Origin of the sequence: Williamsia sterculiae, from assembly GCF_900156495.1 — a bacterium.
Classification (GTDB): Bacteria; Actinomycetota; Actinomycetes; order Mycobacteriales; family Mycobacteriaceae; genus Williamsia_B; species Williamsia_B sterculiae.
The window spans coordinates 1-114,833 of sequence record NZ_FTNT01000007.1 but is presented as its reverse complement, the minus strand read 5'-3'; the positions used below and the strand labels follow the sequence as shown (position 1 = coordinate 114,833).

Genomic DNA, 114,833 nt, shown 5'->3' with positions numbered 1-114,833 from the left:
CTGGGTGCCGGGTTCGACGACCACGTCGGACGAGCCGCCGAGGATGGTGTCCACGGTCAGCGAGGTGCCGAGGGCCGCGTCGACCATCGGCACGCGCACCGTGCAGTGCAGATCATCGCCGTCGCGGATGAACACGTCGTCCTGCTGCTCGGTCACCTCGACGTACAGGTCGCCTGCGGGTCCGCCACCGGGGCCGACCTCACCCTGACCGGCCAACCGCACCCGCATGCCGTCGCCGACACCGGGCGGGATCTTCACGGTCAGGCTCCGGCGGGCGCGTACCCGGCCGTCGCCTGCGCACTTGTGGCAGGGGTCGGGGATCACCTCACCGGTGCCGCCACAGGTCGGACACGGCCGGGACGTCATGACCTGACCGAGGAACGACCGCTGCACGGACTGGATCTCACCCGCACCGGAACACGTCGGGCAGGTCTCCGGCCGACTGTCGCCGTTGGTGCCCGAACCGTTGCAGACATCACAGAGCACCGCGGTGTCCACGTCGATCTCCCGACTGACCCCGGCCGCACACTCATCGAGGGTCAGCCGCATCCGGTACAGGGCGTCCGACCCGTGCTGTACCCGACCGCGGGGTCCACGACCACCACCGCCCGCGTTGCCGAAGAACGCCTCGAACACGTCGCCGAGCCCACCGGAGAAACCGGCCTGGCCGAACCCGCCGAAGCCGCCGGCACCGGGGCTGGCCATGGGGTCACCGCCGGCGTCGACGATCCGGCGCTTCTCCGGGTCGGTCAACACCTCGTAGGCGATGGTGACCTCTTGGAAACGCTCCTGCGCCGCGGCGTCGGGGTTGACGTCGGGGTGCAATTCGCGCGCCAGCTTGCGGTACGCGCGCCTGAGTTCCTGATCCGTGGCCCCCGGCTGCACGCTGAGGGTCCCGTAGTAGTCACGTGCCACTGCTGGGTGATTCCTTATCGATCGAACGACTCGAGTGTGGGGTGGGCGCCGCTGGTGGTGCGCCCGTCACCGGTCGGCGAGAACCTCGCCCACATACCTGGCAACGGCCGCCACCGACGCAATGGTTCCCGGATAGTCCATCCGGGTGGGTCCCAGCACGCCGAGGCTGCCGAACACCGTGCCCGACGCACCGTACCCCGTGGAGACCACCGACGCCCCACGCAGGTTCTCGGTCTGGGTCTCCTCGCCGATCTGCACCGTCACGGTGCCCGGCAACTGTGTCGCGGCCAACAGTTTCAGCACCACCACCTGCTCTTCGAGAGCATCGAGGACCGAGTCCATCGAGCCGGAGATGGTGCCGAAATCCGCTGCCGACCGGGCCAGGTTCGACGTGCCGCCGAGCACCAACCGGTCGTCGGTCCGTTCGAGCAAGGTCTCCACCAACACGGTGGCCACCTGCACCACCGGTTGCCGGAGATCGGCGGGGGCGTCCGCGGCGAGCGCGGCGACCTCATGCGACGCCACCTCGAGCCTGCGCCCGTGCAGCGCCGAGGAGAACATGTCCCGCAGTCGTGCCACCTCGTCGTCGGTGAGGTCGGCCGACAGGTCGGCCATCCGCTGCTCCACCCGCCCGGTGTCGGTGATCACCACCAGCAGCAACCGGGTCGGCGTCAGCTGCACCACCTCGAGATGACGGACGCTCGCCGACGACAGCACCGGGTACTGCACGATGGCGACCTGCCGGGTCAGCTGGGCCAGCAACCGGACCGATCGGCGCAGCACATCGTCGAGGTCCACTCCGGAGTCCAGGAAGGACAGGATGGCCCTGCGTTCCACCTTGGACAGCGGCTGGACCTCGCTGATGCGGTCGACGAACAGTCGATAGCCCTTGTCGGTGGGAATCCGGCCGGAACTGGTGTGTGGCTGGGTGATGTAACCCTCGGCCTCGAGGACGGCCATGTCGTTGCGGACAGTCGCACTGGACACCTGTAGACGGTGCCGCTCGACCAGCGCCTTCGACCCGATCGGCTCCTGCGTGGAGACGTAATCGGTGACGATCGCGCGGAGCACCTCGAACCGTCGATCCTCGGTGGTGGACACGAACACCTCCTCGTCGTCGGCAGCCGACCGTCGACTCCCAGCCGCGGCCCCGAACGACCATTTTACCGATGCACCCGGTCGCACCGGGCCATCTCCCGTCGTGCGGGCCCTGTCACGGCGTCGGGAAGGGTGTGGGCGTCAGGTGGATGTGGCAATCCGTGACCGTCGCGATGATGGTCACCCCGCCCCGACCCCGCTAGGCTGCTGGCAGTTCAGCAGAACACGGGCCGACGGGGAGGGCGTGTGCGGGTGATCCGGATGGCCACGGCGAGCTGCGGTGTCGTCATGATCTGCGGTGACGAGTGATATTCAAGGGCGTCAAGGACGGTAAGCCGTACCCCGAGCACGGGATGAGCTACCGCGACTGGGCGAAGATCCCGCCCCGACAACTGCGGCTGGACCAGTTGGTCACCGTGACCACCGTCCTCGCACTGGACAAGCTGTTGTCGGAGGACAGCACATTCTACGGCGATCTGTTCGCCCATGCGGTCCGCTGGCGCGGTGACATCTATCTCGAGGACGGACTGCACCGCGCGGTGCGATCGGCACTGCGGAACCGGCACATCATCCACGCACGGCTGCTCGACCTCGACCAGTTCGGTGCGGACGTCACCGCCGGCGGATCCGACACGGCCGCGGTCGACGGCGCCACGCATCGCCGACCGGACCGGGACCATCTGGCCACCCCCGGGATTCCACGTCCTTCGGAGCTGACCGGGGGTCCCGTGAGCGGTGGTGCCGCCTCCGCGGCCGGGGTCACCCCACCAGCAGCCGACGCGTCACCCCGTCGGCCAGTAGTCGACCCCGGTTGGTCAGCACCATCCGGCCACCACACAGCTCGCTGAGGCCGTCGGCCACCACCTCGTCGGCGCGACGGCGCTCGGCGGCGTCCAGCTCGTCCAACGGCAGCCCGGTGCGATGCCGCACACCCAGCATCACCCGTTCGGTGTGCCGTTCCTCTGCGGTCAACACCTCGTGGCCTGCCACCGGCAGGACCCCTGCGGCCAGGTCGCGCGCATAAGCCGCGGGGAGCTTGCGGTTCCACCAGCGGACCCCGGCGACGTGCGAGTGTGCACCCGGACCGATCCCCCACCAGTCGGCGTCCGACCAGTACCCGAGGTTGTGTCGACACTGCGCCGTCGGATCGTTCGCGACCGCCCAGTTCGACACCTCGTACCAACTCATTCCCGCGCGCGTGAGCCACTCGTCGACCATCTCGTAGCGGGTGGCCAGCACGTCGTCGTCGGGCGCGGGCATCTCCCCTCTCCGCACCCGCCGCGCCAACGCGGTCCCGTCCTCGACGATCAGCGCGTAGGCGGAGACATGGTCCACGCCGGCCTGCACCACCGCTTCCAGGGACGCGGCCAGATCGACGTCTCGTTCGCCGGGGGTCCCGTAGATCAGGTCGAGATTGACATGTCGGAGGCCCGCCGCCTTCGCCTCCGCGACCGCGGCCGCCGGGCGCCCAGGGGTGTGGGTGCGGTCCAGCACCGCCAACACATGCGCCGCCGCCGACTGCATACCCAGGGACACCCGGGTGTACCCGGCGGCACGAATGGTGTCGAAGAACGCCGGACCGGTGGACTCCGGGTTCGACTCGGTGGTGATCTCGGCGTCGTCGGCCAGTGCGAAGTGGCGTCGCACCGTGTCCAGCAGCCGGGCCAGACCCCCACCCCCCAGCATCGACGGGGTACCACCCCCGACGAACACGGTCGACACCGGTCGCGTGGGCGTCAGCGACTCCGCGGCGAAGGCGAGCTCGGTGTCCACCGCCGTCGCCCATTGCTCCGGTGAACCGGCCGCCTCACCGGCGGTATAGGTGTTGAAGTCGCAGTAACCACAGCGCGTCGCGCAGAACGGGACGTGAATGTAGAGGCCGAGCGGCACCGACGATCGCGAGACCGGCACCACGAGTCCGGACTCGTCGCACACGGGAGTCGACGCGATGCTCATCGCGTCCGAATGTACCGACCGGGCTCGGTGCCGTCGGCCGTGGCCGCACCATCTGCGTACCCGTCGGGAATATCCGCGGCACTCAGGGCGTCGCAACCACACAGCGCTCTGTCACATCCGGGCTGACGCCCGGTCCAGGCGGCGGCACACCCGGGTTTTACGCCCAGGCTGGGCCGAAGAAAGCGCATGTAGATCACGTACGGGATTAGACGGAGTCGAGGAGGCCGTGGCACTATGAGCGACGTGTCGACACCCGCGAACTCCGCCGATGCGCGCCTGGTGGCCGCATTCGGTCCGGTCGCTGTTCCCGGTGTCCTCCTCTCCGAGCGTCGCCATATCGACCTCAAGCGGGTCTGCAGCGCTTTCTGTCGGTCCTGACCTGCGGCTCGACGCCCGTGACCCGGACGTCCGACAGCCGCGCGCACGCACGTAGTTCATTCCCCTGAATCGCGCCGCCGGTCGGACCTCGGTCCGTGTCGGATGGCGTCACCAGCCCCAGGAGCCCACAGCCATGACGCCGACCACCGACGCCCCCGGCCAGCCCGGATCGGGCCGTCCCGCCCGGCGCGCGCGTCCCGCCAAGCGCCGCGCCGAAGGCCAGTGGAAGCTCGGATACCGCGAACCGCAGAACCCCAACGAGCAGGTCAAGAAGGACGACAACCCGCTCAACGTGCGGGCCCGGGTCGAGAACATCTACGCCCACCGCGGGTTCGACGCCATCGACAAACAGGATCTGCGCGGTCGACTGCGGTGGTGGGGTCTGTACACGCAGCGCAAACAGGGTTACGACGGCACCTGGACCGGTGACGAGAACCTCGACGTCATCGAGGATCACCACTTCATGATGCGGGTCCGTTGCGACGGTGGCGCCCTGACCGCCGCGCAGCTACGGACCATCGGCGAGGTGTCCACCGAGTTCGGCCGCGACACCGCCGACCTGTCCGACCGGGAGAACGTCCAGTACCACTGGATCCGCATCGAGGACGTGCCCACGATCTGGGACCGGTTCGAGGCCGTCGGCCTGAAGACCGTCGAGGCTTGCGGGGACACCCCACGTGTCATCCTCGGTTCGCCGCTCGCCGGCGAGGCCGTCGACGAGGTCATCGACCCCACCCCGGCCATCGACGAGATCGTCCGTCGCTTCATCGGCGACCCGCGCTACTCGAACCTGCCACGCAAGTTCAAGACCGCGATCTCCGGCCTGCAGGACGTGCCGTACGAGATCAACGACATCTCCTTCATCGGGGTCGACCACCCCGATCACGGTGCCGGCTTCGACCTGTGGGTCGGTGGTGGTCTGTCGACCAACCCGATGCTGGCCCAGCGGGTCGGGGCGTGGGTCCCCCTCGACGAGGTTCCCGATGTGTGGGAGGCAGTGGTCTCCCTCTTCCGTGACTACGGTTACCGTCGGCTGCGCACCAAGGCCCGGTTGAAGTTCCTGCTCAAGGACTGGGGAATCGAGAAGTTCCGTCAGGTCCTCGAGGACGAATACCTCGAGCGCGCGCTGATCGACGGTCCGGCCATCGAGCCCCGGACCGCACCGATCGACCACGTGGGTGTGCAGAAGCTCAAGAACGGTCTGAACTCGGTGGGTTTCGCGGCCATCGCCGGACGGGTCTCGGGGTCCATCCTGCGTTCCGTCGCCGACGCCGCCGAGCGGGTCGGGTCGGATCGTATCCGGTTCACCCCATACCAGAAACTGATCGTCCTCGACGTCCCCGACGACAAGGTCGACACCCTGATCGACGAGCTCGGAGCCCTGGGACTCCAGGGACGGCCATCGGTGTGGCGCAGGAATCTGATGGCCTGCTCGGGCATCGAATTCTGCAAGTTGTCGTTCACCGAGACCCGAAAGCGTTCCCAGCGGCTCGTCCCCGACCTCGAGAAGCGCTTGGACGACATCAACGCGCAGCTCGACGTACCGATCACCATCAACATCAATGGTTGCCCCAATTCGTGCGCCCGCGCCCAGGTCGCCGACATCGGCTTCAAGGGCATGTTGGTCGAACGGGAGAACGGCGAGCACGGCGAGGGTTTCCAGGTTCATCTCGGCGGCAGCCTGGGTCAGGACGCCGGTTTCGGCCGGAAACTGAGGCAACACAAGGTGTTGACCGAAGATCTCGGCGACTACATCGAACGCGTTGTCCGCAACTTCGTGAAACATCGCCAGGAGGGTGAGCGTTTCGCGCAATGGACGTTGCGGGCGGCCGAGGAGGATCTCCGATGAGTGGCATCTCGGCGACGAGGCCCCCGCCACGGGGGCACGCGTCCGCAGCAGAACACCGATCAGCAGAGGATCGTCTATGACGACATCAGTGCGCGACGAGGCGCAACTCCGATCAATCGCGGCCGACGGCGCCGCGGCACTGGGCGCCGACGCGTCGGCCGGTGACCTGATGCGCTGGACCGCGAACACATTCGGCTCGGACTTCGTGGTGGCCAGCAACATGCAGGATGCGGTGTTGATCGACGTGGCCGCTCATCATCTGGATCGTGCCGCGCTCGATGGCGCGAAACTGAAGGTCCTCTTCCTCGACACCGGTTACCACTTCGCCGAGACCATCGGCACCCGGGACGCGGCGGTACAGATCTACGACCTCGACCTGATCAATGTGCTGCCCGAGCAGACGGTGGCCGAGCAGGACGCCCTGCTGGGTCGAAATCTCTTCGCGTCCAACCCCGGCGAGTGCTGCCGGTTACGCAAAGTGGTGCCGCTCAAGCGCACCCTGGCCGGGTACAGCGCCTGGGTCACCGGTGTGCGCCGGGTGGAGTCCCCCACCCGGGCCAACGCCCCGCTCATCTCCTTCGACGAGACCTTCGGTCTGGTGAAGATCAACCCGCTGGCCGCATGGACCGACGACGAGTTCCGGGCCTACATCGACACGTACGGCGTGTTGGAGAACCCGCTCGTCGCCGAGGGTTATCCATCGATCGGGTGCGAGCCGTGCACCGCGAAGCCCGCCCCCGGCGCCGACGCGCGTAGTGGCCGGTGGGCCGGCCGGGCCAAGACCGAGTGCGGCCTGCACGCATCGTGAAAGGGTTCTGACTCCCATGACATCGTCATCCATCCGGTCCGCGGGTTACGTCCCGGTCGCACCGACGCTCGACGTCGACACCGTCGACGAGTTCACCACTCTCGACGCGCTCGAGTCCGAGGCCATCCACGTCTTCCGCGAGGTCGCGGGAGAGTTCGAACGACCGGTGATCCTGTTCTCCGGCGGTAAGGACTCCACGGTGTTGCTGCACGTGGCCCTGAAAGCGTTCTGGCCTGCGCCACTGCCGTTTTCGCTGCTGCACGTCGACACCGGTCACAACCTCGACGAGGTCATCGCCTTCCGTGACGACGTCGTGGCGCGGTACGGCTTGCGGTTGCACGTGGCCAGCGTGGAGGACTACCTCGCCGACGGGCGTTTGACGGAGCGGCCCGACAACGTGCGCAACCAGTTGCAGACCGTGCCGTTGCTCGACGCCATCGCCGAGCACCGGTTCGACGCGGTGTTCGGCGGGGGGCGTCGCGATGAGGAGCGCGCCCGTGCCAAGGAGCGGATCTTCTCGTTACGTAACGCGTTCGGCCAGTGGGATCCCAAGCGTCAGCGACCGGAGCTGTGGAACCTGTACAACGGCAGGCACGCCCCCGGTGAGCACGTCCGGGTGTTTCCGCTGTCCAACTGGACCGAACTCGACATCTGGCGCTACATCGCCCGCGAGCAGGTGCTGCTGCCGTCGATCTACTATGCGCACGAGCGTGAGGTGTTCGAACGCGACGGCATGTGGATGACGGCAGGACCGTGGGGCGGCCCCCGCGAGGGTGAACAGTCCCTACGACTCTCGGTGCGCTACCGGACCGTCGGCGACGGGTCGTCGACCGGCGCGGTACTTTCCGAGGCAGCGGACAACGAGGCCATCCTGGCCGAGATCGCCGCCTCCCGGCTGACCGAACGCGGCGCCACCCGCGGTGACGACCGGGCCTCGGAGGCCGCCATGGAGGACCGGAAACGTCAGGGGTACTTCTGATGGGTGAGAGTGCACACCAACCACGACAGAGCGAACTGGGGTCCGATCTGCTGCGCATCGCCACCGCCGGTTCGGTGGACGACGGCAAGTCCACCCTGGTCGGGCGGCTGCTGTACGACACCAAATCGGTGCTCGCCGACCAGATCGACGCGGTGACCCGTGCGTCGGTGGACAAGGGCCTCGACGGCCCCGACCTGTCGTTGCTGGTCGACGGTCTGCGCGCCGAACGCGAACAGGGCATCACCATCGACGTCGCGTACCGCTACTTCGCCACCCCCGGCCGGTCGTTCGTCCTCGCCGACACCCCGGGTCACGTGCAGTACACCCGCAACACCGTCTCCGGCGCCTCCACCGCACAGCTGGTGATGCTGCTGGTGGACGCCCGCAACGGCGTGGTCACCCAGACCCGGCGGCACGCCGCGGTGATGGCACTGCTCGGGGTGCCCCGACTGGTGTTGGCGGTCAACAAGATCGACCTCGTCGACGACCCGGCCACGGTGTTCGCCGAGATCAGCGCGGAGTTCGCCCAGATCACCGAGGTCCTGGGATGGAGCCCGGATCAGGTGCAGGCGATCCCGGTGTCGGCACTGCACGGCGACAATGTCGCCTCCCGGTCGGCGAACACCCCCTACTACCAGGGTCCCTCGCTCATCGAGCATCTCGAATCGGTGCCGGTGGTCCCCGATCGCGAGCCGGTGGGCGTGCGGTTCCCGGTGCAGTACGTGATCCGGCCCCGCACCGCCGAATACCCGGACTACCGCGGTTACGCCGGTCAAGTGGCCGCGGGACGGGTGTCGATCGGTGACGAGGTCGTCGTGCTGCCGTCAGGGGTGACCACCACCGTCGAACGCATCGACACGGCCGACGGCTCGCTGCCCACCGCGCACACCGGACGCAGCGTCACCCTCATCCTGGCCGACGATGTCGACGTCTCCCGCGGCGACGTCATCGCCGCCGTGGCCGACGCTCCCGAACCGGTCACGCAGTTCTCGGCGACGGTCTGCTGGTTGGGTGACAAGCCGCTGCGCCCCGGCGCGCGGCTGCTGCTCAAACACGGCACGCGCACCACGCCGGTGATCGTCGGATCGCTCGACACCCGGTTCGACGAGCAGGAACTGCGTCTGGCCGACGATCCGGAATCGTTGGAGTTGAACCAGATCGGTCGCATCTCGGTGACCACGGCCGAACCGGTGACCGCCGACGACTACACGGTCAACCGCGAGACCGGCTCGTTCCTGATCATCGATCCGCAGGGCGGCAACACGCTCGCGGCCGGTCTCGTGGGTGATGCTTTGTCGGCACTTCATCTCCGAGAGCTGGTGTGACCGAAACCGATCGCCGTCGCACCACGGTGCTGCTGGTCGCCCACGGCAGCCGTGATCCGCGCTTCGCGATGACCGCCCGACGGGTCACCGGCGTGGTCGCCGCCCGGTTGCCCGATCTACGGGTCCGGTTGGCCTACCTCGACCTCGACGCACCGACCGTCGGTGAGGCCTTGGCCGACTGCGTCGGGGACATGGCCGACTGCGTCGGGGACATGGCCGACTGCGTCGGGGACACGCTGGTGGTGCCGTTGTTGTTCGGCAACGCGTACCACGCACGAGTCGACCTACCCGCCCTGCTGGACGACGCCCGGGCGGCGAACCCGGAACTGCGGGTGCGACAGACCGCGCCGATCGGTTCGCCGGCGCTGACCGCTGCCCTGGCCGACCGTCTCGACGAGCTCGGTGTACGCCCCGACGACGGAATCCTGTTGTGCGCCGTCGGATCCAGCGACACCGCCGCCGACGACGCGGTGATCGAGCGCGGCAGGCGACTCTCACGGTTACTACATCGACCGGTGGTGACCGGGTTCGCCACCCGCAGCGACGCGATCGTCGATGCGGCGAACCGACTGGCCGCCGAGGGCTGTGGCCGGATCGTCGTCAGCCCCTTCTTCCTGGCCGCCGGTACCCTGCTCGAGCGGGTCGAGCGATTGCTCGACGGCGAGCGCACGCCCGACCTCGACTGGGCGATGGCCGGGCCCCTCGGTGCGCACCCGGCGGTGATCGACACCATCGTGTCGCGGGTGGGACAGGTGACCGGTGCGGCCGGACACGACTCGGGCGCCTGCGCCTCGCGTCACCTGCCGAGCGCCCTCACCCCGGGAACGGTCGGCGTTCCCGCTCGACCACCGTCAGCGCGAGAATCTCGTTGAGCGCCTTGATGTTGTCGGTGCCGCATTCGTCCATCGGGTATCGCGGGATGAATCCACCGCCCGTCTGGTCGATCAACCACAGTTCGGGCAGCGCGATCACCGACGCCTGACAATTCGGGTTGCGTTTGCGGTCACGTCGCGCGAAGCCGGTCAGAGCGTCCGCGAAGTCCCCGCGATACCGGGTGTACAGGTATGGCCCGGGCCGCTGACGCGGACTGCCGACGAGCTTCTCACCACAGACCAGTGCTTCGACCGGAGTGAAGTCCGCCGGGACTCGCATCGGGGGCGGCGGCGTGTTTCCGGTGCACGCCGGTGTTTGCAGGCGAACCGGCGTCTCCGGCGGTGGATCGACGTACTCGGCGCCGCATCCGCTCACCAACAACGCCGCGACGAGAACGGTGACGGACTCCGACGGCCTCATCCGGACAGCGAACCACACCCAGCGGACGGCCTTGTCGGTATCGGCAGCCTGCTCAGGCGGTGGCCGTGGCCAACTGCGGTACCCGCGTCGCACGCACGTAGATCTCGTCACCGTCGCGCAACCGCAGGGCCTCCGCGTCGCCACGGGTGATCTCCGCGGTGAACTCCTCGCCGGTGGCGGCGTTACGCAACTCCACCCGGACCTCGAAGCCGAGATGGACCACTCGCACCACCGAGGCGCGCAGTACCCCCGACGCGGCGGTCGCGGCATCGGCGTCGGCCAGCGCGAGATCGGGTGTGCGACCGAGCCGGATGTCGTGCGGGCGCACCAACGAGCCGTTGAGCCGTGCCACCGTCCCGAGGAACGACATCACGAACTCGTTGGACGGATGGTCGTAGAGTTCGTCGGGGCTACCGACCTGCTCCAGGCGACCCTTGTTCAGGACGGCGATGCGGTCGGCGACGTCGAGCGCCTCCTGTTGGTCGTGGGTCACCAGGACGGTGGTGACATGCACCTCGTCGTGCAGGCGGCGCAGCCACCGACGCAGTTCGTCGCGCACCTTGGCGTCGAGTGCACCGAACGGTTCGTCGAGCAGCAACACCTTGGGGTCCACTGCGAGCGCCCTCGCCAGCGCCATCCGCTGCCTCTGCCCACCGGACAGCTGATTCGGATAGCGCGACTGGAACGTCGTCAACCCCACCACGTCGAGCAGCTCGTCGACTTTTGTGGCGATCTCGGACTTGGATCGCTTGCGGATCTTCAGTCCGAACGCGATGTTCTCGCGCACCGTCATGTGTTTGAACGCCGCGTAGTGCTGGAAGACGAATCCGATGTCACGGCGCTGCGGCGACAGGCGGGTGACGTCGTCACCGTTGATGTAGACCGTGCCCGTATCGAGATCGTCGAGGCCCGCGATGGCTCGCAGCAGGGTCGACTTGCCCGACCCCGACGGTCCGAGCAGTGCCGTCAACGATCCCGACGGGATCTCCAGCGACACGTCGTCGAGGGCCGCGAAATCACCGTAGCGTCGGTTCGCACCGACCACCGAGATCGTCATACCGCCATCTCCTTCTCGAGCGGAACGGGTTCCGCGGTCTGCACCGCATCAGCGGAGGGTTTGCGTTTGCGACGTCGGATGGGCGCCGAACCGGTCTCACCGCGTCGTTGGATCAGTGTCATCGCCACCAGCACCAGCAGCGCGACGAACATCAGCAGCGTCGCCGCCGCGTACGCTCCGAACTCGTTGTAGTCGTCGGTGTACCGCGACGACACCAGTAGCGTCAGGGTCTGTGAGACGCCGGGGAAGTTCGACGACACCAGGGTGACCGCTCCGTACTCGCCCAGGGCGCGGGCCACGGTGAGCACCACCCCGTACGTCAGTCCCCAGCGGATGGCGGGCAGGGTGATCCGGCCGAAGGTCTGCCACCCCGAGGCGCCCAGGGTCGCTGCGGCCTCTTCTTGCTCGGTACCGATCTCGGCCAACACCGGTTCCACCTCACGGACCACGAACGGCAACGTGACGAACACGGTGGCCAGCACCATGCCGGGTAGACCGAAGATCACCCGGAAACCGAGGCTCTCCACCCCACCGAACCAACCGCCGTATCCCCACAACAGGATCAGCGCGACGCCGACGACGACGGGTGACACCGCGAACGGCAGGTCGACCACCGACTGGATGAGCCCTTTGCCACGGAAGTTGCCCCGGGCCAGCGCGATCGCGGTGGCGACGCCGAAGATCACGTTCAGCGGCACCACGATCACCACGATGAGCACGCTCAGCTGCAGGGCGGAGATGGCTGCCGGAGTGGTTATCCAGTCCCAGAACTGGCCGATCCCGTGTTGGAAGGATCGCCAGAAGATCAGAGCCACCGGAACGATGAGCAGGATGAACAGGTACAGCAGGGCGATGGTGCGCAACAGGTACCGCGCAGGTGACGACAGTTTCATCGGTTCTTGTCCTCCCGCCGCGACTGCCTACTGCCTGCGATCCGCAGGATCAGCAGCACCACGAAGGCGATGAGCAACAGCACCACCGAGATGGCGGCGGCGTCGACCGGGGCGTCGACCTCGATCTGCTGCTGGATGTACTGGGATGCGACCTGCGTCTTGCCGGGGACGTTGCCGCCGATGAGCACCACCGATCCGAACTCGCCGATGGCCCGGGTGAACGCCAATCCCCCGCCGGTCAGCACCGCGGGCAACAGCGACGGGAAGACGATCCTGCGCCAGATGGTCCAGTTGGACGCACCCAACGAGGCGCCGGCTTCCTCGGCATCGCGGTCCACCTCGATCAACACCGGCTGCACCTGCCGGACCACGAACGGCAGCGTGACGAAGGTCAACGCTATGACCAGCGCCGGCTGCGTGGCGTTGAGCTGGATCCCGATCGGCGTGTTCGGCCCGTACAGCGAGAGCAGCACCAGGCTGGCGACGATCGTCGGCAGGGCGAACGGCAGGTCGATGATCGCGTTGACGATGCTCTTTCCGGGAAAGTCGTCACGAACCAGGACCCAGGCCACCACCGTGCCCATCACCACGTTGATCAACGCGACGACGATCGACACCCACACCGTGATCAGCAGGGCCTCCACGGCGTTCTTCGCGCTGATCGCCGACCAGAAACCGCTCCAACCGTTGTCGAAGGACTTGCCCACGATGGCAGCGAGGGGCAACAACACGATGATGGACAGCCACAACGTGGCCACACCGAGACCCACCGGGTTGGTGCCGGCGCGTCCCCACCGGAACCGCCGGCGCGAGGTGTCCGGCTGCGGCGCGGCGACGGAGATCTCGGTCACGACTTACCCCCCGCGTTGTAGACCTTGGTGATGTCCCCGGAGGTCGAGAACAACGCGTTGTCGACAGCCTTCCAACCGGTCAGGTCCTTACCCTTGTTGTCGATGCCCGCCTTGGTGGTGGAGGTACCCGCGCCCAGGGTCTTGCCCAGTTCCTTGATGGTCCAGAGCTTGTCGATCTTTCCCGGGAACAGGTTCGCGGTCTCCGCGGCGATTTGCTTGTCCACCGGCCGGAACCCCTGCTGCGCCCAGATCCGCTGCGCGGGCTGGGTGAACAGGTAGGAGACGAAACTCTTCGCCGCGTCGGTGTTCTCGCCGGTCTTCACCACCGCCACCGGATTCTCGATCTTGAAGGTGGTGCTCGGGACCACGTAGTCGACCCGCTGGTTCGCCGGAGACGTCGCGTTCTTGCGCTGCAACATGATCGCCTCGTTCTCGTAGCTGATCAGCACGTCACCCTGCCCTTGTTCGAAGGTCGTCGTCGCCTCGCGACCCGACTTGGGCTGCACGGTGGTGTGGTCACGGATCAGCTCGGAGACGTAGGCCAGCCCCGCCTTCCTGTCCTTGCCGCCATCACTCTTCGCCGCATACGGCGCCAGGAGGTTCCACTTGGCCGAGCCGGAGCTCCCGGGATTCGGGGTGACCACCTGCACACCGGGTTTCAGCAGGTCGTCCCAGGTGTGGATGTTCTTCGGGTTACCCTTCCGCACCACGATCACCACGACCGAGCCGAACGGCGTGCTGTTGTCCGGGTAGGCGGTCTTCCAGTTCTCGTCGACGACTCCTGCCTTCACCAGCCGGGTGATGTCCGGCTCCACGGACAGGTTGACCACGTCGGCGGGGACGCGCCGCGCCACCTTGCGGGACTGATCACCGGAGGCGCCGTAGGACTGCGAGAAGCCGATGTCACGACCGGCGTCGGTGGCCCGGAAAGCCGGGATGATCTTGTCGAAACCGGGTTTCGGTGTCGCGTAGGCGACGAGGTTCAGGTGCCGGTCACCACTGGAGATGTTGGTTCCGCCGGGTACGTCGGTCGACCCGGCACCGCACCCCGCGCACACCAGCACGGCGGCGAGCAGGACGGCGAGCACGACGGGCCGCCGACCCGTGCGGCGGGCGCCGGGGCGCGAACTGGCAAACACGTATAACCCCCTGGTGGGAATCACAGACGAATCGGGCTGGGATGACGTCGGGAGTCGAGGGCCGGGGCTGGACCGCTCACGCAGGCAGAGGTCGCGACCACTCGTACCGGTCAGCGACAGAGGACATCGCTGACGCAGCGGTAATCCACCGCGAAGAGCGCCAGACGATGGCGCACGACATAGCCCGTCACGGGGCGAAGATTAGCAGCAGGAATGCGGCTCGAAGGTCCATCGCGGGCCGCGGTCGCCGACGTCCCGACGATCAGACATATCGGGTGACGAGCCAGGCCACGATCACCAGCGCCAGCAGCGCCAACAACGCCAGCGTGACCTTCGACCTCGGCATCAGTGGTCACCGATCCGGGTGTCCGCCGACTCGCCACGGTCGAAGAGCCGAAGCACGGCGTGTACCAGCAGATTCAGCAGCGCCGCGACGCCGATGGCCAGCGGCACCACCACCGCCAGGGTGACCAGCAACTGCGGGACGAACGACAACGACGTCAGCCACGCCTCGACCCCATCCCACCACGCCACGACTCCGTCCACGACGACCACCCTAACCGCCCCGGTTTTAAATCACCCTGAGCGCAACTGAGCCTGCACCCCCGCGCACGCATACTCGCGAAATGTGGCGGTCGCATCGGCGAGTCAGCATGATGTACCCATGACTGTGACCGACGAGGCCGCACCTGACGACAGCCGCAGTGACACAGCCGCGGTCGGAGGGGGTGGCGACGCCGACGCGGTGGCCTTCTCCCCCGCCAGTCCGCAGCGCAACGCGTTCCCACCCATCGGCGACTACGCATTCCTGTCCGATTGCGAGACCAACTGCCTGATCGCGCGCAACGGTGCGGTGGAGTGGATGTGCATCCCCCGACCGGACTCGCCCAGCATCTTCGGATCGATCCTCGACCGCGGCGCCGGCCATTTCAAACTCGCCCCCTACGGGGTGAACGTGCCGGTGGACCGTCGGTACCTGCCCGGGAGTCTGATGGTGGAGACCACCTGGCAGACCGAGACCGGTTGGATCATCGTTCGCGACGCGTTGGTCATGGGCCCGTGGCACGACATCGACACCCGGTCGCGCACCCATCGCCGCACCCCGACCGACTGGGACGCCGAGCACATCCTGCTGCGCACCGTGCGCTGTGTCAGCGGGACGGTCGAATTGCACATGAGCTGTGAACCGGCTTTCGACTACCACCGTGCACGCACCAGATGGGAGTACTCGGGCCCGGCCTACGGGGAGGCGATCGCCACCGCGAGCGGGACGACCGATCCCGCGCCGGTGCTGAAGCTGACCACCAACCTCAAACTCGGCCTCGAGGGTCGGGAGGCTCGCGCGCACACCCGTCTGGTGGAGGGCGACGACCGTTTCGTCGCCCTGAGCTGGTCGGCGCACCCGTCGCCACAGAACTGGGAGGAGGCCGCACAGAAGATGTGGTTCACCTCGGAGTCGTGGCGCCAGTGGATCAACGTGGGGCGCTTCCCCGACCACCCCTGGCGGAGTCATCTGCAACGCAGCGCCCTCACCCTCAAGGGCCTGACCTACTCACCCACCGGGGCGCTGCTCGCCGCGTCGACGACGTCATTGCCCGAGACCCCCGGTGGCGAACGCAACTGGGATTACCGCTACGCGTGGGTGCGTGACTCCACGTTCGCGCTCTGGGGTCTGTACACCCTGGGCCTCGATCGTGAGGCCAGTGACTTCTTCTCCTTCATCGCCGACGTCTCCGGAATCACCAACGGCGAACACCACCCGCTGCAGGTGATGTACGGCGTCGGCGGCGAACGCCGGCTCGACGAGTACGAACTCCCCCATCTCCACGGATACGACGGTGCCCGCCCCGTCCGGGTGGGCAACGGGGCCTACAACCAGAGCCAGCACGACATCTGGGGCACCATGCTCGACTCGGTGTACCTGAACACCAAGTCGACCGAGATGATCTCCGAGACGCTGTGGCCGGTGCTGAAGGCGCAGGTGGAGGAGGCCGTCAAACACTGGCGCCAGCCCGACCGCGGCATCTGGGAGGTGCGCGGCGAACCGCAGCACTTCACCTCGTCGAAGGTGATGTGTTGGGTCGCCCTCGACCGCGGCAGCAAGCTCGCGGTGATGCACGGCGAGAAGTCGTACGCCAAGACGTGGGCCGAGGAGGCCGACATCATCAAGGCCGACATCCTCGAACACGGGGTCAACGCCCAGGGGGTGTTCACGCAGCGCTACGGCAGTGACGCCCTCGACGCCTCGCTGTTGCTGGTGCCCCTGTTGCGCTTTCTGCCCTCCGAGGACCCGCGGGTGCGCAACACCGTGCTGGCCATCGCCGACGACCTCACCGAGGAGGGGTTGGTGTTGCGGTACCGGGTGGAGGAGACCGACGACGGGCTGTCCGGCGAGGAGGGCACGTTCACCATCTGCTCGTTCTGGCTGGTGTCTGCTCTGGTGGAAATCGGTGAGCTGCCCCGCGCGAAGACCCTGTGCGAACGGCTTCTCTCGTTCTCCAGTCCCCTCAAGCTGTACGCCGAGGAGATCGACGCCAAGACCGGACGGCACCTCGGCAACTTCCCGCAGGCCTTCACCCATCTGGCACTGATCAACGCGGTCATGCATGTCATCCGCGCCGAGGAGTCCCTCGACCACGGGATGTTCATCCCGGCCAACTAGATCGGCACGAGGCCTTTGCGGCGCAGCAACGGTTCCACGTCGGCGGGGTGTCCGACCATCTCCGTGTGCGCGGCGATGGGGTCCACGCTGTCGCCCCGGATGAGGGTGGCGCGTGCGAAAGTGCGCCCGTTCTCGATCCGCAGGCCACCGCGAGCCAGGAACCATTGCTCGGTCTCGGCGTCGAGGACCTCCGACCACACGTAGGAGTAGTAGCCGGCGGAGTACCCACCACCGAAGATGTGGTTGAAGTAGCGCGTCTTGTAGCGCGGTGGTATCAGCTCGGACGCGATCCCGGCTCGCTGCAGCGCCGACGCCTCGAATGCATCGATGTCGTCGACGGCCGCGGCCTCCGCGGCGCCGAGGCGGTGCCAGGCCAGATCGAGCAGCGCCGCACCGAGGTACTCGATGGTCGCGTGCGCGGATTCCACGCCCATCGACGCACGCGCGGCCTCGGCCACGTCCGCGGGCACCGGTTCACCGGTCTCGTGATGCCGGGCGTAATTCTGCAGAACATCGGGGTGCAGCGCCCACATCTCGTTGACCTGCGACGGGAACTCCACGAAGTCGCGGGGCACCGACGTCCCCGACTGCGACGGGTAGCGCACCAGGGACAACAACCCGTGCAGCGCGTGACCGAACTCGTGGAACAGCGTGTTCAACTGATACATCGACAGCAGACACGGTTGTCCCGCATCGGGTTTGGTGATGTTGAGGACGTTGACCACCACCGGGTGGTTGTTCAGGAGTATCGACTGGTCGACGACGTTGTTCATCCATGCCCCGCCCCGTTTGCTCGGCCGGGCGAAGAAGTCGCCGAGGAACAGTCCGATGGACTTACCACGCGCATCGAACACTTCCCAACTGCGCACGTCCGGATGGTAGGTGGGTAGGTCGGGTCGCTCGACGAAGCGCAGCCCGTAGAGCTGGCCGGCGGCGTGGAACACCCCGTCCACCAGCACTCGGTTCAGTTCGCAGTAGTCGGCGAAGCCCCCGAGGTCCACGGCAGCAGTGGTCGTGCGCTCACGTTCGAGCCAATACGTCATGTCCGCGGGACCGATGTACTCACCGGCGAAATCACGCAACCGGGTCAGTTCCCGACCACCGGCGCGCATCGACGCGGTGGTCAGGTCCGCGAGCAGGTCGTCGACCGCCGACAGGCCGGGGGCGGTCTGCTCGGCGATCACCAATTCGGCATGGTTGGCGTATCCCAGCAACTCCGCCCGTTCGGCGCGCAACCGGACGATCTCCAACACCAGCGCCGTGGTGTCGTGGTCGCCGTCGCCACAGCGACCGACCGAGGCATCGAACACCCGCGCGCGGGTGTTCGGATCGCTCAGCACGGTCGATGCCGACTGACTCGTCGGCAGATCCAGCGTCAGCAACCAACCGCTGTCGTGTCCGGCCGCCGCGGCGGCGCGGCGAGCCGCGTCGATCGCGGTGTGCGACATGCCGTCCAGTTCCTCGACGGTGTCCACGAGCACCGCCGCGGAGTTGCCGCCGTCGAGCACCCGTTGTGAGAACTGGGTCTCCGAGACGGCCAGGCGCGCAGCGATCCGGCGCATCCTCGCCTGTCCCGCACCGTCGAGGGCGGCGCCTGCGCGCACCGCCTCGCGGTACCGGTGTTCCAGCAGCCGCCGCGCGGGCTCGTCGAGACCGAGGTCGTCGCGGCGCACGTACAGGGTCTCGATCCGCCGGAACAGGTCCGGGTCCAACGCGATGGCGTTCCGGTGCTCGGACAGTCGGGTCGCCAACTCCTCGGCGATGGCCTTGCGCTCGGGATTCGTGTCCGGACCCGACAGGTTGAAGAAGATGCCCGCGGCGCGGGCCAGCGACTGCCCCGTGCGTTCGAGAGCCTCGACCGTGTTGGCGAACGTCGGCGGGGTCCGCAACGACGAGATCTCGCCGACCTCAAGGAGCTGCTCGGCCATCGCCTCGGCGAACGCGGGCAGGAAATCGCTGTCCGCGATCGACGCGAAGTCGGGCAGGTCGTGGATCAGCCCGCTGGGGGCGAGAACGGGATTCACTGTCGACGAGTCGGTCACCGGCGCCTACTTTCCCTTGGGCTTGTCGCCGGCGGCGTCCGACGACAAGGCGGCGACGAAGGCCTCCTGCGGAACCTCCACCCGACCGATCGTCTTCATCCGCTTCTTGCCCTCTTTCTGCTTCTCCAACAGCTTTCGCTTTCGGGAGATGTCGCCGCCGTAACACTTGGCCAGCACGTCCTTGCGAATGGCTCGAATGTTCTCGCGGGCGATGATCTTCGAACCGATCGCGGCCTGCACCGGCACCTCGTACTGCTGGCGCGGGATCAATTCGCGCAGTTTGGTGGTCATCTTGTTGCCGTACGCGAATGCCGCGTCCTTGTGTACGATCGCGCTGAACGCGTCCACCGCGTCGCCCTGGAGCAGGATGTCCACCTTGACCAGCGCAGCCTCCTGTTCCCCCGCCTCCTCGTAATCGAGACTGGCGTAACCGCGGGTACGCGACTTCAGGGCGTCGAAGAAGTCGAAGATGATCTCGGCCAGCGGCAGGGTGTAACGCAGCTCCACCCGGGTCTCCGACAGATAGTCCATACCGCCGAGTTCGCCACGGCGGGACTGACACAACTCCATGATCGCGCCGATGAACTCGCTCGGCGCGATGACGGTGGTCTTGACCACCGGCTCGAAGATCTTGCGCGTCTTGCCCTCTGGCCAGTCCGAGGGGTTGGTCACCACGTGCTCGCTGCCGTCCTCCATCTCCACCCGGTAGACCACGTTGGGCGCAGTGGAGATCAGGTCCAGATTGAACTCGCGCTGCAGACGCTCCCGGGTGATCTCCATGTGCAGCAATCCCAGGAAGCCGCAACGGAATCCGAAGCCCAGAGCCACCGACGTCTCGGGCTCGAAGGTGAGCGCGGCGTCGTTGAGTTGCAGTTTCTCCAACGCCTCCCGCAACACCGGGTAGTCGGAGCCGTCCACCGGGTACAACCCGGAGTAGACCATCGGCCGCGGCTCCCGATAACCGGTCAACGCCTGGGTGGCGCCGTGCCGGGCGGTGGTCACGGTGTCACCGACCTTCGACTGGCGTACGTCCTTGACCCCGGTGATGAGGTACCCCACCTCGCCGACCCCGAGACCCTTGGTGGACTTCGGCTCCGGCGACACGATGCCCACCTCGAGCAGTTCGTGGGTCGCGCCGGTGGACATCATCTGCACCTTCTCGCGTGGGACCACGGACCCGTCGACCACGCGGACGTAGGTGACCACGCCGCGGTAGGTGTCATAGACCGAGTCGAAGATCATCGCCCGCGCCGGAGCCTCGGCGTCCCCGACCGGTGCCGGGACCTGCCGCACCACCTCGTCGAGCAGTTCCGACACACCCACCCCGGTCTTACCGGACACCCGCAGCACGTCGGTGGGTTCGCAGCCGACGATGTGGGCGAGTTCGGCGGCATAACGGTCCGGGTCGGCTGCCGGCAGGTCGATCTTGTTCAACACGGGGATGATGGTGAGGTCGTTCTCCATGGCCAGGTACAGGTTGGCCAGCGTCTGCGCCTCGATACCTTGCGCGGCGTCGACCAACAGGACGGCACCCTCACAAGCCTCCAGGGCGCGCGACACCTCATAGGTGAAGTCGACGTGTCCGGGGGTGTCGATGAGGTGCATCACATAATCCTCGGCCGTCCCCTCGGCGTCCCGGATCTGCCACGGCAGACGAACATTCTGCGCCTTGATGGTGATACCGCGCTCCCGCTCGATGTCCATCCGGTCCAGGTACTGCGCGCGCATCTGCCGTTCGTCGACCACTCCGGTCAGTTGCAGCATGCGGTCGGCCAGCGTCGACTTCCCGTGGTCGATGTGCGCGATGATGCAGAAGTTCCTGATCCTGGAGGGATCGGTGAACGTCGTGTCGGCGAAACCGGTAATCGAACTCACTCCTCTTGACGTGCGGGTCGACCTCCAGTTTCGCACGCCGTCGGCGCGCACCCACGGTCCAGCCACGTCCGCTACGGTCGGCGGGTGAGCTCCGTCTCCGAATTCGACGTATCCGACGATGACGGCGGCGCCTCCGAGGACCGCGTGGTGGGAACTCTGCACCGTCCGGATGCCGACCCGAGGGCCGTGGTGGTGCTGGCGCACGGTGCGGGCGCGAATCGCGAGGCCACGATCCTCGTCGCGGTGGCCGACGAGCTGTGTGCCCGTGGACTGGCGGTGGCGCGCATCGACCTGCCGTATCGGCAACGACGACCCAAGGGACCTCCGAGCCCGTCGGGTGCCGGACGGGACAGGGACGGCATCCGCGCGGCGACCGCCCACGTCGGCGCGGTGGTCGACCGCGATGTGCCGGTGTTCGTCGGCGGTCACTCCTACGGCGGCAGGCAGGCGTCGATGGTCGCCGCCGAGTCCCCCGGGTTGGTCGACGGGTTGATCCTGACCTCGTACCCGCTACATCCTCCGGGTAAACCCGACCGTCTGCGCACCGAACACTTTCCCGAGATCGACTGCGGTGTCGTGGTGGTGCACGGCGCCTCCGACCCCTTCGCGACCCACGACGAACTCGTCGCCGCCCTGGAGCTGGTCCCGGGCCCGACCACGCTGGTGGAGATCGCCGGTGTCGGTCACGACCTACGACCCGATCGCAAGCCGGTCGCGGCGTTGACCGGTGACGCGGTGTTCGCCGCCCTGTTCTAGGTTGACGGCATGAATTCTGTAGGTGTCAAGGAATGAATCCTGTAGGTGTGAGGGAATGAATGCTGTGGGAGTGAAGGAATGAATTCCTGGAGCAGACTCGCGCTGCAGTTGGCCCAACAGCACGGTCCGCGGCTCATCCGCGAGGTCCGCAGGGCGATGAACGACAACGGCGCACCGGGTCCGGGCGGGCCCGGTCCGTCGGGCAGGGCTCCGTCGCCCGACCGTCGCGCACGAACGCATCCGACCGCCGACCACGCCATGCGTATCGACTACGCGCCCCAACTCGACGGCCGCGCCGACCCCGGTGAGGTGGTGTGGACCTGGGTCACCTTCGAGGAGGACGCCAACCAGGGCAAGGACCGTCCGGTACTGGTGGTCGGGCGGTCCGGTGCCGGATTGTTGGGGCTGATGCTGTCGAGCCAGGGTCACCGCCGCGACGACGCGGACTGGATGTCCGTGGGCACCGGTGAGTGGGATCGCGAACATCGCGAGTCGTTCGTCCGCCTCGACCGGGTACTCGAGGTACAAGAGGACGGCATCCGCCGGGAGGGCGCCATCATGGGTCGCGACCGATTCGACCAGGTGGCGAACCGCCTGCGCAGCGGCTACGGCTGGAGCTGAGCGTCCGGCCGTCATGTCGATGTCGGCCCACCCGACGCGTGGACGATCGGGATTCAGGCCAGGCGGGTGATCTCCACGAGCACATCGAGGTCGGTGGCGCCGCCGCCGGTGTAGATGCCCTTGAGCGGCGGGACGTCGGAGTAGTCGCGGCCGATACCCACCGAAACGTGTTGTTCGTTGATCGGGATGTCGTTGGTGGGGTCGTAACCCCACCAGGCACCGGTCCACGCGTCGATCCAGGCGTGACTCTGTCCCTCGACGGTCTCGTTGATGACCGCGTCGCGATTGGGGTGCAGGTATCCGGAGACGTAGCGCGCCGGGATACCCAGACTGCGCAGCATCAACAGGGTGAGGTGCGCATAGTCCTGACAGACGCCGCTGCGCTCCTTCCACGCGTCGATGGCCGACGAGTGCACCCCGGTGGTCCCGGGTACGTACTGCATCTCCTCATGCACGTAGCGGCACACGGCGATCACGGCCTCGTCGGGTGAGAGCCCCTTGGCCAACCGTTTCGCCACCGACGCCAACTGTCTGCTGCGCGGGACGTATTCGGTGTTGGTCAACATCTCGTCGAAGCGGTCGACGATCCTCGGGTCGCCGAAGGCCTCCCAGCCGACGTGCTCGATGTCGCCCGGGCCGGTGTCGGTCTCCACCACCGACGATCCCGACACCTCGAGTTCCTCGTGCGGGGCGTGCAGGTCGAAGGCGGTCACCGCGGTACCCCAGTAGTCGGTGTACCGGTACGACCGGGTCGCCGGGATGGTCTCCACCCGGTTGACGATGACGTTCTGTCGGTTGTCGCTGCGCGGGGTCAACCGCGCCTCGTTGTACGACGACGTGACCGGTGCGTTGTAGGCGAACCCGGTGTCGTGGACCACGCGTAGTCGCCAGCTCACAGTTCCGCCTCCTCGATGAAGTGCTCCTCGTCGTTCGCCCGGGCATCTGTCCAGGCCACGTACGGCGCGACGTGGAAGTACTGCGCGGTCACCGCCTCGTTGACGTCACGGCAGGTGTCCTGCAGGTCGAGCAGTCGTTCCTGCAGATCGTCGAGCAGCATTCCCGGGCGCATGAACTCCAATGCGCTACGGGCCCTCCCCAGGAGCCGCTGCGCCTCGGCACGGGCCCCGATCCGACTGTTGGGCCGGTTGTCCAGTTCCATCAGGCATTCCTCGGCCAGGGTGATCGCGTGGAACACCGACCGTGGGAACAGTCGGTCGAGCAGCATGAACTCCACCACCCGGTTGGCGTCCAGCGCCCCGCGGTAGGTACGCAGATAGGTGTCGTGCCCACCCGCCGATCGCAACACGCTGACCCACGCGGGCGAACCGCTGCGGTCACCGGCGCGGGACAGCAGCATGCGGACCGTCATGTCGACGCGTTCGACCGATCGACCCAACAGCAGGAATCGGTAGCCGTCGTCGTGACTGAGCGTCGCATCGGCCAGTCCCGCGAACATCGCCGACCGGTTCTTCACGTAGTCGAGGAACTCGTGCGGGCCGAGCTTGCGGGCCTTGCGTTCCGCGTCCGAGAGGCCGTTGTAGGTGGTGTTCAGGCACTCCCACATCTCACTGGAGGTCACCTCGCGCGCACCGCGCGCGTTCTCCCGCCCGTTGGCGACACAGTCGACGATCGAACCGAGCTCGCTGCGGTCGTAGCAGACACGTTCGGTCAGCGACCACACGTCGAGAGACTCGTCATCGGGCGGCCACGGCATCCCGAGCACCTGCAGGATCAGCCGGCAGGCCCGGTCGGGGTCGACGGTGGCGTCCTCCAGGAGCTGGTGCACGGCCACGTCCAGGATGCGCGCCGTGTCGTCGGCGCGCTCGACGTAGCGACCTATCCAGTACAGCGATTCCGCGTTACGCGCCAACATCTACCGCGACACCCCCTGCGTCTGCATCTGGAATCCGTTGCGCCCCTGCTGCTGTTGTTGCTGCTGGGCCGCGGCCAGCTCCGGGCCGTGCTCGATCTGATTGGTCTGCGGAACATCCGACGGACTGACGAGCTCGTCACCGGAGAGTTCACGTTCGTCCGCCGACGTGCGCGAGGCGAGCACCCAGGTGTCCTTGGAACCGCCGCCCTGCGACGAGTTCACCACCAACGACCCTTCCGGCAGCGCCACCCGGGTCAGACCTCCGGGGAGCACCCACACCGACTCGCCGTCGTTGACGGCGAACGGGCGCAGGTCCACATGCCTCGGGACCAGCTTGTCACCGATCTTGGTGGGGACGGTGGACAACTGCACCACCGGTTGGGCGATCCAGCCGCGCGGGTCCTGTCGGACCTTGCGGGCCAAGGTATCGAGCTCGTCACGGGTCGCGTTGGGACCGAACACGATTCCGTATCCACCCGATCCCTCGACCGGTTTCACCACCAGCTCGTCGATGCGGTCGAGAACCTCTTCGCACTCGTCCGGCAGCCAGCACCGCAGGGTGTCGACGTTGCCCAGCGACGGCTTCTCGCCGAGGTAGTACTCGATGATCTCGGGAACGTAGGTGTAGACGAGTTTGTCGTCTCCGACCCCGTTGCCGACCGCGCTGGAGATGACCACGTTGCCCGCCCGCGCCGCGTTGACCAGACCCGCGACCCCGAGCATCGAATCGGGGCGGAACTGCATGGGATCGAGAAAATCGTCGTCGATCCGTCGGTAGATGACGTCGACGCGTTGCTCTCCCTCGGTGGTGCGCATGTAGACGACGTTGTCGCGACAGAACAGATCGCGACCCTCGACCAGTTCCACCCCCATCTGCCGGGCCAACAGCGAGTGTTCGAAATAGGCCGAGTTCGCGACGCCGGGCGTGAGGACCACCACGTTGGGGTCGGCCTCGTTGAAGGCGGCCGAGGCACGCAGCGCCCGCAACAGATGACTGGAGTAGTCGGCCACCGCCCGCACCCGGTGGGAGGCGAACAGGTCTGGGAAGACCCGGGCCATGGTGCGACGGTTCTCCATCACGTAGGAGACCCCCGACGGCGCGCGCAGGTTGTCCTCAAGGACGCGGAAGTCGCCCTTCTCGTCGCGGATGAGGTCGATGCCCGCGACGTGGATGCGCACCCCGTTGGGCGGCTTGATACCCGCGGCCTGTCGATGGAAGTGCTCGCAGGAGGTGACCAGACGCTTGGGCACCACCCCGTCGCGCAGGATCTCCTGCTCGCCGTAGATGTCGTCGAGGAACATCTCCAGAGCACGGACCCGCTGGGTGATTCCCCGCTCCAGCTTCCCCCACTCGGATGCCGAGATGACCCGGGGCACCACATCGAGGGGGAACGGCCGCTCCTTGCCCGAGAGCGAGAACGTGATGCCCTGATCGAGGTAGGCGCGCCCCAATGCGTCGACGCGGGTCTCGAGGTCGGCCTGGTCCGACGCCGACAACGACTTCTGCAAACCGCGATACGGGGTCCGCACGTGCGCCTCGGGGGTGAACATCTCGTCGAAGGCTGGTGACTCGGGTCGGCCACCGTATTCGGAGAAGATGCCGGTGGCGGCATCGGATCGGCCCGAACCGGTCGCGGACGGACCGCGGTCCGGTTTGCGGGCCGGTTTGGACGCCGCCCTGGGGGACTTCTTCGACTTCTGATCGCCGCCCGCGGAGCGCTTCGGAGTTCTGGTGTCCGCTGAGGTCCCTGGGGTCATGGGTGACATCGTGCTACATGGGACGCGGATCGGCATGGGTCCGGTCAGAGTCGGCCGTGGTTTGGGAGCGGCGCATTCCGGCTGGTACCGTAGACCGCTGGCACGTCGGCACCGCTACCGACCCGGTCCACACGAGGGACCCGGGATCGACCGCAGGCACCGACCGAACAGCTGAGACGTAGCGGCGGGCGCCGCACACAGGAATTCACCCCGGCCACACCGGCCGAACGAGAAGGAAGATGTACGCGTGGCAAACATCAAGTCGCAGATGAAGCGGATCCGGACCAACGAGGAAGCGCGTCGGCGCAACCACTCGGTCAAGTCGTCGCTGCGGACCGCCGTCCGCCACTTCCGCGAGGCGGTCGACGCCGGCGAGAAGACCAAGGCCGGTGAACTGCTGGTCAGCACGAGTCGCCAGCTCGACAAGGCCGCCAGCAAGGGTGTCATCCACCGCAACCAGGCCGCCAACCGCAAGTCGGCCATGGCGAGCGCGCTGAACAAGCTCTGATCTACCCGCCCCTGGATCGTCCGTTGAGGACCGACCGGGGGCCCGGGAAGCAACAGGTATCGACCACCCCGACGACACCACGCGGTCGTCGGGGTGGTCGTTGTCTGTGGGTGGATCGCTCAGGTCAGCGCCGGGTGGGCCGCAGGTCGGCAACCGCGCCCACCGCACGTTGCAGGGCGAAGTCGGCGTCGGCGGCCTGCCCCTTGACCTCACCGTTGAGCGTCGCCACCACCTGCAGCGCTGCGGCCACCGACTCGCGGTTCCAACCCGCGGCCTGACCCAACACCTTCTTCGCCCGCCACGGAGGCATGCCCAATTCCGAGGCGGCCGCGTACTGATCGAGGCGGCCGATGCCCCGTGCTCGGGCGATACCGTGCACCGCCTCGGCCAATGCGTCTGCGAGCAGGACATGGGCCACTCCGTGATGCGCCGCCCACGCCAGACTCTCCAGGGCCGCGGCCCGGTCTCCACCCACCGCGAGGTCGGCGATCTCGAAACCGGTCACCTCCGGTCGACCACTGTAATAGCGGTCCACCGCCGCCACGTCGACCTTGCCTGCGGTGTCGGAGACCAACTGGGCGGCAGCCGCCGCCAACTCCCGCAGATCCGAGCCGATCGACTCGATCAACCGGTCGCTCACGTCGTGACCCACCCTGACCCCGTGGGATCGGAATTCGTTGCGCACGAACGCGATCCGATCGGATGATCTACTGATGGAGGCGCAGTCGTGCACCTCGGCACCGACCTTCTTCAGGGCGGCCACCATCGATTTGGCGCGACCACCGCCCGAGTGGGCGACGACCAGGGTGATCCCCTCGGGTATCGACCCCGCGACATCGGCGATCAGTGCCGCCGGTTCCTTGCCCGCCTCATCGGCGTCGGTGACCACGACGATCCGCTCGTCGGCGAACAACGACGGGCTCAACAATTCGATCAGTTGCGCTTCGGTCACCTCACCGGCGCGCACCCGGGTCACCGGGATCTCGGTGCCGCCCGCCCGTTCGCGCACGGCGGCCACCACCGAAGACGTCGCGCGCTCGACCAGGAAATCCTCGTCGCCGAGCAGTAGTTGAACCGGTGCGGTGTCGGTGGAGCTCACCCGAGACATGCTGCCAGACCGCGCCGACAGTCCCGCGCCATCGTGCGACGGTGACCAGTGCGACCGCCAGTACGATCACCAGCGTGGCGACAACCGCGCCGAACACCCCATCCGGGACGGTGACCGAGGCGCCCGGCAACGCGGAAAGCCGACGCGCGATCTGCACCAACCACCACAACTCCGGGCCGGTGAAATCGCTGACGAGGACCGCGATCCGCGGACTCAGCATTCCCACCACTACCGCGACGGTTCCGATAACCGTGACGACGGGCACCACCGGTCCGACCAACAGATTGGCCAGCAAGCCGACCAGCGAGATCTGACCGGAGATCATCACCACCATCGGGATGGTCACCAGTTGGGCGGTCGCCGCGACCGCCACGGCGTCGGCGAGCGTGCGGGGCAGCCCACGGTTGCGCAGCCTGTCCCGGACGACGGGTGAGACCAGGATCAGCCCCGCGGTGGCGAGCACCGACAAACCGAAACCCGGCTCGACGGCGAGTGCGGGCCAGACCAGCAGCAGGACGATGATCGCCGTCCCGAGCGCTGGGAGCGCCTGAGCCCGGCGTTGCACCAGCAACGCCACCACCCCGACCACACCCATCACCGCCGCCCGCACCACACTCGGCGACGGTCGCACCAGCACCACCAGGGCCACGATGACGACCAGCGCCGCCGACACCACCACCCAGGTCGGCGCACCCGTCGCGCGGAGCAACAGCAACACCGCACCGACCGTGATGGCGAAATTTGCCCCCGAGACCGCCACGAGGTGACTGAGACCACACGCCCGGAACGCATCCTGCAGTTCCTGCCCCTGGCCGGACACATCACCGAGGATCAACCCCGGGAGCAGACCGGACTCCGGTGCGGGCAAAGCCCGGGTGGACACCTCCGCGAACCGCTGCCGGACGGTCAGCGCGACCCGTTGATGAGGCGGTGGGCCACGAATGACGCGGGGCGCCGAGGTGACCGTGAGTGTTGCCGCGGTGAGGTCGTCGCGCAGCGGCGCGCGCACCGACGTCAGAGCCCGGATCCGTTGTCCGGGAACCACCGACCCCCAGGTGTCCGCGGGCGCCATCAACAGACAGTCCACCGTGCGCACCCCACGTACCGCCGGCACACCATCCGTCGACCGCGTCATCGCCACGACGTCCACCGGCACCCACACCCGGGGCGGGCCCGCGCCGCGCAAGACACGCGGGTCGTCACCGACCACGATGTCCACCGTGACCTTCTGCCCCAGCAGACCCCGGATGGGGTGGGTGTGCACCTGATGTTCTCTGGCTGCCACCGCCAGGCCGAAACCGCACACGATGGCGAGCGTCCCGACCACCACCGGTAGCTGCCGGAACGGACGGCGCCGACACACCCCGACGGTGAACGTCGCCGCGACGGCCGCGATCCCGGCGATCGTCATCGTCACCGCGACCGGGGTCGTCACCCCGACGACCGTCACCAGCCAACATCCCGTCGCGGGTGCGATCAGACGCGTGTCGTGGCCGGATCTCACACCGAGACCAGTTCACGCAGCTTCGCCAGTCGCGACGGTCCGATACCGTCGACCTCGCCGAGTTGGTCGACCGACCCGAACCGACCGTGGGCATCCCGCCAGGCGATGATCGCGGCAGCGGTGACCGGGCCCACTCCGGGCAGGGTGTCGAGTTGTTCGGCGGTCGCGGTGTTCACGTTGACCTTTCCCGCCCCGGTCGCCGCCGAGCTCGTACCCGCCGGACCACTTGTCGGCGAACCACTGGTCGGCACCACACCACCGGCCGGCGGCTGACCTCCCGCGCCCTGTCCACCGGACACCACCGCACTGTGCAGGGTGCCTGCTGTCGGGTCGGAGTAGCCGACCAGGATCTGATCACCGTCGTGCACTGGTTGGGCGAGGTTGAGTCCCAACATGTCCGCACCCGGTTTGGCACCGCCCGCCGCGTCGATCGCGTCGGCGATCCGCGCCTGCGGTGACAACCGCACCAAACCCGGCCGACGCACCAGACCGACCACGCTGACGACCGACTTCGCGGCCGGTGCGGGTGTCGAAGCATTCGACGGCATCGCGGACACCGGGGCAGCCGCCGAACCCGCAACCGCGGATGTCGCACCGGCTGTCGTGGGAAAGGCCACGGGCGTCATCGCGCCGTCGTCATCGCCGGTCAGAATCGTGTAACCGGCCACCGCGCAGGCGATCAGGCCGATGACGATCAATGCGACAGCCGTCGGCGGGGTACGCCGGCCAACCGGTTCGTCATCGTCGTCGGCGTCCTCGCGTCCCCTGGCATGTCGCGGGTCGAACCGATCGCGGCCGTCCTGGTCGTCCAGCCACGCGGGCATGGTGGGAACAACCCAGCTCGGCGAGATCCCGGTACGGGCTTCGTCGCCCGTGGCCATGCCGCCGATCGGCGAATCCGCCTCGCCCACGTCGACCCCGGCATCCCGATCGTCGGCGTCGTGTACCGCCGTACCCCCGCCACCCACGCGATCCGCCGGCGGCCCGAGTCGATCCAACCCGCTGCGCGTCGGTCCCGCATTCCGGGCGTCTCGCGGATTCTGCCTGTTGCGCATGGACCGAAGCTATGCGCGGTCCGCGGAGCTCCCCTCGGTTTCGCGCACCGCTGTGGATGGATCCGCGACTGTGGACAACACGGCCGGAGCGCGCTCAGACTCCGGTGATAGCGGACATCTGCGGGCACACGACCACACCGACCGCCCCGGTGCCGACATGACTGGTCAGTACCGGCCCGATGTCGTTGATCAGCAACGACGTCACACTGCCCAATCGTCGGCCGAGCTCGTCGGCGACGGCGTCTGCGGCATCCGGTGCGCCCGAATGCAGGACGCCGACGACGGTCGGCCGTGCGGCCACCGCGTCGACCGTGGCGTTCACCATCTTGGCGGTCGCCTTGCCAAAGGTGCGCTGTTTGTCGCGGACCACCAGTGAGCCGTCGACCACCGCGAGCACAGGTCTGATGGACAGTGCGGTACCGAACAGCCGTGTCGCGGCGCTGATCCGCCCGCTGCGACGCAACTGATCGAGAGTCTGCACACAGATGAGGGAGTCCGATGTCGCCGAGGCCCGGATCGCGGCCTCGTATGCGCGATCCCGGTCCGCACCCTCTGCGGCGGCTTTGGCCGCGGCGACCGCGGCGAAGCCGACCGCCATGCCGACCGAGCGGGAGTCGACCACCCGCACCTTGCCGCCGAGTTCGTCGGCGGCCATCCGGGCACTGGCCCAGGTGCCGCTGAGGCGGCGCGACATGTGCACCGCGATCACCCCGTCACCGTCGCTGGCGTCCAGGGCATCGCCGTACACCTCGGCGAGTTCTGCGGGTGACGGTCCCGACGTGGTGGTGGTCGGGTCGGTCAACAGATCGGCGGGGACCTCGTCCACGCCCTCGCGGAGGTTCAGGTCACCGTTGATGACGTGCAGCGGCACCTGGCGGATGCCGTACGCCTCGTACACCGCGGCGGGCAGGCGGGCCGACGAGTCGGTGACGACGACGATGCTCACGGCCGCACCCCGGCGGGGTCGTCAACCGATCCACTGCCGACCAGGTCGCGGACACCGCCGACCACGACACCCGCGATGTCGCGGTGGCAGTCGAAACCCCAGTGGATGCCGTCCGGGTTGCAGTCACCCTCGGCGAAATGGTGTGCGGTGGTGGGATAGAAGTCGACGGTCGGTACCCGGTGCGTGTCCGCCCACCGACGGATGGCCGTGGTCGTGGGGATACGGGCGGTGTGCACCCCCGCGTAGTACGGGCTGCGATGGGTCGGTGGGAGCGCCATGACCACGGGCAGGTCCGGACGGACCGCCGCCAACGACGACCGGATCTTCTCCAGATGGTCCACCGTTGCCGACGCGGGCAGGGCGATCGGCCACCCCACCGGTGACAGCAGCGGCTGCAGGCGTCCGTAGGCCGCGCGGACCCACTGTCGTAACCGCGCCGGACGGATGTAACGGATATCCTCACGCAGGGCCGTCGGAAGCGGCGACGGCAACGTGTCCATCCCCGCGATCGCCAGCACCACCAGACGCGCCCGGGGTATCACCGACCAGATCCGCGGATCCTGGATCAACGCCCACCAGACGTCACGGGTGGTCCAGCCGATACGTCCGAACAGTTCGAGGTCGAGGTCGAGCTCGTCGGCGACCAAGCTCGGCCAGATCCGCGGATCGTCAGCGGGCAGACCGCCTTCCGGCCCGTAGTAGGCCAGTGAGTCCGACAGGACGAGCAGCGCTCCCCGATCCGTCACAACACCGCCGCGGTGACGACCTCGGCCGAGGCGTTCCACACGTCGAGCCGCCAGGTGGGAGTCTCTCCGTGTCCCGACAACTGCACCCAACTGGTGTTGGCCAAACCGCCGAACACCGGCCAGTACTGCACCGGGAGACCGAGCAACGCCGCGGTGAGTGCGGCGATCACCCCACCGTGGGCGACCAGCACCACCGGCGCGTCCGGGGTCGGGCCTCGGCCCCAGTCGTCGAGCCCCGCCACGAGCTCCTCGACCACCGGAACACTGCGGGCGGCCACATCGACCCGGCTCTCCCCGCCCGGTGGCCGCCAGCCGGCGTCGTCACGCCAGGTGCGGCGCGCACCCGGCATCCGGTCGTCCACCTCGAGGTGTGTCAGGCCCTGCCACTCGCCGAGATGGGTCTCGCGCAGCCTGTCATCGAGGCTCACGGACACACCCACCCGGGTACCGAGGGCGTCCGCGGTGTCCTTGGCGCGGCGCAGATCCGAGGAGACGATGGTCAGCGGGTCGCGAGAGCTCAGCACCTCGGCGGCATTGGCGGCCTGCGCGACCCCGGTGTCCGACAGGTCGGTGTCGAGTTGCCCCTGCATCCGGTTCGCGGCGTTGTACTCGGTCTGGCCGTGCCGCAGCAGGATCAATCGACGCACCACCGGGGTGAGACGTTCGACGGCACTGTCGTGCGGATCGGTTGCGGCGCTCACTCGACGACGTCCGAGACGTCGATGACGGGGCAGTCCTTCCACAGACGGTCGAGGGCGTAGTACTGCCGCTCGTCGACGTGCTGGATGTGCACCACGATGTCGACATAGTCGAGCAGGGCCCACCGACCCTCCCGGGTGCCTTCCCGGCGAACCGGTTTGAACCCGGCCGCACGCAGCTTGTCCTCGACCTCGTCGACGATCGCGCCGACCTGCCGCTCGTTGGTGGCCGAGACGATCACGAACAGTTCGGTGATCACCAGCTGATCGGACACGTCGATGACCACGACGTCCTCGCCGATCTTCTCGGTCGCCGCGGCGGCGGCGATCCGCGCCATCGCGATCGCTTCGGGTGAGGCGGTCACACGGAATCCTCTCTCGTCTGCGGCGTTCCCGACGGGCCGGTGACGGCCGTCCACTCCGGACGGCCGGGTCGGTAGAGCTGCCGCTTGTGGATGTACTGAACCACACCGTCGGGTACGAGGTACCAGACCGGTCGCCCGGTGGCGGCACGGTCACGGCAGTCGGTGGACGAGATGGCCAGGGCGGGGATCTCCAGCAGATGCAGCGCATCGGACGGCAGTGTCTGCAGGTGGGTGTTGAGGTGGGCGGTACCCAACTCGTATCCGGGGCGGCTGACGCCGACGAAGCGGGCCAGCTCGAACAGTTCCCGCCAGTCCTGCCAGGACAGAATGGATGCCAAGGCATCGGCCCCGGTGATGAAGTACAGCTCCGCCGTCGGGTGCTGGGCCGCGAGATCGCGCAGGGTGTCGACGGTGTAGGTGTCGCCCTCGCGTTCGATGTCCACCCGGCTCACGCTGAACTGCGGGTTGGAGGCGGTCGCGATGACCGTCATCAGATAGCGGTCCTCGGCCGGGCTGACGGGGTTGACCGGTGCCGTGTCGGACACTCGGCGCTCGTCGCCACCATGGCGGAGCTTCTGCCACGGCCGACCGGTGGGGACGAAGACCACCTCGGCGAGCGCGAAGCGGTAGGCGACCTCGCTGGCGGCCACCAGGTGACCGTTGTGGACGGGGTCGAAAGTCCCACCCATCACGCCGATACGGCGGCGGGTGACCCCGCTGGTCTCAGGCATGACAGGTGAGTCTACGGGCCGACACGACGGGCGTTCGTAGGGTCACACCGGCAGCAGGTCGGCGATGACCCGCCCGAGCTGCGCCGCATTGCGTGCCTCGAACATGGTGATGATCTGCGCATACTGTTCGGCGATCGAGTCCCCGCTGTCCCACAACCGCGCCTCCTCGGGGTTGAGCCAGTAGGCGTGCCGGGATCGGTCGACCAGTCGGGTGAGGGCCGCGAACCGCGGGTCGTGGTAGTTGTTGCGGGCGTCACCGAGGATGAGCAGCGCCCCCCGGCGACTCAAGGCGTCGAGGTGGTCGTCGGCGAACCCCTGCAGCGCGTGTCCGTAGTCGGAGTGGCCGTCGCGGGTGATCAGTCGAGCCCGATGCAGCATCGCGGCCATCGAGGCACCGAAGTCGTCGTTGCCCGCGCTCTGGTCGAAGTAGTCGGTCACCTCGTCGACGGTGTCGACGAACGCGAACACCCGCACCTTGGCGAACTGCTGACGCAGCGCGTACACGAGCTGCAGCGTGAACTGTGAGAACCCCGACACCGAGCCGGACACATCACAGAGCACCACCAGATCGGGCCTGCCGGGTCGGGGCTTGCGGCGGATCAGGTCGATGGGGACACCGCCGGTGGTCATCGACGCCCGCAGGGTGCGCCGGACGTCCACCGCCCCGCGATGCGAGCGGCGACGCCGGATCTCCATCTTCGAGGCCAGCAGGCGGGCCAGCGGGGCGACGGTGCGGCGCAGCTCGGCCTGTTCCCTCGCCCCGGCCGACAGGAAACGGATGTTCTCCGGGAGTGCGGGTACCGCATACTCGGCCACCTGATCGCGACCGCGGGTCTCGGCCATCCGACGACGCGTCTCGGCCTCGACATCGGCACGCAACCCCGCCACTCGACCGGCCGCGGCCCGGCGGTACCGCGCGTCCGTGCCGTCCCCACCCGACCCGGCGGCCATGGCGGCGGCGATCCTGGCGATCAGCGTCTGTGGGTTGATCCGTGACAGCGCCTGATAGGTCGAGAACGCCTGGCCACGGGTGGACTGATAGCTGCCGAGTTCGTCGACGATCAGTGACACCGACGCGGCCAGCCTGCCGTCACCCGCGGCATCGTCGTCGGCGAGCAGCTCGGCCAATCGTTCTCGTACCGCCTCGATGTCGACCGCCCCTTCGGCGTCGCGCGGGGTGTCGGCGACGTCCGCGGCGGCGCGGGCTCCCGCCGGGAACCAGAGGTCGAAGACCGCGTCGAACACGGTGCGGTGGTTGACGTCGTCGAGCAGTGTGCAGGCCAATCCCTCGCGAAAGTCGCTGCGATCACCCAGACCGAGCACCTCGGTGGCGCGGCCGGCGTCGATCAACTCCGACGGCCCGACGTCGATACCTCGCCGTCGTAGTTCGTCGACGAATCCGGTGAGGTGGTCGACGAACGCCGCCGACCGGTCGTCGGTGCCGGACGGGACGGTCATCGCTCCAGTTTCAGTTCCTTGACCGCGGTCGCGAGATCGGGACGATGTTTCAGGACCACACCGAGAGTGCGGGCGATGAACTCGTCGTCCAACCCGGTACCCGGCCGCTCCCCCACGCCCAGAGCGAGGACGGTGTGCGCCCAGTCGATGGTCTCGGCGACCGACGGCTTCTTGCGGATGTCGAGATCGCGCAACACCCCGACGACGCGCACCAGTTCACGGGCGATCGCGTCCGGCAGTCCGGGGACGCGCGTGGCCAGGATCTCCCGCTCCCGGGTGGCGTCCGGGAAGTCGATGTAGAGGTAGAGGCACCGGCGTTTCAGCGCCTCGGACAGTTCGCGGGTGGCGTTGGAGGTGAGCAGGACGATCGGCCTGCGCACCGCGGTGACCGTCCCCATCTCCGGGATGGTGACCGCGAAGTCGCTGAGCACCTCGAGCAGCAGACCCTCGACGTCCACGTCGGCCTTGTCGATCTCGTCGACCAGCAGCACGGTCTCCTCGGCCCGCGAGATCGCGGTGAGCAACGGCCGCGGCAGCAGGAACTCGTCGGTGAAGATGTCGGCCTTGGCGACCTCCCATCCCCGCGGTCCGGAGGCCTGGATGGCCAGGATCTGCTTGGCGTGGTTCCACTCGTAGAGGGCGCGGGCCTCGTCGATCCCCTCGTAGCACTGGAGTCGCACCATCTCGGCGTCGGCGCAGGCGGCGATGGCGCGGGCTAGTTCGGTCTTGCCGACCCCGGCGGGACCCTCCACCAGCAGGGGTTTTCCCAGCCGGTCGGCGAGGAACACCGCGGTGGCGGTGGCGGCATCGGCGAGATACCCGGTCTGCGCCAAGCGGGTGCGGACGTCGTCGACGCCGGTGAACAGCGGGACGATCGTGGTGGTCGGGTTGGTCCTGCGCACCTCGGTCATGCGGGACGAACCTGTCCGTGACCCCACGCCAGCCATTTGGTCGAGGTCAGCTCGGGCAGTCCCATCGGGCCGCGGGCGTGCAATTTCTGGGTGGAGATGCCGATCTCGGCGCCGAAGCCGAACTGTTCGCCATCGGTGAACGCGGTGGATGCGTTCACCATCACCGCGGCGGCGTCCACCCGGGCGGTGAACTCGTCGGCGGCGGCGAGGTCACCGGTCACGATGGCCTCGGTGTGTCCGGTGCCGTACCGCTCGATGTGCTCCACGGCCGCGTCGAGGCCGTCGACCACCTTCATCGCGATGTCCAGGCTCAGGTACTCCTCGGCCCAGTCGGCCTCGGTGGCGGGCACCATCGCGGGCTCGTCGCCGTGGATGATCACGCCGTGCGCCTGCAACGCCGAGGTGAGGGCGGGCACCGCGAGATCGGCGATCGTACGGTCGACCAGGACCGTCTCCGCGGCGTTGCAGACGCTGGGTCTGCGGGTCTTGGCGTTGACGACGATGTCCGTCGCCATGTCCAGGTCGGCGGCTGAGTGCACGTAGACGTGGCAGTTGCCGGTGCCGGTCTCCAGCGTGGGGACGAGCGCATTGCGGACCACGGCGTCGATGAGCCCGGCCCCACCGCGCGGGATGACCACGTCGACGAGCCCGCGGGCCTGGATCAGATGGGTGACGCTGGACCGGTCGTGGCTGGGCACCAGGGCCACCGCGTTCGGGTCCACGCCGTGCGCCGCGAGCGCGTCGCGCAGGATCCGCACCAGTTCGGCGTTGGACCGGGCCGCCGATGACGATCCGCGCAGCAGCACCGCATTGCCCGACTTGAAACCGATTCCGAAGGCGTCGACGGTCACGTTGGGGCGGGCCTCGTAGACGATCCCGACTACCCCGAGGGGTACCCGCACCTGCCGCAACGACAACCCGTTCAGCAGGGTCCGACCCTGTAGCACCTCGCCGATGGGATCCGGCAGGCCGGCGACCTGACGCAGCCCGTCGGCGATTCCGCGTACCCGATCGCCGGTGAGGCGCAACCGATCGAGCAGACTCCCCGGCGTGCCATCGGTCTCGGCGCGGGCGATGTCCTCGGCGTTGGCGGCCAGGACCGATCCGGTCTGCGCCTCGACGGCATCCGCCGCGGCACGCAGGACGGCGTTCTTGTCCGCGGTCCGTAGTCGGGCGAGGCGACGGCTCGCGATCCGTGCGGCGCGGGCCTGCGCGAGCACGGTCTCGGCCACGCCGCGGTCGGCGGCGTCCGTGGCCGTTGCCTCGTCCGAACCGAGTTCGTCGGTGGTGGGTGCGCTCATGAGTCCTCGAGAAGTCGGTGAGTGTCCTCCTGCGATGGTATCGCTCGCCTCGGTGCGGACCGATGCAGCGGTGGCCCTCAACACCGACCCAACGCCTGCCGCAGCGTCCGCGTGGTCGGGAGGTCGAGCCGGAGTCCGTAGGTGTCGACCATCAGCACGAACTGCACCGCGTACTGACAGTGGAAACCCCGCCGGGCAGGCATCCAGAGCGCCGGTTGCTGGTCGCTCTTGTCCTGATTCGACCGGCCGTCGACCGCGACGAGGTTGGCCGGGTCGTTGGCGAAGCGGGTGCGGGTGGCCTCGGACCAGTCGCCCGCACCCATGTCCCAGGCGTAGGCCAGGGGAACGATGTGATCGATCTGTACGGCCGTACCGGTCCCTGCTCCGCGGCGGAAGGAGATCCAGTCACCGGTGTACGGGCTGGTGAACTCGCCGGTGGCAACGGCGGTCGGACAGTCGTCGGTCGCGGCGGTGGTGATGTCACGCAGGTCGCGCCGGAGGATGTCGTCCCTTGTGTCACAACCGTTGCGACCCCAGGCGGCGTCGGTGGAGTCGGTCCAAGCGGTGCCGAAAGCCGATCGGACGTATCCGACCCGTTTCACCCGCACCGGCGTCGTGGACACCCTGCCCAGGGCCTCGGTGATCACCCGCACCACCGCGGGATCCACCCGGGACGCGGATGGTCGCCGGTCGCCGACGACGCCGATCGCGACCAGTACGGCGCTGACGGTGAACACGCACGTCACCAGCCACCACCGGCTGGGCAGCATCGCGTATTCGTGCAGCAGCCACCGTGCGCCGCGGGTGTGCCGGAGGCGTCGGCGCAGTCGACGCAGCGCCTGCGCCGCGGTCACCACGCACCACCCCCACCGAGGTCAGGACTTGTCGAGGTACCGGATGCGATGCGGCCCGAGGACGGAGTCGACCAGATCGGCCATGGCCGGGTGTTGCAGCAGGGTGAGGTCGTCGGTGACCACCTCGTCGGCGAGCACCCTGGCCTCGGCGATGAGGTCGCCGTCGGAGAGCAGCGACAACAACCGCAGGGTCGATCCACTACCGGCCTGCAACGCACCGAGCACATCCCCCTCCCTGCGCTGTTCGAGATCGACCATCGACAACTCGAACCCGTCATTGGACGCCTCGACGGCCCGTAACCGTTCCATCGACTGCGAACTCTGCGACACGGTGGTCATCAGCAGACACAGGCCGGGCCAGCCGCCGCGACCGACCCGACCGCGGAGCTGATGCAGTTGCGACACCCCGAATCGTTCGGCGTCGACGATGACCATGGCCGTCGCGTTGGGTACGTCCACACCCACCTCGACCACGGTGGTCGCCACCAGCACGTCGATCTCACCGGCTCCGAAGGCATCCATCACCGCTGTCTTCTCGTCCGCGGGTAGTCGCCCGTGGAGCAACCCGATCCGGAAGCGGCCGAGTTCGCCCCCGGCCAGTTGGTCGAACATCTCCACCGCCGAGGTGGTCGGCGGACCATCCGCGGCGGCCGCCTTCTCCTCCGAGGCGGCGCCGGCGGCGGTACCGTCGTCACCGATCCGCGAACAGACCACGTACGCCTGCCTGCCCTGTTCGATCTCCTCGGCGATTCGGCTCCACACCCGTTGCACCCACACCGGTTTGGCGCTGGGCACCACGGTGGTGGAGATGGGCTGACGCCCGGCGGGTAGCTCACGCAGGGTGGAGGTCTGCAGGTCGCCGTACACGGTCATCGCCACCGTACGCGGGATGGGTGTCGCGGTCATCACCAGTACGTGCGGGGTCGTCTCACCGCGACTCTTGTGCCGCAGGATATCTCGCTGTTCCACGCCGAAGCGGTGCTGTTCGTCGACGACGATGAGGCCGAGGTTGAAGAAGTCGACGTTGTCCTGCAGCAGGGCATGGGTGCCCACGACGATGCCCGCCTGACCGGTCATCGCGTCGAGCAGGGCCGATTTCTTCGCCGCCGTCTTGAGCGACCCGGTGATCAACGCGATCGCCGTCGCACCCTCCTCGGCATCCAGGGTGCCTGCGCGCCCCAGCCCACCCAACAGGCTGCGCAGGGTGCGCAGATGCTGCGCGGCGAGCACTTCCGTCGGCGCCAGCAACGCACACTGATAACCGTTGTCGACCATCCTCAGCATCCCGAGCACGGCGACGAGCGTCTTACCCGAACCGACCTCACCCTGCAGCAGTCGACTCATCGGCTCGCCGGTGTCCAGCGACCCGGTGATCTCGTCGAGCACTCGTTGTTGCCCGTCGGTCAGGGCGAACGGGAGCCGTTGCAGTACGCGGTCTTCCAATCCACCCGATACCCGCGGGCATCGCGGCCCCGTCTGTCCGGCGTCGAGATGTCTGCGTTGGGCCAGCGCCAACTGCAGCGCCAGGGCCTCGTCGAACTTCAGTCGTTCCCGCGCTGCGTCGATGTCCTCGGCGGTGCGCGGCGAGTGCATCAGGCGGACCGCGTCGTCACCGGTGATGTAGCCGTACCGTTGACGTTCGGTCTCGGTGAGCGCATCGGGCAGCGGCGGCACCTGGTCGAGGACACCCTTGATACACGCCCAGATGTCCCAGGTCTGCAGTTTGGCGGTGGCCGGGTACACCGGCAGGAACGGCTTCTCGAAGTCCGACAACACCAGCCCGGCGCCGGAATCGCTGACCCCGCCGGTGCGGAACATCGCCGAGCCGATCGATCCGCCGATCTGCATCTGGTCGCTGTGCTCGGGGATCACCATCCAGTCCGGGTGGGTCAGCTGCACATTCCCGCGGTACGTGGACAGCTTCCCCGCGAGCATCGCGCGGGTACCGGGGGTCAGGGCACGCGCGATCGCGTACGGGTGGAAGAAGGTGGCGTCGAAGGTGTTCACGTCGTCGGTGGCACGGATGCGCAGCATGTGACCCTTGCGCTTGCGCATCGGGATCATGTCCGCCTTCACGATCCGGGCCACGACGGTGACGTAATCGCCGTCGGCGAGCTGCTTCTCGGCCGACAACGCGCCGCGTTGGACGTACCGACTCGGTTGATGGCGGATCAGCTCGCCGACGGTGTGGACTCCGATCTCGTCGGCGAGCAACTCGACCGTCCCGGGTACCAGATACGCGGCGAGCGAATCCGACAGTGCAACCATCTACTCGACTCCCACCTGCAGCAGCTGATCGGTCTGCCCGGCCGGGAACACCGCGAGCTCCACACCCGGATAAGTGCCGCGTATGTGTGTGTCGAGGTCGTCGAGGACCTGCTGGTGCAACTCCGCACCCGCCAGTACGGTCACCAGCTCACCACCGGTGCCGAGCATGAGATCGACGAGTCCGATGGTCGCCGTGGCGGTCTCGGGGTCGATGACCAACACGTCCTCGCCGATCAGACCGATCCGGTCGCCGACCGCGCAGGTACCCGCCAGGGTGATCATCGGCTCGGTGGCCACCGCAACCGAACCCCATCGCGTCGACGCCGCCGACTCGGCCATCGCGTAGGCGTCCGCATCGGGGTTGGCCGAGATGTCGTGCACGGCCATCGCGGCCAGACACTGCGCCATCGACAGCGTGGGCAGGAACACCACCGTCCGCCGCGGTGACCGCGCCTCGGCGGCCACGCTGATGAGGTCCTGGGCGGGTAGCGCACCGTTGACCATGGCGATCACATGTGCGCTGTCCACCGCGACGATCGCCTCGGACAGGGCGGAGACGTCGAGCCCGTCGTCGGCGCGGACCACATACGCACCCTCCGATGCGAACAGCTCCGCGGCCTGTTCTCCTTTCACCACCGCCACCACCGCACGGCGATGCCGCGGTGGCGGCTCGTCGGGCGCATCGCTGGACCGGTGCGCGTCCAACAGGAAACAGGTGATCCGGATGTCCGACAGATGACCCAGCCGCAGTCCCGCCTCCACGGCGGCGCCGGGGTCGTCGGTGTGCACGTGCACCGAGAACCGTTCGTCGGGGCCACCGGAGCTGTCGCCGACGATCACCACCGCGTCGCCGAGATCGGACAGCGCGTCGCGCAGCGCACCGATCTGCTCGGCCTGCGCACCGTCGAGCAGGTACATCACCTCGAAGTCGCTGCCCTCGCCCCCGTCGCAGATCTCCCCGATCCGGTGTCCGATCGGATCGCCTCCGCCCGCCAGCGACCCGCGATACTGCCGTCGCCGGACCGAGACCCCGGTCAGCACCTCCACCAACGCGTCGAGGATGGCGAGCAGTCCGCGTCCGCCCGCGTCCACCACCCCGGCTCGGGCCAGTTCCGGCAACTGTTCGGTGGTCCGGTCCAGATCCTCGGCGCAGGTGTCGGCGATCGCGCGGGCGAGATCGGCGGGTGTCGCGTCCGCATGGTCGGCGGCGGCGCGGGCCGACGCGGCCAACAGCGTCAGCACGGTGCCGTCCCGCGGATCGCTGACCGCGCGCCGCGCGGCCAACGATGCGAGCTGCAGTCCGGTCACCAGAAGGGTGTTCAGCGCATCGGCTGCCTCGGCCGGATCACTGTCGGCTCCGGGCGCGCGGTCGGGTAGGTGCAGTTCGGCTGCATCGGCCACCCCGACCAGAACCTGCGACAGGATGATGCCCGAGTTGCCACGCGCACCGGTGACCGCGCCGTCGGCCATGGCCCTGGCGAGTTCGGGGGTGGTGGCGTCCGGACCCAACTCGTCGACGGCGGCGGATGCGGCCTTCATGGTGTGGAGCATGTTGCTGCCGGTGTCGGAGTCGGGGATCGGGAAGACGTTCAGGTCGTTGATCTCGCCGCGAGACCGTTCGAGCGCTGCCACCGAGGCGCGCGTCCAGTCGCGCAGCAACAACGGATCGACGGCACCGCGCGACCGATCGGTCATCCCGCGCACCTCCTCGTCGCCACCCGGCCCGAAGCGGCGGGCGGGGTCGAGGCCAGACTAGTGCGGGCGCCGGACACCGCTTCGCGACGACGGACGCAGGCCCAGGGACGCCGCCGCATTTGGCCGCGACGCCGGCGGCCGCTATCCTTGCAGGGTTGCCTTGCGGTGGGAGACGTGTTCCGACGTCCGTCCGAGCGCCGCGGGCCCACAGGACAATGTTCTCAACGATCGAGGAGTTCGACGATGGCTGCCGTTTGCGACGTTTGCGGCAAGGGGCCCGGCTTTGGCAAGTCGGTCTCGCACTCGCACCGGCGTACCAACCGCCGATGGAACCCGAACATCCAGGCCGTGCGCACGCACGTCCCGGGCGGGAACCACAAGCGGGTCAACGTGTGCACCTCCTGCCTCAAGGCAGGCAAGGTCACCCGCGGCTGAGACGCCCGTTACCGTGTCAGGGTGAGCCCTGACACGACGCTGTCCGACGGTGGCCGCGACGTCTCGGTGATCGCACCGGTCGACGGGGTGCTGCGTATCGCGGTATCCACCGACGCCCCCGGAAACCCCTTGAGCGGCGACGCCATGCATCATGGCGCCGTCGCTCTTCGTCGTGCCGTGGCCGGCGACCTCGACGTCGGTGCGGTGCTGTTGACCGGTGCCGGACAGAACTTCTGTGCCGGCGGCGACGTGAGGGTGTTCGCTGCTGCGCCGAACCGCCCGGCCTTCATCCGCGGTGTCGCCGACGAATTCCATGGGTTCATCGCCGCGTTGCGCGACGCTCACCTGCCGGTGGTCGCCGCGGTCACCGGGTGGGCCGCGGGGGCCGGGTTGAGCATCGTCACCCACTGCGACATCGCGGTGGGCGGCCCCGCAACCCGTTTCCGACCCGCCTACTCCGGCATCGGTCTGTCCCCCGACGGTGGGCTGACCTGGACGTTGCCCCGGATCGTCGGCTCGGCCCGGGCGCGCCGAATCCTGCTGACCAACGCCGTCATCACCGGTGACGACGCGTACGCCTGGGGACTGCTCGGCGCATTGGTCGGCGACGACGAGGTCCGGTCGGTGGCCGAGACCATGGCCCTCGACATCGCCGCAGGCCCACGTCAGGGACTACGCGCGGCTCGTGATCTGCTCGACCGATCCCCCGGTGCCAGATTGCTCGACCACCTCGACGCCGAAGCCGACTCCATCTCGCGGCTGTCCGGTACGCCGGAGGGAATCGAGGGCATCGACGCCTTCGCCGAGAAGCGGCGCCCCGACTTCGCCGCACACCGCTGAACGGGCGCGACGTCACACCGCACGTGCGGTGATCCGTGGCCTACTGCGCCCAGGGCGGCGCGAGACGCACGTCATCGCCGACGACCGAGGCCGTCATCCCGAGTCCGGTCGTGGCCCAGATCTGCGCGGGTTCGTCCGCGCTGTTGCCGACGCGAAACGTGACGTCCGCCGGCACCAGAACGGCATCCCCGGCCGCGGCGACGAAGTGCTCGTCATCGAGCTGCACATCGAGGTGTCCACTGAGGACGAAGAGAACCTCCTCGTGTGACATCGTGTGCTGCTCTCCCGCCGTACGGGGCGGGAAGTCGGCTCGCCACGCGGCCAGCGAAGCGGCGCCGGTGCTGCTCGAGGCGAAGGAAGTGAACGTGACGCCGTGCATCGAATACGCACGCGCTTCTCGCTGTGACACATGGGGCATGGTCGAACCTTCCGATAATGGACAACTGAGTTGACCATATATCGTCAATGTAGTTGTCTTCTTCGGTTACGCTGTCGTCGTGAGTCCGAACAGCGATGTCATCGCACCGTTCCTGCTCATGCGTGCATTCCGCGGACTGGTCGACGCCGTACACGAAAGCCTCGCCGACGCGGGGTTCCCCGGTATTCGCGCCCAGCACGAATTCGCCCTGCAGGCGATCGGCGCAGGATGCACCAGCGTTCAATTGGGCGAACGGTTGGGCGTGACCAAGCAGGCTGCGACCAAGACCGCGCACTCCTTGGAAGCGATGGGATTGATCACACGCGAGACCAACACGAGTGACCGGCGTGAGCGGACGCTGACCATCACGACCGCCGGCCGTCGACTACTCGCACTGTCGGCAGACGCGTTCTGCGACGAGTTGGCCCGATGGCGACGTGTCGCGGGCGACGATGCGGTGACCACGACCCTGACCACACTGAGCCAGTTCGGCGTCGGTGGCCGCTCCGATGTCGACCTGTCGGATTGGATCTGAGTCACCAGCCTCACGGGAGGAGAGGCGTCGTGCGCTCAGCGGTGACGTCGGACGACGAGCATGGTCACGGCAGCCGCCAGTCGATCGGATCGGCACCGAGTTCCTCCAGGGCCAGATTCGCCCGCGAGAACGGCCGCGATCCGAAGAACCCGCGGCTCGCCGAGAGCGGAGACGGGTGAGCCGAGGTGATGGTCGGTACGTCGGGCATCCACCGACACAGACCTGCAGCATCGCGGCCCCACAGGATCGCGACCAGTGGTTCGTCTCGGTCGGCCAGGGCCTTGATGGCGCACTCCGTGACCGCCTCCCAACCCTTTCCGCGGTGCGAGGCCGGCGTCCCCGGAGCGACCGTGAGCACCCTGTTCAGCAACAACACGCCGCGCTCGGTCCACGGCGACAGGTCACCGGTGGCCGGCCGGGGCAGATCCAGATCGGAGCCGTATTCGGTGAAGATGTTGGCGAGCGATCGTGGAACCGGCGACACCGACGGATCCACCGAGAAGCTCAAACCGACGGCGTGCCCCGGCGTGGGGTAAGGGTCCTGACCGACGATCAGTACCCGAACGGAGTGGAACGGGGTACTGAACGCTCTCAGCACGTTTCGACCCGCCGGCAGATACCGGCGGCCCGCGGCCACCTCGGCCCGCAGGAAGCGGCCGAGGTCGGCGACCGTCTCGGCCACCGGCGCCAGCACCTCGGCCCAACCGGGATCTATCAGCTCCGAAAGCGGCTGTGCACCGCTATCTTTCGCCTTCGCCCTCTTCTCACCGCCATCGTCGGCCATGGTCATGCGTCCAACCGCCGGAGGTTGTCGCGGTAGTGTGCGGCGTTGGCCGCGTAGAGGTCCACGTTTAGATCGAGGTGGCCGTTCGGCACCTCGTATCCGGCCCGGATCTTCGCGGGCACGCCCAGGGCCATCGCGCGTTCGGGTACCTCGAAGCCGAACGGCACCACCGCCCCGGCACCCACGATCGCACCCGATCCGATGCGGGATCCGTTGAGCACCACAGATCCCGACGCGATCAGGGTGTGGTCTCCGATCGTGGCACCTTCGATATGGGCGTTGTGCCCGACCACGCAGCCGGCACCGATGACCGTTGCATCGATCATGGTGCAGTGCACCACCGTTCCGTCCTGGATGTTGGTGCGGGCGCCGACGGTGATCGTTCCGTAGTCACCGCGCAGAACCGCCCCCGGCCACACCGACACACCGTCGGCCAGGATCACCGAGCCGATGACCACCGCATCCGGGTGAACGTAGACATCGGCACCGAGTTCCGGCTCCCGGTCGCCGAGCGCATATATCGCCATCCCGCCAATGTAACGGGGAACCCGTGACCGTCGTCGAAGGCCACGGTGTGCGTCGACACGTCAGAAGCTCTCCCAGCCGTGGTGCCCCGTCGGATCGTCGGTGACCACCACGTCACCCGGTTCTTCGTCGACCACCTCACCGATCACCGACCAACCCGCAGGTACCGACCCTGTGAAAGTGGCCATCAACTCGTGATCCTCACCACCCTCGAGAACCCAGGTCGCGACGTCCACCCCGCAACGTCGGGCCACCTCGTCGAGTTGCGGCGGCTGCGGGATGCGCTCGGGGTCCACCCGGATCGCCACCGAGGACGCGGTTGCCATCGTTCGCAGCTCCGACCACAGGCCGTCGGAGACGTCGGTCATCGCGGTGGGAACCATCGATGGCCAGTGCACACGCGGGGCAGGTGCCCATCGCGGCGTGGGCACCCTGTGCGCCGCCACCAGTGCCGACGGCTCGTGCTCACCACGGCCGAGCAACTCCAGTCCCGCTGCGGAACCGCCCAGCGGTCCGCTGACCGCGACGACATCACCGACCGTCGCACCGTCGAGCCGGACCGGCGAATGCCCGGCGGTGTCCCCGATCACGGTGACCGTCACCACCACCTGCGTGGTCGCGACCAGGTCCCCCCCGACCACCGGCGCACCGAACCCGGCTGCCGCACCGGCCAGCCCGGTCATCAGCGACCGGACCACAGCAGCCGGGGTGTCCGGCGGGCACCCCAAGGCCACCACCACCCCGGTGGGGGCACCGCCCATCGCCGCGATGTCGGCGATCGCCTGAACCGCGGCGCGGGCACCCACCTCCGCGGGCGCACTCCACTCCCGCCGAAAATGCCGGCCCTCGACGACGGTGTCCGTGCTGACGACCACCGGACCCTTGCTGCGCAGCACCGCTGCGTCGTCACCCGGGCCGATGACCACGTCGACCGCGGACCGCAACCCGCCTGCCCGGTCGTTGGAGATCGCGATCAGGTCGTTCACCAGCACCCGCTCCGACAGATCACGGACCAGCGGGCCCTCCAGGGTCCAGGCAGCCGATCGACCCTTCGACCCGACATCTGCCGTCCTGCTGTTCGTGGTCGTCTCGCTGTCCGTCATACCGCCCTCGGTCGTCGCATCCGCTGCATGCCTGGGTGTCAACCTCGATCCGTACCGCAGCCTCCACGACCGGCCACCAGGACCCGCCGGGATCTGCTCGCCGCGGAGCTGCGACGACGGTTCCGGGCGTCTCCGGGGAGGCGGTTGGCGCGGCCGTCGGGTCGTCGGCGACAATCTGTGCCAGTGTATTCGCATTCGCGCACGCTCCCCGCGTGTGCGCCCGGGCAGCCCCGCGGGTGACGACGAGAGGATGGCCGTGGTCCAGGCATTCATTCTGATCCAGACCGAGGTCGGTCGCGCAGCCCTCGCCGCCGCCACCATCGCCGAGATCACCGGAGTCGCCTCCTCCGAGGAGGTGAGCGGACCCTACGACGTCATCGTGCGTGTCGACGCCGCGGACGCCGGTCAACTCACCGAACACGTTGTGCCGCAGATTCAGAAGGTCGACGGCATCACCCGTACCCTTACCTGCCCGGTGGTCAGCGCGACACGATGACAACCCACCGTCAATACCCGTGAGCGCGGACGAACACCCGCCGGAGTCCAGTTCGACCGAACCGCGATCCGCGGAGCCCCCGTCGGCGGAGCGCAGGGCCGGACTGCGACCCGCGACCATCGCCTCCATCGTGGCGATCCCGGTCATGGTGATCGTCGGCTTCATCACGTTCGCGGTGGTGAAGTCGCACCAACACGCGTCGTCGACCTCGGTGTCGCTGCAATCCGTGCCCGCCCCCGATTCGTCGAGTCCGGACTGCGCGCGACTGACGAGGGCGCTGCCGCGAACCCTGGACGGGTTCGGCGAACGCGCCACCATCGACGGTGACATCGTCAGCTGGCCCGCCACCGGCGACTCCAGTCCGGTGCAGTTGCGATGCGGGGTCGCTCGGCCGTCCGGTCTCGGCCCCACCTCGGCGCTGCTGGAGGTGTCGCCGGTCCAGTGGTTCTCCGCCGACCAGGGGACCCGGACACCGTGGTTCGCTGTCGATCGGCGTCCCTACGTCGCGCTGGCACTCCCTGCGGGAGCCGGCAACGGACCCATCACCGCCGTCTCGGCCGCGATCGCCTCGACGCTGGCGAGCACGGGAGTCGACGTCGGCGGTCAGCAGGCGTCCGCGACCGCACCCACGGGCTGAGTCTCACTCGGCCCTGGTGCTGCGACCCAGCAACGAACTGATTGCGTCACCCACCGACAATCCCTCGTGACACACCTGATGCACCGCGTCCGTCAGCGGCATCTCGACACCGGCCTTGATCGCCAGCGCGCGCACCGAGGTACACGACTTGACCCCTTCGGCGACCTGGCCGTTGGTGGCCGCCTGCGCCTCGTCCAACGAACACCCCTCACCCAGGCGTGCGCCGAAGGAACGGTTCCGCGACAACGGGGAGGAGCAGGTCGCGACCAGGTCACCCACTCCCGCCAACCCCGCCAACGTCTCCGGCCGGGCACCGAGGGCGATGCCCAGACGCGTGGTCTCGGCCAGGCCGCGGGTGATGATGGCGGCCAGGGTGTTCTCCCCCAGTCCGGCGCCGGAAGCGATCCCGCATGCCAACGCGATCACGTTCTTGGCCGCGCCACCGATCTCGCAACCCACCACGTCGGTATTCGTGTACGGGCGGAAATATCCTGTCGTGCATGCATCTTGAACTCGCCGTGCGCGTTCCTCGTCTCCGAAGCCGATGACCGTCGCCGCGGGCTGTCCGGCCGCGACCTCGCGTGCGAGATTGGGACCCGACAGCACGCCGATCCGATCGGGATCGATGCCGGCGGCGTCGGCGATGACCTCGCTCATGCGCAGCAGGGTGTCGCTCTCCACACCCTTGGCCAATGAGATCACCGTCGCGTCGGAGGGGATGTGTTCGCGCCACCGGGTGAGATTGCTGCGCAGCGATTGCGACGGCACCCCGGCGACCACGAGTTCCGCCCCGTCGAGCGCCTCGGACGGCTCGCTGACCGCGTGCAGTTCGGCCGGCAGCTCGATGTCCGGGAGATAGTCGGGATTGACGTGGTCGCGATTGATCGTCTCGGCCAGCTCCGGACGGCGGGCCCATATCCTCGTGTCCGTCCCCGCTTCGACGAAGACCTTCGCCACGGCCGTCCCCCACGACCCCGCACCCATCACGACCGTTTTCACGCCGCTCCTCTCCTTCACCGCGAGCGTCGATGCGACGGGTTCCACCGTCGACGCCCGCTGCGACTCATCTCACCCTAAACGCTGATCTCGAACCGTCGGCCGGACTCCGCGATACGCGTCCCGATGGACACGCACCCTCGGTCGGGTCGACAGCGTCGACCATGATGGAGGGATGCGACCCCCGCAGAGCACGACACCTCGCGAGCGGACCACCCGGTCCGACAGGACGGGCCGCCCATTGGTCGGGGTGTTGGCCGTGAAGGACCTGGCCCTGGCCAAGACCCGACTCGCCGAACAGTTGTCGACGGGGATCCGCGCGCGACTGGTGCTGGCGATGATGCGAGACACCGTCGCCGTCCTGCACCGATCCGGGGCGGCGGGCGTCGTGGTCGTCAGCCCTGACCCGCGTGTCCTCGCCGCGGCCGAGGAATCGGGCGCCCGGGTGCTCGCCGAGTCGGCGACGCCAGGTGCGAGCACTCGCGGACATGCGCAGCTGAACCGCGCCTTCGTCGCCGGGTCCACGGTGGCCGCACACGCCTGGGAAGACCCTCGGGTGATGTTGGTGCAGGCCGATCTGCCCGCCGCGCGGGCGGACCATCTCGCCACGGCGGCCGATCTCGCGATCGGCACCGCACGGGCCATCATCACCGATCGCGACGGTTCCGGCACCACGCTGCTCGTGGTGGACCGCGCGGGTGAGTTGACGGACAGGCCACCGCGCTTCGGATCCGGTTCCGCCCGCAGGCACGTCGCACAGGGTGCGACCGACCTCTCGACACTGCGCGGCCACCCACCGTGGCCGGATCTGCGAACCGACGTCGACACCCTCGAAGACCTGGCCGTCGCCGCTCATCTCGGTACCGGGGATCACACCCGCGCGGTGATCGCCGAGCTGCACGCGAGCGGAGCGCTGTCGCAGACGGGTTGACCGCCCCGTGCCGAGAACTCCGTCGATCCCGCGGCCTGACGCGCGCAGCCGGGCCGATGGTCCATGATGAGTGGGTGACTTCCGCAGACAGCTCCGCCTCCGACACCGCACGCGCCGAGGATCGGGCCGATGACGGCGGCAGGATCGACATCCAGTCACTGCCCGCGGCCCCACCAGCGGCGACACCGGTGCCGGACGAGGTGGTCACCGAACTCCGCCCGGACCGATACCTGAACCGCGAACTGAGCTGGCTGGACTTCAACGCACGCGTTCTCGCCCTGGCCGAGGACACCTCGATGCCTCTGTTGGAGCGAGCCAAGTTCTTGGCGATCTTCGCGTCCAATCTCGACGAGTTCTTCATGGTCCGGGTCGCCGGACTGAAGCGCCGCGACGAGATGGGTTTGTCCGTGCGCTCCGCCGACGGGTTGTCACCCCGCGAGCAGTTGTCGCGGATCGCGCGGCGTACCCAGACCCTCGCCGAGCGCCACGCGCTTGTGTTCATGGATTCCGTGCGACCGGAGTTGGCCGCCAACGGGATCGACGTCGTGTCGTGGGACGAGCTCACCGAGCCGCAACGTGAGCGGATGGTCGATTACTTCCACGAAGACGTCTTCCCGGTCCTCACCCCGCTCGCCGTCGATCCGGCACACCCTTTCCCCTACATCAGCGGGCTCAGCCTGAATCTGGCTGTGACCGTGCGCGATGCCGAGGGCACCGGCGAGCATTTCGCCCGGGTGAAGGTGCCCGACAACGTCAGCCGATTCGTCCCCGTCGACAAGCTGATGCCCAGGAAGTCGACCGACGACGACGACGAACCGCAGCGCACCACGCTGCTGCCGTTGGAGCGACTCATCGCGGCCAACCTGGAACACCTGTTCCCCGGTTTGGAGATCGTCGAGCACCACGTCTTCCGGATCACCAGGAACGCGGACTTCGAGGTGGAGGAGGATCGCGACGAGGATCTGCTCCAGGCCCTCGAACGCGAACTGGCCCGTAGGCGCTTCGGTTCGCCGGTGCGGCTCGAGGTCGCCGACGACATGAGCGAGCACATGCTCGAGTTGCTGCTCCGCGAACTCGACGTCGATCCCGCCGACGTGATCGAGGTCCCCGGCCTGCTCGACCTGTCGGCACTGTTCGAGATTCACGGTCTGGACCGTCCACAGCTGAAGGACCGACCCTTCGTACCAGCGACCCACCCCGCCTTCGGCGAACGTGAGACACCGAAGAGTGTCTTCGCGACGCTGCGGGAAGGCGATGTGCTGGTGCACCATCCCTACGACTCCTTCTCCACGAGCGTGCAGCGATTCATCGAGCAGGCCGCGGCCGACCCCCAGGTGCTGGCCATCAAGCAGACCCTCTACCGGACGTCCGGAGACAGTCCGATCGTCAACGCACTGATCGACGCCGCCGACTCGGGTAAGCAGGTGGTCGCGCTGGTGGAGATCAAGGCACGTTTCGACGAGCAGGCGAACATCAAGTGGGCGCGGCAGCTCGAGCAGGCCGGTGTGCATGTGGTGTACGGCCTGGTGGGACTCAAGACCCACTGCAAGACGTGTCTGGTGGTCCGTCGTGAGGGATCGACCATCCGACGCTACTGCCACATCGGGACCGGCAACTACAACCCCAAGACCGCACGGCTGTACGAGGACGTGGGTCTGCTGACCGCGGACCCCGACGTGGGGGCCGATCTCACCGACCTGTTCAACACGCTGACCGGTTACTCACGCAAGTACCGGTACCGCAACATCCTGGTCGCTCCACAGGGCATCCGCGCGGGCATCGTCCAGCGCATCAACACCGAGATGGACCGGCATCTCGCCGGCGATTCGAGAGCACGGATTCGATTGAAGGCCAACGCACTTGTCGACGAACAGGTCATCGACGCGCTCTACCGCGCCTCACAGGCGAGCGTTCCCGTCGACATCGTCGTCCGTGGCATCTGCGCGCTGCGACCGGGCGTCGAGGGCATGAGCGAGACGATCACCGTCCGTTCGATCCTCGGCGAGTTCCTGGAGCACTCGCGCATCCTCTATTTCGGTGCCCAGGACGAGTACTGGATCGGAAGCGCCGACATGATGCACCGCAACCTCGACCGCCGGATCGAGGTCATGCTGCAGGTGAAGGACGAACGCCTCACCCGTGAGCTCGAGGACATGTTCGCCTCCGCGCTCGACCCCAGGACGCGGTGCTGGATCCTGGGGTCCGACGGTCGGTGGGCCGCTTCCCCCGCGGAGGGTGAGGACGTCCGCGATCATCAACGACAGATGATGCGTCGACACCGTAACCGCCTCGAGAGTTCCGCCGACCGGTGAGCAAGAGGAGCTACGCCGCCGGTGGTGTGCTGTGGCGCACCGGATCCTCCGGTGTCGTGGAGGTCGGTCTGGTGCATCGCCCGCGTTACGACGACTGGTCGCTGCCCAAGGGGAAGACCGAACGCGGCGAGACCCTGTTGGCAACGGCGGTGCGCGAGATCGGTGAGGAGACCGGACAACAGGTCCGCATCGGCAGGCATCTGACCTCGGTGTCCTACGAGACGAACAATCACACTCACAAGCATGTCGAGTACTGGTCGGCTCGATCCGTCGGCGGTGACTTCGCACCCAACGAAGAGGTGGACGAACTCGCCTGGTTCTCGATCGCTGACGCTCGCAAGAAGTTGAGTTATCGACTCGATGTGACCGTGGTCGACGAGTTCGCCGCTCTACCTGCCGATCTGCACACCATGATCGTGGTGCGCCACGCCCAGGCGGGCCGCAAGTCCCAGTACAAGGGTGACGATCGGCTGCGGCCATTGGACAAGACCGGCCGTGCGCAGGCCGAGGCACTGGTCGGTCAGCTGCTGCCGTTCGGTCCGACCGCCCTGCACGCCGCGGAGCGGATACGGTGCGAACAGACCCTTGCGCCCACCGCGGTGGAGGCAGCGCTGGAGGTCCAGCCGGAACCGACGCTGTCCGAAGAGGCCTACCGCGACGACCCGAAAGCGGCGCGGCGGCGCATCTCCCAGATCATCGGCGAGACCGGAATCCACGTCGTGTGCAGCCAGGGCAAGGTGATCCCGTCACTGATGTCGCGCATCGCCGACGAGGCGGGGTTGCAGCTACCGCCGGCCGACAACCGCAAGGCGAGCATGTGGGTGTTGTCCTTCACCGGCGGCGTCTTGGTCCATGCCGACCACCAGGACAGTCCACTCCCCATACGGATGGACTGACAGCGCGGGTCCGCTTCGACGACCTCCCAATACGACAAACCCCCGCGGAGGGAAGGGCCGCGGGGGTTTGTCGTTGGTGTCGTCAGCGACGGGCGGTGCGCTTCGCCGGAGTCTTCTTGGCTGCGGTCTTCTTGGCCGGAGTCGCCTTCTTGGCGGTGGTCTTCTTGGCGGCCGTGGTCTTCTTGGCCGGCGTGGTCTTCTTGGCGGCCGCGGTGGTCTTCTTCGCGGCGGTGGTGGCCTTCTTCACCGGCGTGGTCTTCTTGGCGGCCGCGGTGGTCTTCTTTGCGGCGGTGGTGGCCTTCTTCACCGGAGTCGCCTTCTTGGCCGCCGTGGTCTTCTTGGCCGCCGTGGTCTTCTTCGCTGCGGCCTTCTTGGCAGCAGTGGTGGCGGTGCCGCTACCACGCTTCACGGCCGGGCCGGTGGCGCTGAGCTTCTGCTTGCCTGCCACAACGGCTTTGAACTGTGCGCCCGGACGGAAGGCGGGCACCGACGTGGGACGCACCTTGACGGTCTCACCGGTCCGCGGATTGCGGGCGACACGGGCCGCGCGCTTGCGCTTCTCGAACACACCGAAACCGGTGATGGTGACGCTCTCGCCCTTGTTGACGGCGCGGACGATGGTGTCCACGACGTGCTCGACGGCGTCGGTCGCCGTGCGGCGATCGGTGTCCAACTTCTTCGTCAGCTCTTCAATGAGCTCTGCCTTGTTCATGAGTTCAACCTCCGCAAGCTGTCGGACCCACTCTGGGTCAGCTACGGAACACGGTAAACGTCAAATGCACCAACGTCCACGTTCCACGCCAACGAATCTGGTGAGAACCCCGAATATTTTCGCTGGTGGCGCGGTGCGGGATGCCCCGCGGACGGTGGTAGACGAGAATTTTCGGGCAGAACGTCAGCCGACTTCGGTGGTCACGGGCTTCCATGTGGGACGGGTCTTCTCGAACTCCGAAATTGCTTCTACCTGCTGTAATGTCAACGCGATGTCGTCGAGACCCCGCAGCAGACGCCACCTGGTGTAGTCATCAATTGCAAAGCGCACCACCAAGTCAGCAACGGTCACCGTTCGATCCTCAAGGCTGACGGTGACTTCCGCCCCGGGCTGTTCCTCGAGGCGTTTCCAGATCAATTCGACATCCGATTGCTCCACCTGAGCGGCGAGCAGACCCGATTTTCCGGCGTTACCGCGGAAGATGTCGGCGAATCTCGACGATATGACGACCCGGAAACCGAAATCCATCAGCGCCCAGACAGCGTGCTCACGCGACGACCCGGTGCCGAAGTCGGGACCGGCGACGAGGACGGTCCCACGGTCCCAGGGATCGTTGTTGAGGATGAACTCCGGGTCGTTCCGCCATGCGGAGAACAGGCCGTCCTCAAAGCCGGTGCGGGTCACCCGCTTCAAATAGACCGCGGGGATGATCTGGTCGGTGTCGACATTGCTGCGCCGCAGCGGGACACCGATGCCGGTGTGCGTGGTGAAGGGTTCCATCGTCGTGGGCTCCGAATCGATTCAGGTCTGCTCAGTTGAGGTCTGCGGGTGCCGCGAGACGACCGGTGACCGCCGTCGCCGCAGCCACCGCGGGCGAGACCAGGTGGGTGCGACCACCCTTGCCCTGCCTGCCCTCGAAGTTTCGGTTGGAGGTGGAGGCGCACCGCTCGCCGGGTGCGAGCTGATCGGGGTTCATTCCCAGGCACATCGAGCAACCCGCCTGACGCCATTCCGCCCCCGCCGCGACGAAGACGTCACCGAGCCCCTCGGATTCGGCCTGGGCTCGGACCCGCATCGAGCCGGGAACGATGAGCATCCGCATGCCGTCGGCGACCGATCGGCCGCGCAGGATGTCGGCGACCGTACGCAGATCCTCGATGCGCCCATTGGTGCACGATCCGACGAACACCGTGTCGATCCCTATCTCACGCAGCGGGGTACCCGGCTGCAGGTCCATGTACTCCAGTGCACGCGCGGCGGCGATCGCCTCGGACTCATCGGTGATCTGCTCCGGGTCCGGAACAGATGCACTGAGTGGCAAACCCTGTCCCGGATTGGTGCCCCAGGTCACGAACGGGGCCAGATCGGCGGCGTCGATCACCACCTCGCGGTCGAACTCGGCGCCCGGATCGGTGCGCAGCGACTCCCAGTGGGCGACTGCGGTGTCCCACTCCTCCCCCCGCGGGGCGTGTGGCCGACCACGCAGGTAGTCGTAGGTGATCTGATCCGGCGCGATCATGCCCGCCCTGGCCCCCGCCTCGATCGACATGTTGCAGATGGTCATCCGGGCCTCCATCGACAGCTTCTCGATGGCCGAACCCCGGTATTCGAGCACGTGCCCCTGTCCCCCACCGGTGCCGATCTCTGCGATCACCGCCAGGATCAGGTCCTTGGAGGTCACCCCGTGCGGCAGCTCGCCGTTCACGGTGATCGCCATGGTCTTGAAACGCTTGAGCGACAGGGTCTGGGTGGCGAGGACGTGTTCGACCTCCGAGGTTCCGATTCCCATGGCCAACGCACCGAACGCGCCGTGGGTGGACGTATGGCTGTCACCGCACACCACCGTCGTACCCGGTTGCGTGAGTCCCAGTTGCGGCCCGACGACATGCACGATGCCCTGGTCGAGATCGCCCATCGGGTACAGCCGGATGCCGAACTCCTCACAGTTCTTTCGCAGGGTGTCGACCTGCGTGCGCGAGACCGGATCGGCGATCGGCTTGTCGATATCGATGGTGGGGACGTTGTGATCCTCGGTGGCGATGGTGAGATCGGGCCGCCGCACGGGCCGGTCCGCCAACCGGAGGCCGTCGAAGGCCTGCGGACTGGTGACCTCGTGGACGAGGTGCAGATCGATGTAGATGAGGTCGGGATTGCGCTGACCGTCCTCGTCCAGTCCCCCTTCGACCACCACGTGCTCGGACCAGACCTTCTCGGCGAGCGTTCGCCGGGCGTCCTCGTGTCGGTCGGTCTCGTGATCCACCATGATCATCACTCACTCTCGAGGTGCCCGTGTCGGCCGGGCCGGACCAGGACATTCGGGCGTGCATCTCAGTATTCGGGAGTCTAGTATCGACTCGTGAGAAAGACTACCGCACCGGCCGCGGTCAGCGGAATCGGAGTCCTCGACAAGTCGGTCGCCGTACTGGCTGCCGCCGCCGAACGCCCGTGCAATCTGGGAGATCTCTGTGAACGCACCGGTCTGCCCCGGGCCACCGCACACCGATTGGCCATGGGCCTGGAGACCCACCGGTTGCTGACCCGCGACGCCGCCGGCATGTGGTGTCCCGGACCCGCACTCAACGAGTTGGCCGCATCGGTGCACGACGCGGTGCGTGACGCGGCGGTGATGGTCTTGCCTCGGTTGCGGGAGATCACCGGCGAATCGGTACAGCTGTACCGACGCGAGGGGACCGAACGAGTCTGTGTGGCAGCGATGGAACCGCCTACCGGACTCCGCGACACCGTGCCGGTGGGTTCGCGTCTGCCGATGAGCGCCGGATCGGGTGCCAAGGTGCTACTCGCGTGGGCCGATCCGCCAACGGTGCGGCAGCTGCTGGCCGACAGCGCGTTCAGCGAGCGCAGTCTGCTCGAGATCCGCAAACGCGGCTGGGCGCAGAGTGTCGGCGAACGTGAGCCCGGTGTCGCGAGTGTGTCGGCTCCGGTCCGCGATCGAGACGGTGAGGTGGTGGCGGCGATCTCGGTGTCCGGCCCTGTCGATCGGATGGGCCGACGACCCGGAGCCCGGTGGGCCGCTGACCTGCTCGCGGCGGCCGACGCCATCCACAAGCGCCTGTTGCTCTGAGACGGCCGCCGGTGTCTGATCACATCGGTATGAGTCATCTGTGAGGACAACACGCAATGGAAGTCGGGACGGAGAGGAGTCGAGGGTGGGAACCAACCAGCGAGCGCAGATAGTGATGTCCACCGAAGAAGTGCAGCAGTTCGTCGCGACGAGTCGAACGGCAACCCTGGCCACTCACGGTCCGCACGAGACCATCCATCTGGTGGCCATGTGGTACGCCGTCACCGACGGGGAGATCTGGTTCGAGACCAAGGCCAAGTCACAGAAGGCGGTCAACCTGCGGCGGGATGCGCGCTGTTCGGTGAGCATCGAGGCGGGCTACACCTACGATCAGTTGCGCGGTGTCGCCATCGAGGGGACGGCCGAGATCACCGACGATCCGGATCACCGCCTGGCCGTCGGGATCAGCGTCTGGGAGCGGTACAACGGCCCGTACTCCGAGGAGCTCCGCCCGGCCGTCGATGAGATGATGCGCAATCGAGTCGCGGTCCGACTCGTCGCCGACCGCACCAGGTCGTGGGACCACCGCAAACTCGGTCTGCCCCAGATGCCCGTGGCCGGTAGTACCGCCACGTTTCTGAACGACTGAGCCGAGGCAGCCGATGACATATCGGCACAGGACTCGAACCCGCGCTACCGCCGTGAGAGGGCGAACCGAGGTGCAGGTCAGACGCCGGCAACGCTCTCTCCAGCTGCCGCCGCGGGGTGAGCCGCGTAAGGGTCGCGGTGTTCGTGACCGTTCTTGTCGCGGCGGCGGCGGCCCGCTTGAGGCCGCCGTCACCACCCGCCGCAATGCCTATGATGACTCCGATCCCTGCGGCGAAGGCTAGTGCCACCAACCAAGGGCCATCTCGCTGGCTTCCTGACCTCCGGCGTTTCACCCCAAGGTGGCGTTACACACCGGCGGCGGGCCGGTTTCTGTCCTGGCTGGTACGTCGGCTGATTCATCGTCTCGCCGCTCGGGCTCGGTCACGTCAGTCCAGGTGCGGCGCAACCGGTTCACGGTGATCGGATCGGCTTCTAAGCCCAGCGTCGGTGTCCAGGATGCGGTTCAACCGTTGGTGATAGCGCATCGGCGTCAACCCGAAGCGATCACGAATATCGGCCTCCTCTCACCCGTGCGCGACCACCACTCGTGTTCGATCGCACACGACGCCACTCCCACTGCCTCCGCGGGGTCGGGGCGCTGCCTTTGGTGGCGTAGGCTGATTCTCATCGGACTTCATATCTGACAGGACCCTGTTGGCGTCTCCGGTGCCGCAACGATCACTGTTTGTGGTCAGTCAGGTAACGCATCATGGCCACCAAGTCCTTTGTTGTCGCAGCACCACCTCGCCGGGGAATGTCCGGGCAGTTCTTCACCGATCGCGCGTCCAGCACTTTCCCCGCCGGCGCCGGTCATTCAGTGTCGCCGTCGGGTGCGCGATGACATCGTTACTAGGCCCGCCGCGCGTGCACCTGCATCCTGATCTGACCCAACCTGTTGGGGGTGTCTGGTTTCCATACACGTCGACGTTGAGTGATGAGCTTGCTTCCTTTTCGCAAGCAGTCACCCCAATGCTGGGTTCCATTGTGGCTCTGCAGATGGACTGGCGTGCGTTCCGATCGCGGCCGGGACTTGATTCTGAAGGGTCTCCTCCGTCGCCTCCGCTGCTCCGGGTGACTACCAATCGGATGACCGTCGAGTTCATCGTCATTCCTCCACGTACCCCATCCACGCTGGCCGAGGCACTGGCCCGGCTGGCCAGCGGCAAACCAATACCACCCGAACGCCGCCATTCGCTCCTGGTTCGCTATGCCGAGCAACTCCTCGAACGCGCATCCACAGCCGCCGAGCACCGCGGCACCCTCAGGAGCACGCCCCCTAGCCGATCGAAAAAGTTGGGGGATTCAGCAGCACACCACCAGCAGGTTCCAGCTCCACCCGGTACACAGCACCCGTCGGTACTGGGATAGGCATCAGCACCGTAAGAGCCGCCGTGTCGCACATCTCGCTGCCCGGCGGGCACACGGTGCCGGAAACAAGCCTCGGCGAGGATGCCTAGTGCGCCCTCCCGCCGTCGCTCGTTGGCGCACACCGGACGCTTCACCACCGGGCGAAGCGGTCATCTCGCTGGTCGGTCGTCTGTGGCCTGATCGCACTGATGAGTTCCGCCGTGGAGCTGGTCAATTGTTAGAGGCGTTACGGGAAGACGGGAAGACACTCCCCGACCATGCCGACAGCATCGATGTCCGACTCCTCACGGCCATCATCGAACTAGGGCTCGAACACACACCATGAAGCCGGGCGCCACTGTCGGACGCCTCGCCCGCACGATCCAGTATTAGGCGGCGATCGCGGGGGACCAGACCGCGGCGGCCACGGACCACAGGGTCGACAGGGACACAGGTCGGACAGACCTCAGTTCGCGTGGCCACCGTGAGCCGAGCAATAGTCCTCGGCAGCGCCCCGGTCTGCCTCCTCCGCGTGACAGAACCGGGGCGTTGCTTGTCGTTGGGTCGGCTTCCGTCCAACCCGATGGGGACCTGTACGAAGCGGGTACGACAGCCGGGGCTCATGTGGCCAAAATGTAGCCACGGCGACCGAGCGACCGAGTGGCAGAAGAAAACCCTCTGCCTTCGATGCAGGTCAGAGGGTTGTGCTGTGTTGTAGCCCCGACGGGATTCGAACCCGCGCTACCGCCTTGAGAGGGCGGCGTCCTAGGCCGCTAGACGACGGGGCCAGGAACTTGATGCCGCCCGCGCGCGAACGGCTTTGCCAGACTAGCTGGCCGGAGCTCGCCCACCAAATCGCCTGTCAGGCGGTCCCGCGAGGTCGTGCTCGTGCTGGGGTACCAGGACTCGAACCTAGAATGGCGGTACCAGAAACCGCTGTGTTGCCAATTACACCATACCCCAAGGGTGGCTCCGAGAATCGTCTCCGACCGCTCTGAGCGCCGACGAAAAGAGTATCAAACAGGTGCCGGTGACCCACAAATCGCCTGGCCAGCGACCCCTCAGACCAGGTTCTCGCGGGCGGACCTCAACCGTCGCAGCGTCCGGTCGGCACCGAGCAACTCGATCGACTCGAAGAGCGGTGGACTGATGTGCGAACCGGTCACCGCGACCCGCACCGGACCGAACGCTTTCCGTGGTTTCAGCTCCAACCCCTCCACGAGTGCCGCTTTCAGCGCGGACTCGATGGGCTCGGTGGTCCAGTCGTCGACCGACGCCAGGGCCGCGATGGCCGCGTCGAGGACCGGCACCGAGTCGGCGCCGAGATTCTTGCGTGCCGCGGCCTCGTCGACCACGAAGTCGGCGTCGTCGACATAGAGGAACGACACCAGACCCCAGGCGTCACCGAGGACTTGGATGCGCGTCTGTACCAGGTCGGCGACGACGGCGAAGGATGCGTCGTCGACATCGGCGGGTAGCAACTCGTGCAGGGTGAGGTAGTCGCGCAACCGCCCGGCGAAATCCTCCGGCGCCAACAGCCGGATGTGCTCGGCGTTGATCGCGTCGGCCTTCTTCTGATCGAAGCGCGCCGGGCTGCTGTTGACGTCGACGATGTCGAAGGCGGCGATCATCTCGTCCAGGCCGAAGATGTCCTGATCGGCCGAGAGACCCCAGCCCAGCAGGGCCAGGTAGTTCAACAGTCCTTCGGCGATGAAACCGCGGTCGCGGTGGTGGAACAGCGACGACTGCGGATCCCGCTTGGACATCTTCTTGTTTCCCTCCCCCATCACGAAAGGGAGATGACCGAACTGCGGCACCGAGTCGGCGGCCCCGATCCGGGCGAGCGCCCGATACAGGGCGATCTGTCGCGGCGTCGACGACAACAGATCCTCACCACGCAGCACATGGGTGATCTTCATCGCGGCGTCGTCGACCGGGTTGACCAAGGTGTACAGCGGGTCCCCGTTACCGCGGGTCAACGCGAAGTCCGGCACGGTACCCGCCTTGGCAGTGGTCGGCCCGCGCACCAGATCGTCCCAGGTGATGTCCTCGTCGGGCATACGAAGTCGGACAACGGGTTTACGGCCTTCGGTCGTGTAGGCGGCCCGCTGTTCGCCGGTCAGGTCGCGGTCGAAGTTGTCGTAACCCAACTTCGGGTCACGACCGGCCGCACGGTGACGCGCCTCGACCTCCTCGGCGGTCGAGTAGGCCTCGTAGGCCTCGCCCGCCGCCAGCAGCTTGGCCACCACGTCGAGATGCTGCTCACGGCGCAGTGACTGGCGATAGGGCGCGTACGGTCCGCCGACCTCGGGACCCTCATCCCAGTCCAAACCCAACCAGCGCAGCGCATCGAGCAGCGAGGCATACGACTCCTCGCTGTCACGCTCGGCGTCGGTGTCCTCGATACGGAACACGAAGGCACCACCGGTGTGGCGCGCGTAGACCCAGTTGAACAATGCGGTCCGCGCCAGACCAACGTGTGGCGTACCGGTCGGTGACGGGCTGAATCGAACGCGGACGGGCTCGGTGCTCATGCGCCTCAGACTACTGCCCGAGCATCGGCACCCCGCTCGTCCGGTCGATCAGCGGTGAGCGGCGAGAAAGTCCAGCAGCAACGCGTTCACGTCGTCGGGGCGCTCCAGATAACCCCAGTGCCCCGCCTTGGCGACCGTCTCGTGTCGAGCCCCGGGTATGGCCTCGGCGACCTCCCGCGACAGCCCCGGCGGGATGGTCCGGTCGTCTGCGAAGGTCACCACCATCGTCGGGCGGGTGGTCTGACGGAGAGCGTCGCGCCGGTCCGCGTCGGCGGAGTGCACACCCATCTGAGCCCGCGCTCCCGGCGACTTGTCCTGACCGGAGAACTCGATGATGTCGAGCCAATCACGCACGGCGACTTCATCATCAAGGGTGTGAGGCGAGAGGTTCAGATGCGCCGTGATGGCCGTGTGATACTCCGGCGGCAGGGTGATCCGCTGATCGACGAGGGCTCGTTCCCCCGCCGAGATCGCCTGTTGCACCGGCCCCAACCGGGCGTAGGTACCCATCAACACCTGCGCACGCACCAGATCCGGTCGGCGCAGGGTCGACTCGGCCACCACGCGACCACCCAGCGACGTACCGACCAAGAGAACCGGTCCGACATCGAGGTGTTCGATGAGCGCGATGGTGTCGGAGACCATGTCGTCGAGGGTGAAACCCTCGCCGCATTCGCTGCTCGGGGCGATCCCGCGGTTGTCGAAGGTGACCACCCGAAAGCCGGCTCGCAACAGGGCCGGCTGCTGGTTGGCCTTCCACACACGTCCCGGACTACCGGTGCCCATCACCATGACCACCACCGGGCCGTCGCCCGCATCGTCGACGTTGAGCTCGATCCCGTTGAGTGGGAGCAACTTCTCCGTGGTCTTCCGGATCATTTGTCACGCACCGGGTTGGTCAGCGCACCGATTCCCTGCACCTCCACGCTGACCGTCTGTCCCGCCACCATCGGTCCGACACCCGCGGGCGTTCCGGTGAGGATGACGTCACCGGGCAGCAGGGTCATCACCCGTGACACCCACTCGACGAGGTCGCCGACGCCGTGCAGCAGCAGAGCGGTGGTGCTCTGCTGCACCACCGTGTCGTCGAGTCGGGTGGTGATCCGCAGATCGGAAGGGTCCAGTTCGGTCTCGATCCAGGGTCCGAGCGGGCAGAAGGTGTCGTACCCCTTGGCCCGAGTCCACTGACCGTCCTGCGTCTGCTGGTCGCGGGCGGTCACGTCGTTGGCCACGGTGTAACCGAGGATCGCCTCACCGGCGCGTGCGGCAGCCACATCCTTGCAGGGTCTGCCGATCACCACCGCCAGCTCGCCCTCGTAGTCCACCCGGGAGGACGACGGCGGCCGCACGATGGGAACCTGCGGACCGATGATCGAGGTGTTGGGTTTGATGAAGATGACGGGCTTCTCCGGAGCCTCGCCACCCATCTCACGGGCGTGATCGGCATAGTTCTTGCCCACGCAGACGACCTTGCTGGCCAGGATCGGCGCCAGCAGCCGGGTATCGGCCAGCGGCCACGATCGTCCGGTGAACGTCGGTGTGCCGAAGGGGTGCTCTGCGATCTCGCGTGCGGTTGCGGACTCGATGTCTCCTTCGATGGCGACGAAGGCGACACCGTCAGGACTTGCGATTCGACCTAGACGCATGGCGTGAGCCTATCCCACCCGATGGGAGACGACTTTCCCTGCGGGAACGAACGGTTCTACGATGTGGGCACGACGTTCCATTATTTGAGACAGCACACAAGACTCGTTCGGGAGGTGGTGATGTCGGTCACCGAGGTGTCCGCACGACGACGGTGGTCGATGCTGGCCTGTTCCCTCGTCGCCGCGATGACCACGACCTGTGCGGTGAACGGGATCGCCTTCCTCATCCCCGCACTGCACCGGGATGCCGGGCTCTCGCTGGCCCAGGCATCCACGCTCGCCGCCATCCCGACCGTGGGACTGATGATCTCGATCATCCCGTGGGGAACACTGCTCGACCGATTCGGCGAACGCAGTGTCCTGATCGTCTCGGTGTCGCTGACCTTGCTGGCCACCGCCGGCGCCCTGGTCGCGGCCATGTGTGACGCAGGGTATCCGTTGCTCGGGGTACTGCTCTTCGCCGGCGGATTGTCATCGGGTGCCGCCAACGGGGCCAGTGGCCGGATCGTGGTCGGGTGGTTTCGCCCCGAGCAGCGAGGCACCGCCATGGGGATCCGTCAGATGGCACAGCCGCTGGGGATCGGCGTCTGCGCGCTGACCATGCCCGCGGCCGCACAGGGGCACGGTGTCGCGGCCGGCCTCGCGGTCCCGGTCGTGGTCTCGGCGATCGGCCTGCTGGTGACCGTCGTCGGCATCATCGACCCCCCACGACCGCAGCCCGGCGGCACCGACGACGACATCAGGTGGAATCCCTACCGGGCGAGCAGTTTCCTGGCGCGCATCCATGCGGTGAGCGTGCTGCTGGTGATCCCGCAGTCCGTCATGTGGACGTTCGTACCCACCTGGCTCATCGTCGGTCACGGGTGGCATCCCGCGACCGCGGGGATCCTGGTGACCTGCACCCAGGTACTGGGCGCCTTCGGCCGGATCGCGGCGGGCCGCATCTCCGACGTCTGGGGGTCTCGGATGCGCCCGATCCGGGTGATCGCCGGAGCGGCTGCCTGTGGCATGGCCCTGCTGGCGCTGACCGACTGGCTGCACAGCCCGGTCGCCGCCGCGGTGATGGTCCTCGCGTCGGTGGCGACGGTGGCCGACAACGGACTCGCCTTCACCGCCATCGCCGAGTACGCCGGACCGGGGTGGAGCGGTCGGGGGCTGGGCGTGCAGAACACGGCTCAGTATCTCGCCACCGCGGGCACCACCCCGCTCTTCGGCGTGATGGTCGGTTCGATCGGCTTCCCGGGCTCGTTCGCGGCCGCCGCGATCACCCCGCTGATCGCGTTACCGCTGATTCCCCGCGACCGCAGTTCCGAAGCGGACCGCACCGTGGAGGCGCCGACCCGGTCCTGAGGAGCAGATCCCCGGACTACAGTGCGGCGACGATCCGGTCGCCTGTCTCGGTGGTGCCGCTCGCGGCGTCGGTTCGCCCGGCCAGATCGTCGGCGACCACCTTCTCGATGCGCGTCGCCGCATCCTCGTCACCGAGCTGACGCAGCAGCAACGCGACAGAGAGGATCGCGGCCGTCGGATCGGCCTTGCCCTGCCCGGCGATGTCGGGTGCACTGCCGTGTACCGGTTCGAACATCGAGGGGTTCGTTCCGGTGGCGTCGATGTTGCCCGACGCGGCCAACCCGATCCCCCCCGACACCGCTGCCGCGATATCGGTGATGATGTCGCCGAACAGGTTGTCGGTGACGATCACGTCGAAGCGACCGGGGTCGGTGACCAGGTAGATGGTCGCGGCATCGACGTGGCAGTAGTCGGTGCTCACGTCGGGGAATTCGGTGGCCACCTCGTCGACGGTGCGACTCCACAGGGAGCCGGCGAAGGTCAGCACGTTGGTCTTGTGCACCAGGGTCAGTTTCTTGCGCCGTTGCTGCGCGCGGGCGAACGCATCGCGGACCACCCTCTCGACGCCGAACCTCGTGTTGAGACTGACCTCGGTGGCCACCTCGTGCGGGGTGCCGACCCGGATCGCGCCGCCGTTACCGGTGTAGGGGCCCTCGGTACCCTCCCGCACGACCACGAAGTCGATGTCGGGGTCACCCGCCAGCGGCGACGTGACCCCCGCGAAGAGTTTCGACGGTCGCAGGTTGACATGGTGATCGAGCGCGAATCGCATCTTCAACAGGAAGCCGCGCTCGAGAACACCCGACGGGACCGACGGGTCCCCGATCGCCCCGAGCAGGATCGCGTCGTGTTCGCGGATCGAGGCCAGATCGTCCTCGGTGAGCAGCTCGCCGGTGCGGTGATAGCGCCGGGCGCCGAAGTCGTAGTCGGTGGTCTCCACATCGGATCGCACCGCTCGCAACACCCGCAGGGCCTGGTCGATGACCTCCGGACCGATCCCGTCACCCGGGATCACCGCCAGTCTCACGACAGATCGACCTGCTCGATCAGGGTCGCCGACACCGCGTCACCGACCGCGGCGACCACCTCCGACGGGATCTCCCGGTCGACGCGCAACAACACGGTCGCACCCGAGCCCTCGGCATCCTGCGACAGACCGGCGGCGACGATGTCGACACCGGCGTTGCCGAGCAGCGTGCCGATCTTGCCCAGCGAACCGGGCTGGTCGGTGTAGGAGACAACGAGGTTACGGCCCTCGGCCCTCAGGTCGAAGTTGCGGCTGTTGATGTTGACGATCTTCTCGACCTCCGAGGGACCGCTCAGCGTGCCCGCGACGTTGAGCACCAAACCGTCGCCGAAGACCGCCCGTAGATCCACCAGCGAACGATGATTGGGGCTCTCGGTAGCGGTGGTCACGTCGTGGGTGACCCCGCGTTCACTGGCCACCGATGGCGCATTGACGAACGTCACCGGGTCGTCGATCACCGCCGAGAACAGCCCGCGCAGCGCGGACAGGCCCAACACCTCGACCGGCTTGGACGCGAGCTCGCCACGCACCTCGACCGACACCGAACTCGGCACCCGCTGGGCGACCGCACCCAGCAGCACGCCGAGTTTGCGGACCAGCTCCAACCACGGGGCGACCTCGTCGTCGACGGCGCCGCCGGTGATGTTCACCGCGTCCGGGACGAAGTGGCCGGCCAGGGCCAGACGCACACTCTTGGCGACGTCGGTGCCGGCGCGGTCCTGTGCCTCGGAGGTCGATGCCCCCAGATGCGGCGTCACCACCACCTGAGGGAGTTCGAACAGCGGGCTGTCGGTGCACGGTTCGGTGGCGTAGACATCGAGACCGGCGGCCCCGACCTGTCCGGAGGTCACCGCATCGGCGAGGGCTTGTTCGTCGACGAGACCACCGCGGGCCGCGTTGACGATGATCACACCCGGTTTGGTCTTGGCCAGTTGGTCGGCACCGATGAGGCCCAACGTCTCCGGCGTCTTGGGTAGGTGAACGCTGAACAGGTCGGCCCGTTCGAGCAGCTCGTCCAGCGACACCAGCTCGATGCCGAGCTGCGCGGCCCGTGCGGCGGACACATACGGGTCGTAGGCGATGATCGAGGTCTCGAAGGCGGCCAGTCGCGCCGCGACCAGCTGACCGATACGGCCGAGTCCGACGATGCCGACGGTCTTGCCGAAGATCTCCACACCGTTGAACGACGACCGCTTCCACGTGTGCTCACGCAACGAGGCGTCGGCCTGCGGGATCTGCCGGGCGGCGGCCAGCATCAGGGTGATGGCGTGTTCGGCCGCGGTGTGGATGTTGGAGGTCGGGGCGTTGACCACCATGACACCGCGTTCGGTCGCAGCCGGGACGTCGACGTTGTCCAGACCCACACCCGCCCGGGCCACGATCTTCAGGTTCGGCGCCGCGGCGAGGACCTCTGCGTCGATGGTCGTCGCGGACCGCACCAGGACGGCGTCGGCGTCGGCGATGGCCGCGAGCAACGCCGGACGGTCTGGACCATCCACCCAGCGCACCTCGACGTCGTCGCCGAGAGCGGCGACGGTCGAGGGCGCGAGCTTGTCGGCGATGAGCACAACAGGCCGTCGGTCGGCAGTGGTCACGTCGTCGTCTCCTCTGATCGGGTCATCTTCAGGTCGGGATGAGAACCATGAGGACACCCAGGGCCCGTCCGGAGCGCTCTCAGGCGATCCCCGACCAGCTTAGAGCCCGGGCCTCGCGGACCCGGACCGGGTCACACGCCGCTGCCGGTACATCGGAAGTACAGGTAACGACTTCGCCACTGACTGGCCCTGGGCCGTCTTCCACATATAGGTTGCCAGTGGCGCGTGACGCGACTCTCAATCGCGCACGCATCGGGGCACGAGCGACAGCAGACAACAGACCGGAGTTTTGATGTTCAAGAAGTTTGCGGTGCTGGCCGCGACCCTCGCGGCGGCCGTGACCCTGGTGGTGGGTACGGGTACCGCGTCCGCCGCACCGACCACGGCGCTCGGCGGTGGCTCCGGGATCCTGATCCTCAAGGGTGGCGACAAGGCCGCCGCCTGCACGCTGACGACCATCGGCCACGACTACCGCAACCGACTCATCGGTCTCACCGCGGGGCACTGCGGTACGGCAGGCCAGTCGGTGGTGGGTGAGAATTTCCAGCGCAACGGGGTCGTCGGCAAGGTGACCTACTCGACCCCCGACCTCGACTTCGCGATCATCGAATTCGACGCGGCGAAGGTCGCCCCGTTGCGCAGCGTCGGTGGCGTCACCATCCGATCCATCCAGACCGCTCCCCCGCGCTTCCCGGACATCGGCTGCAAGACCGGTCGCACGACCGGCAACACCTGCGGCGTGACCTTGTTCTCCGACGGCACGGCCCACTTCAGCACCATCTGCATCGCAGAGGGTGATTCCGGCAGCCCCGTGGTGCTGGGCAACCGCCTGGTCGGAATGATCAACGCCTTCTACTACGTGGCCTGCATCGGCCCGGAGACCGGCACCAACATCGGTCCCATCCTCACCCGGATGAACACCGCGACCGACAACCACAACTATCGAGTGTTCTGACCCGGACACGTCACCGATACGACGAGGGCCTCGACCGGATTCCGGTCGAGGCCCTCGTCGTCGGCGTGGAGACCGGCGCCGTCAGGCGTCAGGCGGTTTCGGTGATCGGCCGATCCACCCAGCTCATCAGGTCGCGCAGCTTCTTGCCGGTCACCTCGATCGGGTGTTCGGCGTTCTTCTTGCGCAGGCCCTCCAGTTCGGCGTTGCCGCCCTCGACGTTGGCCACCAGACGCTTGACGAAGGTGCCGTCCTGGATGTCCTTGAGAATGGCGCGCATCCGGTCCTTGGTGGCGTCGTCGATGACGCGGGGGCCGGAGAGGTAACCACCGAACTCGGCGGTGTCGGACACCGAGTAGTTCATCCGGGCGATACCACCCTCGTACATCAGGTCCACGATGAGCTTGAGCTCGTGCAGCACCTCGAAGTACGCCATCTCGGGTGCGTAGCCCGCCTCGACCATGACCTCGAAACCGGCCTTGACCAATTCCTCGGTGCCGCCGCACAACACGGCCTGCTCACCGAACAGGTCGGTCTCGGTCTCCTCCTTGAAGGTGGTCTTGATGACACCGGCACGGGTGCCGCCGATCGCCCGCGCATACGACAGAGCGAGCGCCTCGCCCTCGCCGGTCGGATCCTGCTCGACGGCGATCAGGCACGGGACACCCTTGCCGTCGACGAACTGGCGGCGCACCAGGTGCCCCGGTCCCTTCGGCGCCACCATGGCGACGGTGACCGTCGCCGGGGGCTCGATGAGGCCGAAATGGATGTTCAGTCCATGCCCGAAGAACAGCGCGTTGCCGTCGGAGAGGTTGGGGGCGATGTCCTCGGTGAAGATCTGCGCCTGCGAGGTGTCGGGGGCCAGCAGCACGATGACATCGGCCCACGCGGACGCCTCGGCGGCGTTGAGCACTTTCAGGCCCTGCTCTTCGGCCTTCTCGCGCGACTTGCTGCCGTCGCGCAGGCCGATGGCGACATCGACGCCGGAGTCGCGCAGGCTCAACGCGTGCGCATGCCCCTGGCTGCCGTATCCGATGACCGCGACCTTGCGGCCCTGGATGATCGACAGGTCGGCGTCGTCGTCGTAGTACATCTCGACTGCCACTGGTGGTTCCCTTCGTTGTTCGTTGTTTCTCGTACGTCGTGGATCGGGTGGGTCAGCGGGCCGCGGACATGCTCTTCGGTCCGCGGCCAAGGGTGACCGCGCCCGACTGGGCGATCTCCCGGATGCCGTAGGGGTCGAGCATCCGCAGCAGCGCCTCGAGTTTGTCGGAGGTGCCCGTGGCCTCGATCGTCAGCGACTCCGGGGACACGTCGATCACTTTGGCGCGGAACAGGTTCACCACCTCGATGACCTCGGTACGAACGCTGGCGTCCGATCGCACCTTGATCATCATCAACTCGCGGGTGACCGAGTTCTGCGGTTCCTGTTCCACGATCTTGATCACGTTGATCAACTTGTTCAGCTGTTTGGTGACCTGTTCGATCGGGAAGTCGTCGACCGAGACCATGATGGTCATCCGCGAGACACCCTTGATCTCGGTGGCGCCCACCGCGAGTGACTGGATGTTGAAACCGCGGCGGGAGAACAGCGCCGAGATGCGGGCGAGGACGCCGGGGCGGTCCTCCACCAGCACACTGAGGGTGTGGGTCGTACTCATCGTGCGCCTCCCGAATTCTCCCGATCGCCCAGCGAACCGTCGACACCCGCGCTCTCCGGAGCCCCGGCGTCCGGACGAACCATCGCCTCATGGATCTCGACCGGATCGGCGGCCGCGTCGTCGTCGAACAGCGGCCGGATACCCCTGGCCGCCATGATCTGGTCGTTACCGGTTCCCGCGGCGACCATCGGCCACACCTGCGCGTCGGCACCGACGACGAAGTCGATGACGACCGGACGGTCGTTGATGGCACGCGCCTTGGCGATCACCTCGTCGACCTCCGACTCGTCCTCGCAACGGAATGCCACACATCCCAGCGCCTCAGCGAGTTTCACGAAGTCCGGGATGCGACGGCTGTGCGTCGCCAGATCTGTGCTGGAATACCGCTCGTCGTAGAACAGCGTCTGCCACTGTCGGACCATGCCCAGGTTCCCGTTGTTGATCAGGGCGACCTTGATGGGGATGCCCTCGATCGCGCAGGTGGCCAACTCCTGGTTGGTCATCTGGAAGCACCCGTCGCCGTCGATCGCCCACACCTCGGTGTCGGGGTCGGCGACCTTGGCACCCATCGCCGCGGGCACCGCGTAACCCATTGTCCCCAGACCACCGGAATTCAGCCAGGTACGCGGCTTCTCGTACGAGATGAACTGTGCGGCCCACATCTGGTGCTGTCCGACACCCGCGCAGTAGATCGCATCGGGCCCGGCCGCCTTGCCGACCGACTGGATCACGAACTCCGGCGACATCGCACCGTCGGACGGGCGGTCGTAGCTCAGCGGGTAGGCGCGCCGCGTGCGGTCGAGGTAGGTCCACCACTCGGTGAGGTCGGGAGCCGAACCGCCACGGGCGAGTTCGTCGCGCAGGGAGGCGACCAGTTCGCCGATCACCGCCTTGCAGTCCCCGACGATCGGCACGTCGGCGTGTCGGTTCTTACCGATCTCCGCGGGGTCGATGTCGGCGTGGATGACCTTGGCATCGGGGGCGAAGGTGTCGAGTTGACCGGTGACACGATCGTCGAAGCGCGCACCCAACGTGATCAGCAGGTCGCTGCGCTGCAACGCGGCGACGGCCGCGACGGTCCCGTGCATGCCGGGCATACCCAGGTGCAGATCGTGACTGTCGGGGAAGGCACCGCGGGCCATCAAGGTGGTGACCACCGGGATCCCGGTCAGTTCGGCGAGCTCCCGCAGTTCCGCAGCGGCCTCGGCCTTGATCACCCCGCCGCCGACGTACAGCACCGGCGACTTCGCCGCGGTGATCAGCCGAGCGGCCTCGCGAATCTGCTTGCCATGCGGTTTGGTGACCGGCCGATACCCGGGCAGGTCGACCTGCGGTGGCCAGGAAAAGGTGGTCTGCGCCTGCAGCACATCCTTGGGGATGTCGACGAGCACGGCACCGGGGCGTCCGCTCTCGGCGATGTAGAAGGCCTCGACCATCGTTCTTGCGATGTCGGCACCGTTGCTGACCAGGAAGTTGTGCTTGGTCACCGGCATCGTGATGCCGGAGATGTCGGCCTCCTGGAAGGCGTCGGTGCCGATGAGCGCCCTACCCACCTGGCCGGTGATCGCGACGACGGGAACGGAGTCCATCTGGGCGTCGGCAAGCGGCGTGACCAGGTTGGTGGCGCCCGGTCCCGAGGTGGCCATACAGACCCCGGCGCGTCCGGCCACCTGCGCGTAGCCGGTGGCCGCGTGACCTGCACCCTGCTCATGCCGAACGAGGATGTGCCGGACGCGGACCGAGTCGAGGAGCGGATCGTAGACCGGAAGCACCGCGCCGCCAGGGAGTCCGAACACGACGTCGACGCCGAGTTCCTCCAGGGACCGGACGACCGCCGCCGCTCCGCTCATCCGCTCCGGTGCGACGGTGCGCTGTCCGGACCGGACCGCGGCCTGACGGGCCGCGGGCGGGGTCGGTTTGGCCACCTCGGCGGGCGACGCCGGATGGGGCGCCGGTGACGGCGTCCCACCCGACTGGGTGCGTGCTGTTGGTGCGCTCACTGCACGTTCCTCGATGGTTGCGCGTGGGCCGGAGCGATCCGGCCGACGCTGACTGGGCAACAAAAAACCCCCGACAGCAAACAGCTGATCGAGGGTGGCGCGTCGATGCTTCGGGGTCTCGGTGGTGACCGGTCAGGCGACGACGCGCCAGCCGATTACGAGAAGATCATTTCGCATCACGCGATCACGTTAGGTCGGGGCCGGTCACGGAGTCAAACCGCTCTCACACGCCATCCCACGATATGAGACGGTCGGCCGGTTCGCGCGCAGGTCACACGGTGTCGGGTCCGGCGAAGGCTCCATGATCGGGTCGGCCGACCGCAGGTGCGACAATGACGGTATGGCCGAGACCAGCCCCGACGACCCCGCTGCCGACGTCGAGAAACCCCCGACCGGCGACGCCGGGTCGGGCGCGTCGTCGACTCCCACCACCGGGGACGTCGACCCGGACAGCTCCACCCCCGTTGTCCCGTTGCCCGCGGTGTTCCGCCTCAATCCGCTGACCTACTTCGCCGTCGCGATGATGTTCATCGCCGCGCTGGCCCTGTCCGGCGCGTCGCTGGCGTACCTGGGGTGGACCCTGCTGCTCCCCGTGCTGTTCGGCATCTGGGTGGCGCGGGTACGCACGGTGGTCACCGACGAGGGATTGCGGGTCCGCGGTACCTGGCGAACGCGGAGTATCGGATGGGACCGGCTGGAAGGGCTGCAGTTCCCACGCTGGGGATCGGTCCGCGCGGTACTCGACGGTGGCGAGCGCGTCCGACTGCCCGCCATCGCGTTCCGCGATCTTCCGCGGCTGTCCGCGGCATCGCGAGGACGCATCCCCGACCCCTACGCCGCAGCCGCCGCCGGATAGTTCCCACCTGCCCAGACCCGTCCACACCGCGGAGTACCGTGGTCGAGCGGACGGGTCCGGCACCGTCGTCAGCCGGGCCGCCAACACAGATCGAGGAATCATCATGCCGCCGTTGAGGTCACGCACAACCACCATCGGACGCGAGGCGTCCGGGGCGCGCGCGCTGTGGCGCGCGACCGGGATGACGGACGACGATTTCGGCAAGCCGATCGTCGCCATCGCGAACTCCTACACCCAGTTCGTGCCCGGTCACGTGCATCTCAAGGACGTGGGTGAGATCGTCGCAGACGCGGTGCGCACGGCAGGCGGTGTGCCCCGCGAATTTCACACCATCGCCGTCGACGACGGCATCGCGATGGGCCACGGGGGCATGCTCTATTCCTTGCCGAGCCGCGAGATCATCGCCGATTCCGTGGAATACATGGTCAATGCCCACACCGCCGACGCCCTCGTCTGTATCTCCAACTGCGACAAGATCACCCCGGGGATGTTGAACGCCGCCATGCGTCTGAACATCCCGACGGTGTTCGTCTCCGGCGGTCCGATGGAAGCAGGAAAAGCGGTCGCCGTCGACGGTGTGGTGCATCCGTCGTCAGATCTCATCACCACCATCTCGGCGTCGGCCAATTCCGGTGTGGACGACGATGAACTCACCGAGATCGAGCGCAGCGCCTGCCCCACCTGCGGATCCTGCTCGGGGATGTTCACCGCCAACTCGATGAACTGTCTCACCGAGGCACTGGGTCTCGCGCTGCCGGGCAACGGCTCCACACTGGCGACCCACGAGGCGCGGCGTGCACTGTTCATCCGGGCCGGGACGGCGGTGGTGGAGGCCGCGCGCCGGTGGTACCGCGACGACGACGCGACGGTGCTCCCCCGCAATGTCGCGACCCCCGCCGCATTCCGCAACGCGATGGCGCTCGACGTCGCGATGGGCGGATCGACCAACACCGTGTTGCACGTGTTGGCAGCAGCACAGGAGGGTGAGGTCGCCGATTTCGATCTCGGGGTGATCGACGCGATCAGCCGCGCGGTTCCGTGCCTGTCCAAGGTGTCGCCGAACTCGAACTACCACATGGAAGACGTGCACCGGGCCGGCGGGATCCCGGCCATCCTGGGTGAACTCCGCCGCGCGGGGTTGCTCGACGACACCGCGACGACCGTGCACTCACGCACCATCGCCGAGTTCCTGGACGACTGGGACATCCGCGGTGGAACGGCCACCCCGGAGGCGATCGAGCTGTTCCACGCCGCACCCGGCGGTGTGCGCACTACCACCCCGTTCTCCACCGTGAACCGGTGGTCGTCGCTCGACACCGACGCGGAGGGCGGCTGTATCCGCGACCTGGAACACGCGTACACCGCGGAGGGCGGATTGTGCGTGCTCACCGGCAATCTCGCCGTCGACGGAGCGGTGCTCAAGACCGCGGGGATCGATGAGGAACTGTGGCACTTCGAGGGACCCGCGAGGGTGGTCGAGAGCCAGGAGGAAGCCGTGGAGGTGATCCTGTCGAAGACCATCCAGGCCGGTGAGGTCCTGGTGGTGCGTTACGAGGGACCGTCGGGCGGCCCGGGTATGCAGGAGATGCTGCACCCCACCGCGTTCATGAAGGGCACCGGAATGGGCCGCAAATGCGCGTTGGTCACCGACGGCCGGTTCTCCGGCGGATCCTCGGGGCTCTCGGTCGGACACATCTCTCCCGAGGCCGCGTCCGGCGGGAACATCGGTCTGGTGGAGAACGGCGACCCGATCCTCGTCGACGTCCGCACCCGGCGGCTGGAGATCCTCGTCGACGACGACGTGCTCGCCGAACGCCGAGCGAAGATGGAGGCGTCGGAACGTCCCTGGCAGCCCAGGGACCGGCAACGCACCGTCACCACCGCGCTGCGCGCCTACGCCAGGTTGGCCACGTCGGCCGACAAGGGTGCGGTGCGCCGGGTCGACTGAGACCCGGTACGGGGTCGGCCGACGGTCGACCAGACCCGCGTCGTCAGGACGAGGCGGGGTTACCCGGCGAGTGGAACGGGTTGGTACCGTTGAACAGGATCCATACGGCCACCGCGGCGGCCACCCCGATGATCAACCACAGCACCGATCCGACGAACGGCCGTCGGGCCCAACCGCGGCCGAAGTCGAGCGAGATGCGCCCGGGACCCATGAGGATGAGTGCGGCGGCGGCGACGGCGAGCAAGGCCTCGTACTCGATCCCGCTGCCGCCATGGTCGGCGGCGAAGAACCACACGCCTCCGGCGAGGGTCGCCTTGTAGGCACCCGCTATCAGCATCGTGCCCAGCACGGCCGAACCCGCGATCGGCGTCAGCAGACCGAGCACCAACATGACACCACCCAGACCTTCGGACAATGCGCCGACGATGGCGAGCGGTTTGGCCGCATCCGGGTTGAACCCGATGTTGGTGTTGGTCGAGTTCACCAAGAAGTCCGAGAAACCACCGATCTTGGGGCCGTTCCACCAGCCGAACAGCTTTTGGGCGCCGTGCGCCATCGCAATGAGGCCCACCGCCACCCGCAGCAGCAGGATGCCGAGGTCGGTGGTTCCCCGACGGGCCGCCCGGCGGGCGGACTCGAGGTCGTCGGCCGACGCGCCGCGCTCGCCGGTCCCGGTGTCCTCCGGGCGCGATCGGCGCCGCCTGCCCCACCGACGGTTGCCGGCGGCGTCGTCGTGCTCGGCGCCGACCGCTTCGGTGGCGGGGTTGTCGGGGTCGGTCTCGATGGCTTGGGTACGGGTGTCGTCCGCGGCTGCGGTGTCCGGACGGGAGTATCGACGCGCGTGCTCGCGGTGGAACGCATCCCGATCGGTGCGGTCGGTGCGGGACCGTTCGTGCTGCCGCGTGTCGTCGGAGGTGTCCGTGTGGGCTGTGTCAGGGTCGGAACTCCCGCTCGAGAAGGCGACCGTGGAGGGGTCCCCACCCGCGTCGTGACCCGCGTGCTCGCGGGACGGGATCTGGGAGGTCTCGTCCTCGTCGGCAATTTCTTCCGCACGTCCGGTACCGGTACCGGCGTCGGCGTGCCCGGTACCGCCGCGACGGTACGGCGCGAAACCGACCACACCCGAGTCCTCGGACCCCGTGCCGTCCGAGCCCGCGCCTCCTGTGGTGGAGATGGCGTCGGTCGGTTCGTCGTAGGGACTCGATCCCCTGGTCGCGTCGCGATCGTCTCGGCTCACGGGTCCGACCATACGGCCAGAGACCTGGCAGACCACGGCAGCCGCGCCGGTGCGTGACCACCCTGTCGTCCGGGATTGTCTAACCTGGCGCCATGCGCTCCGACCGATCACACCCCACCACGTGGTTGGTCGCCGCGATACTCCTCGCCGCCGCGCTGGTCGGCGGGTGCGCCGACTTCGGCGATGCCGACCGTTCAGAGAGCGCCGGACCGTTCTCGGCCAACACCCAGGCCCCGCCGATGTCGACACCACAGCCGACGCCCACCCAGCCGCAACAGCCCGAGGGGCCACCGCCTACCGGACCCTGCGTGGATCCCGACCCCGCGGTGATCGCGACCTGCCTGGACGCGACCACGGGGGTGCTGCCCGGTGACGCGGACGGCACCAGCACCGTCGTCGCCGAGCGGACGACCGGGAAGATCATCCAGGCCTCACGCAACGGCCCCAAGAAGGTGCTCGCGACCATTCCGGTGGACAGCTCCGGGGACGGCGGACTGCTGGACTTCCGACCTTCCCCCAGCTACGCACAGGACCAGTTGATCTACGCCCTGATCAGCACCCCGAGCGACAACAGGGTGGTGCGGATCGCCCCCGGCGATGTGCCCAAACCGATCCTGACCGGAATTCCGAAAGGCGCCAGCGGAAACGGCGGTTCGCTGTTGTTCGTCAAGCCGAATGAGCTGTGGGTCGCGACCGGAAATGCCGGTAACCCCGCCGCGGCGAGCGACCCGTCGTCGCTGGCGGGGAAAGTCCTGTCCACGACGTCGCTGAACTCCGACGCCTCGACACCACCGCGGGTGTTGTCGTCGGGTATCGGCGCGGACGCCTCGCTGTGCCGCAACGCCACCACCGGCAGCATCTATCTCACCGATCAACTGTCCGACGAGGATCGGTTGCAACTCCTCTCGTCGGCGGGGATCGGCAAGACGTTGTGGACCTGGCCCGACAAACCGATGGTCGCGGGTTGTGCGGCGACCAACGGCGCGGTCCTGGTGTCCACCGCGCGCACCCAGCACGTCGAGGCTCTGCCGGAGCCGACCCGGGACCGTCCGACGGTGACCGCACCCACCGTGGTGCTCGACAAACGCTACGGAGCGCTGGGCCGGATGGCCGCGGTGGGCAACGGCGTGGTCCAGGTGGGGACGGTCAACAAGCAATACGGCTCACCGGGACAGACCGATGACCGAGTGATCCGCCTCCCGGTTCCGAGTGGTTCGGAGAACCGCATCTGACCTCAACCGTGCCCGCGGCCCTCTGCCGCTGCGATCGGGTCAGTGCACCGCGACCGGCGGACCGCTCTTCGGGTCGACCTCGTCGAGCGGTGGGACGTACTCGCCGCTGAGGACCCTACGCATGCGGTCCTTGTCGAGCTGACCCTCCCAATTGGCCACGACGAATGTCGCGATGCAATTGCCCAGCAGGTTCACCGAGACCCGCATCGAGTCCATGATGCGATCGGCGCCGAGCAACAGGGCCACCGCGGCCACCGGGATGGCGCCGTGCCCGATCGCGGCGACCGTGGCCGACAGCGCCAGGAACGACGATCCGGGTACACCGGCCATACCTTTCGATGTGAGCATCAGGATCAGGACGGCGGTGATCTGCTCACCGATGCTGAGATCCACCCCGAGCGCCTGGGCGAGGAAGAGTATGCAGATCGACAGATAGAGGGTGGCGCCGTCGAGGTTGAACGAATACCCGGTCGGTATGACGAGCCCCGTCGTGGTGCGCGAGCAACCGGCATTGTTCAGTTTGGTCATGATGCGCGGCAGGACGACCTCCGTGGACGCCGTGCCCAACGCCAGGAAGACCTCGTCCTTGATGTAGACGAGAAACCTCCACAGGTTCACTCCCGCCAGGAACCACGCGACAGCACCGAGGATCAGGATGAACAGCACCGCCGCGAGGTAGCACGCCCCGATGAGTTTGCCGTAGCTGGCCAGGGAGCCGATCCCGTACTGGCCGATGATGTAGGCCATGGCCCCGAAAGCACCCAGCGGCGCCAACCGCATGATCCAGCCGATGATGGTGAAGAAGATGTTGCTCAGGTGGTCGACCAACTCGAGGACCACCGGCGGCCCCTTCTCCCCCAGCTTGGCCAGCGCCAGCCCGAACAACACCGCGAAGAACAGCACCTGCAGCAGAGCGTTCTCGGCGAACGCCGAGAACACCGATGTCGGGATGATGCTCAACAGGAATTCGACGGTGTGCGGCAATTCGCCGTCCTCGGTCTTCTTCGCGACCGCGTCCGCGCCACCCGCCAGAGTCGCTGGGTCGACACTGAACCCGGCGCCGGGCTTGACGATGTTTCCGACCACCAGACCGAACAGCAATGCGAAGGTGGTCACCGCCTCGAAGTAGATGAGGGCCTTGACTCCTATTCGGCCGACAGCCTTCAGATCCCCCACATGTGCAATACCCAGCACCACGGTGCAGAAGATGATCGGCGCGATCAACATCTTGATCAGCTTGATGAAGCCATCGGCCAACGGTTTGACGTTGCTGCCCAGATCCGGCCACAACCAGCCGACCATAATGCCGGCCACGATCGCCACCAGCAGCTGCAAGAACAGCGAGGTGTACCAGGGAGACTTGTTCGCCGACGAGGTCGTCTCCTCGTCCGGTGGCGTGGTCGTGGTTGCCATGCAGCGAAACTAGGGTCGGCCCGTTACCGCACTGTTAAGGCTGACCAAGCGCATGTAATTCTTCGACTTCCACCGCACCTGCACCGGAGTGTCTCGCGCGATCGCCGGAGATCGGGTCGGCAGACCCTTGCGCGCGGCGGCCGACATGTGGTCAGCTGATATGCAAGCAAGTACTTGCTTGCAGGCACGTGGAGGTGCGCGATCCCCAGCACACGGCGGCGAATCATCACCGAGGCCCTTCGGCTGTTCGGTGAACGCGGTTATGCGGCCACGACGATCGCGCAGATCGAGAGCGCCGCGGGGCTGTCTGCCGGCTCAGGATCGCTGTACAGACACTTTCGATCCAAGGATCAACTGCTGTACGCGGCCATCGAGGAGACCTTGGCCGACCGGGGTGAATGGGCCGTGTATTTCGACCCGGACTTCTCGGTCACCACACTCGTGGCCCAGATCGCACCCGATGCCGATCTGGTCGACACGATCATGCTGTTGTGCCGGGTGGGGCTCGGTCGCCTGGAGCACGACCGCGATGTCAGTCGCATCCTCTTCCGAGACAATTCCGTTCCCCCCGATGCACTGGAAGTATTCCGCAAGAAGGAATTTCAGCTCGCACTCGGCGCGATCGCCCGCGGCCTGGCCGAACTGTCCGGCCCGAGCGCCGGAGACCAGGACTGGGACGCCCTGGCGGTGGTGGTCCTCAGTGCCGTCAGCCAGTTCTGGGTGGAGAGCGACGCATACGGCGGCCTGCATCCCTCCGGCATCGACGCCGAACGGTACCTACGCGCCCTTGCGCAGACCATCGCCGCTCGCCTGACATCACAGCCCTGACCTGAACCTCACCAAAGGAGACGAAGACCGTGGCACATCCCATCACCGTCATCGGAGGTGGTCTGGCCGGCCTGACCGCCGCCATCGCCTGCGCGGAAGCCGATGTTCCGGTGCACCTGTACGAAGCGCATGATCGGCTGGGCGGTCGCGGACGCGCCACCGCACCGCCCTACGTGGCGCACGAGGGCGCACACGTGTTCTACGCGGACGGTCCGCACTACACGTGGCTGAAGAAGCGCGGCTTCGTGCAGGGACTCGGGTGGCCGAGTCCCTTGACCATGGCCACGCTCCTGCATTTTCGTGCGGGCGGCCGCATCCGCGCCCTGCCACCGGTGCCGATGCTGCGGGCGCAGGCACACAAGTGGCTCACCGCTCCGGTGGACGTCGACTTCCACAGCTGGGCCTCCGACCGCTGGGGCGAAGGCACGGCACACCAGATCGCCAACGCCATCTCGGTGGTGACCTACGACGCTGACACCGGTCGCCTCTCGGCGGCGTTCGTGTGGGAGCTCTTTCAACGGGTGCTCGGTCCGAACGTTCCGGCCATCCGGTGGGTGCGGGGCGGTTGGCAGACCGTCATCGACCGGATGGCTCGCCGTGCCGCCGAACTCGGAGTCGAGCTGCACACGGGGACGCGACTGGACACGTTACCGACTGACGGCCCGGTCATCGTGGCCACCGAGCTCGCCGCGGCCGCCCGGCTCCTCGGCGACGAGTCGCTGACCGGGACCAGCGGTCACGCCGCCCTGCTCGATGTCGCCGTTCCACGCGATCGCCGAGACATCAACCTCGTCTTCGACCTGGACGAGGGAGGATTTCACGAGAGCTACAGCATGCAGGACTCTTCGGTGGCGCCCGAGGGATCTGCGTTGTACCAGTTGCAGATGCCCGTTCGACACGGGGAGACCCACGCCGCCGCTCACGAACGTCTGGGCGCGTTCGCCGAGCAGGCACTACCGAACTGGCGAGAACGCGCAGCGTGGCATCGCACGGCCATCGCCAAGGGTCGTACCGGAGCCCTCGATCTGCCCGGCCGGACGTGGCACGATCGCCCAACCGTCGACCGGGGTCATGGGGTGTATCTGATCGGCGACATGGTGGCGGCACCCGGAATGCGGGGCGAGATCTCGATCAACAGCGCTGTCATGGCTGCGGCCTCGGCCACGGACCGCGTGGGGCGGGGCTGACCCACCGCGAGAAGAGGATTCAGCTCAGGCAAGCGACCCGGAGGCCCGTCTCGTCGGGTGCTGGCGCTACCCACACGCGGCCAACACCATCTCCTTGACCCGCGCGGCGTCAGCTTGACCGCGCGTTGCCTTCATCACGTCGCCGACGATCTTGCCCGCGGCCTGAACCTTGCCACCGCGGATCTTCTCGGCGATGTCGGGGTTGGCGGCCAGGGCGTCGTCGACGGCCCGCTGCAGCGCCGAGTCGTCGCGCACCACCTCCAACCCACGGTCGGCGACCACCTGTTCGGGTTCGCCCTCACCATCCAGCACACCGGCTATCACCTGTTGCGCGAGCTTGTTGGTCAACTTCTTCTCGGCGACCATCCCGATCACGGTCGCCACCTGCGCCGGGGTGATGGGCAGGTCGGCCAGCTCCACCTGACGTGAATTGGCCTGCTGGGCCAGGAACGACACCCACCAACCGCGGGCGGACTCGGCGTCGGCGCCGGCGTCGACGGTCGCGATGATGAGGTCGATCGCGCCCAGGTTGACCAGGTCGCGCATCACCTCGTCCGACACGCCCCAGTCGTGCTGTATCCGGGCGCGGCGCAGCCACGGCAGCTCCGGCAGCGTGGTCGCCAGCTCGTCGACCCACTCCTGGGCCGGCTGCACCGGCGGCAGATCCGGCTCCGGGAAGTAGCGGTAGTCCTCGGCGGTCTCCTTGCGACGCCCGGGTGACGTGGTGCCGTCGGTCTCCTGGAAGTGCCTGGTCTCCTGCACCACCTCACCGCCGGCCTTCAACACCGCGCCCTGCCTGCACATCTCGTAGCGCACCGCGACCTCGACGCTGCGTAGGCTGTTGACGTTCTTGGTCTCCGAGCGGGTTCCGAATTCGCTTGCGCCCTTGGGCATCAGCGACACGTTGGCGTCGCAGCGCAGAGACCCCTGGTCCATCCGCACGTCGGATACGTCGAGCGCGGAGAGCAGGTCACGCAATGCGGTCACGTAGGCGCGGGCCACTTCGGGCGCGCGTTCACCCGCACCCTCGATGGGACGGGTGACGATCTCCACCAGCGGCACCCCGGCGCGGTTGTAGTCGAGCAACGAGTGATCGGATCCCGCGATGCGCCCGGTGCCACCGATGTGCAACGACTTGCCGGTGTCCTCTTCCATGTGTGCGCGCTCGATCTCCACCCGCCACGTGGTGCCGTCGGTCAGGACCACGTCGAGGTAGCCGTCGTGGGCGATCGGCTCGTCGTACTGCGAGATCTGGTAGTTCTTCGGCTGGTCCGGGTAGAAATAGTTCTTCCGCGCGAACACCGACGACGGCCGGATCGAGCAGTTCAGCGCCAGTCCGATCCGGATCGCCGACTCGATGGCCTTGGCGTTGACCACCGGCAGCGATCCGGGCAACCCGATGCACACCGGGCAGACGTGTGAGTTGGGTGCGCCGCCGAAAGTGGTCGGGCAGCCACAGAACATCTTGGTGGCGGTACCGAGCTCGACATGCACCTCCATACCGAGGACCGGATCGAAGTCACGGATGACGTCGGAGTAGTCGAGCAGGTCGACGGTCGCTGCAGTCATGCGGACCAGTTTATCCGTCGCCCCCGTGCCCGCCTCAGCCCGGCGAACCCACTCACCCGAAGATGACGCGGATCTCCTGATACTGGTCGACGGGCACCGTCTTGTGATTGGCCAGCGCCTCGTCGAAGCCGACGCGGACGATGTCGGTGCCACGGAGGGCCACCATGTGGCCCCACCCCTTCTCCGCGACCAGGTCGGTGACCGCCATCCCCAGCCGAGTGGCCAGCACCCGGTCGAATCCGGTGGGCGAACCGCCGCGCTGGATGTGCCCGAGGACGGTGGCCCTGGTCTCGATACCGGTGCGCTCCTCGAGCAGCGGAGCGAGAACCTCGGCGACCCCGCCCAACCGCGGGCGGTTGAACCCGTCGAGTCCCTTGGTGGAGTGCGCGCTGTCCATGTCCGGCAAGCGGAAGCCCTCGGCGACCACCACCATGGGCGACCGACCGCGATCCTTCACGCTGGTGACCCAGGCGCAGATCTGGTCGAGACTCTCCGGTTGCTCCGGGATCAGGATGGCGTGCGCGCCGCCCGCGATACCCGAGTAGAGCGCGATCCAGCCGGCGTGGCGACCCATGACCTCCAACACCATGCACCGCTTGTGCGAGTTGCCGGTGGTCCGCAGTCGGTCGATCGCCTCGGTGGCGATCTCCACCGCGGTGTCGAAACCGAACGTGTAGTCGGTGGCGTCGAGGTCGTTGTCGATGGTCTTGGGGACACCGACGATGTTGATGCCGTCGGCGTAGAGGCGTTTGGCCGCCGACGCCGTCCCCTCACCACCGATGGCGATCACGGCGTCGACCTGCAGTGTGTCGAGGACCTTGGCGATGTTCTCGGCACCACCGTGCGGATCGGTGTAGGGCCCCACCCGGCTGGTGCCCAGAATGGTGCCGCCCTCGTGGGACAGACCGCGGACCGAACTGCGGTCGAGCGGCATCACCTCACCCTCGATCAATCCGCGCCACCCGTCCAGGAAGCCGACGAATCGCTGGCCGTACACCGTCTCACCCTTGAGGACCGCACCTCGGATCACGGCGTTCAGACCAGGGCAGTCGCCTCCGGAGGTCAGGATGCCCACGGTAGCCACGTCTCGCCACTCCTCATTCGTCGCGCGCGGTCACCCCGGGCTGCTCCGGGTGCCGGTCGATCGCTTCTCAATGTAGGGAATGCGAGCAGACGGCGCCCGATGACGGCCACGGCCAGACGTCAGCGGATGCCGTTCTCGAACGCGAACACCACCGCCTGCACCCGATCGCGCAGATGCAACTTGGCCAGGACGTTGCTGACGTGCGTCTTGACCGTCTGCTCGGCCAGGAACAGATCCCCGGCGATCTCGGAGTTCGACCATCCGCGCGCGAGCATCTCCAGCACCTCACGCTCACGCGGGGTCAACGACCCGACCGCGGAGTCATCCGGCGAACGCTGCGGGCGACGGGCGGTCACCTCGGCGATCAACCGCTTGGTGACCGACGGTGCGAGCAATGCCTCACCATCGGCGACCACCCGCACCGCGCGCACCAACTCGTCGGCGGGTGCGTCCTTGAGCATGAACCCCGAGGCGCCGTGACGCAGGGCGTCGTACACGTAGTCGTCGATGTCGAAAGTGGTCAGCATCAACACCTTCGGGGGCTTGGCAGAGGACCCGCTCAGCAATTCCCTTGTCGCTGCGAGTCCGTCGAGGTGCGGCATCCGCACGTCCATCAGCACCACGTCGGGTTGCAACCGACGCACCTCGGTCACCGCGGTACGCCCGTCGGCGGCATCGCCGATGACCGAGATGTCGGCCTGTGCGTCGAGTAATGCACCGAAGCCCTGCCGCACCATGGCCTGGTCGTCGGCGATCACGACCGTGATGGTCATCGACGAACCGCCGGGTCGGTCGCCGTGACCGCTCCTCGGCGTACGTCGGCGCTACGCGGCAACACCGCGTGCACACCGAAACCGCCGTCGGCGGTCGGTGTCGCCGTCAACGTCCCGCCCACCGCCTGGGCGCGTTCGGCCATCCCGCGGATACCGAGACCTGCACCCGCGGGCAGGCCCGCGTTCTCCCCGGTGCTCGCCGAGTTGGTCACCGACACCCGCACCGCGTCACCGGCACCGAGCACCGCGACGTCCGCGTCGGCACCGGGTGCGTGTCGGGTGATGTTGGCCAGTGACTCCTGCACGATACGAAAAGTGGTGAGTGAGGTGGCGTCACCCACGGTGTCGGGGTCCACCTCGACGTGCGCGGTCACCTCGGTTCCGGTTCCTCGAGTCGCCGTGATCAGCCGGTCGATGTCGGCGATGGTCGGGTTGGGTGCCTGCGGGGCATCCTCCCCCTCGACGCGGAGCACGCCGAGCATCTGCCGGACTTCCTGCAGTGCCTCCCGCCCGACGTCGGCGATGGCGTCGAACTCCGACACCGCCGCCACGGGCAGACCCGGCAACCGGTACTGCGCCGTCTGGGCCTGCACCACGACCACCGACATGCGGTGGGCGACGACATCGTGCAGATCACGGGCGATGCGGGCACGTTCCTCGAGCAACAGCGAGTGCTCGGCCGCCTCCTCCTTGAGCTGGGTCTCACGTACCAGCTGTCGCCGTGACCGCCACAACACCCGCAGGAGCCAGCACACCAGCACCAACGCGGTCATCCCGACGGCCCAGCCGGCGCGTTCCAGGGGTGGTGCGGCGTAGAAGAATGCCGCGATGGTGGCCACCCACACCAGCGGGATCGCCCGTAGCTGGCCGCGTAGACACACCATCGCGGTCAACACCATCAACGCGATGATCGTCGTCACCTGCATGGACCATCGCCAGTCCGGCACCGGGTCGGCCAGTACGCCGATCGCCTGCGCCGCGAGGATGCACACCGACCACCCGAGCACCGGATTGACCCAGGCGAACAGCACCGGAAAAGTGGTCAGCGCCGCACAGACGGGCATCGCCGCAGGTGGGACGTCCAGATTCAGATGCAGCGTGGACCAGGACACGATGAACAGGCAGAGCGCGAACGGGGCGAACACCACGGTGTTCACCCGGGGTCGCAGGAACTCCCGGACCGCCGGGTCGTCGAGCATCGGGAAATAGGCACGTAGTATGTGGCGTCCCCCCTGTACGCCAGCTGCGCCCCGGGATCGCCTTCGGTGGCGCAGTCGCATCATTTCTGCAACCCTACGGAGCCGTCATCCCGATGTCCTCATACTCGAGAGGGAGATCGCGACGGTACCCCGGTACCACGACGATCCGACGGGACAGGCACTGCAGCAGAACACATCTCGATCTCGACGGGGATCCGGTGCGGCACCGACCCGGCCTAGCTTTGCTGCCATGACCACTCGATCACGACGGCTACGAGCCGTATTCCTCTCCGCACTGGCCTGCCTCGCCGTCGGTGCTGGTGGCGCCGGTCCCGCGCATGCGGGATCGGTGCCCGACCCCTCGACCCCACCGTCGGGACAGCTCCATCAGTCCGAGGGCGCCGCGATCGCCGCGCTGACGGGGTCACACCCCACCGAAGCACTGGCCAGTCTGCCTGCCGACTTCGCCGACCGGTTCGGCTACCGCCCGGTGGTCCTGTCCGGTGCTCCGGCGAATCCCTACGGCGGGTGTTCGTCACCTATCCCGATGCCGGCCCAATTCGAGAACCTGTGCAAGACCCACGACCTCGGTTATGACCTGTTGCGCAGCGCCACCGCACACGGACACCCGCTGAGTGGCTGGGCCCGGGAGCGACTGGATTCCTCCCTGGTCGATCGGATGTACGCCACCTGCCACGATCCCGGATGCACCACCGCCGCCGGGCTGGCGGAGAGCGCACTCGCGGTGAACACCTGGCGTCAGCACGCAGGCAATCCGGGGCCGGAGACAGCGGCACAGATCGCCTCGTCGATGCTCGAACGCTCGCTCGGCATCGACTCATGACCGCGCGTGGCCAGGCCACGCGACCCCCGACAGCACGACGGACACCCAGCCGGTGGTCCGCAGTGGGTGCTGCGCTGCCGTCACCCCTGGTGACGGCGGGTACGACGGCAGGCCTGGTCCTGGCGTCGACCCCGGGGTCGCTGCCGCAGACGTTCCTCGCCCACGTGATCGTCGTCACCGTCGTCACCCTGCTGTGGGCGACGGCCACCGCGGTCATCGGTGTGATCACCCGCATCTGGTGGGAACCGCCGGGCCCCCGGCAACGCCTGGTGTCCGCCTGCGTTGCGCTGCCGATCATCTGCGGTTCGAGCGCGTGGAATGCGCTGTGGCAGGACCGGCTGCACTCGAACCTGGCGCAGCCCGCGGTGCCCTGGACGTGGTGGGCGACACCCGCGGTCCCCGTCGCGGTGATCCTCATGGTGACGCTGGTGTACACAACCGGGGCACGCCGCCGACGCCGGTTCGCCCTGGTGAGCCTGGCGGCGGCCGGACTGACCGCGGCGGCGGTTGTTGCCCTCCCCGCACCCGCCCACGGCCGACAGTCGACACCGGTCGCGTCGGTGTCGGATCGGTTCGTGCAGACCGGCGCCGGCCCGGGTGCACTGCGCCTGTACGAGTCGCTCGACGACCGATCCCGTTCGAGCGCTGCATTTTCCGTCACACCGGAGTGGGATGCCCGGGCCCGTGACTTGACCCGCCGGTGGGTCGCGGCGGGTGGATTGTCGCGTGCCGCGGTGGTCATCGCGGTGCCCACGGGTTCGGGGTGGGTCGATCCGGACGCGGTCACCGGATTCGAGCATCGATTCGCCGGTGACGTCGGTGTGCTCGCCGGGCAATACGACGCCATCCCGAGTTGGCGGGCATTCGTCTCCGATCGCGACCGCCCGGGCGCCGCCACCGTCGCGATACTACGTGCGGTTCTCGACGCGATCGGGAGTCGAGCGGGCGGTCATCGACCGCAGGTGTATCTCTACGGACAGAGTCTGGGCGCGATCGGCGCGGACGCCGCCCGGGGATGGGCGGTGACGCATCGACCCGGGCAGGTGTGCGCGACGGTGGTCGCGGGCGCTCCGGCGGATACCGTGGCGGCACGGGCAGCCGACCGGGTGGTCATCGCCAATCGCAGTGACCCGGTGACGCGGTGGTCGCCGCGCTTGCTGTGGTCGGCACCCCGCACCGCATCGACCGAGGCCGATCTACCTGCTCCGCAATGGATTCCGATCGGGTCGTTCTTGGCCACCAGCGCAGACCTGGTGTCTGCGCTGACGCAACCGACGGGGCACGGCCACCGCTACGGCGCCGAACAGGGTCTGCGTGCACCGGATTGCCGCGCAGGTCAGACGATCGGCCCGCGCGCGCTCTCGTAGGCCGCCCCGATCCGATAGAGCCTATCGTCGGCGAGGGCGGGCGCCATGATCTGCAGACCCACCGGCAGACCGTCGGTGGCGGACAGCTGTGAGGGCACCGACATCGCGCAGGTGCCCGCCAGGTTGGTCGGCAGGGTGCACAGATCGAACAGATACATCGCCAGCGGGTCGTCGACCTTCTCCCCCAACGGGAACGCGGTTGTCGGGGTGGTCGGGGAGACCAACACGTCCACGTTCTCGAAGGCCGCGTCGAAGTCCCTGGCGATGAGGGTCCGCACCTTCTGCGCCTGACCGTAATAGGCGTCGTAATACCCCGACGAGAGCGCGTAGGTCCCGATCATGATGCGGCGCTTCACCTCCGCACCAAGCCCCTGTTCTCGGGTGAGGGCCATGACCTCTTCGGCACTGTGACGACCGTCGTCACCGACGCGGAGTCCATACCGCATCGCATCGAACCGCGCCAGGTTCGACGAGACCTCGGAGGGGAGGATCAGATAGTAGGCACCGAGCGCGTACGGGAAGTGCGGGCAGGACACATCGACGATCTCGGCACCGCGATCGGCCAGGGTGCGCACCGCAGCGGAGAACGATTCCACCACCCCGGGTTGGTAACCGTCACCCTGCAGTTCGGTGACCACGCCGACGCGCACACCCGAGAGATCTTGTGCCGCACCCTGTTGCGCGGCGCCGACCAGATCCGGCACCGGCGAGTTCACCGACGTGGAATCCCGGGGGTCGTGACCGGCGATGACCTGGTGCAGGGCCGCCGTGTCGAGCACCGTCCGGGCGCAGGGCCCGGCCTGATCGAGCGACGACGCACAGGCCACCAGGCCGTACCGCGACACAGTGCCATAGGTGGGTTTCACGCCGACGGTCGCGGTGACCGCGGCAGGTTGGCGCACCGACCCACCGGTGTCGGTACCGATGGCCAGCGGCGCCTCGAACGCGGCCAACGCCGCGGCGCTGCCACCGCCCGAGCCCCCGGGGATACGGTCGAGATCCCACGGGTTGTGGGTGGGGCCGTAGGCCGAGTTCTCGGTCGAGCTGCCCATCGCGAACTCGTCCATGTTGGTCTTGCCGAGGATCGGCAGGCCGGCGGCGCGCAGCCGCTCGGTCACGGCAGCGTCGTAGGGCGGAACCCATCCCTCGAGGATGCGCGATCCGACGGTGGTGGGCGCGTCGGTGGTGGTGAACACGTCCTTCAGGGCGATCGGCACACCCGCCAACGGTGACGGCGGTGTCTCCCCCGCGGCGATCGCGTCGTCGACGCGTGCGGCGGCGGCCAACGCCTCGTCGGCACCGACGTGTAGGAAGGCGTGCACGTCCCCGTCGACCTCGGCGATGCGCTCGAGATGGGCGGTGGTGACCTCGACCGAACTCAACTCCCCCGCGCGGATCCGGGCGGCGAGGTCGACAGCGCTCCGACCGGTGATCTCCCCGGATGTCCGGGTGGCAACGGTCACTGTTCCTCCCCCAGGATCTGCGGCACGGCGAAGCGGTCCTGCTCCACGGCGGGCGCACCCGACAACGCCTGCTCAGTGGTCAGTCCGGGCACGACGGTATCGGGACGCAACACATTGGCCAGCGGCACCGGGTGCGCGGTCGGCGGTATGTCGTCGGCGGCCACCTCGGTGATCTGCGCGACATGGGTCAGGATGGAATCGAGCTGCGACGCATACTGATCGAGCTCCGCGTCGGACAGCGCCAGCCGGGACAACCTGGCCAGGTGCGCGACCTCCTCACGCGAGATGGCTGACACCGGCGCTCCCTTCGTCGACCCGCGGGGCCACGGATCATCTCCTGTGCGTCTGCATGGTCGAGATGTGATGGTCGAGATGTACGGGACCCGATCTCCGAGCCCACCCGACAAGGGTAGACAACCGCCCGAAGGCGATCGGTCCCCGGTCACCGACCTCAGTTGAGCCAGCGTCGAAGCCGGGCGGTGATCCACGGGAGTACGACATAGACCATCAGCGGGGTGTTGATCAAGGTCGCGATGAGGGTCTTGAACACCAACGGGACGCCGTCGAGATGCGCGACGACCAGGAAGTTGATGGCCACACTCAGCGGGAAGAAACCCAGCCAGATGGTGATCGCCTGTTTCCAGCGTGCCGGCGGCGCACCCATGACCTTGACGGCGTTGGTCAACGTCGACTGTGGCTCAAACCACCCCTCGACCCCCGACAGACGGTGGGTGGCGTACTCCGCGGCCACACCCTCGCCACGCGACAACCACGCCTTGCGGACGGGTGAGCGGACCCAGTCGTCCATCTGCTTGTCGGTCTCGAACCGGTACACCACGTAGTACTCGTCCCGCTTCTTGGTGGACCGCAGCCAGCCGCCGCCGAGGAATCCGGGGAAAGTGCGGGCCAGCGCCATACCGGCGTCGGTCCACCCGACGAAGTCGTGCTCGCGCCCCGGCTCGATGCGGCGCGCGACCGAGGTGGTCACGTGGGCGGCGTCGGCGGCGGTGTCATCGGGATCGGTCACGGCCATCTGTCCATGGTCGCGCTCTCGAGGCACGGATGCGAATCGGCGGGTGGCAGCACCGGGTCCGGCGGGCGCGCGAGACCGCTGTCACGCACGCGTCATCATCGGGTGCGACAATGACCGGCGTGTCTTTCCTGCTGCGCGTCTACCTCCAGGACAAGCCCGGCAGCCTGGGACAGCTGGCTGTCGCTCTCGGCGGCGTCGGCGCGGACATCCTGTCCTTGGACGTGGTGGAGCGCGCCCACGGTTATGCGGTCGACGACATCGTGGTCGAGGTGGCCCGGGGTGCGCTACCGGACACCCTGATCACGGCATCCGAGCAGGTACCCGGCGTTCGAGTCGACTCGATCCGGCCCTACACCGGCGTGCTCGACACCCACCGCGAACTCGAGCTCGTCGACCAGGTCGCCACGGCACACGACCGTTTGGCGGTACTGGCCGAGAACGCGCCCCGGGTGCTGCGGGTGTCCTGGTGCATGGTGGTGACCGAGGGCGGTTCGGGGGTCATCCAACTGTTCAGCAGTTCGGGGGCCCCGGAGACCAGACTGACCTCGGTCGACTGGTTACCGCTGACCCGGGCGAGACAACTCGAGCCCGACGCCGACTGGGTGCCGCAGACCTGGAGGGACTCCGACACCCGAATGGCTGCCGCGCCGTTGGGCGGCGGGGTCAAGGCGATACTGCTGGGTCGGGTCGGGGGACCCGACTTCCGGCCGTCGGAGATCGCGCGTCTGGGTTATCTGGCCGGGATCGTGACCACGGTGCTCGAACGGCACTGACCGCGTTCGGATCCGGGACGGCTCAGGTGTCGGCGGGCTCCGCGGTCCCGGTTGCCCCGTCGTCCTCCGCTGCCCCGTCATCCTTCGCTGCGCTGTCACTCTCGGGCATTCCGTCGTCCTCGGGCACCGGCGGTGGCCCGTCGGCGAGTAGCGAGACGAAGCCGTCCTCGTCCAGGATCGGTACTCCCAGCTGTTCGGCCTTGTCCGCCTTGCTGCCCGGCGCCTCGCCCGCGACGACGTAGTCGGTCTTCTTCGACACCGAGCCGGACGCCTTGCCACCACGGATCAGGATGGCCTCCTTGGCCTCGTCGCGGGAGAACGCGGTGAGCGAACCGGTGACGACGACGGTCAGCCCGGCGAGGTTGCGCGGGATCGAGTCGTCCCGCTCGTCGGCCATCTGCACCCCTGCGGCCCGCCACTTGTCCACGATCTCGCGGTGCCAGTCGACGGCGAACCAGTCGACCACGCTCTGCGCCAACGTGTTCCCCACTCCCTCGGTCTGTTCGAGCCGCTCCGCGTCGGCCTCCTCGATCGCCTCGAGACTGCCGAATTCCGCGGCCATGGCCCGGGCACCGGTGGGTCCGACGTGCCGGATGGACAACGCCACCAACACCCGCCACAGCGGAACTTGTTTGGCTGCCTGCAGGTTGGTCAACAGTCGCTGACCGTTGGCCGACAGCTCACCGTCCTTGGTGCGGTACAGATCCACCGAGACGATGTCGTCGGCGGTCAGCGAGAACAGGTCACCCTCGTTGTCCAGCGCACCGGAGCCGAGCAATGCCGCCGCACCCTCGTACCCCAGGGCCTCGATGTCGAACGCCCCTCGACCGGCCAGGTGGTACAGCCGCTCGCGGAGTTGCGCGGGGCAACTGCGGGAATTCGGGCAGCGCAGATCCGCGTCACCCTCCTTCTGCGGAGCCAGCGCGGTCCCGCACTCCGGGCAGTGTGTCGGCATCACGAATTCGGTCTCGGAGCCGTCGCGCAGGTCGACCACCGGGCCGAGGACCTCGGGGATCACATCGCCCGCCTTGCGAATGGTTACGGTGTCACCGATGAGCACGCCCTTGCGCTTCACCTCCGAGGCGTTGTGCAGTGTGGCCAGCGACACGGTGGAACCGGACACCAACACCGGCTTCATGTACGCGAACGGCGTCACCCGCCCGGTGCGACCCACGTTGACCCGGATGTCGAGGAGTTCGGTGGTCACCTCCTGCGGCGGGTACTTGTAGGCGATCGCCCAGCGGGGGGCGCGTGAGGTGGCGCCGAGGCGACGCTGCACGGCCACGTCGTCCACCTTGACCACCACACCGTCGATCTCGTGTTCCACGTCGTGGCGGTGCTCACCCCAGTAGGAGATCTTCTGCAGGATCGCGTCGATCCCGTCGGCGGTGGTGGTGTGGGTCGACACCGGGAGCCCCCAGGCACCCAGTGCCAGGTAGACGTCGTGCAGCGACGTCGGCGTCCACCCCTCCAGCTTGCCGACCCCGTGGCAGATCATCCGCAGTCGGCGCTGCGCGGTGATCTGCGGGTTCTTCTGCCGCAGCGACCCGGCGGCGGAGTTCCGCGGGTTGGCGAACGGCGGCTTACCCGCCTCGACCAGCGACGCGTTGAGCTGCTCGAAGTCCTCCAGCCGGAAGAACACCTCACCGCGGACCTCGAGCAGCGAGGGGATCGGGTAGTCGGCGTGAGGGGTCAGGGCGGCGGGGATGTCGTCGATGGTGCGGGCGTTGAGGGTGACGTCCTCACCGGTGCGGCCGTCGCCGCGGGTGGCGGCTCGCTGCAGTTTGCCGTCGCGGTAGACCAGCGCCAGCGCCACACCGTCGATCTTCAGCTCACACAGGCATCGGACCCGTTTGCCCGCGTCAGCCTCCACCCGCTCGAGCCAGGCGCGCATCTCGTCGGCATCGAACACGTTGTCCAACGACAGCATCCGTTCGATGTGGTCGACGGCGGCGAACTCGGTGGCGAACCCGCCCCCGACGAGTTTGGTGGGCGAGTCGGCGACGGCCAGCTCGGGATGCGCGTCTTCCAGCGCCTGCAGTCGGCGCAACAGGGTGTCGAAGTCGCCGTCGCTGATCACCGGCGCGTCCTTGACGTAGTAGCGGAACTGGTGCTCACGAACCTCGTCGGCGAGTGCGGTCCACGCCTCGCGGGCCCGACTGTCCACGACCGGGGTGTCGGACTCGTCGGGACCCACCTCACTGTTAGCCACGCCGTCGAGATTAGTCGAGGCCACCGACAGTCCTGGCCGGGCGACGGGCCGTGACGTGCGCCGATCCGGTGTGCGGCGGCGACTACGCTGACACGATGCCGCATCCCATCATGTTCGATGACGCCGACCCGGTGCTCGGTCGGATCCGGGAGATCGCACTGGCCTTCCCCGAGGCCACCGAGGTCGTCGCCCACGGCCGCCCGACGTTCCGCTGCGGCAAGATGTTCGCGACCTATGGCGGAATGATCAAGGGCGGTCCGCGATTCGAGCAGTCGGTGTTGTTCATCCCCGACGCCGGTGAACGGGACGCACTCCTCGCCGACCCGCGATTCTTCCATCCCGCGTATGTGGGACCGTCCGGTTGGCTGGGGATGGACCTGACCGGTGCGGCGACCCGGGATTCCGTCTGGACAGAGGTCGGCGAACTCCTCGATGCGAGTTTCCGTCAGATCGCACCCGCCCGGGTGATCCGACTGCTCGGCGAGCCGGGCCGCCGATGAGCGACCGAGAGGTACACCTGTGCCAAGGTGTACGTCATGGTTGAACGCGGTTCGGGGCCGCAGATCGCGGCGCTGCGTGAGCACCGGTGGACGGTGATGCTGGTCGTGGTCGCCGCCGTGGCCTCGGTGTTGGTGCTGGTCCAGGCCGTGCGCGGCCAGGAATCGTCGGCCCAGCTGGCCGCCACGGACGCGCCCGGCGGTGCCGTCGTGCCACCCGCCGCGGCCGCCACCCCTCCGCCGGTGCTGACCGCCGCGACCGATGCCTGCCGCGGGAACACCGCACCGCAGCTGGTGAAGGTCAGTCTGGGTCAACAGCACATGTGGATGTGTCAGCTCGACAAGCCGGTCGATCAATCACCGGTCACCACCGGCAGCGTGGACCGTGGTGACGGCACCCCTTTGGGAACGTGGCAGATCGAGAGCAGGGAGACCCGACGCTTCCTCGACGGTCCGGACTACCGGGTGTTCGTCGACTACTGGTTGCCGTTCTTCGAGGACTTCGGGTTCCACGATTCTCCGTGGCAGAAGTTCCCCTATGGCGATCGGTCGCTGTACAAGGTCGTCGGTTCACGCGGATGTGTACACGTACCGACGGACGCGATGGCCGCCCTGTACCGCTGGGCGAATGTGGGGACCACGGTCACCGTCACCACCTGAGCAGGGCTGGCGGGTGCGGATGCCGACTCAGATCGACGTCGGATCCGCGGCGAGTGCATCGGCGGCGCGCGAACAGAGGGTCAGTGCTGCCCGCACCCAGCCGTCGCCGGCCCCGGCCAATCCGCAGGACGGCGTGACGATCACCTGGTCCGCGAGTACCCGTCGCGGCAGCCCGATGCGATCGGTGAGCTCGGTGACAGACGACAGCACCCGCTCGACGGGGAGTTCCCCGACCGGAGCGGTCGACGGCACCACCCCCAGCGCGAGTACGGCCCCCGAGTCGAGATGCGCACCGACACCGTCGAGGTCGACGGTGCGCAACACCTCCGTCGACACCCCGAGGGCGACGCCGGACATGAGTCGTGCGAGGTCCCAGCGCGGGCGATCACAGTTGTGGATCAGCGCGTCGGCACCGATGGTGTCGATGGTCGCGAGCAGCGTTTCCGCCACATCCGAGACGGGCACCGCGTCGATCACGTCCAGCCTGCTCACAGGGCGGATGTGACCGTCGATGACCGCGCCGACCAGGGGCTCGTCGAGCTGCACGGTCACCTCCACCCCGAGTCGTCGGGCGACCTCGGCGGCGTGTGCGGCCACACCCTCGGCCAGCGAGGCGGCGACATCGGCCACCGCGGACCGGTCCCGCAGGATCTTGTGCCCACCCGGCAGTTCCACCGACGCGGCGAGGGTGAACGGCCCCACCGACTGCACCTTGAACACCTCACGCGAGCCATGCCTGCCCGCGACCTCCCACGCCTCCTCCATGGCGTCGAGATCGCGGGAAAGGTGGTCCCTGGCCGTCCGCATCAGCCCGGTGGGCCTGCTGGTCAGCCGGTACCCGGATGCGGCGACGTCCATCGGCAGGTCGACCAGGAGGGCGGCGGCGCGGCCGATCATGTCGGCGCCGAGTCCGCGTTGTGGCAACTCCGGCAGATGCGCCAACGGCAGTTCCCCGGTGACGATCGCGGCCGCTCGGCGGGCGTCGGTACCCGGCATGGAGCCGACCCCGGTGGCCGTGCCACCCGTCAGCGCCGTGGCCGTGCCACCCGTCAGCGCCGTGGCGGTGCCACCCGTGCGCACCGGTGCCGGATCGCCCGACGGTCGACCGCCGTCGGTCACCGCTGTGTCGCAGAACCGACGGTGGCCTCGACCGGGCGGTCACCGCGGGTGCCGCCGATACGACCGGAACCGATCACCAGGTCACCGCGGTCGGGATCGTCGGCGTACAACACGGCGGTCTGCCCGGCGGCCACGCCGGTGAGAGGTGTGTGCAGCGAGATCTCGATCATCGGAGAACCGTCCACGGTGATCGCCTCGGCGGTCACCGCCGCCATGCCGCCGTGCGCACGCACCTGCACCGTCGCCTCGAACGGCCCGTCCGGGGTGGTTCCCGACGTCCACACCGGACGTTCGACGCGAATCGACCACACCTGCAGGCGGTCGACGGAACCCACGGTCACCGTGCCGCTCGTCGGGTCGATGTCGGTGACATACCGCGGCTTGCCGTCGGCGGCGGGGGCGGAGATGCCCAGGCCCTTGCGTTGACCGATGGTGAAACCGTGCACGCCGTCGTGGTCGGCCAGGATGTCCCCGGAGTCGGCGTCGACCACCGTGCCGGTCCGCACCCCGATCCGCGCCCCGAGAAACGCGCGGGTGTCCCCGGACGGGATGAAGCAGATGTCGTGTGAGTCGGCCTTGTCCGCCACGGCGAGTCCGAGTGCGGCGGCCTCGTCACGGATCCCGCTCTTCCGCGTGTCACCGACGGGGAACATGGCGCGGGACAACTGCTCGCGGGTCAGCACCGCGAGCACGTAGGACTGGTCCTTGTCGACGTCGACGGCCCGACGCAGCTCACCACCGTGCAGGCGCGCGTAGTGGCCGGTCACCACGGCGTCGAAACCCAGTGCGACGGCGCGATCGGACAGCGCGGAGAACTTGATCTTCTCGTTGCAGGACACACAGGGGTTGGGGGTGCGACCGGCCGCGTAGTCGGCGACGAACTCGTCGATGACGTCCTCTTTGAACCGGTCCGCGAAGTCCCACACGTAGAACGGGATGCCCAGCACGTCCGCGACCCGCCGGGCATCGCCGGCGTCCTCCCGGGAACAGCATCCCCGCGACCCGGTACGCAGGGCACCGGGTGCGGTCGACAGGGCCAGATGTACACCCACCACGTCGTGTCCCTCGGCGACGGCGCGAGCTGCCGCCACCGATGAGTCGACGCCGCCGCTCATCGCGGCCAGGACCCGCATCAGCGTCGTCCTGCCGCGGTCAGACCGGCCATCCGGGCGCGGTCGACGACCTGACCGATCACGTCGGCGACCGCATCGACGTCGGCGTCGGAGTTGGTGGTGCCGACGGAGAAGCGCAACGACCCACGGGCGTCGTCGAGCGACGGGTTCATCGCCATCAGCACATGACTTGCCCGCGCGACCCCGGCCGTACACGCCGACCCGGTCGAGCACTCGATGCCGTTGGCGTCGAGCAGCATGAGCAGCGAATCCCCGTCGCAGCCGCGGAAGGAGACGTGCGCGTTGCCGGGCAGGCGGTCACTACCGGTGGCGCCGTTGACGCGGCTGTCGGGGACGGCCAGCAGAACGTCGAACAAGCGGTCTCGGATGGCACTGATCCGCGCGTACTCGGTGTCCATGTTCGCCGCCGACCAGCGGAGCGCCGCGGCCAGACCGGCCGCCGCGGCGACGTCGGGCGTGCCCGAGCGGACGTCGCGTTCATGACCGCCGCCGTGCAGCAGCGGCACGCAATCGACCTGCCTGCCGAGTAGCAGTGCACCGATACCGCGGGGTCCGCCGAACTTGTGCCCGGTCAGGGTCATCGCCGACAACCCGGACGCACCGAAGGCGACGGGGACATGACCGACCGCCTGCACCGCGTCCGAATGGATGGGGACCTCGAACTCCTGCGCGATCGCCGACAGTTCGGCGATCGGCTGGATGACACCGACCTCGTTGTTGGCCCACATCATCGAGACCACCGCGACCTCGTCGGGGTGGGCGGCCAACTCGGTGCGCAGGTCGGCCGGGTCGATGCGGCCGTCGGCGTCCACCGGCAGCAGCGACAGCCGCGCACCCTGGTGATCGGCGAGCCATTGCGCGGTGTCGAGAACCGCGTGATGCTCGACGGCGGAGACCACGATCCGGGTGCGCCGTGGGTCGGCGTCGCGGCGAGCCCAGAAGATCCCCTTGAGCGCGAGGTTGTCGCTCTCGGTGCCGCCGCTGGTGAAGATCACCTCGGACGGGCGGGCCCCGAGGTCGGCGGCGATCGACTCGCGGGCCTCCTCGAGGTGACGACGGGCCAGGCGGCCCGATCCGTGCAGGGAGGCGGGGTTGCGCGACGCGCTGAGCAGTCGGGTCATCGCCTCCACGGCGTCGGGAACCATGTCGGTGGACGCGGCGTGGTCGAGGTACACGGGACGGGACACGGTTACCCCACCGGTTGACGACATCACCGAACCAGGATAACGCGGACGTCGTTCCCGGCCATGTCCGGCGACCGTGAGCAGCGGCACCCCCGACGCCGCGGGGATGTCAGCCGGCCAGTGAGAGCCGGTCGACCGGGGTCGGGACGGTGATCGGATCCAGCGGCATCGCGCCACCGTGCACGAGCATGTCGTCGAGGTCGCCGAACACGATCCGTTCGCACCGCGCGGCCAGCTCACGGCGGTCGGTTCCCGCCGACTGGAGTTCGTGCAGACGCACCACCACGCGGATGTCGCGGCCACCCATGACCCGGGCCAACGGCCCGGTCAACGCGTCGTCGCCGACGAAGGCGGCCGTGGTGGTGGGACCGGATGCGTCCCGATAACCCACGTGCACCGGCAGCACCGGCATCGATGCGTCGATCGCGGCCTGGAACATGGCCGGACGGAACCGCCCCCACGACCGCCCGCACCAGGTGGTGCCCTCCGGGAACACCCCGACGGCGTCGTCGCCGTGCAACCCGTCGACCGCGGCGGCCACGGTGTCCGGGAGAGAACGCAGTTCTGAGCGACGGATGGGGATGATCCCGAAGGCGGACACCAGGGTTCGTAGCCCCGGTGCACCCGTCAGCTCGGCCTTGGCCACGAATCGCGCGGGCACCACCGACGCGATGGCCAGGATGTCGAGGATGGACGTGTGGTTGGCGACCACGAGGGCCACGCCTTTGCCCGCATGCGGACGCCGGTCGTCGATCTCGACCGTGACCCCCAACGCGCGCAGCAGCGTGCGCGCGGCCCACCGGACGTACCCACGGCGGATCAGGCGCGGGGTCGGACGGACGACCACCCCGACGAGCAGGCAGCCGAGTGCGGTGGACGTGGTCCGCGTCAACCGCCACCACCGCACCAGTCGGCGCACGGCGGTCACGGTGTCCACGCAGCCGGTCGCACACGGGCTGTGCGGCAGCCACGGATGGGCGAGGACAGGTAGTGCGCGGTCGTCGATGCGAGTGTCTGGGGGCCGGGTCTCTGATTCCAGCGAGGTCCGCATGCCCCAAGGTCTACGGGCCGACCGGTACCGCGCGCCCACCGTCGGGTGTCGTGTCCATGCACCGGCCGTGAACTCCGCGCAACGTGTGACCCATCTCTCCGTAACCGAGCCCACCCGCGACCCGGACCGAGCCAACCCGTGACCCGGGACAACGAAGGACCCCGGAGCCGATCGGCTCCGGGGTCCTTCGCGATGTTGCCGAGCGCGAGGAGTCAGCCCTTGCGCTTCTTCACCGCCTCGGTGAGCTGCGGTGCGACGTCGAACAGGTCACCGACGATGCCGAAGTCGGCGATCTCGAAGATCGGCGCCTCCTCGTCCTTGTTGACCGCGACGATGGTCTTCGAGGTCTGCATACCAGCACGGTGCTGGATGGCCCCGGAGATGCCCAGTGCCACGTACAGCTGCGGCGACACGGTCTTGCCGGTCTGACCGACCTGGAACTGACCGGGGTAGTAGCCCGAGTCCACCGCGGCGCGCGATGCACCCACGGCCGCACCCAGCGAGTCGGCCAGCGGCTCGATGACCTCGTGGAACTTGTCCTCCGACCCCACCCCGCGACCGCCGGAGACCACGATGGTGGCCTCGGTCAGCTCCGGACGGTCGCCGCCGACGTTCGGCTCGACCTTGGTGATCTTGGCCGCGTTGGCCACGGCGTCCGTCGACACCTGCTTGTCGACCCGCTCACCCGCTCCTGCCTGGGGTTCCGCCTCCACGCCACCGGGACGGATCGAGTAGATCGGCGTCGCGCCCGTCGCCTTGGCGTCGACGGTGAACGCGCCACCGAAGATACTGTGCACGCCCGTGGCGTCGTCTTTGAGATCGACGATGTCGCACAGCACGCCGGAGCCCAACCGCACCGCCAACCGTCCCGCGATCTCCTTGCCGTCGGCATTGGCCGCGACGATGATGCCCGCGGGTGAGACCTCGCCGGCCAGTTCGGACAGGATCGAGACCTTGGGTCCCACCAGGTAACCGTCCACGTCGTCGGACTCGGCGACGTAGATCTTCTCGGCGCCCGCCTCCTTGAGCGCGTCGGCGATGCTGTCGGTGGTGCCGGGCTTACCGGCGACCACGACCGACGGGGTGCCGATGGCGCGCGCCGCGGTGATCAGTTCATTGGTGACCTTCTTGAGGGCGCCTTCGGGGTCGACCTCGGCCAGTACCAGTACTTCTGCCATGTTCCTTCTCCTCGGAGTGTGGTCTGTGTCTGCCGCGGCGTCAGATGATCTTCTGGCCGACGAGGTACTCGGCGACCTTGTCGCCACCGTCACCCTCGTCGGTGACCTTCTCGCCTGCGGTCTTCGGCGGCTTCGGCGCGAACGACTCGACCTGGCTCAGCGTGGTGGCCAGCCAGTCGTCGTCACCCTCGACGCCGAGGTCGGCCAACGACACGACCTGCACTTCTTTCTTCTTCGCGGCCATGATGCCCTTGAAGGACGGGAACCGCGGCTCGTTGATCTTCTCGTTGACGCTGACGATCGCGGGCAGTGAGGCCTCCACGTGGAAGATGCCGTCGTCGGTCTCGCGCTCACCGGTCAGCTCGTCACCGGAGACGGTGAGCTTGCGCAGGTGGGTCAGGTGCGGCAACTCGACGAATTCCGCGATCATGGCCGGGATGGCGCCCATCCGGCCATCGGTCGCCTCGTTACCCGCGATCACCAGTTCCAGGCCCTCGATGGTGCCGAGCGCGCGGGCCAGCACGTAGGCGGTCTGCACCGCGTCGGCACCGTGCAGGGCGTCGTCCTGGATGTGGATGGCCTTGTCGGCACCCATCGACAACGCCTTGCGGATGGCGTCGGTGGCGCGGTCGGGTCCGGCGGTCAGGATGGTGACCTCACCCTCACCGGCTTCCTTGATCTGCAACGCCTCTTCGACGGCCCGCTCGTTGATCTCGTCGAGCACCGCGTCGGCGGACTCGCGGTCCAGCGTGTAGTCGGTGTCGGTGAGCTTGCGCTCGGACCAGGTGTCCGGCACCTGCTTGATCAGAACGACAATGTTCGTCATGGGTCTTCGTCGACCTCCTGCATCGGATTCGTGACAACTTACCGCTGGGTAAGAACTCTGGGGTTCCCACCACTCTATCGTCAACATGCAGCTCATCACACTTCCGCTGCGCCGCCGCGACCGGCCGCGGAAGGCACCTCGCACGGAACTCGGGCAACGGTCGGTGACGCCGCCCGCGGGCGGCGCACTAGGCTTCGCACGATGAACGACGCACATCCCGTCGCGCCGCACCCGGTCGCCGGGGCGTCCGCGACCCCCCATCCGCCGACCGCGCAGGCCCCGAGCCCGGGTGCCGGGACCACGGCCGGGACCCTGATGCTCACCGGTGAACGCACCGTCCCCGGCATCGAGACCGAGAACTACTGGTTCCGCAGGCACGAGATCGCCTATCGACAGATCCTCGACCTCTGCGCGGACCGCGACGTCCTCGAGGCCGGTTCCGGCGAGGGATACGGCGCGGACATGATCGCCGACGCGGCGCGGTCGGTGACCTGCGTGGACTACGACACGGCCGCGGTCGCCCACACCCGGGCCCGCTACCCACGGCTCACCGTGCACCAGGGCAACCTCGTCGACCTCCCGCTGTCCGACGCATCGGTGGACGTGGTGGTCAACTTCCAGGTCATCGAACACCTGTGGGATCAGCCCGCGTTCGTCGCCGAATGTGTCCGCGTGCTGCGTCCGGGCGGGTTGTTGCTGATCAGCACGCCCAACCGGATCACCTTCTCCCCCGGCCGCGACACCCCGCTCAACCCGTTCCACACCCGGGAGCTGAACGCGGCGGAATTGCGCGCACTGCTCACCGACGGTGGCCTACGCGTCCGGGAGATGCTCGGCGTCCACCACGGGACGCGGTTGGGCGACCTCGACGAGAAGTGGGGCGGCTCGATCATCGACGCCCAGATCGACCGCGCCCTGGCGGGAACGCCGTGGCCGGATGATCTGGCCGGCGACGTCGCCGCGGTGGCCGCCGACGACTTCGTGGTGACCCGCGAGGCGGACGCCGACATCGACGCGTCGCTCGACCTGTTCGCGATCGCCGAACGGGCATGACGGCGTCGGTTCCCGGACAGTTCTCCCTGGTCCTGCACTCGCACCTGCCGTGGTTGGCCAACCACGGTCGGTGGCCGGTCGGCGAGGAGTGGCTCTACCAGTCGTGGGCGGGTTCGTATCTGCCGGTCGTCGAGGCGCTGCGACGCCTGGCCGACGACGGTTTCACCGACCAACTGACGCTCGGGGTCACCCCGGTGCTGGCCGCCCAACTCGACGACCCGCACTGCCTGAGGTCGATGCACGAGTGGCTCGCCGACTGGCAATTGCGTGCTCGGGAGGCCGCGCAGACCCCCGACGGCGCCGTCCGCAGGCTGGGACATCGCGAACACCGCGCCGCCGCGGCCGCGCTGGGGACATTCGAGACGCGATGGCGGCACGGCGGTTCGGCTCCGCTGCGCGCACTGGTCGACGCCGGAACGGTGGAGTTGCTGTCCGGCCCACTGACCCACCCGTTCCAACCGCTGCTCGATCCGCGGTTACGGGAGTTCGGCTTGCGCGAGGGACTTGCCGACACCCGACTGCGGGTGGGACGTACGCCCGCAGGCATCTGGGCACCCGAATGCGGTTTCGCCCCCGGGATGGAGACTCTCTACGCCGCGGCCGGCGTACGGCACTTCTTGGTGGACGGGCCTGCCCTGCACGGCGATTCGGCACTCGGACGGACGGTCGGCGACAGCGACGTCGTCGCGTTCGCTCGTGATCTGCCGATCAGCTACCGGGTGTGGTCCCCGCGATCGGGCTATCCCGGACACGCGGCCTATCGCGATTTCCACACCTACCACCACGGCACCGGCCTCAAGGGGGTCCGCGTCACCGGGCGGTCGGTCGCCGGCGAGCAGAAGAAACCCTACGACCCCGACCGCGCCACGGCGGCGGTCAGCAGGCACGCGGCCGACTTCGTCGCCCACGTCCGCGACCGTCTCGTCGCCGAATCGGACCGTATCGGTCGGCCGGCCCTGGTGGTGGCCGCCTTCGACACCGAGCTGTTCGGACACTGGTGGTACGAGGGTCCACAGTGGCTGGAACAGGTGCTGCGACTGCTCCCCGAAGCGGGAGTCCGGGTGGGGTCGCTGCAGACCGCACGCGAGGGTGGCTTCGTCGGCGAACCCGTCCGCCTGGACGACAGCTCGTGGGGATCGGGCAAGGACTGGCGGGTGTGGAACGGTCCGCAGGTCGCCGATCTGGTGCAACTGAACCGCGAGGTGGTCTCCACCGCCCTGGACACCGTGGACAAGCGGCTGGCCCAACGCGGCGCACTCCGCGACCCCGTCAGCGACCAGGTACTCCGCGAGGCCCTGCTGACCGTGTCGTCGGACTGGGCGTTCATGGTGTCCAAGGACACCGCCGCGCAGTACGCCCGCGACCGGGCTTTCGAGCACGCCCACGCCACTCGCGAGATCTGCTGGGCCGCCGACGGCGGTCGTGAGTCACCGGCGCGCGATCTGGCGGCGGGTTGGGCGCGCCCGGACAACCAGTTCGCGGCCCTCGACGCCCGACGACTGCCCGGTACCGCCTGCGGATGAGAATCCTGCTCGTCTCCTGGGAGTACCCGCCGGTGGTGATCGGCGGGCTGGGTCGCCACGTCCACCATCTCGCCGAGAGTCTGGCCACCGCCGGTCACGACGTCGCGGTGCTCAGCCGTCGCCCCGGAGGCAGTGACGCGGCCACCGCACCCACCACCGACACCGTGGTCAACGGGGTGCGGGTGGTGGCGGTGGCCGAGGATCCGGCCGAGTTCGGGTTCGCCACCGACATGATGGCCTGGACGCTGGCCATGGGCCATGCGATGGTCCGGGCGGGTCTGCGGCTGTTGTCGAACGGTGGATGGGTACCCGACGTGGTGCATGCGCACGATTGGTTGGTCGCGCACGCGGCGATCGCGGTGGCCGAGTTCGCCGACCTACCGCTGGTCACGACCATCCACGCCACCGAAGCGGGCAGGCACAGCGGGTGGGTCTCCGGTCGGATCAACCGCCAGGTGCACTCGGTGGAGTGGTGGCTGGCCGCCGAGTCCGACGCGATCGTCACCTGCTCGACGTCGATGCGTGACGAGGTGAGCCGGCTGTTCGGTCCCGACCTCGCCGACATCACGGTGATCCACAACGGGATCGACACCACCGCCTGGCCGTACCGCCCGCGGCGGGAACGGTCCGGGCCTGCGCAGCTGCTGTACGCAGGACGCCTGGAGTACGAGAAGGGCATCCAGGACCTACTGGCCGCGCTGCCCAGGATCCGGCGCAGCCATCCCGGCACCACACTGGTGATCGCCGGTGACGGCACCCAGGAGACGTGGCTGCGCGAGCTCGTCCGCCGCCACCGGGTGACCCGCGCGGTCACCTTCGACGGGCGCGTGGACCACGCCCGGCTGGAGTCGCTGCTGGCCGACAGCGCCGCGATCGTGCTGCCCAGCCGATACGAACCGTTCGGGATCGTCGCGCTGGAGGCGGCGGCGAGCGGGACCCCGCTGGTCACCTCCACCGCGGGCGGTCTCGGCGAGGCGGTGACCGACGGGGTCACCGGGGTCACTTTCGCGCCGGGTGACGTGGCCGGACTCGCGAATGCGGCGCGTCGGGTGCTCGACGATCCGGCCGCCGCCCAACGCCGCGCCCGCGCCGCGTACGAACGACTGGGCGAGGACTTCACCTGGGAGTTGGTCGCCCGACGAACCGTCGCGGTCTATCAGCACACCAAACGACGGGTCCGCCACCCGCTGGGTCGCCCGGTCATCGCGGAACGACCCTTGCCCGAGAGAGACCCGGACCAGCAGAGCTGACGTCAGAGCTTCTCGCGCTTCTTGCGTTCGATGTCGGCCAGTGCCCGTTCCAGCTCGGCCCGGTCGGCGGCGCCGGCCTCCCAGGCCTGTCGGCGGTCGCGCACCACCCTCGCGGGTGCGCCGACCGCGATGGAGAAGTCCGGGATGACCCCTTTGACCACGGCATGGGCGCCGAGGACGCAGCCGCGCCCCACCACGGTGTCGCGGAGCACCGACACCTTGGCCGCGATCCAGGTGTCGGCGCCGATGCGCACCGGACCCTTGACGATGCCCTGGTCCTTGATGGGGCGGGTGACGTCGTCCATCCGATGGTCGAAGTCGGTGATGTAACACCAGTCAGCGACCAGCGTGGACGATCCGATCTCGATGTCGAGATAGGCGTTGACCACGTTGTTCTGCCCGAACACCACCTTGTCGCCGATGCGCAGCGACCCCTCGTGGCAGCGGATGTGGTTACCGTCGCCGATGTGCACCCAGCGGCCGATCTCCACCCGCGCCAGCTCCGGGTCGGTCACGAACTCGATGTCCTTGCCGAAGAAGACCATCCCGCGCAGCACCACCTCGGGATGGCGCAGCCGGAACCGCAGGAACCGGTAGTACCGGATCAGGTACCAGGGTGTGTAGGCCCGGTTGTCGCGAATCCACCGCAGCGTGGCCGGAGTCATGAAGCGAGGCTGCTCGCCGGCGTGACGACTGCGACGCGAGGTGCGCGGCATCGAGCCCGGATTGCGCGTCATGGGGACACACCCTAGACGAGCCGGGAGTGCCGAACGGCACACGATAGGCTTCACCGCATGCCGTCGACCGTCACCCGCCGTTGGACACATGCCCTGGTGACGGCAGCGGTTGCGACTCTTGCCATCAGCGCCTGTTCCGATGGCGCCGACGACGTCAGCGCACGCGCCTCCGTGGGCTGGTCGAGTTGGGGTGGTGACGCCGCGAACTCGAACTTCGCGTATCCCACCGTCGCATCGGACGTCGCCGTGCGATGGACCCGGCCCACCGGTGGACCGATCTCGGCGCCGGTCACGATCTCCGGGCGCAGCAACGTGGGGGTCACCTCCGACACGCCGTCGGGGTGCAACGTCTTCTACTTCGACCCGCGTGCCGGTCGCAAGAACTTCTGCACCCGGATGGCCTCCGGTGTCGAACTCAACGCCATGCTGGTCGACCAATCCGACAACGTGTACCTCGGTGAACCGGGCCGCTTCCTGGCCCTGAACGGTAGCGGCATCATCCGGTGGCGTTTCCCGACCATCGGCGCACCGCTGCCCGCCAAGTTCGCCGGTCCCGGACAGGTGCTGCTGGTCACCACGCAGGGGCAGGTGGTGCTCTTCGACGCCCAGACCGGCGATCCCATCGCCCCGGAGCTCGATCTGTATCCCGGCGCCGACCCCGCCAAACCCGCCGAGGGACTGGGCGACTGCATCACCGGCGGTCCGCACTGCCCGATAGCGACATCGCCCGCGGTGGACAGCGCGGCGCGGCGGTTCTACCTGAACATCTGGCCCAAAGGATCCATCGCATCACAGGTGCGCGCCCTGTCGTATGCGCCGGACAAGGGTGGGCGCACCATCCGGGAGGCGTGGAAGAGCGACATACCCGGGGGTGTGATCGGCGCCCCGACGCTGTCCGCCGACAACAAGACCCTGTACGTGTTCGGCAGGCTGGGCAGCCTGTACGCCATCGATGCCGCGACCGGGAAGCCCAAGTGGGACCAGTACATCGGCGGGTACGGGTTCGGCACGATGACCGTCTCCCCCGACGGACTGATCGTTCCCACCCCGGTGCTCGGCGGTCCGCTGCTGGCCCTGCGCGACAAGGGCACCAAAGCCGAGGTCGCCTGGCGGCGCGACGATCTCGGTGTCGTGGGACTGTCGACAGCGACACAGTCGAAGACCGTATGGGTCCCGGTACGCGACAAGGGCGGCGACGCATTGTCGTTGCGGGAGGTGTCCGCCGCCGACGGCAGGGATGTCCGGACGGTCGCGCTGCCGGGGTCTGTCGGTTTCGTCACCGGCGTCTCGGTGTCGGCAGCCGGACAACTCGCCACCGCCACCAATCTCGGCGAGGTGTACTTCCTCGACAAACCCCAGGCCAAGACACCGACGAGCTGAACCCGGTCACCCGGCTCGGCGCAGGACCTCCTCGAGAGCGGTGGTCTCGAGCACCGGGGCACGCACCCCGGGTCGGCAGATGAAGCCGACCGCGGTACGGCCGATGCGGGTGATGACGAGAGCCAGTGGCCGATCACCGGCGAGCCGCAGGCGGTTGCGCAGCCGATCGGGGTCGACATCCACCCCACGGACCAGGATCTCCAGGCTGCCGCAGTCGTGGTCCCGTAGCGCCCGTCGAAGGTGCTTCTCCGCGGTCGGGCACCGCTCGAGAATCTCGAATCCACGCTCGCCGGCCGGTATCCGATCGCCGGTGAGATGCGCGATCTGCGAGTCGATCTGCCACAGACCGTGCCGAGCGGCGAAGTGCCGCACCAGTCCGGCGCGGACCACGGCACCGTCGGGGTTGAACAGGTACCGTCCCGGCTCGGCCACCGCGACATCGTCCGACTCGATGTCGGTGATCTCGTGGGAACCACCGGTCGACCGCAGCACGGTGGCCCGTGCGGTCACCCCATCGACCGTCTCGGTCCAGACGACCGCCTCGCGCACACCACCGTCCAGCGACACCACCTGCACCTCCCCGGTGAGACCGAAGCGTTCACGCAGCGCCCGATGATCCAGTCCGGGTGCACATTTCACCACCAGTGGCCGGCCGGCGTACACATCCAACAGGTCGGGCAACGGTGGCGACAGATCCTCCAGCCGAAAGGTGCGTCCGCCGTCGGTGCGCCGCGCCGGGTCGGCGACCACCACGTCGGCGCGCACCGCAGGTGCGAGTGCGTCGGCGCGCACCAGCGGGATGTCGGGACAGTTGTGCCGGGCCATGGCCAATCGCACCGGGTCCAGGTCGGCACCGATCACCGCACCGATACCCGGCGTACGCGTCAGCTCACGGAGTTCGGCGCCGATCGAGCAGGTCACGTCGGCGACCGAGGCCCCAGGATACCGGCGCGCTACGGCGGCCGCGCGGACCGCGGCCACCGGGGTGGCGGTCGCCTGTTGGGCGGCGACGTCGGTGAGCAACAGTCGCCCGGCGTCCCGCAGGCGTCCGCTCGCCCGACGCCGCGCGCGGACCGTCTCGATCAGCGCGGCCTCCCGACCCGGGAACCGCCTGCGCAGGTCGGCCAGATCGGCGATCAGCGAATCAGACTGCAGCGACTTGCCGTCGGCCACCCGGAGCGCCTCTGTGCCGTCGGCCGAGGCGAGGTGGCGGACGTCCTCGATCGTGAGCTCGTAGGCCACCGCGTGAGCTCGTCGGCCGTCGGGATCAGGCGCCCGCGGCGGACTTGGTGCCGGTGATCATCACGTTGTAGAAGAACTTCTGCGGGACCACCCGGTGCAGCACGTGGTCGTCCAACCAGGACAGCCTCCTCCACCCGCCGAATGCGAAACGCGCCCATCCCCAGCCCAGTTTCTCCGGCGGCACCGCGGCCTCGAAGGTCCGCACCGGCCATCCCAGCAACGCGGCAGCGAGTTCCTCGGTGGCGGTCTCGACGTGCACAGCACCGGCACGGCGGGCGGTGTCGGCGAGGTCGGCGGGGTCGAAGGTGTGGATGTCCACCACGGCCTCCAACGCGGCGGCCCGCGACGACTCGTCGAGTTCCTCCTGGGGGCGACGCCACGATTGTAGGGGTCCCCACCTGGTGACCGTGGTGGTCGCGGCCCAGGTGGCCCGCGACACCCAGCGGGCGTAGAAATCACCGATGGTCGACGGTTCACCGGCGAAGACGAACCGCCCGCCCGGTTTCAGCACCCGCAGCACCTCGGCCAACGCCTGCTGTACGTCGGGGATGTGGTGCAGCACCGCATGTCCCACCACCAGGTCGAAGGTGTTGTCGTCGTAGGGGATGGTTTCCGCGTCGGCGACCCGGCCGTCGACCTGCAGGCCCAGGTTCTGCGCGTTCCGCAACGCGACCTTGACCATGCCGGGCGACAGGTCGGTGACCGATCCCGTCTCGGCCACCCCGGACTGCATGAGGTTCAGTAGGAAGAAACCGGTGCCGCACCCCAGTTCGAGCGCCCGCCCGTACGGCAGCGGCTCGTCGCCGACGATGGCGTCGAATCGGCCACGCGCGTAGTCGATGCATCGCTCGTCGTAGGAGATGGACCATTTGTCGTCGTAGGTCTCGGCCTCCCAGTCGTGGTAGAGCACCTGGGCGAGTTTGGTGTCCTGCAGTGCGGCCTGTACCTCGTCGGCGGTGGCGTGCGGGTGCGGCGCGGGGTCTGTCGTGGTCATGGGTACTGCCTACTCTCCGGTGAATTCGGCCTTGCCGGGACCGTTCTCGATGAACGAGGTCATCCCGATGGCCCGGTCCTCGGTCGCGAACAGCGAGGCGAAGACCTGGCGTTCGATCTTCAACCCGGTGCCCAGGTCGGTGTCGAGGCCCTGGTCGATCGCGGCCTTGGCGCCGGCCAACGCGACGGCGGCGGCCGAGGAGAACTGTGCGGCCCAGGCCACGGCCGCGGTGTACACGTCGTCGGGGGCGACCACCTCGTCGACGAGCCCGATGGACAACGCCTCCTCGGCGCCGACGAAGCGGCCGGTGAAGACCATGTCCTTGGCCCGCGACGGTCCGATGAGCCGGGCCAGTCGTTGGGTACCACCGCCACCGGGGATCACACCGAGCAGGATCTCCGGGACGCCGAGCTTGGCGTTGTCCCCCGCGATTCGCCGGTCGGCGGCCAGTGCGATCTCCAGGCCCCCGCCGAGGGCGTAGCCGGTGATCGCCGCGACCGTCGGTTTGGGGATCGTCGACAGCGCGCCGAGCCCCTCCTGCAGATCGCCCGCGAGCTTGCTCATCTCGGCGAACGACATGTCGTTCATCTCCTTGATGTCCGCACCGGCGGCCAGCACCTTGGGCCCGCCGTAGAGAACCACCGCGCGGATGTCGTCGCGGACGGTCGCCTCGCGGGCCACCTCGAGCAGCTCGCGCTGAAGCTGCCGGTTGAGGGCGTTCATCGGCGGTCGGTTCAGCAGGATGGTCCCCACACCGGGCGCGTCGTCGCTGGTCTCGAGGGTGACAAACTCAGGCATGCCGGGAACGTTACCGGGTGAGCGCCACCGGTCGATGTCGAGGGAGTCGGTCGGGAGCGCGGTGCCCGACCCGTACGACGGTTTTCCCGCCGAATCCGTGAAGTCCCGCCGATGCATCGCCAGGACATCCCGACAATTGCGGGATATCGGATTTCCCGCAGTTTTCGGGGAGTCGCGCCTGCCACTGCCCCGGGCCGGAGCACCCGCACGCCGGCGGGGCCACGATTAGGCTTGCGGACGAGTCGGACACGGGAGGGTGATGGGCGAGCGGATCGAACTCATCGTCGGTGACCGGACGGTGTCGGTGTCGAGCCCCGACCGCGTGTACTTCCCCACCCGCGGTGAGACCAAACTCGACCTCGTCGAGTACTACCTGTCGGTCTCCGATGGCATCGTCCGCGCCCTGCGCGACCGACCCTGCATGCTGCATCGCTTCCCCAAGGGGGTGGCCGGGCAGAAGGTGCATCAGAAGCGCATCCCGGCCGGGGCACCGCCGTGGGTACAGACGGTGAACATCTACTTCCCGCGGTACGGCCGTACCGCCGACGAGTTGTGTGTCACCGAACTCGCCGACGTGATCTGGGCGACCCAGATGTCGACCGTGGAGTTCCACCCGTGGAACTCGCGCCGCTTCGACACCGAGAAGCCCGACGAATGGCGTATCGATCTCGACCCGATGCCCGACTGTTCGTTCGACCGGGTACAACGCAGCGCCCACGTGGTCCACGAGGTACTCGACGAGCTCGGGATCCGGGGGTTTCCCAAGACCTCCGGCGGGCGCGGGCTGCACGTGTACGTGCGGATCGTCCCGGAATGGGGGTTCACGCAGGTGCGTCGCGCGGCGCAGGCGTTCGCCATGGAGGTCGAACGACGCAATCCGGCCGAGATCACCACCACCTGGTGGCGCAAGGACCGTGATCCGGCCGCGGTGTTCGTCGACTACAACCAGAACACTCGTGACCACACCATCGCCGCGGCCTACTCGGTACGCGGCAATCCGGAGGCCACGGTCTCCACACCGATCGCGTGGGCGGAGATCGACGACATCGACCCCCGCGACTTCACCATCGCGACCGTGCCCGCACGTTACGCCCGCCTCGGCGACCTGCACGCCGAGATCGATGACGAGGCCTTTCGGCTCGACACCCTGCTGGAGTGGGCGGACCGGGCGGAGTTGGAGGAGTCCGGGCCCGATCAGGGCAGCTGAACGCCGGTGCGCGCGCCGAGATAGTCGGCGTCGCCGTCGAACACGATGCGGGTGTGCGTACCGTCCGACACGATCGTCGGCTGGATCGGTTCGATCACCGACTCGGCGGCCATGGCGTCGGCGACCGTGCGGAAACCGTCCAGATACCGCAGCTGCGCCCAGGTGGGTGGCAACAGGTGGTGGCGTCCCGCGGCCCAGGCGTCCAGTGCGGCTCGCGGCGTCGACCATCCGGTCTCGGCGGCCTCGGTGGTCTCGCCGTCCGCGTTCTGCCCCTCGGGCAGGGCGGCGAGGAAGAACCGTGTGTCGTACCTGCGCGACTCGGCCTCCGGGGTGATCCAGTGCGCCAGCGGACGGATCAGGTCGGCGCGCAGGGTGAGCCCACGATCGCGCAGAAAGGTCGCGACCGACAGCGTCTTGGCCTCCAGCGCACGTCGGTCGGCCTGCAGGGCCCCGACGTCGGGGAAGGTGCCCGACGAGTCGGTGGCCAGCAACACCCCACACTCCTCGAAGGTCTCCCGGACCGCGGCGCAGACCAGGGCCTGGGTGGTCGCGACGTCGGCGCCCAGCGACGACGCCCACTCGTCGGGATCCGGCCCCGTCCACGGGAGGGCGACGGTGCCGTGGGTGGGACGGGCATCGGTCGGGTCGACACCACCGCCGGGGAACACCGTCATCCCACCCGCGAAGGCCATCTGCCGGACTCGGCGCATCAGGAACACCTCGACACCCGTGCCGGCTCGACCGAACTGCTCACCGTCGCGGATGAGGACGACGGTGGCCGCGTCCCGGACGGGCGTGGTCACCGGGCGCGCCGGTGGCCACCCGACCGCCGGGACCGCCGGGCGAACCAGCGCCGGCCGTCGCGGGTGACGGTGATGGCCTGACTGAAGGTGTCGGACAGGTTCTTCGACGTCAGCACCTCCTCGAGCAGACCCTGCGCGACCACCCCACCCTCACGCAGCAGCATCGCGTGGGTGTACCCCTCGGGGATCTCCTCCACGTGGTGGGTGATGAGCACCGAGGCGGGGGCGTCCGGGTCGAGGGCCAGCGCCGACAGGCGCGCGACGAGTTCTTCGCGGCCGCCCAGGTCGAGCCCGGCGGCGGGTTCGTCCAGCAGGAGCAGTTCGGGGTCGGTCATCAAGGCCCGGGCGATCAGCACCCGCTTGCGCTCCCCCTCCGACAGGGTGCCGAATCGCCGGTCGGCGAGGTGTTCCGCGCCCATCGACTCCAGCGTCTCCACGGCCTGTTCGCGGTCCACCTCGTCGTATTCCTCGCGCCACCGGCCGAGCACCGCGTACCCCGCCGAGATGACCAGATCCGATACCGGCTCGTCGGCGGGGACGCGCCCGGCCATCGCCGACGACGAGGTGCCGATCCGCGTGGTCAACTCCCGCAGGTCGACGGTGCCGAGGCGCTCGCCGAGGACGTGAGCGGACCCTGAGCTCGGATGCAGCTCGGCCGCGGCCATCCGCAGCAGCGACGTCTTCCCTGCCCCGTTGGGCCCCAGGACCACCCAGCGTTCGTCGAGTTCCACCTGCCAGTCGACCGGGCCGACGAGGGTGGTTCCGCCGCGGACGAGGCTCACGTCCTCGAAGTCGATGAGGAGATCGGGATCGGTGTCACGCACGTGGTCCATCGTGCCGCACCACGGCGGTACGGACCCGGATACCGGGCGGATCGGCCGCGTCAGGCGAGGCTGAAGTCGTCGAAGTCGAACCCCGGGACCACGATGCAACTGACCAGTGCGGGTTCGTCGTCGATCGGCCGGGCGCTCTGCCACTCCCCCGGGGCGATGATCGCCTGGGGTCGTTGGCCACGTTCGACGGCCGGGCCGAGGATCTCCACCCCGGCGGGCTCCGGACCCTCCCCGAGTCCGCCGCGACCGAGTTCGAGCGCCGATCCCCGGTGGTGCAACCAGATCTCGGCGCTACGGACGCGGTGCCAGGCGGATTCCTCACCCGGCAGCAACAGGAACAGCACAGCGGTCGCACCAGCCCGCGCCCCTGAGTAGCCGAGGGGCAGAACATGTTCCGGCAGTTCGAGTTCGCTGGCCCAGGTCTGCCGGTACCAACCGCCTTCCGGATGCGGGTTCAGGTCCAATTCGACGGCCCAGTCGGGTAACTCGGTCATGGCACCAGCCTAGAGGCGCGAGCAGCGATGACGGTCACCGATCCCGGCGCGATCTCGGTGTACCCCGCGTCACGGACCGCAACCGCCGTACCGTCGTCGTCGTCGGCCGCGCGGAGCAGCTCCCGCCAGCCGTCGCCGGTCACCGAACACACCGACAGTGGACAGGCGTCGTCGTACCACCGCTCTGCCTCGTCGGAGGGGAACAGTCCGGCCGCGAGCATCGACCCGTGGCCGACCTGAGCGGCGAGTTTGCCGACGGTCATGGTCAGGCCGGGATTCACCGCGAGGACGACGGGCCCGACGTCGGCCGCGGAGCGCAGCGCCGGTAGGTCACCGGACAGGTCGGTGCCGCCGATCTGCAGCCGAGCGATCCGGCGATCCACCGCGCCGACGGGTCCGGGCAGGATCGCCCGCGCCGCACCGGTCCCGTCCTCGGTGGTGACCCCGTCCACGTCACCGGCGGCGACCCAGTGGGTGCCGCGGGCGCGTCGGGCGATCTTGCGGATACGCGCCCCACACCAGGAATCCAGGGCGGACGCCCACGGTCCACCGGGGTCGCCCCGCTCGTCCAGGCACAGCAGCACCGCGGCGCGGGCCGCCGCGACCAGCAGGTCGGCACGCGCGGGCGGGTCGGACTTCTCGATACGGACGATCACCGGCATCGCCAGCACGTCGGCAGGATCATCCGGGTCGATGCGGTTGCCGGTACGGTCCACCAACCGGCGATAACGGTCGTCGAAGGTCACCGGGTCAGGCCAACGGAACGCGTCGTATCAAACCGTCCACGGCGTCGGCGGCCTCGATCTCGTCGCGGGTCACGCCGAGGATGAACAGGACCGCGTCGAGGAACGGATACGACAGGGCGGCATCGGCGACCTCGGCCAGGGCCGGCTTGGCGTTGAAGGCGATCCCCAACCCGGCGACGGTGAGCATGTCGATGTCGTTGGCACCGTCGCCCACGGCGACGGTCTGTTCCAACGGCACCCCGGTCTGGTCGGCGAAGGCCCGCAGCGCCCGGGCCTTGGCCGGCCGATCGACGACCTCGCCGATCACCCGCCCGGTGAGCTTGCCGTCGACGATCTCCAGGGTGTTGGCGCGCACGAAGTCCAGTTCCAACTCGTGCGCGAGCGGGTCGATGACCTGACGGAATCCGCCCGACACCACGCCGCAGTGGTAACCGAGACGGCGCAGGGTGCGCACGGTGGTGCGCGCGCCCGGGGTGAGCTCCAGGTCTGCGGCCACCTCCTCGAGAATCGAGGCGTCGAGACCCTCGAGGGCCGCGACCCGCCGGTGCAGCGACTCACCGAAGTCGATCTGGCCGCGCATGGCGGCCTCGGTGACGGCGGCGACCTCCGCTTCGCGACCGGCGTACGCGGCGAGCATCTCGATGACCTCACCCTGGATCAGGGTGGAGTCGACGTCGAACACGACGAGCCGTTTCGCACGCCGGGCCAGCCCGCCACGTTCGACCGCCACGTCGATGCCGTGTCGGGCGGCGACGGCGGCCAGTCCCTTGCGCAGCGCGGCGTCGGCGGCCACATCGTCGCGGTCGACGCTGATCAGCAGCTCCAGACCGGTGAGCGGGTAGTCGGCGATACCGCGGATGGAGTCGATGTTGCCGCCCTGACCTGCCAGTTCGGCGGCGATGGCCCGGAAGGCGCGTGCGGTGATGGGGCTGCCGAGGATCACCACGGCATGGCTGGACACCGAACGGGACGCCGTCAATCCCTCGCCGGTCTCGACGATGACCTCCATGTCCACCGAGGTCATCGCCTGCTCGACCACGTCCTGAAGGTGTTCGGGATCACCGTCGGTCGACACCAGCACACCGAGGGTCAACCGGTTGCGGATCACCACCTGTTCCACGTCGTACAGGCTGACCGGTTCGGTCGCGAGAGCACCGAAGAGCACCGAGGTGACCCCTGGCCGGTCGGGGCCGGTGACGGTGACCAACACCGTCGTCGACGGCCCGGCCGGCCGGGGAGATCGGTTCTCCGCGGTCCCGGTCACCGGACCTGGTCGTTGGGGACGCCGCTGGACAGCGGGCCGCTACCCCCGGCGTGTTCGACCTCGGTACGGGCACCGTGGCTGGTGCCGCCGCCGACGTGGGCTTCGGCGTGGATGCGTTCGATCATGTGCGGGTAGTGCAGTTCGAACGCGGGGCGTTCCGACCGG

The 114,833-nt window shown here is 68.1% G+C and carries 108 protein-coding genes, 2 tRNA genes and 1 pseudogene (1 of these 111 running past the window's edge); 39 read left to right on the top strand and 72 right to left on the bottom strand.

The genetic code is table 11. The annotated features are described in order from the left end of the window. A protein-coding gene (gene dnaJ, locus BW971_RS12575) for a molecular chaperone DnaJ (RefSeq protein ID WP_076480075.1) crosses the window boundary here: on the bottom strand, nt 1–915 show its 5' portion. Its footprint begins 243 nt before the window's first position; only the first 915 of its 1,158 coding nucleotides appear in the window; it begins with the start codon at nt 913–915; its stop codon lies off the left edge, out of view. Nucleotides 916–981: 66 nt separating this feature from the next. Beyond that, nucleotides 982–2,016 (bottom strand): heat-inducible transcriptional repressor HrcA, encoded by a 1,035-nt coding sequence (hrcA, locus tag BW971_RS12570; RefSeq protein ID WP_076480266.1) that lies wholly within the window; start codon nt 2,014–2,016, stop codon nt 982–984. Nucleotides 2,017–2,318: 302 nt separating this feature from the next. Between hrcA and BW971_RS21925 the strand changes: the two genes are divergently transcribed. Then, nucleotides 2,319–2,861 carry an antitoxin VapB gene (locus tag BW971_RS21925; protein ID WP_076480073.1) on the top strand — a complete coding sequence of 181 codons (543 nt, stop codon included), beginning with the start codon at nt 2,319–2,321 and terminating at the stop codon, nt 2,859–2,861. Here BW971_RS21925 and hemW read toward each other — a convergent pair. Further along, on the bottom strand, nt 2,773–3,969 hold the full coding sequence (gene hemW / locus BW971_RS12560) for a radical SAM family heme chaperone HemW (protein WP_076480071.1): 1,197 nt from the start codon (nt 3,967–3,969) through the stop codon (nt 2,773–2,775). The two genes, BW971_RS21925 and hemW, sit on opposite strands and share 89 nt — an antisense overlap. Before the next feature lie 234 nt (nt 3,970–4,203). On the opposite strand from hemW, the gene BW971_RS21490 reads away from it, so the two are divergent. The 6 genes from BW971_RS21490 to BW971_RS12535 all read left to right on the top strand — a co-directional run bounded on the left by BW971_RS21490 (nt 4,204) and on the right by BW971_RS12535 (nt 10,180). Further along, a complete protein-coding gene (locus BW971_RS21490; protein WP_159441857.1) occupies nt 4,204–4,347 on the top strand; it encodes a putative leader peptide in 144 nt (47 codons plus the stop codon). A gap of 133 nt (nt 4,348–4,480) precedes the next feature. After that, nucleotides 4,481–6,196 carry a nitrite/sulfite reductase gene (locus BW971_RS12555; protein ID WP_076480069.1) on the top strand — a complete coding sequence of 572 codons (1,716 nt, stop codon included), beginning with the start codon at nt 4,481–4,483 and terminating at the stop codon, nt 6,194–6,196. A gap of 76 nt (nt 6,197–6,272) precedes the next feature. Then, entirely contained in the window at nt 6,273–7,004 is a 732-nt protein-coding gene (locus BW971_RS12550; protein WP_076480067.1) for a phosphoadenylyl-sulfate reductase, read from the top strand. A gap of 16 nt (nt 7,005–7,020) precedes the next feature. Next, nucleotides 7,021–7,983 (top strand): sulfate adenylyltransferase subunit CysD, encoded by a 963-nt coding sequence (cysD, locus tag BW971_RS12545; protein ID WP_076480065.1) that lies wholly within the window; start codon nt 7,021–7,023, stop codon nt 7,981–7,983. Then, nucleotides 7,983–9,308, top strand: coding sequence for a sulfate adenylyltransferase subunit 1 (locus tag BW971_RS12540; RefSeq protein WP_076480063.1), 1,326 nt, complete (start codon nt 7,983–7,985; stop codon nt 9,306–9,308). The genes cysD and BW971_RS12540 overlap by 1 nt, the downstream gene beginning before the upstream one ends. Then, a complete protein-coding gene (locus BW971_RS12535) occupies nt 9,305–10,180 on the top strand; it encodes a sirohydrochlorin chelatase (RefSeq protein WP_076480061.1) in 876 nt (291 codons plus the stop codon). The genes BW971_RS12540 and BW971_RS12535 overlap by 4 nt, the downstream gene beginning before the upstream one ends. On the opposite strand, the gene BW971_RS12530 is transcribed toward BW971_RS12535, so the two are convergent. From BW971_RS12530 to BW971_RS12505, 6 genes are all read right to left on the bottom strand, one after another. After that, the gene (locus BW971_RS12530; RefSeq protein ID WP_076480059.1) at nt 10,122–10,601 is read right to left on the bottom strand and encodes a hypothetical protein; all 480 of its coding nucleotides are present in this window, start codon (nt 10,599–10,601) and stop codon (nt 10,122–10,124) included. The genes BW971_RS12535 and BW971_RS12530 overlap by 59 nt on opposite strands. A gap of 52 nt (nt 10,602–10,653) precedes the next feature. Next, nucleotides 10,654–11,658: a sulfate/molybdate ABC transporter ATP-binding protein gene (locus BW971_RS12525; protein WP_076480056.1), complete on the bottom strand. Its 1,005-nt coding sequence runs from the start codon at nt 11,656–11,658 to the stop codon at nt 10,654–10,656. Further along, the gene (gene cysW, locus BW971_RS12520) at nt 11,655–12,551 is read right to left on the bottom strand and encodes a sulfate ABC transporter permease subunit CysW (RefSeq protein ID WP_076480053.1); all 897 of its coding nucleotides are present in this window, start codon (nt 12,549–12,551) and stop codon (nt 11,655–11,657) included. Before cysW ends, BW971_RS12525 begins: the two co-directional genes overlap by 4 nt. Beyond that, nucleotides 12,548–13,402, bottom strand: a complete 855-nt coding sequence (gene cysT, locus BW971_RS12515; RefSeq protein WP_083709883.1) for a sulfate ABC transporter permease subunit CysT — start codon at nt 13,400–13,402, stop codon at nt 12,548–12,550. Before cysT ends, cysW begins: the two co-directional genes overlap by 4 nt. Continuing rightward, nucleotides 13,399–14,565, bottom strand: a complete 1,167-nt coding sequence (locus tag BW971_RS12510) for a sulfate ABC transporter substrate-binding protein (RefSeq protein WP_083709880.1) — start codon at nt 14,563–14,565, stop codon at nt 13,399–13,401. Before BW971_RS12510 ends, cysT begins: the two co-directional genes overlap by 4 nt. A gap of 321 nt (nt 14,566–14,886) precedes the next feature. Further along, entirely contained in the window at nt 14,887–15,087 is a 201-nt protein-coding gene (locus tag BW971_RS12505) for a hypothetical protein (protein ID WP_076480049.1), read from the bottom strand. 226 nt (nt 15,088–15,313) lie between these two features. Here BW971_RS12505 and BW971_RS12500 point away from each other — a divergent pair. Then, nucleotides 15,314–17,203: pseudogene (locus BW971_RS12500) on the top strand (glycoside hydrolase family 15 protein); the annotation flags it as partial. Here the strand turns inward: BW971_RS12500 and BW971_RS12495 are convergent. Beyond that, nucleotides 17,200–19,245: a M3 family metallopeptidase gene (locus tag BW971_RS12495; protein ID WP_234974388.1), complete on the bottom strand. Its 2,046-nt coding sequence runs from the start codon at nt 19,243–19,245 to the stop codon at nt 17,200–17,202. The pseudogene BW971_RS12500 and the gene BW971_RS12495 overlap by 4 nt on opposite strands. Nucleotides 19,246–19,251: 6 nt before the next feature. Further along, the gene (gene lepA, locus BW971_RS12490; protein WP_143690338.1) at nt 19,252–21,120 is read right to left on the bottom strand and encodes a translation elongation factor 4; all 1,869 of its coding nucleotides are present in this window, start codon (nt 21,118–21,120) and stop codon (nt 19,252–19,254) included. Between the two features lie 84 nt (nt 21,121–21,204). On the opposite strand from lepA, the gene BW971_RS12485 reads away from it, so the two are divergent. Beyond that, nucleotides 21,205–21,876, top strand: a complete 672-nt coding sequence (locus BW971_RS12485) for an alpha/beta hydrolase family protein (protein ID WP_200799427.1) — start codon at nt 21,205–21,207, stop codon at nt 21,874–21,876. Nucleotides 21,877–21,954: 78 nt separating this feature from the next. After that, complete coding sequence (locus tag BW971_RS12480; RefSeq protein WP_076480046.1) at nt 21,955–22,497, top strand: type II toxin-antitoxin system PemK/MazF family toxin; 543 nt, start codon at nt 21,955–21,957, stop codon at nt 22,495–22,497. A gap of 53 nt (nt 22,498–22,550) precedes the next feature. Here BW971_RS12480 and BW971_RS12475 read toward each other — a convergent pair whose 3' ends face one another. Genes BW971_RS12475 through BW971_RS12465 form a run of 3 tightly spaced genes read right to left on the bottom strand, consistent with a single transcriptional unit; the run spans nt 22,551 to nt 26,128 of the window. Then, nucleotides 22,551–23,393, bottom strand: coding sequence for a transglutaminase family protein (locus BW971_RS12475; protein ID WP_076480044.1), 843 nt, complete (start codon nt 23,391–23,393; stop codon nt 22,551–22,553). Then, complete coding sequence (locus tag BW971_RS12470; protein WP_076480042.1) at nt 23,390–24,370, bottom strand: alpha-E domain-containing protein; 981 nt, start codon at nt 24,368–24,370, stop codon at nt 23,390–23,392. The genes BW971_RS12475 and BW971_RS12470 overlap by 4 nt, the downstream gene beginning before the upstream one ends. After that, nucleotides 24,371–26,128: a circularly permuted type 2 ATP-grasp protein gene (locus BW971_RS12465; RefSeq protein ID WP_143690337.1), complete on the bottom strand. Its 1,758-nt coding sequence runs from the start codon at nt 26,126–26,128 to the stop codon at nt 24,371–24,373. It lies immediately after the preceding gene. 247 nt (nt 26,129–26,375) lie between these two features. On the opposite strand from BW971_RS12465, the gene rpsT reads away from it, so the two are divergent. Further along, nucleotides 26,376–26,636, top strand: coding sequence for a 30S ribosomal protein S20 (gene rpsT, locus BW971_RS12460; RefSeq protein WP_076480038.1), 261 nt, complete (start codon nt 26,376–26,378; stop codon nt 26,634–26,636). Nucleotides 26,637–26,760: 124 nt separating this feature from the next. Here rpsT and holA read toward each other — a convergent pair whose 3' ends face one another. The 14 genes from holA to BW971_RS12385 all read right to left on the bottom strand — a co-directional run bounded on the left by holA (nt 26,761) and on the right by BW971_RS12385 (nt 42,276). Continuing rightward, nucleotides 26,761–27,702, bottom strand: a complete 942-nt coding sequence (gene holA, locus BW971_RS12455; protein ID WP_234974395.1) for a DNA polymerase III subunit delta — start codon at nt 27,700–27,702, stop codon at nt 26,761–26,763. Continuing rightward, on the bottom strand, nt 27,590–29,179 hold the full coding sequence (locus BW971_RS21920; protein ID WP_143690336.1) for a ComEC/Rec2 family competence protein: 1,590 nt from the start codon (nt 29,177–29,179) through the stop codon (nt 27,590–27,592). The genes holA and BW971_RS21920 overlap by 113 nt, the downstream gene beginning before the upstream one ends. 65 nt (nt 29,180–29,244) lie before the next feature. Then, a complete protein-coding gene (locus tag BW971_RS12440; protein WP_076480031.1) occupies nt 29,245–30,303 on the bottom strand; it encodes a ComEA family DNA-binding protein in 1,059 nt (352 codons plus the stop codon). A gap of 94 nt (nt 30,304–30,397) precedes the next feature. Further along, nucleotides 30,398–31,249 (bottom strand): DegV family protein, encoded by an 852-nt coding sequence (locus BW971_RS12435; protein ID WP_076480029.1) that lies wholly within the window; start codon nt 31,247–31,249, stop codon nt 30,398–30,400. Then, entirely contained in the window at nt 31,246–31,995 is a 750-nt protein-coding gene (octT, locus tag BW971_RS12430) for a diglucosylglycerate octanoyltransferase (protein ID WP_076480027.1), read from the bottom strand. The genes BW971_RS12435 and octT overlap by 4 nt, the downstream gene beginning before the upstream one ends. Then, a complete protein-coding gene (locus BW971_RS12425; RefSeq protein WP_076480024.1) occupies nt 31,992–32,696 on the bottom strand; it encodes a histidine phosphatase family protein in 705 nt (234 codons plus the stop codon). The genes octT and BW971_RS12425 overlap by 4 nt, the downstream gene beginning before the upstream one ends. Then, the gene (rsfS, locus tag BW971_RS12420) at nt 32,693–33,058 is read right to left on the bottom strand and encodes a ribosome silencing factor (RefSeq protein ID WP_076480022.1); all 366 of its coding nucleotides are present in this window, start codon (nt 33,056–33,058) and stop codon (nt 32,693–32,695) included. The genes BW971_RS12425 and rsfS overlap by 4 nt, the downstream gene beginning before the upstream one ends. Continuing rightward, nucleotides 33,055–33,789, bottom strand: coding sequence for a nicotinate-nucleotide adenylyltransferase (gene nadD, locus BW971_RS12415; protein ID WP_083709877.1), 735 nt, complete (start codon nt 33,787–33,789; stop codon nt 33,055–33,057). The genes rsfS and nadD overlap by 4 nt, the downstream gene beginning before the upstream one ends. 42 nt (nt 33,790–33,831) lie before the next feature. Next, nucleotides 33,832–35,247: a vWA domain-containing protein gene (locus BW971_RS12410; protein WP_076480019.1), complete on the bottom strand. Its 1,416-nt coding sequence runs from the start codon at nt 35,245–35,247 to the stop codon at nt 33,832–33,834. Then, nucleotides 35,244–36,158 (bottom strand): AAA family ATPase, encoded by a 915-nt coding sequence (locus BW971_RS12405; RefSeq protein WP_234974387.1) that lies wholly within the window; start codon nt 36,156–36,158, stop codon nt 35,244–35,246. The genes BW971_RS12410 and BW971_RS12405 overlap by 4 nt, the downstream gene beginning before the upstream one ends. Next, nucleotides 36,155–37,459 carry a glutamate-5-semialdehyde dehydrogenase gene (locus BW971_RS12400; RefSeq protein WP_076480014.1) on the bottom strand — a complete coding sequence of 435 codons (1,305 nt, stop codon included), beginning with the start codon at nt 37,457–37,459 and terminating at the stop codon, nt 36,155–36,157. Before BW971_RS12400 ends, BW971_RS12405 begins: the two co-directional genes overlap by 4 nt. 77 nt (nt 37,460–37,536) lie before the next feature. Next, nucleotides 37,537–38,229 carry an HNH endonuclease family protein gene (locus BW971_RS12395; protein ID WP_083709936.1) on the bottom strand — a complete coding sequence of 231 codons (693 nt, stop codon included), beginning with the start codon at nt 38,227–38,229 and terminating at the stop codon, nt 37,537–37,539. 105 nt (nt 38,230–38,334) lie between these two features. Further along, the gene (gene recG, locus BW971_RS12390) at nt 38,335–40,581 is read right to left on the bottom strand and encodes an ATP-dependent DNA helicase RecG (protein WP_076480011.1); all 2,247 of its coding nucleotides are present in this window, start codon (nt 40,579–40,581) and stop codon (nt 38,335–38,337) included. Next, nucleotides 40,582–42,276 carry a DAK2 domain-containing protein gene (locus tag BW971_RS12385; protein WP_076480010.1) on the bottom strand — a complete coding sequence of 565 codons (1,695 nt, stop codon included), beginning with the start codon at nt 42,274–42,276 and terminating at the stop codon, nt 40,582–40,584. A 243-nt stretch (nt 42,277–42,519) separates the two neighbouring features. Between BW971_RS12385 and rpmB the strand changes: the two genes are divergently transcribed. Beyond that, nucleotides 42,520–42,711 (top strand): 50S ribosomal protein L28, encoded by a 192-nt coding sequence (gene rpmB, locus BW971_RS12380; protein WP_076480009.1) that lies wholly within the window; start codon nt 42,520–42,522, stop codon nt 42,709–42,711. Between the two features lie 21 nt (nt 42,712–42,732). Beyond that, on the top strand, nt 42,733–43,551 hold the full coding sequence (locus BW971_RS12375; RefSeq protein ID WP_076480008.1) for an enoyl-CoA hydratase/isomerase family protein: 819 nt from the start codon (nt 42,733–42,735) through the stop codon (nt 43,549–43,551). 40 nt (nt 43,552–43,591) lie between these two features. Here the strand turns inward: BW971_RS12375 and BW971_RS12370 are convergent, their stop codons facing one another. Then, a complete protein-coding gene (locus BW971_RS12370; RefSeq protein ID WP_076480006.1) occupies nt 43,592–43,969 on the bottom strand; it encodes a cupin domain-containing protein in 378 nt (125 codons plus the stop codon). Between the two features lie 79 nt (nt 43,970–44,048). Between BW971_RS12370 and BW971_RS12365 the strand changes: the two genes are divergently transcribed. After that, nucleotides 44,049–44,504 (top strand): MarR family winged helix-turn-helix transcriptional regulator, encoded by a 456-nt coding sequence (locus BW971_RS12365; protein WP_076480003.1) that lies wholly within the window; start codon nt 44,049–44,051, stop codon nt 44,502–44,504. Nucleotides 44,505–44,568: 64 nt separating this feature from the next. On the opposite strand, the gene BW971_RS12360 is transcribed toward BW971_RS12365, so the two are convergent. From BW971_RS12360 to BW971_RS12350, 3 genes are read right to left on the bottom strand one after another with little or no spacing between them, the layout of a single operon-like run. Next, entirely contained in the window at nt 44,569–45,288 is a 720-nt protein-coding gene (locus BW971_RS12360; protein WP_076480257.1) for a uracil-DNA glycosylase, read from the bottom strand. 2 nt (nt 45,289–45,290) lie between these two features. Continuing rightward, nucleotides 45,291–45,815, bottom strand: coding sequence for a gamma carbonic anhydrase family protein (locus BW971_RS12355; protein WP_076480001.1), 525 nt, complete (start codon nt 45,813–45,815; stop codon nt 45,291–45,293). 60 nt (nt 45,816–45,875) lie between these two features. Next, the gene (locus BW971_RS12350; protein WP_076480000.1) at nt 45,876–46,916 is read right to left on the bottom strand and encodes a thiamine-phosphate kinase; all 1,041 of its coding nucleotides are present in this window, start codon (nt 46,914–46,916) and stop codon (nt 45,876–45,878) included. Nucleotides 46,917–47,166: 250 nt separating this feature from the next. Here BW971_RS12350 and BW971_RS12345 point away from each other — a divergent pair, with 250 nt between their 5' ends. Both BW971_RS12345 and BW971_RS12340 read left to right on the top strand, forming a co-directional pair. Then, nucleotides 47,167–47,412, top strand: a complete 246-nt coding sequence (locus BW971_RS12345) for an Lrp/AsnC family transcriptional regulator (RefSeq protein ID WP_076479998.1) — start codon at nt 47,167–47,169, stop codon at nt 47,410–47,412. A 19-nt stretch (nt 47,413–47,431) separates the two neighbouring features. Then, on the top strand, nt 47,432–48,049 hold the full coding sequence (locus BW971_RS12340; RefSeq protein WP_076479996.1) for a DUF3515 domain-containing protein: 618 nt from the start codon (nt 47,432–47,434) through the stop codon (nt 48,047–48,049). Nucleotides 48,050–48,052: 3 nt separating this feature from the next. On the opposite strand, the gene BW971_RS12335 is transcribed toward BW971_RS12340, so the two are convergent. After that, on the bottom strand, nt 48,053–49,048 hold the full coding sequence (locus tag BW971_RS12335; protein WP_076480256.1) for an NAD(P)H-dependent glycerol-3-phosphate dehydrogenase: 996 nt from the start codon (nt 49,046–49,048) through the stop codon (nt 48,053–48,055). A gap of 172 nt (nt 49,049–49,220) precedes the next feature. Here BW971_RS12335 and cofC point away from each other — a divergent pair, with 172 nt between their 5' ends. The 3 genes from cofC to BW971_RS12320 are packed head-to-tail and all read left to right on the top strand — an operon-like array spanning nt 49,221 to nt 53,184. Continuing rightward, nucleotides 49,221–49,976 carry a 2-phospho-L-lactate guanylyltransferase gene (cofC, locus tag BW971_RS12330; RefSeq protein ID WP_083709874.1) on the top strand — a complete coding sequence of 252 codons (756 nt, stop codon included), beginning with the start codon at nt 49,221–49,223 and terminating at the stop codon, nt 49,974–49,976. Between the two features lie 56 nt (nt 49,977–50,032). Further along, on the top strand, nt 50,033–52,288 hold the full coding sequence (locus BW971_RS12325; RefSeq protein ID WP_083709872.1) for an RNA degradosome polyphosphate kinase: 2,256 nt from the start codon (nt 50,033–50,035) through the stop codon (nt 52,286–52,288). Continuing rightward, nucleotides 52,285–53,184, top strand: coding sequence for an NUDIX hydrolase (locus BW971_RS12320; protein WP_076479992.1), 900 nt, complete (start codon nt 52,285–52,287; stop codon nt 53,182–53,184). Before BW971_RS12325 ends, BW971_RS12320 begins: the two co-directional genes overlap by 4 nt. Before the next feature lie 82 nt (nt 53,185–53,266). Here the strand turns inward: BW971_RS12320 and BW971_RS12315 are convergent, their stop codons facing one another. From BW971_RS12315 to leuC, 3 genes are all read right to left on the bottom strand, one after another. Then, a complete protein-coding gene (locus tag BW971_RS12315) occupies nt 53,267–53,896 on the bottom strand; it encodes an HU family DNA-binding protein (RefSeq protein WP_076479990.1) in 630 nt (209 codons plus the stop codon). A gap of 183 nt (nt 53,897–54,079) precedes the next feature. Next, nucleotides 54,080–54,676: a 3-isopropylmalate dehydratase small subunit gene (gene leuD, locus BW971_RS12310; protein ID WP_076479989.1), complete on the bottom strand. Its 597-nt coding sequence runs from the start codon at nt 54,674–54,676 to the stop codon at nt 54,080–54,082. Between the two features lie 31 nt (nt 54,677–54,707). Then, nucleotides 54,708–56,159: a 3-isopropylmalate dehydratase large subunit gene (gene leuC, locus BW971_RS12305; RefSeq protein WP_076480253.1), complete on the bottom strand. Its 1,452-nt coding sequence runs from the start codon at nt 56,157–56,159 to the stop codon at nt 54,708–54,710. Between the two features lie 93 nt (nt 56,160–56,252). Between leuC and BW971_RS12300 the strand changes: the two genes are divergently transcribed. Continuing rightward, nucleotides 56,253–56,978 carry an IclR family transcriptional regulator gene (locus BW971_RS12300; protein ID WP_076479987.1) on the top strand — a complete coding sequence of 242 codons (726 nt, stop codon included), beginning with the start codon at nt 56,253–56,255 and terminating at the stop codon, nt 56,976–56,978. Between the two features lie 85 nt (nt 56,979–57,063). Next, nucleotides 57,064–57,567: a pyridoxamine 5'-phosphate oxidase family protein gene (locus BW971_RS12295; RefSeq protein ID WP_076479985.1), complete on the top strand. Its 504-nt coding sequence runs from the start codon at nt 57,064–57,066 to the stop codon at nt 57,565–57,567. 385 nt (nt 57,568–57,952) lie between these two features. Here BW971_RS12295 and BW971_RS21915 read toward each other — a convergent pair whose 3' ends face one another. Continuing rightward, entirely contained in the window at nt 57,953–58,051 is a 99-nt protein-coding gene (locus tag BW971_RS21915) for a hypothetical protein (RefSeq protein ID WP_083709870.1), read from the bottom strand. A 352-nt stretch (nt 58,052–58,403) separates the two neighbouring features. Between BW971_RS21915 and BW971_RS22265 the strand changes: the two genes are divergently transcribed. Further along, nucleotides 58,404–58,934: a DUF5994 family protein gene (locus BW971_RS22265; protein WP_407701218.1), complete on the top strand. Its 531-nt coding sequence runs from the start codon at nt 58,404–58,406 to the stop codon at nt 58,932–58,934. A gap of 694 nt (nt 58,935–59,628) precedes the next feature. Here BW971_RS22265 and BW971_RS12285 read toward each other — a convergent pair. From BW971_RS12285 to BW971_RS12265, 5 genes are all read right to left on the bottom strand, one after another. Further along, a tRNA-Glu gene (locus BW971_RS12285) sits at nt 59,629–59,701 on the bottom strand. A 103-nt stretch (nt 59,702–59,804) separates the two neighbouring features. After that, nucleotides 59,805–59,876 (bottom strand) — tRNA-Gln (locus BW971_RS12280). Nucleotides 59,877–59,974: 98 nt separating this feature from the next. Beyond that, the gene (gene gltX, locus BW971_RS12275) at nt 59,975–61,447 is read right to left on the bottom strand and encodes a glutamate--tRNA ligase (RefSeq protein ID WP_076479983.1); all 1,473 of its coding nucleotides are present in this window, start codon (nt 61,445–61,447) and stop codon (nt 59,975–59,977) included. Nucleotides 61,448–61,495: 48 nt separating this feature from the next. Beyond that, a complete protein-coding gene (locus tag BW971_RS12270; protein ID WP_076479980.1) occupies nt 61,496–62,326 on the bottom strand; it encodes an alpha/beta fold hydrolase in 831 nt (276 codons plus the stop codon). Then, nucleotides 62,323–63,093 carry a fumarylacetoacetate hydrolase family protein gene (locus BW971_RS12265; protein ID WP_076479977.1) on the bottom strand — a complete coding sequence of 257 codons (771 nt, stop codon included), beginning with the start codon at nt 63,091–63,093 and terminating at the stop codon, nt 62,323–62,325. Before BW971_RS12265 ends, BW971_RS12270 begins: the two co-directional genes overlap by 4 nt. Nucleotides 63,094–63,210: 117 nt before the next feature. Between BW971_RS12265 and BW971_RS12260 the strand changes: the two genes are divergently transcribed. Beyond that, nucleotides 63,211–64,443 (top strand): MFS transporter, encoded by a 1,233-nt coding sequence (locus BW971_RS12260; protein WP_200799426.1) that lies wholly within the window; start codon nt 63,211–63,213, stop codon nt 64,441–64,443. Nucleotides 64,444–64,459: 16 nt separating this feature from the next. Here the strand turns inward: BW971_RS12260 and BW971_RS12255 are convergent, their stop codons facing one another. Both BW971_RS12255 and serA read right to left on the bottom strand, forming a co-directional pair. After that, a complete protein-coding gene (locus BW971_RS12255; RefSeq protein ID WP_076479974.1) occupies nt 64,460–65,470 on the bottom strand; it encodes a 3-isopropylmalate dehydrogenase in 1,011 nt (336 codons plus the stop codon). After that, on the bottom strand, nt 65,467–67,065 hold the full coding sequence (serA, locus tag BW971_RS12250; protein WP_076479972.1) for a phosphoglycerate dehydrogenase: 1,599 nt from the start codon (nt 67,063–67,065) through the stop codon (nt 65,467–65,469). The genes BW971_RS12255 and serA overlap by 4 nt, the downstream gene beginning before the upstream one ends. Before the next feature lie 292 nt (nt 67,066–67,357). On the opposite strand from serA, the gene BW971_RS12245 reads away from it, so the two are divergent. Continuing rightward, complete coding sequence (locus BW971_RS12245) at nt 67,358–68,020, top strand: chymotrypsin family serine protease (RefSeq protein WP_076479971.1); 663 nt, start codon at nt 67,358–67,360, stop codon at nt 68,018–68,020. Between the two features lie 88 nt (nt 68,021–68,108). On the opposite strand, the gene ilvC is transcribed toward BW971_RS12245, so the two are convergent. From ilvC to BW971_RS12230, 3 genes are all read right to left on the bottom strand, one after another. Continuing rightward, entirely contained in the window at nt 68,109–69,110 is a 1,002-nt protein-coding gene (gene ilvC, locus BW971_RS12240; protein WP_200799432.1) for a ketol-acid reductoisomerase, read from the bottom strand. 64 nt (nt 69,111–69,174) lie between these two features. Next, nucleotides 69,175–69,678: an acetolactate synthase small subunit gene (ilvN, locus tag BW971_RS12235; protein ID WP_076479967.1), complete on the bottom strand. Its 504-nt coding sequence runs from the start codon at nt 69,676–69,678 to the stop codon at nt 69,175–69,177. Then, complete coding sequence (locus BW971_RS12230; RefSeq protein ID WP_076479965.1) at nt 69,675–71,678, bottom strand: acetolactate synthase large subunit; 2,004 nt, start codon at nt 71,676–71,678, stop codon at nt 69,675–69,677. Before BW971_RS12230 ends, ilvN begins: the two co-directional genes overlap by 4 nt. A 340-nt stretch (nt 71,679–72,018) precedes the next feature. Between BW971_RS12230 and BW971_RS12225 the strand changes: the two genes are divergently transcribed. Further along, nucleotides 72,019–72,534, top strand: coding sequence for a PH domain-containing protein (locus BW971_RS12225; RefSeq protein ID WP_083709929.1), 516 nt, complete (start codon nt 72,019–72,021; stop codon nt 72,532–72,534). A 103-nt stretch (nt 72,535–72,637) separates the two neighbouring features. Next, nucleotides 72,638–74,482: a dihydroxy-acid dehydratase gene (gene ilvD / locus BW971_RS12220; RefSeq protein ID WP_076479963.1), complete on the top strand. Its 1,845-nt coding sequence runs from the start codon at nt 72,638–72,640 to the stop codon at nt 74,480–74,482. A 43-nt stretch (nt 74,483–74,525) separates the two neighbouring features. On the opposite strand, the gene BW971_RS12215 is transcribed toward ilvD, so the two are convergent. Continuing rightward, nucleotides 74,526–75,719: a DoxX family protein gene (locus BW971_RS12215; RefSeq protein WP_234974385.1), complete on the bottom strand. Its 1,194-nt coding sequence runs from the start codon at nt 75,717–75,719 to the stop codon at nt 74,526–74,528. 92 nt (nt 75,720–75,811) lie between these two features. On the opposite strand from BW971_RS12215, the gene BW971_RS12210 reads away from it, so the two are divergent. Further along, nucleotides 75,812–76,951 (top strand): PQQ-dependent sugar dehydrogenase, encoded by a 1,140-nt coding sequence (locus BW971_RS12210; RefSeq protein WP_076479961.1) that lies wholly within the window; start codon nt 75,812–75,814, stop codon nt 76,949–76,951. A gap of 39 nt (nt 76,952–76,990) precedes the next feature. Here the strand turns inward: BW971_RS12210 and dctA are convergent, their stop codons facing one another. Next, nucleotides 76,991–78,364: a C4-dicarboxylate transporter DctA gene (gene dctA / locus BW971_RS12205; RefSeq protein ID WP_076479959.1), complete on the bottom strand. Its 1,374-nt coding sequence runs from the start codon at nt 78,362–78,364 to the stop codon at nt 76,991–76,993. A gap of 174 nt (nt 78,365–78,538) precedes the next feature. On the opposite strand from dctA, the gene BW971_RS12200 reads away from it, so the two are divergent. Continuing rightward, a complete protein-coding gene (locus BW971_RS12200; protein WP_234974384.1) occupies nt 78,539–79,192 on the top strand; it encodes a TetR/AcrR family transcriptional regulator in 654 nt (217 codons plus the stop codon). A 29-nt stretch (nt 79,193–79,221) separates the two neighbouring features. Continuing rightward, nucleotides 79,222–80,379: an NAD(P)-binding protein gene (locus BW971_RS12195; RefSeq protein ID WP_076479957.1), complete on the top strand. Its 1,158-nt coding sequence runs from the start codon at nt 79,222–79,224 to the stop codon at nt 80,377–80,379. A gap of 66 nt (nt 80,380–80,445) precedes the next feature. On the opposite strand, the gene gatB is transcribed toward BW971_RS12195, so the two are convergent. The 4 genes from gatB to BW971_RS12175 all read right to left on the bottom strand — a co-directional run bounded on the left by gatB (nt 80,446) and on the right by BW971_RS12175 (nt 85,004). Beyond that, nucleotides 80,446–81,948, bottom strand: coding sequence for an Asp-tRNA(Asn)/Glu-tRNA(Gln) amidotransferase subunit GatB (gene gatB, locus BW971_RS12190; RefSeq protein WP_076479955.1), 1,503 nt, complete (start codon nt 81,946–81,948; stop codon nt 80,446–80,448). 52 nt (nt 81,949–82,000) lie between these two features. Then, a complete protein-coding gene (locus BW971_RS12185; RefSeq protein WP_076479953.1) occupies nt 82,001–83,032 on the bottom strand; it encodes a 6-phosphofructokinase in 1,032 nt (343 codons plus the stop codon). A gap of 119 nt (nt 83,033–83,151) precedes the next feature. Then, a complete protein-coding gene (locus BW971_RS12180; RefSeq protein WP_076479952.1) occupies nt 83,152–83,805 on the bottom strand; it encodes a response regulator in 654 nt (217 codons plus the stop codon). Next, complete coding sequence (locus BW971_RS12175) at nt 83,802–85,004, bottom strand: sensor histidine kinase (RefSeq protein WP_159441856.1); 1,203 nt, start codon at nt 85,002–85,004, stop codon at nt 83,802–83,804. Before BW971_RS12175 ends, BW971_RS12180 begins: the two co-directional genes overlap by 4 nt. A 250-nt stretch (nt 85,005–85,254) precedes the next feature. Between BW971_RS12175 and BW971_RS12170 the strand changes: the two genes are divergently transcribed. Both BW971_RS12170 and BW971_RS12165 read left to right on the top strand, forming a co-directional pair. Continuing rightward, the gene (locus BW971_RS12170; RefSeq protein WP_076479948.1) at nt 85,255–85,848 is read left to right on the top strand and encodes a hypothetical protein; all 594 of its coding nucleotides are present in this window, start codon (nt 85,255–85,257) and stop codon (nt 85,846–85,848) included. A gap of 62 nt (nt 85,849–85,910) precedes the next feature. Beyond that, nucleotides 85,911–87,215, top strand: coding sequence for an alpha/beta-hydrolase family protein (locus tag BW971_RS12165; protein WP_076479947.1), 1,305 nt, complete (start codon nt 85,911–85,913; stop codon nt 87,213–87,215). On the opposite strand, the gene gatA is transcribed toward BW971_RS12165, so the two are convergent. The 3 genes from gatA to BW971_RS12150 form a co-directional block, all read right to left on the bottom strand. Then, complete coding sequence (gene gatA / locus BW971_RS12160) at nt 87,185–88,678, bottom strand: Asp-tRNA(Asn)/Glu-tRNA(Gln) amidotransferase subunit GatA (protein ID WP_076479945.1); 1,494 nt, start codon at nt 88,676–88,678, stop codon at nt 87,185–87,187. The two genes, BW971_RS12165 and gatA, sit on opposite strands and share 31 nt — an antisense overlap. Then, nucleotides 88,675–88,974 carry an Asp-tRNA(Asn)/Glu-tRNA(Gln) amidotransferase subunit GatC gene (gatC, locus tag BW971_RS12155; RefSeq protein ID WP_076479943.1) on the bottom strand — a complete coding sequence of 100 codons (300 nt, stop codon included), beginning with the start codon at nt 88,972–88,974 and terminating at the stop codon, nt 88,675–88,677. The genes gatA and gatC overlap by 4 nt, the downstream gene beginning before the upstream one ends. Before the next feature lie 155 nt (nt 88,975–89,129). After that, a complete protein-coding gene (locus BW971_RS12150) occupies nt 89,130–89,711 on the bottom strand; it encodes an antibiotic biosynthesis monooxygenase (protein WP_076479941.1) in 582 nt (193 codons plus the stop codon). Between the two features lie 110 nt (nt 89,712–89,821). Between BW971_RS12150 and BW971_RS12145 the strand changes: the two genes are divergently transcribed. Then, nucleotides 89,822–90,484 (top strand): ACT domain-containing protein, encoded by a 663-nt coding sequence (locus BW971_RS12145; protein ID WP_076479939.1) that lies wholly within the window; start codon nt 89,822–89,824, stop codon nt 90,482–90,484. A gap of 22 nt (nt 90,485–90,506) precedes the next feature. Here the strand turns inward: BW971_RS12145 and ligA are convergent, their stop codons facing one another. After that, entirely contained in the window at nt 90,507–92,696 is a 2,190-nt protein-coding gene (ligA, locus tag BW971_RS12140) for an NAD-dependent DNA ligase LigA (RefSeq protein ID WP_234974383.1), read from the bottom strand. A gap of 95 nt (nt 92,697–92,791) precedes the next feature. Here ligA and BW971_RS12135 point away from each other — a divergent pair, with 95 nt between their 5' ends. Beyond that, nucleotides 92,792–93,196 carry an MmcQ/YjbR family DNA-binding protein gene (locus tag BW971_RS12135; protein WP_076480245.1) on the top strand — a complete coding sequence of 135 codons (405 nt, stop codon included), beginning with the start codon at nt 92,792–92,794 and terminating at the stop codon, nt 93,194–93,196. Nucleotides 93,197–93,232: 36 nt separating this feature from the next. Continuing rightward, a complete protein-coding gene (locus BW971_RS21700) occupies nt 93,233–93,853 on the top strand; it encodes a L,D-transpeptidase (protein ID WP_076480243.1) in 621 nt (206 codons plus the stop codon). Between the two features lie 27 nt (nt 93,854–93,880). On the opposite strand, the gene BW971_RS12125 is transcribed toward BW971_RS21700, so the two are convergent. The 6 genes from BW971_RS12125 to BW971_RS12100 all read right to left on the bottom strand — a co-directional run bounded on the left by BW971_RS12125 (nt 93,881) and on the right by BW971_RS12100 (nt 100,344). Further along, nucleotides 93,881–94,906 carry a uroporphyrinogen decarboxylase/cobalamine-independent methonine synthase family protein gene (locus tag BW971_RS12125; RefSeq protein WP_076480241.1) on the bottom strand — a complete coding sequence of 342 codons (1,026 nt, stop codon included), beginning with the start codon at nt 94,904–94,906 and terminating at the stop codon, nt 93,881–93,883. Between the two features lie 62 nt (nt 94,907–94,968). Continuing rightward, the gene (gene mnmA, locus BW971_RS12120; protein ID WP_076479937.1) at nt 94,969–96,105 is read right to left on the bottom strand and encodes a tRNA 2-thiouridine(34) synthase MnmA; all 1,137 of its coding nucleotides are present in this window, start codon (nt 96,103–96,105) and stop codon (nt 94,969–94,971) included. Next, the gene (locus BW971_RS12115) at nt 96,105–97,316 is read right to left on the bottom strand and encodes a cysteine desulfurase family protein (RefSeq protein ID WP_076480239.1); all 1,212 of its coding nucleotides are present in this window, start codon (nt 97,314–97,316) and stop codon (nt 96,105–96,107) included. Before BW971_RS12115 ends, mnmA begins: the two co-directional genes overlap by 1 nt. 82 nt (nt 97,317–97,398) lie before the next feature. Continuing rightward, entirely contained in the window at nt 97,399–98,340 is a 942-nt protein-coding gene (locus tag BW971_RS12110; RefSeq protein WP_083709861.1) for a lysophospholipid acyltransferase family protein, read from the bottom strand. Nucleotides 98,341–98,552: 212 nt separating this feature from the next. Then, complete coding sequence (locus BW971_RS12105; protein ID WP_076479935.1) at nt 98,553–99,518, bottom strand: electron transfer flavoprotein subunit alpha/FixB family protein; 966 nt, start codon at nt 99,516–99,518, stop codon at nt 98,553–98,555. Nucleotides 99,519–99,558: 40 nt separating this feature from the next. Next, nucleotides 99,559–100,344: an electron transfer flavoprotein subunit beta/FixA family protein gene (locus BW971_RS12100; RefSeq protein WP_076479933.1), complete on the bottom strand. Its 786-nt coding sequence runs from the start codon at nt 100,342–100,344 to the stop codon at nt 99,559–99,561. 315 nt (nt 100,345–100,659) lie between these two features. Between BW971_RS12100 and BW971_RS12095 the strand changes: the two genes are divergently transcribed. The 3 genes from BW971_RS12095 to BW971_RS12085 are packed head-to-tail and all read left to right on the top strand — an operon-like array spanning nt 100,660 to nt 104,170. Continuing rightward, nucleotides 100,660–101,397 carry a class I SAM-dependent methyltransferase gene (locus tag BW971_RS12095; RefSeq protein ID WP_076480235.1) on the top strand — a complete coding sequence of 246 codons (738 nt, stop codon included), beginning with the start codon at nt 100,660–100,662 and terminating at the stop codon, nt 101,395–101,397. Next, nucleotides 101,394–102,920, top strand: coding sequence for a 1,4-alpha-glucan branching protein domain-containing protein (locus BW971_RS12090; RefSeq protein ID WP_076479931.1), 1,527 nt, complete (start codon nt 101,394–101,396; stop codon nt 102,918–102,920). The genes BW971_RS12095 and BW971_RS12090 overlap by 4 nt, the downstream gene beginning before the upstream one ends. After that, complete coding sequence (locus BW971_RS12085) at nt 102,917–104,170, top strand: glycosyltransferase family 4 protein (protein ID WP_076479929.1); 1,254 nt, start codon at nt 102,917–102,919, stop codon at nt 104,168–104,170. Before BW971_RS12090 ends, BW971_RS12085 begins: the two co-directional genes overlap by 4 nt. 2 nt (nt 104,171–104,172) lie before the next feature. Here the strand turns inward: BW971_RS12085 and BW971_RS12080 are convergent, their stop codons facing one another. Then, nucleotides 104,173–104,907 carry an acyltransferase gene (locus BW971_RS12080; protein ID WP_076479927.1) on the bottom strand — a complete coding sequence of 245 codons (735 nt, stop codon included), beginning with the start codon at nt 104,905–104,907 and terminating at the stop codon, nt 104,173–104,175. A gap of 57 nt (nt 104,908–104,964) precedes the next feature. Between BW971_RS12080 and BW971_RS12075 the strand changes: the two genes are divergently transcribed. Next, nucleotides 104,965–106,287: an outer membrane protein assembly factor BamB family protein gene (locus BW971_RS12075; protein ID WP_076479925.1), complete on the top strand. Its 1,323-nt coding sequence runs from the start codon at nt 104,965–104,967 to the stop codon at nt 106,285–106,287. 6 nt (nt 106,288–106,293) lie between these two features. On the opposite strand, the gene BW971_RS12070 is transcribed toward BW971_RS12075, so the two are convergent. The 3 genes from BW971_RS12070 to BW971_RS12060 are packed head-to-tail and all read right to left on the bottom strand — an operon-like array spanning nt 106,294 to nt 109,321. Continuing rightward, nucleotides 106,294–107,529 (bottom strand): class I SAM-dependent methyltransferase, encoded by a 1,236-nt coding sequence (locus BW971_RS12070; protein ID WP_076479923.1) that lies wholly within the window; start codon nt 107,527–107,529, stop codon nt 106,294–106,296. 25 nt (nt 107,530–107,554) lie between these two features. Then, nucleotides 107,555–108,523, bottom strand: coding sequence for a class I SAM-dependent methyltransferase (locus BW971_RS12065; protein ID WP_076479921.1), 969 nt, complete (start codon nt 108,521–108,523; stop codon nt 107,555–107,557). Nucleotides 108,524–108,532: 9 nt separating this feature from the next. Beyond that, a complete protein-coding gene (locus BW971_RS12060) occupies nt 108,533–109,321 on the bottom strand; it encodes an enoyl-CoA hydratase/isomerase family protein (protein WP_076480233.1) in 789 nt (262 codons plus the stop codon). 259 nt (nt 109,322–109,580) lie between these two features. Between BW971_RS12060 and ligD the strand changes: the two genes are divergently transcribed. Beyond that, on the top strand, nt 109,581–110,528 hold the full coding sequence (ligD, locus tag BW971_RS12055; protein WP_076479919.1) for a non-homologous end-joining DNA ligase: 948 nt from the start codon (nt 109,581–109,583) through the stop codon (nt 110,526–110,528). Here the strand turns inward: ligD and BW971_RS12050 are convergent. The 5 genes from BW971_RS12050 to serB are packed head-to-tail and all read right to left on the bottom strand — an operon-like array spanning nt 110,516 to nt 114,668. Continuing rightward, complete coding sequence (locus BW971_RS12050; protein WP_076479917.1) at nt 110,516–111,331, bottom strand: NUDIX hydrolase; 816 nt, start codon at nt 111,329–111,331, stop codon at nt 110,516–110,518. The genes ligD and BW971_RS12050 overlap by 13 nt on opposite strands. Continuing rightward, nucleotides 111,328–112,164, bottom strand: coding sequence for an ABC transporter ATP-binding protein (locus BW971_RS12045; RefSeq protein WP_076479915.1), 837 nt, complete (start codon nt 112,162–112,164; stop codon nt 111,328–111,330). The genes BW971_RS12050 and BW971_RS12045 overlap by 4 nt, the downstream gene beginning before the upstream one ends. A gap of 50 nt (nt 112,165–112,214) precedes the next feature. Then, a complete protein-coding gene (locus tag BW971_RS12040) occupies nt 112,215–112,658 on the bottom strand; it encodes a cupin domain-containing protein (RefSeq protein WP_076479913.1) in 444 nt (147 codons plus the stop codon). Continuing rightward, nucleotides 112,655–113,404: a peptidyl-tRNA hydrolase gene (locus BW971_RS12035; protein WP_076479911.1), complete on the bottom strand. Its 750-nt coding sequence runs from the start codon at nt 113,402–113,404 to the stop codon at nt 112,655–112,657. Before BW971_RS12035 ends, BW971_RS12040 begins: the two co-directional genes overlap by 4 nt. A gap of 4 nt (nt 113,405–113,408) precedes the next feature. Further along, a complete protein-coding gene (gene serB / locus BW971_RS12030) occupies nt 113,409–114,668 on the bottom strand; it encodes a phosphoserine phosphatase SerB (RefSeq protein ID WP_076479909.1) in 1,260 nt (419 codons plus the stop codon). Between the last annotated feature and the right edge of the window lie 165 nt (nt 114,669–114,833).

Bases quoted from the DNA above. Each gene is read 5' to 3' on its own strand.
- hemW (WP_076480071.1), bottom strand. From the start codon at position 3,969: ATGAGCATCGCGTCGACTCCCGTGTGCGACGAGTCCGGACTCGTGGTG.
- BW971_RS21490 (WP_159441857.1), top strand. From the start codon at position 4,204: ATGAGCGACGTGTCGACACCCGCGAACTCCGCCGATGCGCGCCTGGTG.
- BW971_RS12555 (WP_076480069.1), top strand. From the start codon at position 4,481: ATGACGCCGACCACCGACGCCCCCGGCCAGCCCGGATCGGGCCGTCCC.
- BW971_RS12550 (WP_076480067.1), top strand. From the start codon at position 6,273: ATGACGACATCAGTGCGCGACGAGGCGCAACTCCGATCAATCGCGGCC.
- cysD (WP_076480065.1), top strand. From the start codon at position 7,021: ATGACATCGTCATCCATCCGGTCCGCGGGTTACGTCCCGGTCGCACCG.
- BW971_RS12540 (WP_076480063.1), top strand. From the start codon at position 7,983: ATGGGTGAGAGTGCACACCAACCACGACAGAGCGAACTGGGGTCCGAT.
- BW971_RS12530 (WP_076480059.1), bottom strand. From the start codon at position 10,601: ATGAGGCCGTCGGAGTCCGTCACCGTTCTCGTCGCGGCGTTGTTGGTG.
- BW971_RS12525 (WP_076480056.1), bottom strand. From the start codon at position 11,658: ATGACGATCTCGGTGGTCGGTGCGAACCGACGCTACGGTGATTTCGCG.
- cysW (WP_076480053.1), bottom strand. From the start codon at position 12,551: ATGAAACTGTCGTCACCTGCGCGGTACCTGTTGCGCACCATCGCCCTG.
- BW971_RS12480 (WP_076480046.1), top strand. From the start codon at position 21,955: ATGAATTCCTGGAGCAGACTCGCGCTGCAGTTGGCCCAACAGCACGGT.
- BW971_RS12470 (WP_076480042.1), bottom strand. From the start codon at position 24,370: ATGTTGGCGCGTAACGCGGAATCGCTGTACTGGATAGGTCGCTACGTC.
- BW971_RS12465 (WP_143690337.1), bottom strand. From the start codon at position 26,128: ATGACCCCAGGGACCTCAGCGGACACCAGAACTCCGAAGCGCTCCGCG.
- BW971_RS12440 (WP_076480031.1), bottom strand. From the start codon at position 30,303: ATGCGCAACAGGCAGAATCCGCGAGACGCCCGGAATGCGGGACCGACG.
- nadD (WP_083709877.1), bottom strand. From the start codon at position 33,789: ATGCCTGAGACCAGCGGGGTCACCCGCCGCCGTATCGGCGTGATGGGT.
- BW971_RS12410 (WP_076480019.1), bottom strand. From the start codon at position 35,247: ATGACCGTCCCGTCCGGCACCGACGACCGGTCGGCGGCGTTCGTCGAC.
- BW971_RS12405 (WP_234974387.1), bottom strand. From the start codon at position 36,158: ATGACCGAGGTGCGCAGGACCAACCCGACCACCACGATCGTCCCGCTG.
- BW971_RS12400 (WP_076480014.1), bottom strand. From the start codon at position 37,459: ATGAGCGCACCCACCACCGACGAACTCGGTTCGGACGAGGCAACGGCC.
- BW971_RS12395 (WP_083709936.1), bottom strand. From the start codon at position 38,229: ATGCTGCCCAGCCGGTGGTGGCTGGTGACGTGCGTGTTCACCGTCAGC.
- recG (WP_076480011.1), bottom strand. From the start codon at position 40,581: ATGGTTGCACTGTCGGATTCGCTCGCCGCGTATCTGGTACCCGGGACG.
- BW971_RS12385 (WP_076480010.1), bottom strand. From the start codon at position 42,276: ATGACCGATCGGTCGCGCGGTGCCGTCGATCCGTTGTTGCTGCGCGAC.
- rpmB (WP_076480009.1), top strand. From the start codon at position 42,520: ATGGCTGCCGTTTGCGACGTTTGCGGCAAGGGGCCCGGCTTTGGCAAG.
- BW971_RS12370 (WP_076480006.1), bottom strand. From the start codon at position 43,969: ATGCCCCATGTGTCACAGCGAGAAGCGCGTGCGTATTCGATGCACGGC.
- BW971_RS12360 (WP_076480257.1), bottom strand. From the start codon at position 45,288: ATGGCCGACGATGGCGGTGAGAAGAGGGCGAAGGCGAAAGATAGCGGT.
- BW971_RS12355 (WP_076480001.1), bottom strand. From the start codon at position 45,815: ATGGCGATATATGCGCTCGGCGACCGGGAGCCGGAACTCGGTGCCGAT.
- BW971_RS12350 (WP_076480000.1), bottom strand. From the start codon at position 46,916: ATGACGGACAGCGAGACGACCACGAACAGCAGGACGGCAGATGTCGGG.
- BW971_RS12345 (WP_076479998.1), top strand. From the start codon at position 47,167: ATGGCCGTGGTCCAGGCATTCATTCTGATCCAGACCGAGGTCGGTCGC.
- cofC (WP_083709874.1), top strand. From the start codon at position 49,221: ATGCGACCCCCGCAGAGCACGACACCTCGCGAGCGGACCACCCGGTCC.
- BW971_RS12325 (WP_083709872.1), top strand. From the start codon at position 50,033: ATGGTCCATGATGAGTGGGTGACTTCCGCAGACAGCTCCGCCTCCGAC.
- BW971_RS12315 (WP_076479990.1), bottom strand. From the start codon at position 53,896: ATGAACAAGGCAGAGCTCATTGAAGAGCTGACGAAGAAGTTGGACACC.
- leuD (WP_076479989.1), bottom strand. From the start codon at position 54,676: ATGGAACCCTTCACCACGCACACCGGCATCGGTGTCCCGCTGCGGCGC.
- leuC (WP_076480253.1), bottom strand. From the start codon at position 56,159: ATGGTGGATCACGAGACCGACCGACACGAGGACGCCCGGCGAACGCTC.
- BW971_RS21915 (WP_083709870.1), bottom strand. From the start codon at position 58,051: ATGCGCTATCACCAACGGTTGAACCGCATCCTGGACACCGACGCTGGG.
- BW971_RS22265 (WP_407701218.1), top strand. From the start codon at position 58,404: ATGACATCGTTACTAGGCCCGCCGCGCGTGCACCTGCATCCTGATCTG.
- gltX (WP_076479983.1), bottom strand. From the start codon at position 61,447: ATGAGCACCGAGCCCGTCCGCGTTCGATTCAGCCCGTCACCGACCGGT.
- BW971_RS12270 (WP_076479980.1), bottom strand. From the start codon at position 62,326: ATGATCCGGAAGACCACGGAGAAGTTGCTCCCACTCAACGGGATCGAG.
- BW971_RS12265 (WP_076479977.1), bottom strand. From the start codon at position 63,093: ATGCGTCTAGGTCGAATCGCAAGTCCTGACGGTGTCGCCTTCGTCGCC.
- BW971_RS12245 (WP_076479971.1), top strand. From the start codon at position 67,358: ATGTTCAAGAAGTTTGCGGTGCTGGCCGCGACCCTCGCGGCGGCCGTG.
- ilvC (WP_200799432.1), bottom strand. From the start codon at position 69,110: ATGTACTACGACGACGACGCCGACCTGTCGATCATCCAGGGCCGCAAG.
- ilvN (WP_076479967.1), bottom strand. From the start codon at position 69,678: ATGAGTACGACCCACACCCTCAGTGTGCTGGTGGAGGACCGCCCCGGC.
- BW971_RS12225 (WP_083709929.1), top strand. From the start codon at position 72,019: ATGGCCGAGACCAGCCCCGACGACCCCGCTGCCGACGTCGAGAAACCC.
- ilvD (WP_076479963.1), top strand. From the start codon at position 72,638: ATGCCGCCGTTGAGGTCACGCACAACCACCATCGGACGCGAGGCGTCC.
- BW971_RS12210 (WP_076479961.1), top strand. From the start codon at position 75,812: ATGCGCTCCGACCGATCACACCCCACCACGTGGTTGGTCGCCGCGATA.
- dctA (WP_076479959.1), bottom strand. From the start codon at position 78,364: ATGGCAACCACGACCACGCCACCGGACGAGGAGACGACCTCGTCGGCG.
- gatB (WP_076479955.1), bottom strand. From the start codon at position 81,948: ATGACTGCAGCGACCGTCGACCTGCTCGACTACTCCGACGTCATCCGT.
- BW971_RS12180 (WP_076479952.1), bottom strand. From the start codon at position 83,805: ATGACCATCACGGTCGTGATCGCCGACGACCAGGCCATGGTGCGGCAG.
- BW971_RS12175 (WP_159441856.1), bottom strand. From the start codon at position 85,004: ATGCTCGACGACCCGGCGGTCCGGGAGTTCCTGCGACCCCGGGTGAAC.
- BW971_RS12170 (WP_076479948.1), top strand. From the start codon at position 85,255: ATGACCACTCGATCACGACGGCTACGAGCCGTATTCCTCTCCGCACTG.
- BW971_RS12150 (WP_076479941.1), bottom strand. From the start codon at position 89,711: ATGGCCGTGACCGATCCCGATGACACCGCCGCCGACGCCGCCCACGTG.
- BW971_RS12145 (WP_076479939.1), top strand. From the start codon at position 89,822: ATGACCGGCGTGTCTTTCCTGCTGCGCGTCTACCTCCAGGACAAGCCC.
- BW971_RS12135 (WP_076480245.1), top strand. From the start codon at position 92,792: ATGCCGCATCCCATCATGTTCGATGACGCCGACCCGGTGCTCGGTCGG.
- BW971_RS21700 (WP_076480243.1), top strand. From the start codon at position 93,233: ATGGTTGAACGCGGTTCGGGGCCGCAGATCGCGGCGCTGCGTGAGCAC.
- mnmA (WP_076479937.1), bottom strand. From the start codon at position 96,105: ATGCGGGTCCTGGCCGCGATGAGCGGCGGCGTCGACTCATCGGTGGCG.
- BW971_RS12115 (WP_076480239.1), bottom strand. From the start codon at position 97,316: ATGTCGTCAACCGGTGGGGTAACCGTGTCCCGTCCCGTGTACCTCGAC.
- BW971_RS12110 (WP_083709861.1), bottom strand. From the start codon at position 98,340: ATGCGGACCTCGCTGGAATCAGAGACCCGGCCCCCAGACACTCGCATC.
- BW971_RS12105 (WP_076479935.1), bottom strand. From the start codon at position 99,518: ATGGCAGAAGTACTGGTACTGGCCGAGGTCGACCCCGAAGGCGCCCTC.
- BW971_RS12100 (WP_076479933.1), bottom strand. From the start codon at position 100,344: ATGACGAACATTGTCGTTCTGATCAAGCAGGTGCCGGACACCTGGTCC.
- BW971_RS12095 (WP_076480235.1), top strand. From the start codon at position 100,660: ATGCTCACCGGTGAACGCACCGTCCCCGGCATCGAGACCGAGAACTAC.
- BW971_RS12090 (WP_076479931.1), top strand. From the start codon at position 101,394: ATGACGGCGTCGGTTCCCGGACAGTTCTCCCTGGTCCTGCACTCGCAC.
- BW971_RS12085 (WP_076479929.1), top strand. From the start codon at position 102,917: ATGAGAATCCTGCTCGTCTCCTGGGAGTACCCGCCGGTGGTGATCGGC.
- BW971_RS12080 (WP_076479927.1), bottom strand. From the start codon at position 104,907: ATGACGCGCAATCCGGGCTCGATGCCGCGCACCTCGCGTCGCAGTCGT.
- BW971_RS12075 (WP_076479925.1), top strand. From the start codon at position 104,965: ATGCCGTCGACCGTCACCCGCCGTTGGACACATGCCCTGGTGACGGCA.
- BW971_RS12065 (WP_076479921.1), bottom strand. From the start codon at position 108,523: ATGACCACGACAGACCCCGCGCCGCACCCGCACGCCACCGCCGACGAG.
- BW971_RS12060 (WP_076480233.1), bottom strand. From the start codon at position 109,321: ATGCCTGAGTTTGTCACCCTCGAGACCAGCGACGACGCGCCCGGTGTG.
- ligD (WP_076479919.1), top strand. From the start codon at position 109,581: ATGGGCGAGCGGATCGAACTCATCGTCGGTGACCGGACGGTGTCGGTG.
- BW971_RS12045 (WP_076479915.1), bottom strand. From the start codon at position 112,164: ATGGACCACGTGCGTGACACCGATCCCGATCTCCTCATCGACTTCGAG.
- BW971_RS12040 (WP_076479913.1), bottom strand. From the start codon at position 112,658: ATGACCGAGTTACCCGACTGGGCCGTCGAATTGGACCTGAACCCGCAT.